At 61.8% G+C, this 110,359-nt stretch carries 109 protein-coding genes and 1 tRNA gene (2 of these 110 running past the window's edge); 54 read left to right on the plus strand and 56 right to left on the minus strand.

Annotated elements, in window-relative coordinates; genetic code table 11:
- The 3 genes from AC5SSZ_RS10745 to AC5SSZ_RS10755 all read left to right on the plus strand — a co-directional run.
- On the plus strand, positions 1-327 hold the 3' portion of the coding sequence (locus AC5SSZ_RS10745; RefSeq protein WP_065272987.1) for an Lrp/AsnC family transcriptional regulator. 129 nt of this gene lie to the left of the window's left edge; only the last 327 of its 456 coding nucleotides appear in the window; the start codon falls outside the window, past its left edge; its stop codon occupies positions 325-327.
- A gap of 61 nt (positions 328-388) precedes the next feature.
- The gene (locus AC5SSZ_RS10750; protein ID WP_065272986.1) at positions 389-1,609 is read left to right on the plus strand and encodes a PAS domain-containing protein; all 1,221 of its coding nucleotides are present in this window, start codon (positions 389-391) and stop codon (positions 1,607-1,609) included.
- A gap of 105 nt (positions 1,610-1,714) precedes the next feature.
- A complete protein-coding gene (locus tag AC5SSZ_RS10755) occupies positions 1,715-3,595 on the plus strand; it encodes a monovalent cation:proton antiporter-2 (CPA2) family protein (RefSeq protein ID WP_495438171.1) in 1,881 nt (626 codons plus the stop codon).
- Between the two features lie 30 nt (positions 3,596-3,625).
- Here AC5SSZ_RS10755 and cobT read toward each other — a convergent pair whose 3' ends face one another.
- A complete protein-coding gene (gene cobT, locus AC5SSZ_RS10760; RefSeq protein ID WP_495438172.1) occupies positions 3,626-4,642 on the minus strand; it encodes a nicotinate-nucleotide--dimethylbenzimidazole phosphoribosyltransferase in 1,017 nt (338 codons plus the stop codon).
- 101 nt (positions 4,643-4,743) lie between these two features.
- On the opposite strand from cobT, the gene cobS reads away from it, so the two are divergent.
- A complete protein-coding gene (cobS, locus tag AC5SSZ_RS10765; protein ID WP_495438173.1) occupies positions 4,744-5,499 on the plus strand; it encodes an adenosylcobinamide-GDP ribazoletransferase in 756 nt (251 codons plus the stop codon).
- Between the two features lie 4 nt (positions 5,500-5,503).
- Here cobS and AC5SSZ_RS10770 read toward each other — a convergent pair whose 3' ends face one another.
- The 6 genes from AC5SSZ_RS10770 to AC5SSZ_RS10795 all read right to left on the minus strand — a co-directional run bounded on the left by AC5SSZ_RS10770 (position 5,504) and on the right by AC5SSZ_RS10795 (position 11,623).
- Positions 5,504-6,277: an ion channel gene (locus AC5SSZ_RS10770; RefSeq protein ID WP_495438174.1), complete on the minus strand. Its 774-nt coding sequence runs from the start codon at positions 6,275-6,277 to the stop codon at positions 5,504-5,506.
- A gap of 129 nt (positions 6,278-6,406) precedes the next feature.
- Entirely contained in the window at positions 6,407-6,922 is a 516-nt protein-coding gene (locus AC5SSZ_RS10775; protein WP_065272981.1) for a CarD family transcriptional regulator, read from the minus strand.
- A gap of 357 nt (positions 6,923-7,279) precedes the next feature.
- Positions 7,280-7,618, minus strand: coding sequence for a ferredoxin FdxA (gene fdxA / locus AC5SSZ_RS10780; RefSeq protein WP_065272980.1), 339 nt, complete (start codon positions 7,616-7,618; stop codon positions 7,280-7,282).
- A 63-nt stretch (positions 7,619-7,681) separates the two neighbouring features.
- A complete protein-coding gene (locus AC5SSZ_RS10785; protein ID WP_065272979.1) occupies positions 7,682-8,056 on the minus strand; it encodes an RNA-binding S4 domain-containing protein in 375 nt (124 codons plus the stop codon).
- A gap of 7 nt (positions 8,057-8,063) precedes the next feature.
- Entirely contained in the window at positions 8,064-11,018 is a 2,955-nt protein-coding gene (locus tag AC5SSZ_RS10790) for a helicase-related protein (RefSeq protein WP_274832970.1), read from the minus strand.
- A 26-nt stretch (positions 11,019-11,044) separates the two neighbouring features.
- The gene (locus tag AC5SSZ_RS10795; protein ID WP_065272977.1) at positions 11,045-11,623 is read right to left on the minus strand and encodes a tetratricopeptide repeat protein; all 579 of its coding nucleotides are present in this window, start codon (positions 11,621-11,623) and stop codon (positions 11,045-11,047) included.
- Between the two features lie 101 nt (positions 11,624-11,724).
- On the opposite strand from AC5SSZ_RS10795, the gene AC5SSZ_RS10800 reads away from it, so the two are divergent.
- From AC5SSZ_RS10800 to AC5SSZ_RS10815, 4 genes are all read left to right on the plus strand, one after another.
- Positions 11,725-12,015, plus strand: coding sequence for an SCP2 sterol-binding domain-containing protein (locus AC5SSZ_RS10800; protein WP_495438175.1), 291 nt, complete (start codon positions 11,725-11,727; stop codon positions 12,013-12,015).
- Positions 12,016-12,032: 17 nt separating this feature from the next.
- Positions 12,033-13,007, plus strand: coding sequence for an alpha/beta fold hydrolase (locus AC5SSZ_RS10805; protein WP_495438336.1), 975 nt, complete (start codon positions 12,033-12,035; stop codon positions 13,005-13,007).
- Between the two features lie 125 nt (positions 13,008-13,132).
- Positions 13,133-14,953: a M3 family oligoendopeptidase gene (locus tag AC5SSZ_RS10810; RefSeq protein ID WP_495438176.1), complete on the plus strand. Its 1,821-nt coding sequence runs from the start codon at positions 13,133-13,135 to the stop codon at positions 14,951-14,953.
- 139 nt (positions 14,954-15,092) lie between these two features.
- Positions 15,093-15,482, plus strand: a complete 390-nt coding sequence (locus tag AC5SSZ_RS10815; RefSeq protein WP_495438337.1) for a VOC family protein — start codon at positions 15,093-15,095, stop codon at positions 15,480-15,482.
- Between the two features lie 48 nt (positions 15,483-15,530).
- Here the strand turns inward: AC5SSZ_RS10815 and AC5SSZ_RS10820 are convergent, their stop codons facing one another.
- Positions 15,531-15,800: a DksA/TraR family C4-type zinc finger protein gene (locus AC5SSZ_RS10820; RefSeq protein WP_274830083.1), complete on the minus strand. Its 270-nt coding sequence runs from the start codon at positions 15,798-15,800 to the stop codon at positions 15,531-15,533.
- A 158-nt stretch (positions 15,801-15,958) separates the two neighbouring features.
- On the opposite strand from AC5SSZ_RS10820, the gene AC5SSZ_RS10825 reads away from it, so the two are divergent.
- On the plus strand, positions 15,959-17,131 hold the full coding sequence (locus tag AC5SSZ_RS10825) for a dipeptidase (RefSeq protein WP_495438177.1): 1,173 nt from the start codon (positions 15,959-15,961) through the stop codon (positions 17,129-17,131).
- A 594-nt stretch (positions 17,132-17,725) separates the two neighbouring features.
- Positions 17,726-18,316 (plus strand): hemerythrin domain-containing protein, encoded by a 591-nt coding sequence (locus AC5SSZ_RS10830; RefSeq protein ID WP_495438178.1) that lies wholly within the window; start codon positions 17,726-17,728, stop codon positions 18,314-18,316.
- A gap of 137 nt (positions 18,317-18,453) precedes the next feature.
- Here AC5SSZ_RS10830 and rpoH read toward each other — a convergent pair whose 3' ends face one another.
- Together rpoH and AC5SSZ_RS10840 are read right to left on the minus strand one after the other, a co-directional pair.
- Positions 18,454-19,350: an RNA polymerase sigma factor RpoH gene (rpoH, locus tag AC5SSZ_RS10835; RefSeq protein WP_065272972.1), complete on the minus strand. Its 897-nt coding sequence runs from the start codon at positions 19,348-19,350 to the stop codon at positions 18,454-18,456.
- A gap of 167 nt (positions 19,351-19,517) precedes the next feature.
- Positions 19,518-20,552: an RluA family pseudouridine synthase gene (locus AC5SSZ_RS10840; RefSeq protein ID WP_495438179.1), complete on the minus strand. Its 1,035-nt coding sequence runs from the start codon at positions 20,550-20,552 to the stop codon at positions 19,518-19,520.
- Here AC5SSZ_RS10840 and AC5SSZ_RS10845 point away from each other — a divergent pair.
- Positions 20,551-20,853, plus strand: coding sequence for a DUF6476 family protein (locus tag AC5SSZ_RS10845; protein WP_274832964.1), 303 nt, complete (start codon positions 20,551-20,553; stop codon positions 20,851-20,853). The genes AC5SSZ_RS10840 and AC5SSZ_RS10845 overlap by 2 nt on opposite strands.
- A gap of 33 nt (positions 20,854-20,886) precedes the next feature.
- Here the strand turns inward: AC5SSZ_RS10845 and AC5SSZ_RS10850 are convergent, their stop codons facing one another.
- Positions 20,887-21,420, minus strand: a complete 534-nt coding sequence (locus tag AC5SSZ_RS10850) for a hypothetical protein (RefSeq protein ID WP_495438180.1) — start codon at positions 21,418-21,420, stop codon at positions 20,887-20,889.
- 224 nt (positions 21,421-21,644) lie between these two features.
- On the opposite strand from AC5SSZ_RS10850, the gene AC5SSZ_RS10855 reads away from it, so the two are divergent.
- Complete coding sequence (locus AC5SSZ_RS10855) at positions 21,645-22,001, plus strand: hypothetical protein (protein WP_495438181.1); 357 nt, start codon at positions 21,645-21,647, stop codon at positions 21,999-22,001.
- Positions 22,002-22,194: 193 nt separating this feature from the next.
- On the opposite strand, the gene AC5SSZ_RS10860 is transcribed toward AC5SSZ_RS10855, so the two are convergent.
- Positions 22,195-22,271, minus strand: a tRNA-His gene (locus AC5SSZ_RS10860).
- A gap of 44 nt (positions 22,272-22,315) precedes the next feature.
- Positions 22,316-22,798 carry a GNAT family N-acetyltransferase gene (locus AC5SSZ_RS10865; protein WP_065272967.1) on the minus strand — a complete coding sequence of 161 codons (483 nt, stop codon included), beginning with the start codon at positions 22,796-22,798 and terminating at the stop codon, positions 22,316-22,318.
- Positions 22,799-22,902: 104 nt separating this feature from the next.
- Here AC5SSZ_RS10865 and AC5SSZ_RS10870 point away from each other — a divergent pair, with 104 nt between their 5' ends.
- Positions 22,903-23,091: a DUF6324 family protein gene (locus AC5SSZ_RS10870; protein ID WP_065272966.1), complete on the plus strand. Its 189-nt coding sequence runs from the start codon at positions 22,903-22,905 to the stop codon at positions 23,089-23,091.
- A gap of 256 nt (positions 23,092-23,347) precedes the next feature.
- Entirely contained in the window at positions 23,348-24,649 is a 1,302-nt protein-coding gene (locus AC5SSZ_RS10875) for a hypothetical protein (RefSeq protein WP_274839713.1), read from the plus strand.
- A 12-nt stretch (positions 24,650-24,661) separates the two neighbouring features.
- Here AC5SSZ_RS10875 and AC5SSZ_RS10880 read toward each other — a convergent pair whose 3' ends face one another.
- Both AC5SSZ_RS10880 and lepA read right to left on the minus strand, forming a co-directional pair.
- Positions 24,662-25,108, minus strand: a complete 447-nt coding sequence (locus AC5SSZ_RS10880; RefSeq protein WP_274868664.1) for an MmcB family DNA repair protein — start codon at positions 25,106-25,108, stop codon at positions 24,662-24,664.
- 490 nt (positions 25,109-25,598) lie between these two features.
- Entirely contained in the window at positions 25,599-27,398 is a 1,800-nt protein-coding gene (gene lepA, locus AC5SSZ_RS10885; protein ID WP_065272964.1) for a translation elongation factor 4, read from the minus strand.
- A gap of 387 nt (positions 27,399-27,785) precedes the next feature.
- On the opposite strand from lepA, the gene AC5SSZ_RS10890 reads away from it, so the two are divergent.
- Complete coding sequence (locus tag AC5SSZ_RS10890) at positions 27,786-28,097, plus strand: hypothetical protein (RefSeq protein ID WP_065273772.1); 312 nt, start codon at positions 27,786-27,788, stop codon at positions 28,095-28,097.
- 206 nt (positions 28,098-28,303) lie between these two features.
- Positions 28,304-29,284 carry a LysR family transcriptional regulator gene (locus tag AC5SSZ_RS10895; protein WP_368998568.1) on the plus strand — a complete coding sequence of 327 codons (981 nt, stop codon included), beginning with the start codon at positions 28,304-28,306 and terminating at the stop codon, positions 29,282-29,284.
- An 8-nt stretch (positions 29,285-29,292) separates the two neighbouring features.
- On the opposite strand, the gene AC5SSZ_RS10900 is transcribed toward AC5SSZ_RS10895, so the two are convergent.
- The gene (locus tag AC5SSZ_RS10900; protein ID WP_495438182.1) at positions 29,293-29,742 is read right to left on the minus strand and encodes a low molecular weight protein-tyrosine-phosphatase; all 450 of its coding nucleotides are present in this window, start codon (positions 29,740-29,742) and stop codon (positions 29,293-29,295) included.
- Positions 29,743-29,789: 47 nt separating this feature from the next.
- On the opposite strand from AC5SSZ_RS10900, the gene AC5SSZ_RS10905 reads away from it, so the two are divergent.
- Positions 29,790-30,497 carry an NAD-dependent deacylase gene (locus AC5SSZ_RS10905; protein ID WP_495438183.1) on the plus strand — a complete coding sequence of 236 codons (708 nt, stop codon included), beginning with the start codon at positions 29,790-29,792 and terminating at the stop codon, positions 30,495-30,497.
- A 68-nt stretch (positions 30,498-30,565) separates the two neighbouring features.
- Here AC5SSZ_RS10905 and AC5SSZ_RS10910 read toward each other — a convergent pair whose 3' ends face one another.
- The 4 genes from AC5SSZ_RS10910 to meaB all read right to left on the minus strand — a co-directional run bounded on the left by AC5SSZ_RS10910 (position 30,566) and on the right by meaB (position 33,100).
- Positions 30,566-31,042 (minus strand): copper chaperone PCu(A)C, encoded by a 477-nt coding sequence (locus AC5SSZ_RS10910; protein WP_495438184.1) that lies wholly within the window; start codon positions 31,040-31,042, stop codon positions 30,566-30,568.
- 55 nt (positions 31,043-31,097) lie between these two features.
- Positions 31,098-31,451 carry a hypothetical protein gene (locus tag AC5SSZ_RS10915; RefSeq protein ID WP_495438185.1) on the minus strand — a complete coding sequence of 118 codons (354 nt, stop codon included), beginning with the start codon at positions 31,449-31,451 and terminating at the stop codon, positions 31,098-31,100.
- Positions 31,452-31,576: 125 nt separating this feature from the next.
- Entirely contained in the window at positions 31,577-31,867 is a 291-nt protein-coding gene (gene rpmB, locus AC5SSZ_RS10920) for a 50S ribosomal protein L28 (protein WP_065272959.1), read from the minus strand.
- Positions 31,868-32,122: 255 nt separating this feature from the next.
- Entirely contained in the window at positions 32,123-33,100 is a 978-nt protein-coding gene (meaB, locus tag AC5SSZ_RS10925) for a methylmalonyl Co-A mutase-associated GTPase MeaB (RefSeq protein ID WP_495438186.1), read from the minus strand.
- 158 nt (positions 33,101-33,258) lie between these two features.
- Between meaB and hrpB the strand changes: the two genes are divergently transcribed.
- Positions 33,259-35,739 carry an ATP-dependent helicase HrpB gene (gene hrpB / locus AC5SSZ_RS10930; protein WP_495438187.1) on the plus strand — a complete coding sequence of 827 codons (2,481 nt, stop codon included), beginning with the start codon at positions 33,259-33,261 and terminating at the stop codon, positions 35,737-35,739.
- Positions 35,740-35,874: 135 nt separating this feature from the next.
- Here the strand turns inward: hrpB and AC5SSZ_RS10935 are convergent, their stop codons facing one another.
- Positions 35,875-36,639 (minus strand): SDR family NAD(P)-dependent oxidoreductase, encoded by a 765-nt coding sequence (locus tag AC5SSZ_RS10935; RefSeq protein ID WP_065272957.1) that lies wholly within the window; start codon positions 36,637-36,639, stop codon positions 35,875-35,877.
- 244 nt (positions 36,640-36,883) lie between these two features.
- On the opposite strand from AC5SSZ_RS10935, the gene AC5SSZ_RS10940 reads away from it, so the two are divergent.
- Positions 36,884-37,342, plus strand: a complete 459-nt coding sequence (locus tag AC5SSZ_RS10940) for an NUDIX hydrolase (RefSeq protein ID WP_065272956.1) — start codon at positions 36,884-36,886, stop codon at positions 37,340-37,342.
- A gap of 118 nt (positions 37,343-37,460) precedes the next feature.
- Positions 37,461-38,942: an inorganic phosphate transporter gene (locus AC5SSZ_RS10945; protein WP_274830100.1), complete on the plus strand. Its 1,482-nt coding sequence runs from the start codon at positions 37,461-37,463 to the stop codon at positions 38,940-38,942.
- 88 nt (positions 38,943-39,030) lie between these two features.
- Here AC5SSZ_RS10945 and argF read toward each other — a convergent pair whose 3' ends face one another.
- The gene (gene argF, locus AC5SSZ_RS10950; RefSeq protein WP_495438188.1) at positions 39,031-39,957 is read right to left on the minus strand and encodes an ornithine carbamoyltransferase; all 927 of its coding nucleotides are present in this window, start codon (positions 39,955-39,957) and stop codon (positions 39,031-39,033) included.
- Between the two features lie 73 nt (positions 39,958-40,030).
- Positions 40,031-41,206 (minus strand): aspartate aminotransferase family protein, encoded by a 1,176-nt coding sequence (locus tag AC5SSZ_RS10955; protein WP_065273768.1) that lies wholly within the window; start codon positions 41,204-41,206, stop codon positions 40,031-40,033.
- A gap of 362 nt (positions 41,207-41,568) precedes the next feature.
- Between AC5SSZ_RS10955 and AC5SSZ_RS10960 the strand changes: the two genes are divergently transcribed.
- Positions 41,569-42,456, plus strand: coding sequence for a DMT family transporter (locus AC5SSZ_RS10960; RefSeq protein WP_065272954.1), 888 nt, complete (start codon positions 41,569-41,571; stop codon positions 42,454-42,456).
- 9 nt (positions 42,457-42,465) lie between these two features.
- On the opposite strand, the gene AC5SSZ_RS10965 is transcribed toward AC5SSZ_RS10960, so the two are convergent.
- Positions 42,466-43,284, minus strand: a complete 819-nt coding sequence (locus AC5SSZ_RS10965; RefSeq protein WP_495438189.1) for an ABC transporter permease — start codon at positions 43,282-43,284, stop codon at positions 42,466-42,468.
- Positions 43,285-43,472: 188 nt separating this feature from the next.
- On the opposite strand from AC5SSZ_RS10965, the gene AC5SSZ_RS10970 reads away from it, so the two are divergent.
- Complete coding sequence (locus AC5SSZ_RS10970; protein ID WP_495438190.1) at positions 43,473-44,069, plus strand: GcrA family cell cycle regulator; 597 nt, start codon at positions 43,473-43,475, stop codon at positions 44,067-44,069.
- 132 nt (positions 44,070-44,201) lie between these two features.
- On the opposite strand, the gene AC5SSZ_RS10975 is transcribed toward AC5SSZ_RS10970, so the two are convergent.
- The gene (locus AC5SSZ_RS10975; protein WP_274830103.1) at positions 44,202-44,720 is read right to left on the minus strand and encodes a YHS domain-containing (seleno)protein; all 519 of its coding nucleotides are present in this window, start codon (positions 44,718-44,720) and stop codon (positions 44,202-44,204) included.
- Positions 44,721-45,030: 310 nt separating this feature from the next.
- Here AC5SSZ_RS10975 and yghU point away from each other — a divergent pair, with 310 nt between their 5' ends.
- Positions 45,031-45,906: a glutathione-dependent disulfide-bond oxidoreductase gene (gene yghU / locus AC5SSZ_RS10980; protein WP_495438191.1), complete on the plus strand. Its 876-nt coding sequence runs from the start codon at positions 45,031-45,033 to the stop codon at positions 45,904-45,906.
- Positions 45,907-45,993: 87 nt separating this feature from the next.
- On the opposite strand, the gene AC5SSZ_RS10985 is transcribed toward yghU, so the two are convergent.
- Together AC5SSZ_RS10985 and AC5SSZ_RS10990 are read right to left on the minus strand one after the other, a co-directional pair.
- Complete coding sequence (locus tag AC5SSZ_RS10985; protein WP_495438192.1) at positions 45,994-46,785, minus strand: SseB family protein; 792 nt, start codon at positions 46,783-46,785, stop codon at positions 45,994-45,996.
- Positions 46,785-47,387 carry a uracil-DNA glycosylase family protein gene (locus AC5SSZ_RS10990; RefSeq protein WP_495438193.1) on the minus strand — a complete coding sequence of 201 codons (603 nt, stop codon included), beginning with the start codon at positions 47,385-47,387 and terminating at the stop codon, positions 46,785-46,787. Before AC5SSZ_RS10990 ends, AC5SSZ_RS10985 begins: the two co-directional genes overlap by 1 nt.
- Before the next feature lie 298 nt (positions 47,388-47,685).
- Here AC5SSZ_RS10990 and AC5SSZ_RS10995 point away from each other — a divergent pair, with 298 nt between their 5' ends.
- The 4 genes from AC5SSZ_RS10995 to AC5SSZ_RS11010 are packed head-to-tail and all read left to right on the plus strand — an operon-like array spanning position 47,686 to position 52,370.
- Positions 47,686-48,345, plus strand: coding sequence for an ABC transporter ATP-binding protein (locus tag AC5SSZ_RS10995; RefSeq protein ID WP_065272948.1), 660 nt, complete (start codon positions 47,686-47,688; stop codon positions 48,343-48,345).
- Positions 48,323-50,017 (plus strand): KpsE/RkpR family capsule polysaccharide export protein, encoded by a 1,695-nt coding sequence (locus AC5SSZ_RS11000; protein ID WP_065272947.1) that lies wholly within the window; start codon positions 48,323-48,325, stop codon positions 50,015-50,017. Before AC5SSZ_RS10995 ends, AC5SSZ_RS11000 begins: the two co-directional genes overlap by 23 nt.
- Positions 50,018-50,021: 4 nt before the next feature.
- Positions 50,022-50,855: a 3-deoxy-8-phosphooctulonate synthase gene (gene kdsA, locus AC5SSZ_RS11005; RefSeq protein ID WP_495438194.1), complete on the plus strand. Its 834-nt coding sequence runs from the start codon at positions 50,022-50,024 to the stop codon at positions 50,853-50,855.
- Between the two features lie 18 nt (positions 50,856-50,873).
- Positions 50,874-52,370 carry a phosphomannomutase/phosphoglucomutase gene (locus AC5SSZ_RS11010; RefSeq protein WP_274832943.1) on the plus strand — a complete coding sequence of 499 codons (1,497 nt, stop codon included), beginning with the start codon at positions 50,874-50,876 and terminating at the stop codon, positions 52,368-52,370.
- Between the two features lie 117 nt (positions 52,371-52,487).
- On the opposite strand, the gene AC5SSZ_RS11015 is transcribed toward AC5SSZ_RS11010, so the two are convergent.
- Entirely contained in the window at positions 52,488-54,419 is a 1,932-nt protein-coding gene (locus AC5SSZ_RS11015) for an AsmA family protein (RefSeq protein ID WP_495438195.1), read from the minus strand.
- Between the two features lie 148 nt (positions 54,420-54,567).
- Here AC5SSZ_RS11015 and AC5SSZ_RS11020 point away from each other — a divergent pair, with 148 nt between their 5' ends.
- Entirely contained in the window at positions 54,568-55,404 is an 837-nt protein-coding gene (locus AC5SSZ_RS11020) for a hypothetical protein (RefSeq protein ID WP_495438196.1), read from the plus strand.
- Here AC5SSZ_RS11020 and rimO read toward each other — a convergent pair.
- From rimO to AC5SSZ_RS11045, 5 genes are all read right to left on the minus strand, one after another.
- A complete protein-coding gene (gene rimO, locus AC5SSZ_RS11025; protein WP_495438197.1) occupies positions 55,401-56,807 on the minus strand; it encodes a 30S ribosomal protein S12 methylthiotransferase RimO in 1,407 nt (468 codons plus the stop codon). The two genes, AC5SSZ_RS11020 and rimO, sit on opposite strands and share 4 nt — an antisense overlap.
- A gap of 117 nt (positions 56,808-56,924) precedes the next feature.
- Positions 56,925-57,197: a DUF6455 family protein gene (locus AC5SSZ_RS11030; RefSeq protein ID WP_495438198.1), complete on the minus strand. Its 273-nt coding sequence runs from the start codon at positions 57,195-57,197 to the stop codon at positions 56,925-56,927.
- 28 nt (positions 57,198-57,225) lie between these two features.
- Complete coding sequence (locus tag AC5SSZ_RS11035) at positions 57,226-57,495, minus strand: DUF6455 family protein (protein WP_495438338.1); 270 nt, start codon at positions 57,493-57,495, stop codon at positions 57,226-57,228.
- A 102-nt stretch (positions 57,496-57,597) separates the two neighbouring features.
- Positions 57,598-57,978 carry a YigZ family protein gene (locus tag AC5SSZ_RS11040; protein ID WP_495438199.1) on the minus strand — a complete coding sequence of 127 codons (381 nt, stop codon included), beginning with the start codon at positions 57,976-57,978 and terminating at the stop codon, positions 57,598-57,600.
- Between the two features lie 2 nt (positions 57,979-57,980).
- Positions 57,981-58,715 (minus strand): M48 family metalloprotease, encoded by a 735-nt coding sequence (locus AC5SSZ_RS11045; protein WP_495438200.1) that lies wholly within the window; start codon positions 58,713-58,715, stop codon positions 57,981-57,983.
- 173 nt (positions 58,716-58,888) lie between these two features.
- Here AC5SSZ_RS11045 and AC5SSZ_RS11050 point away from each other — a divergent pair, with 173 nt between their 5' ends.
- Positions 58,889-59,155: a DUF8831 family protein gene (locus AC5SSZ_RS11050; RefSeq protein WP_495438201.1), complete on the plus strand. Its 267-nt coding sequence runs from the start codon at positions 58,889-58,891 to the stop codon at positions 59,153-59,155.
- Here the strand turns inward: AC5SSZ_RS11050 and AC5SSZ_RS11055 are convergent.
- Positions 59,150-59,428, minus strand: a complete 279-nt coding sequence (locus tag AC5SSZ_RS11055; RefSeq protein WP_495438202.1) for a DUF167 domain-containing protein — start codon at positions 59,426-59,428, stop codon at positions 59,150-59,152. The two genes, AC5SSZ_RS11050 and AC5SSZ_RS11055, sit on opposite strands and share 6 nt — an antisense overlap.
- 189 nt (positions 59,429-59,617) lie before the next feature.
- Here AC5SSZ_RS11055 and AC5SSZ_RS11060 point away from each other — a divergent pair, with 189 nt between their 5' ends.
- The 3 genes from AC5SSZ_RS11060 (at position 59,618) to AC5SSZ_RS11070 (ending at position 61,417) form a co-directional block, all read left to right on the plus strand.
- Positions 59,618-60,052 (plus strand): hypothetical protein, encoded by a 435-nt coding sequence (locus AC5SSZ_RS11060; protein WP_065272937.1) that lies wholly within the window; start codon positions 59,618-59,620, stop codon positions 60,050-60,052.
- Between the two features lie 97 nt (positions 60,053-60,149).
- Positions 60,150-60,728, plus strand: coding sequence for a nitroreductase family protein (locus tag AC5SSZ_RS11065; protein ID WP_495438203.1), 579 nt, complete (start codon positions 60,150-60,152; stop codon positions 60,726-60,728).
- Complete coding sequence (locus tag AC5SSZ_RS11070) at positions 60,725-61,417, plus strand: EI24 domain-containing protein (RefSeq protein ID WP_495438204.1); 693 nt, start codon at positions 60,725-60,727, stop codon at positions 61,415-61,417. The genes AC5SSZ_RS11065 and AC5SSZ_RS11070 overlap by 4 nt, the downstream gene beginning before the upstream one ends.
- Before the next feature lie 58 nt (positions 61,418-61,475).
- Here the strand turns inward: AC5SSZ_RS11070 and AC5SSZ_RS11075 are convergent, their stop codons facing one another.
- Positions 61,476-61,751, minus strand: coding sequence for a DUF1467 family protein (locus AC5SSZ_RS11075; protein WP_065272934.1), 276 nt, complete (start codon positions 61,749-61,751; stop codon positions 61,476-61,478).
- A 56-nt stretch (positions 61,752-61,807) separates the two neighbouring features.
- Entirely contained in the window at positions 61,808-62,212 is a 405-nt protein-coding gene (mce, locus tag AC5SSZ_RS11080; protein ID WP_065272933.1) for a methylmalonyl-CoA epimerase, read from the minus strand.
- Between the two features lie 231 nt (positions 62,213-62,443).
- On the opposite strand from mce, the gene AC5SSZ_RS11085 reads away from it, so the two are divergent.
- Both AC5SSZ_RS11085 and AC5SSZ_RS11090 read left to right on the plus strand, forming a co-directional pair.
- Positions 62,444-63,163 (plus strand): response regulator, encoded by a 720-nt coding sequence (locus tag AC5SSZ_RS11085; protein ID WP_065272932.1) that lies wholly within the window; start codon positions 62,444-62,446, stop codon positions 63,161-63,163.
- A 1-nt stretch (position 63,164) separates the two neighbouring features.
- Positions 63,165-63,305 carry a hypothetical protein gene (locus AC5SSZ_RS11090; protein WP_368948247.1) on the plus strand — a complete coding sequence of 47 codons (141 nt, stop codon included), beginning with the start codon at positions 63,165-63,167 and terminating at the stop codon, positions 63,303-63,305.
- Positions 63,306-63,404: 99 nt separating this feature from the next.
- On the opposite strand, the gene AC5SSZ_RS11095 is transcribed toward AC5SSZ_RS11090, so the two are convergent.
- The 5 genes from AC5SSZ_RS11095 to AC5SSZ_RS11115 form a co-directional block, all read right to left on the minus strand.
- The gene (locus AC5SSZ_RS11095) at positions 63,405-64,637 is read right to left on the minus strand and encodes a DUF1501 domain-containing protein (RefSeq protein ID WP_495438205.1); all 1,233 of its coding nucleotides are present in this window, start codon (positions 64,635-64,637) and stop codon (positions 63,405-63,407) included.
- Between the two features lie 14 nt (positions 64,638-64,651).
- Positions 64,652-66,037, minus strand: coding sequence for a DUF1800 domain-containing protein (locus AC5SSZ_RS11100; RefSeq protein ID WP_495438206.1), 1,386 nt, complete (start codon positions 66,035-66,037; stop codon positions 64,652-64,654).
- A 196-nt stretch (positions 66,038-66,233) separates the two neighbouring features.
- Positions 66,234-68,219, minus strand: coding sequence for an aspartate--tRNA ligase (aspS, locus tag AC5SSZ_RS11105; RefSeq protein WP_495438207.1), 1,986 nt, complete (start codon positions 68,217-68,219; stop codon positions 66,234-66,236).
- A 352-nt stretch (positions 68,220-68,571) separates the two neighbouring features.
- Entirely contained in the window at positions 68,572-69,249 is a 678-nt protein-coding gene (locus AC5SSZ_RS11110) for an aminotransferase class IV family protein (RefSeq protein ID WP_495438208.1), read from the minus strand.
- Positions 69,168-70,397, minus strand: coding sequence for an aminodeoxychorismate synthase component I (locus AC5SSZ_RS11115; RefSeq protein ID WP_495438209.1), 1,230 nt, complete (start codon positions 70,395-70,397; stop codon positions 69,168-69,170). The genes AC5SSZ_RS11110 and AC5SSZ_RS11115 overlap by 82 nt, the downstream gene beginning before the upstream one ends.
- 203 nt (positions 70,398-70,600) lie before the next feature.
- On the opposite strand from AC5SSZ_RS11115, the gene carB reads away from it, so the two are divergent.
- The 7 genes from carB (at position 70,601) to AC5SSZ_RS11150 (ending at position 83,607) form a co-directional block, all read left to right on the plus strand.
- Entirely contained in the window at positions 70,601-73,963 is a 3,363-nt protein-coding gene (gene carB, locus AC5SSZ_RS11120) for a carbamoyl-phosphate synthase large subunit (protein ID WP_065272927.1), read from the plus strand.
- 356 nt (positions 73,964-74,319) lie between these two features.
- A complete protein-coding gene (locus AC5SSZ_RS11125; protein WP_495438339.1) occupies positions 74,320-76,065 on the plus strand; it encodes a PHA/PHB synthase family protein in 1,746 nt (581 codons plus the stop codon).
- 91 nt (positions 76,066-76,156) lie between these two features.
- Positions 76,157-77,524, plus strand: a complete 1,368-nt coding sequence (locus AC5SSZ_RS11130) for a bifunctional enoyl-CoA hydratase/phosphate acetyltransferase (RefSeq protein WP_495438210.1) — start codon at positions 76,157-76,159, stop codon at positions 77,522-77,524.
- Positions 77,521-78,741: an acetate/propionate family kinase gene (locus AC5SSZ_RS11135; protein WP_495438211.1), complete on the plus strand. Its 1,221-nt coding sequence runs from the start codon at positions 77,521-77,523 to the stop codon at positions 78,739-78,741. Before AC5SSZ_RS11130 ends, AC5SSZ_RS11135 begins: the two co-directional genes overlap by 4 nt.
- Complete coding sequence (locus AC5SSZ_RS11140) at positions 78,731-79,729, plus strand: HlyD family secretion protein (protein ID WP_495438212.1); 999 nt, start codon at positions 78,731-78,733, stop codon at positions 79,727-79,729. The genes AC5SSZ_RS11135 and AC5SSZ_RS11140 overlap by 11 nt, the downstream gene beginning before the upstream one ends.
- A gap of 10 nt (positions 79,730-79,739) precedes the next feature.
- A complete protein-coding gene (gene rbbA / locus AC5SSZ_RS11145) occupies positions 79,740-82,481 on the plus strand; it encodes a ribosome-associated ATPase/putative transporter RbbA (RefSeq protein WP_495438213.1) in 2,742 nt (913 codons plus the stop codon).
- Position 82,482: 1 nt separating this feature from the next.
- On the plus strand, positions 82,483-83,607 hold the full coding sequence (locus AC5SSZ_RS11150; protein ID WP_495438214.1) for an ABC transporter permease: 1,125 nt from the start codon (positions 82,483-82,485) through the stop codon (positions 83,605-83,607).
- A gap of 66 nt (positions 83,608-83,673) precedes the next feature.
- Here the strand turns inward: AC5SSZ_RS11150 and AC5SSZ_RS11155 are convergent, their stop codons facing one another.
- The 4 genes from AC5SSZ_RS11155 to AC5SSZ_RS11170 form a co-directional block, all read right to left on the minus strand.
- Entirely contained in the window at positions 83,674-84,552 is an 879-nt protein-coding gene (locus AC5SSZ_RS11155) for a delta-class carbonic anhydrase (protein ID WP_274839726.1), read from the minus strand.
- Positions 84,553-84,924: 372 nt separating this feature from the next.
- Positions 84,925-87,966, minus strand: a complete 3,042-nt coding sequence (locus AC5SSZ_RS11160; protein ID WP_495438215.1) for an efflux RND transporter permease subunit — start codon at positions 87,964-87,966, stop codon at positions 84,925-84,927.
- 10 nt (positions 87,967-87,976) lie between these two features.
- Entirely contained in the window at positions 87,977-89,035 is a 1,059-nt protein-coding gene (locus AC5SSZ_RS11165) for an efflux RND transporter periplasmic adaptor subunit (protein WP_274868615.1), read from the minus strand.
- The gene (locus tag AC5SSZ_RS11170) at positions 89,032-89,511 is read right to left on the minus strand and encodes a MarR family winged helix-turn-helix transcriptional regulator (RefSeq protein ID WP_368948225.1); all 480 of its coding nucleotides are present in this window, start codon (positions 89,509-89,511) and stop codon (positions 89,032-89,034) included. Before AC5SSZ_RS11170 ends, AC5SSZ_RS11165 begins: the two co-directional genes overlap by 4 nt.
- A gap of 226 nt (positions 89,512-89,737) precedes the next feature.
- Here AC5SSZ_RS11170 and AC5SSZ_RS11175 point away from each other — a divergent pair, with 226 nt between their 5' ends.
- Positions 89,738-90,865, plus strand: a complete 1,128-nt coding sequence (locus AC5SSZ_RS11175; RefSeq protein WP_495438216.1) for a beta-ketoacyl-ACP synthase III — start codon at positions 89,738-89,740, stop codon at positions 90,863-90,865.
- A 74-nt stretch (positions 90,866-90,939) separates the two neighbouring features.
- On the opposite strand, the gene AC5SSZ_RS11180 is transcribed toward AC5SSZ_RS11175, so the two are convergent.
- Complete coding sequence (locus AC5SSZ_RS11180; protein ID WP_065272916.1) at positions 90,940-91,410, minus strand: hypothetical protein; 471 nt, start codon at positions 91,408-91,410, stop codon at positions 90,940-90,942.
- Between the two features lie 437 nt (positions 91,411-91,847).
- On the opposite strand from AC5SSZ_RS11180, the gene AC5SSZ_RS11185 reads away from it, so the two are divergent.
- Positions 91,848-92,438 (plus strand): thymidine kinase, encoded by a 591-nt coding sequence (locus AC5SSZ_RS11185; RefSeq protein WP_495438217.1) that lies wholly within the window; start codon positions 91,848-91,850, stop codon positions 92,436-92,438.
- Positions 92,439-92,453: 15 nt separating this feature from the next.
- Here AC5SSZ_RS11185 and AC5SSZ_RS11190 read toward each other — a convergent pair whose 3' ends face one another.
- The 5 genes from AC5SSZ_RS11190 to AC5SSZ_RS11210 form a co-directional block, all read right to left on the minus strand.
- On the minus strand, positions 92,454-93,404 hold the full coding sequence (locus tag AC5SSZ_RS11190) for a 2-hydroxyacid dehydrogenase (RefSeq protein WP_495438218.1): 951 nt from the start codon (positions 93,402-93,404) through the stop codon (positions 92,454-92,456).
- Positions 93,405-93,407: 3 nt separating this feature from the next.
- Positions 93,408-93,746 carry a tRNA-binding protein gene (locus AC5SSZ_RS11195; RefSeq protein ID WP_065272913.1) on the minus strand — a complete coding sequence of 113 codons (339 nt, stop codon included), beginning with the start codon at positions 93,744-93,746 and terminating at the stop codon, positions 93,408-93,410.
- The gene (gene proC / locus AC5SSZ_RS11200; protein ID WP_495438219.1) at positions 93,739-94,554 is read right to left on the minus strand and encodes a pyrroline-5-carboxylate reductase; all 816 of its coding nucleotides are present in this window, start codon (positions 94,552-94,554) and stop codon (positions 93,739-93,741) included. The genes AC5SSZ_RS11195 and proC overlap by 8 nt, the downstream gene beginning before the upstream one ends.
- A gap of 43 nt (positions 94,555-94,597) precedes the next feature.
- Positions 94,598-95,098 carry a type III secretion system chaperone family protein gene (locus tag AC5SSZ_RS11205; RefSeq protein WP_065272911.1) on the minus strand — a complete coding sequence of 167 codons (501 nt, stop codon included), beginning with the start codon at positions 95,096-95,098 and terminating at the stop codon, positions 94,598-94,600.
- A 361-nt stretch (positions 95,099-95,459) separates the two neighbouring features.
- On the minus strand, positions 95,460-95,708 hold the full coding sequence (locus tag AC5SSZ_RS11210) for an accessory factor UbiK family protein (RefSeq protein ID WP_065272910.1): 249 nt from the start codon (positions 95,706-95,708) through the stop codon (positions 95,460-95,462).
- 97 nt (positions 95,709-95,805) lie between these two features.
- Between AC5SSZ_RS11210 and lgt the strand changes: the two genes are divergently transcribed.
- From lgt to AC5SSZ_RS11235, 5 genes are all read left to right on the plus strand, one after another.
- A complete protein-coding gene (gene lgt, locus AC5SSZ_RS11215) occupies positions 95,806-96,705 on the plus strand; it encodes a prolipoprotein diacylglyceryl transferase (RefSeq protein WP_495438220.1) in 900 nt (299 codons plus the stop codon).
- Positions 96,702-97,769 (plus strand): class I SAM-dependent methyltransferase, encoded by a 1,068-nt coding sequence (locus AC5SSZ_RS11220; protein ID WP_495438221.1) that lies wholly within the window; start codon positions 96,702-96,704, stop codon positions 97,767-97,769. The genes lgt and AC5SSZ_RS11220 overlap by 4 nt, the downstream gene beginning before the upstream one ends.
- Positions 97,766-98,521, plus strand: a complete 756-nt coding sequence (gene pgeF / locus AC5SSZ_RS11225) for a peptidoglycan editing factor PgeF (RefSeq protein WP_369001933.1) — start codon at positions 97,766-97,768, stop codon at positions 98,519-98,521. Before AC5SSZ_RS11220 ends, pgeF begins: the two co-directional genes overlap by 4 nt.
- A 188-nt stretch (positions 98,522-98,709) precedes the next feature.
- Positions 98,710-98,862, plus strand: coding sequence for a hypothetical protein (locus AC5SSZ_RS11230; protein ID WP_495438222.1), 153 nt, complete (start codon positions 98,710-98,712; stop codon positions 98,860-98,862).
- Positions 98,863-99,142: 280 nt separating this feature from the next.
- Positions 99,143-99,907 (plus strand): Hint domain-containing protein, encoded by a 765-nt coding sequence (locus AC5SSZ_RS11235; protein ID WP_065272906.1) that lies wholly within the window; start codon positions 99,143-99,145, stop codon positions 99,905-99,907.
- A 43-nt stretch (positions 99,908-99,950) separates the two neighbouring features.
- Here the strand turns inward: AC5SSZ_RS11235 and AC5SSZ_RS11240 are convergent, their stop codons facing one another.
- A complete protein-coding gene (locus AC5SSZ_RS11240) occupies positions 99,951-100,451 on the minus strand; it encodes an Lrp/AsnC family transcriptional regulator (RefSeq protein ID WP_065272905.1) in 501 nt (166 codons plus the stop codon).
- 223 nt (positions 100,452-100,674) lie between these two features.
- On the opposite strand from AC5SSZ_RS11240, the gene trxB reads away from it, so the two are divergent.
- The 4 genes from trxB (at position 100,675) to AC5SSZ_RS11260 (ending at position 106,644) form a co-directional block, all read left to right on the plus strand.
- Positions 100,675-101,616: a thioredoxin-disulfide reductase gene (gene trxB, locus AC5SSZ_RS11245; protein WP_065272904.1), complete on the plus strand. Its 942-nt coding sequence runs from the start codon at positions 100,675-100,677 to the stop codon at positions 101,614-101,616.
- A gap of 162 nt (positions 101,617-101,778) precedes the next feature.
- Complete coding sequence (locus AC5SSZ_RS11250; protein WP_495438223.1) at positions 101,779-103,479, plus strand: adenylate/guanylate cyclase domain-containing protein; 1,701 nt, start codon at positions 101,779-101,781, stop codon at positions 103,477-103,479.
- Between the two features lie 184 nt (positions 103,480-103,663).
- A complete protein-coding gene (locus AC5SSZ_RS11255) occupies positions 103,664-105,379 on the plus strand; it encodes a bifunctional sulfate adenylyltransferase/adenylylsulfate kinase (RefSeq protein WP_065272903.1) in 1,716 nt (571 codons plus the stop codon).
- 152 nt (positions 105,380-105,531) lie between these two features.
- Positions 105,532-106,644: a hypothetical protein gene (locus AC5SSZ_RS11260; protein WP_495438224.1), complete on the plus strand. Its 1,113-nt coding sequence runs from the start codon at positions 105,532-105,534 to the stop codon at positions 106,642-106,644.
- A 14-nt stretch (positions 106,645-106,658) separates the two neighbouring features.
- On the opposite strand, the gene AC5SSZ_RS11265 is transcribed toward AC5SSZ_RS11260, so the two are convergent.
- The 4 genes from AC5SSZ_RS11265 to AC5SSZ_RS11280 form a co-directional block, all read right to left on the minus strand.
- A complete protein-coding gene (locus AC5SSZ_RS11265) occupies positions 106,659-107,519 on the minus strand; it encodes a hypothetical protein (protein WP_495438225.1) in 861 nt (286 codons plus the stop codon).
- A gap of 57 nt (positions 107,520-107,576) precedes the next feature.
- On the minus strand, positions 107,577-108,461 hold the full coding sequence (locus AC5SSZ_RS11270; protein ID WP_495438226.1) for a PhzF family phenazine biosynthesis protein: 885 nt from the start codon (positions 108,459-108,461) through the stop codon (positions 107,577-107,579).
- A 226-nt stretch (positions 108,462-108,687) separates the two neighbouring features.
- On the minus strand, positions 108,688-108,912 hold the full coding sequence (locus AC5SSZ_RS11275) for a DUF1150 family protein (RefSeq protein ID WP_495438227.1): 225 nt from the start codon (positions 108,910-108,912) through the stop codon (positions 108,688-108,690).
- A 5-nt stretch (positions 108,913-108,917) separates the two neighbouring features.
- Entirely contained in the window at positions 108,918-109,331 is a 414-nt protein-coding gene (locus AC5SSZ_RS11280; RefSeq protein WP_197492324.1) for an Hsp20 family protein, read from the minus strand.
- 177 nt (positions 109,332-109,508) lie between these two features.
- Between AC5SSZ_RS11280 and AC5SSZ_RS11285 the strand changes: the two genes are divergently transcribed.
- Positions 109,509-109,733 (plus strand): YdcH family protein, encoded by a 225-nt coding sequence (locus AC5SSZ_RS11285; RefSeq protein WP_065272897.1) that lies wholly within the window; start codon positions 109,509-109,511, stop codon positions 109,731-109,733.
- Between the two features lie 354 nt (positions 109,734-110,087).
- Positions 110,088-110,359: the 5' portion of a 5-(carboxyamino)imidazole ribonucleotide mutase gene (purE, locus tag AC5SSZ_RS11290; RefSeq protein WP_495438228.1), read on the plus strand. The gene runs 229 nt beyond the window's last position; the window shows 272 of its 501 coding nt (coding positions 1-272); it begins with the start codon at positions 110,088-110,090; its stop codon lies off the right edge, out of view.

Raw genomic sequence — 110,359 nt, forward strand, 5'->3', positions numbered from 1 at the left:
GCCGAAGGGTATATCCAGGGTTACGCGGCGCGGCTGGATGCGGCGAAACTGGGGCTCGCGGTGCAAGGATTTGTACAGGTGCATCTGGGCAGCCACGGCCCGGAACAATCGGCCAGCTTTGCCCGGCTGGTCAGCACCCGGGCCGAAATCACTTCAGCCTGGACCATGACCGGCGAGGCCGACTACCTGCTGAGGGTCTATTGCCGCGACCTTGAGGCGCTGAACACGCTGATCCACGATGTTCTGCTGACACACCCAGCCGTTGCGCGGGTGCAAAGCCAGATCGTAATGGCGCAGTTAAAACGCGATGCGCCCCTCCCGACTTAACGATACGGGAAGATTCTCACGCTAAAGATGCATTGCGCATGCCTAAAGCTGGGAACACCTAATGTCATTTGTCGACCGCCGTATTGAAACCCGCCCGTCCAGCGGAGAAGCCCCGTTCAAATTGAACGAAGTGTTCTTCTCTCGCACCGATAAGCGCGGAGTTATTGAGGCCGGAAACTATATTTTCCGGCGGGTTGCCGATTACGATTGGCCTGAACTGATCGGCGCACCGCACAAGGTGATCCGCCACCCGGATATGCCACGTGGCGTGTTCAAGCTGTTCTGGGACACCATCAAGGCCGACAAAACCATCGGCGCCTATGTCAAGAACCTGGCCAAGGACGGCCTGTACTATTGGGTCTTCGCCGTCGTGGTGCCCCACAAGGATGGCTATCTCTCCGCCAGGATCAAGCCGACCAGCCCGGTCTTTGAGGAGGTACAGACCATCTACGAGACGATGCGCCTAGCGGAAGAGCAGGAAGGCCTCTCCCCCGACGAAAGCGCCGAGATCATGATGGAATGGGTGCGCAGCAAAGGGTTTGAAGACTACGATCAATTCGCAGCCCATGCTCTGTGCGAGGAATTCAAGGCCCGCGATGCGGCCCTCGGGAACCCGGTGGACGAAACGCTGCTGGCGCTTGCCCGAATGCTCGACAACGCCCAGGTCCTGGTTGATCAGACCGAAGGTCTGGTCAAGGATTTCGACGCTATGCACACGATCCCCCACAATCTGCGGGTCATTGCATCGCGTATCGAGCCCGCCGGCGGTCCAGTCACCGTCCTGTCCCAGAACTACGGTTCCATGTCGCGAGAGATGTCCGATTGGTTCGCCGCCCATGTGATGGGCGAAAACAGCACCTTTGCCACCATCAAATCCACCGTCAACACCAGCCTGATGGTGCAATGCATCACCCGCATGCTGCAGGAGTGCGACCAACAGCTGAGCATGGAACGCCGCGCCCTGGGCGAGATCGATATGGCGCATGAGCGCGCCGTTCTGAAGCAGATCGTGAATGACCAGCTGGACCGCAAACGCGTGGGCCAGGAAGACGTCAACCGCGAAGCAGACAGAATCATGCACGCCTGCCAGGTCATGCACCGCCAGTTCCTTGGCCTCAGCTCGACCCGGGTGCTGTGCAAGATCGAAAGCGCACGCCTCCCGGAATCGGGCGAAACGTTGTCGGACATCATCGACCAGCTTGGCGTCTTCCAGCGCCGGATTTCCGAGCGGCTGGAGCGGATCGAGAAACTGTCCGGCGACATCCGCATCCACGAGAAATAACACCATGCCCGGGCCTGTCGCGGAACAGGCGCAATAGGCCCGGCCTACATCCCCAAGCTGCCCTAACCCGTTGCCAAGGCGGCTGTCGCTTGCCATACCTTCGGCATGGACGCGTTTCTCTACCAAGCCTCGATTTACCTCGCCGCCGCCGTCATCGCGGTCCCCATCGCAGCGCGCTTGGGGCTCGGTTCGGTGCTGGGATATCTTGCAGCCGGCATCCTAATCGGACCAGTCTTCGGCTTTGTCGGCTCTGAAACCCAGGACCTGCAGCATTTTGCCGAATTTGGCGTCGTGATGATGCTGTTCCTGATCGGCCTGGAGCTTGAGCCGCGGGCACTCTGGGCCATGCGGCACAAGCTATTGGGTCTTGGCGGTTTGCAAGTCCTGTTCAGTACCCTGGCCCTGATGGGCGCTGCCATGGCCGCCGGGGAGCCTTGGCAGGTGAGCCTTGCAATCGGCCTCGCGCTATCGCTTTCTTCGACCGCGATCGTGCTGCAGACCCTGTCAGAAAAGGGCCTGATGCAGACCGGCGGCGGGCGGGCCAGCTTCTCGGTGCTGCTGACGCAGGATATCGCCGTCATTCCGATCCTTGCTTTCCTGCCGCTGCTGGCGACCACCGGTGGCCCGCAGATCGGCTCCGACGGGTCGATCCAGCGCGCCGCCGAGGCCGGTCACGACGGTGGGCATGGCTCGCTGTCTCTGGTCGAAGGCATGCCCGGCTGGGCCGTGACTTTGATCACCATTGCCGCGGTTGCCTTTATCATCCTGGCCGGGATCTATCTGACCCGACCGCTGTTCCGCTTTATTCATGCCTCCAACCTGCGGGAAATGTATACCGCGCTGGCGCTGCTGATCGTTGTCGGGATCTCCTTCCTGATGACGCTGGTCGGCCTGTCCCCGGCGCTTGGTGCCTTTCTGGCCGGTGTGGTTCTGGCCAACTCCGAGTTCCGGCACGAGCTGGAAAGCGACCTCAACCCTTTCAAGGGCCTGCTTCTGGGGTTGTTCTTCATCACCGTCGGCGCCGGGATCAACTACCGCCTGTTCCTCGCCAGCCCCGGCGATCTGATCGGCCTCGCGTTGCTGGTGATCGTCGCCAAGGGGCTGGTGCTCTATTTCGTCGGCCGCGCCTTCGGCCTGCGCCGCCGGGCGCATTGGCTGTTCACACTGGGGCTGGCGCAAGCAGGTGAGTTCGGCTTCGTGCTGCTTGCCTTTTCCCGGCAGCTCAACGTTATCCCACCCGCCCTGTCGGAAAAACTGTTGCTGATCATCGCCCTGTCGATGCTGATCACGCCGCTGCTGTTCATTGCCTATGACCTGTTGTCCAAACGGTTGGGCGAGGCGCGGGTGGAGCATGCCCCGGATGAAATCGACGAGGAAGGCCCCGTGATCATTGCCGGCATCGGCCGATTTGGCCAAATCGTCAACCGGCTGGTCCGCGCCAGCGGCTTCAAGACGGTGCTGCTCGACAACGACATGGAAGCCGTTCAACTGATGCGCCGTTTCGGCGTCAAAAGCTTTCTTGGCGATCCGACCCGGCCCGAGCTGCTGAAGGCCGCCGGCATTGCGAAGGCCAAGATCCTTGTGGTGGCGCTGGATGATCCGGAGAACACCGTGAAACTGGTGGACTATGTACGGCGCAACTACCCCGATATCCACATCATCGCCCGGGCCTATGACCGGCATCACGTTTTCGATCTGTATCAAGCCGGTGCCAATGACATCGTGCGGGAAATGTTCGATAGCTCCCTGCGTGCCGGGCGTTACGTGCTGGAGCGGATCGGCCTCAGCGAATATGAGGCCGCGCAGGCGGAACAGACCTTCTATGCCCATGATCGCCTGACCATCCGCGAGCTGGCCAAGCACTGGGTGCCCGGCACTCCGGCCAGTGAAAACAAGGCCTATATCGCCCGCGCGCGCGAGCTGGAAAAGGATCTGGAGACGGCCCTCTTGGAACTGGCCGAGCAGAAGGACCAAAAGTCCTCCTGATCCCGGCCAGATCGCCCGGCTGATGGGCCATCAGCCGTCGGTAACGCCCGCCTCTGCAAAGGTCGCCATGCCGCTGTGGCAGGCGATTGCGCCCTTCAGGATCTGAATCGCCAGAGCCGCACCAGAGCCTTCGCCAAGGCGCAGTCCCAGTGTCAGCAGCGGTTCCTTGCCCAGCTTGTCCAGCAGCATCACATGCGCCGCCTCTGCGCCCTTGTGGCCCGCCACCGCATGATCGAGCGCACCCTCATGCGTTTTCAGCAGGCAGGCTGCTGCGGAACAGCAGATATAGCCATCCAGGATCACCGGAATGCGCAGCATCCGGGCCGCCGCGATGGCACCGGCCATGGCGGCAATCTCACGCCCGCCAAGACATGCCAGCGCATCCAGACCATCCTTGATCTGGGGGCCATGCAGGGCGACACCTTCGGCCACCACCCGGCTCTTGTTGGCCAGCCCGGCATCATCGACGCCGGTGCCGCGCCCGGTCCAGTCGGCTGCAGCGCCGCCGAACAACGCGCAGGACAGGGCCGCCGCGGCGGTGGTGTTGCCGATGCCCATTTCGCCCACCACCAGCAGATCCGCCGTGGGGTCCACCGCCTCCCAACCCGCCTGCAAGGCGCTGAGCAGCTCAGCCTCGCTCATCGCGGGGGCCTTGGTGAAATCCTGCGTTGGCCGGTCAAGGTCCAGCGCATGCACATCCATGCGCGCTCCGGCGAATTCGGCGAGCTGATTGATCGCCGCCCCGCCATGTTCGAAATTCAGGACCATCTGGGCGGTCACCTCGGCCGGGAAGGCCGACACACCCTGCGCCGTCACGCCGTGATTACCGGCAAAGACGATCACCTGCGGCGCGGTTATGGCCGGTCGGTCGCTGCCGCGCCAGCCCGCATACCAGATCGCAAGGTCCTCCAGCCGCCCCAGTGCCCCGGGTGGTTTGGTCAGCTGCCCATTGCGCGCCTCGGCGCCCTGCGTTGCGGAGGCATCTACTGCCGGTGCCGCACCAAGCTGGGCACGAAAGTCATCAAGAGAAGATATCTGGGGCAGCATGGATCAGCCTCGTTGCATAGGGTTACGGTACGCGGGTAAAGCGGTTGGGCACCTGTTTAACCGCTCGCCCCCCCGCTGCAAGTCCCGCAAGAGGCCCGCAAATGCGAAAAACCGACATCCGCGCAGCCGACATTCCCCTGGCGCTGGTTCTGCTGACCCGCCTGCCCCTGCCGCACCTGTCGGCAGAGACGTTCAAACGGCAATCGGCAGCGGTCTGGGCCTTTCCGCTGGTGGGCGTCACCGTCGCCTTGCCCGCCGCGATTGCGGCCAGCCTGGCCCTCACGCTTGGCCTGCCGCCGTTGGTTGCCGCCGGGCTAGCGCTGGCAGTGCAGATCCTGCTGACCGGCGCCATGCACGAGGATGGCCTAGCCGACACTGCCGATGGGCTGTGGGGCGGGTTCGAGCAGGCACGTCGGCTAGAGATCATGAAGGACAGCCAGATCGGCACCTATGGGGTGCTGGCGCTGATCCTTGGGCTGGGGCTGCGCTGGGTGGCGCTGGCCGCCCTTTTGGAGACCGCAGGCCCCTGGCCGCTGCTGGCGCTGGCCATGCTCAGCCGGGCTGCCATGCCGGTTCTGATGTACGCCCTGCCCCATGCGCGCGCCGATGGCCTGTCCCGCAGCGTCGGGCGCCCCCGCGCCCTGCCCGTTTTGCTGGGCGGGGTTCTGGCACTGGGTCTGGCGCTGCCATTCATCGCCTTGTCGCAGCTCTTGGCCGTGGCCGTGATCATGGCGCTGGTCACGGCAGGTCTTGGCGCGCTGTCGCGGGCCAAGATCGGCGGTCAGACCGGCGATATTCTGGGCGCGACCCAGCAACTGTGCGAGCTTACGGGCCTGCTGGTTTTGCTGGCGCTCTGAGGGGTCACTCGACGCCGGTGGTCAGGATCTTCAGCTGTTCGCCGCAATGCTTGCAATGGACCGCGTCGATATCGTGCCGCGTCAGGCCACAGGTAGGACAGGTATAACGCACCTTCTGCGGCTGAAAGATCGCCTGCGCCAGCCGCACGAACAGCGCCACGCCCACCACCATGACAAAGACCGAAAACATCTTCCCCGCCGGAGAGGCCATGGTGATATCGCCAAACCCGGTCGTGGTCAGCGTCGCAACGGTGAAATAGAGCGCATCCACATAGGGCGACTGGGTCTGAGTCTCATCGATAAAGAAGATCAGCACCGCCATGGCGGTGGCAAAGATGAACACGAAGAGGTTGACCCCCGCCAGAAGCGCATCCTCGTTACGGCGAAAGAACTCGCTGTCGCGGCGCAGGTCGCGGAGCAGATGGTAGGAATGGATAAGCCGCAGCGCCCGCAGGATCCGCAAAAAAGCCAGGCTGCCGGAGAACAACGGATCCAGCAGCAGGGTCATGATCACCGTCACATCGGCCAGCGTATAGATCTGCCACAGGAAGGCCTTGCGGTTACGGGCGATCCACAGCCGCGCCGCCAGATCCAGCCCGATGATAACGCCGAGCAGCTGGCTGATCGCGATCAGCATCGGGCCATGATCGACATGCGCCGTGGCAATGAAGAACAGGATCGACAGCGCATCAAAGATAATGATGCCATAGCGGAACCGCACCGCACCGGGCGAGGCGCCCTCGTAAAGGGTGTTGATGCGTTTCTTCAGGTTCTGCATGCCCGCTGTGCCCCTGCTCTACCCCAATCCCGGCTCAACAGAACATCCGGAAAAACAAAGGGCCGCGCAACCCGGCGCGGCCCTTTGTTTTTGCATGTGTCTTTCGGTGTCCGGCTGTTTCCGGCAGCCTCAGGCCGCAGCAGCGCGTGAGGTCAGAACCTCATCCACCTGTTTGGCGGCCGAGATTTCGTCACCATCGGCAACGGCAGCCACTTCGCGGGTCAGACGCTCCAGCGCCGCCTCATAAAGCTGACGCTCGGAATAGCTTTGTTCACGCTGATCGTCGGTGCGGTGCAGGTCGCGGACCACTTCGGCGATGGCGATCAGATCGCCGGAGTTGATCTTCTGTTCGTATTCCTGCGCGCGGCGGGACCACATGGCGCGCTTGACCTTGGCCTTGCCCTTGAGGGTCTTCATGGCCTGGTTGATCACATCGGGAGAGCTGAGCGAGCGCATGCCCACTTCGACCGCCTTGTTGGTCGGCACTCGCAGGGTCATCTTGTCCTTTTCAAAGGTGATTACGAAAAGCTCCAGCGCAAAGCCGGCCACTTCCTGCTCCTCGATCGAGATGATCTGGCCGACACCATGCGCCGGGTAAACCACATACTCATTGGGGCGGAATTCGAGCTTCTTCGATTTTGTCATACAGGTCTTTCCTCGCAATAAGCCGGATGCATGTTCCGGCACGACAACGACAAAGAGTGGTCACCGGCTCACTTACAGTGATCCGCGCGCCACGCGATAGTCGCAGAAAATCTGCCCGTAATGCATGAATGGGCATTCAAACAGTCGGGCAACATCTCGTGTTCTGTTCATCTCAGAGGAAGATCATACCACAAAATCGGGGTATTCGGAAGGCACCCTTACAACGCCGGGCAAACACCTGCGTGTTATAGGCGATTCGGACCTGATCCATGCGTTTCACACGCCGCCACACCCAAATGAGGCAAAAGCCCGCGAATCGCGTGAAAACCAGAGGATCAACTGGCAGAGCTCGCCTGCTCAGCCGCCCTCGCCAGGAGCTTCGGAGAAGTATTTCTCCATCTTGCCCTCTTCGCCGTCGCGGTCTTCTGCGCCGGGCATCGGGTCTTTCTTGGAGACGATCACCGGCCACATCTCGGAATACTTGCGGTTGAACTCAACCCATTTGTCCATGTCCGGCTCGGTATCTGGGCGGATCGCGTCGGCTGGGCATTCCGGTTCACAGACACCGCAGTCAATGCATTCATCCGGGTGGATGACTAGCGTGTTCTCGCCTTCGTAGAAACAGTCTACAGGGCAGACCTCAACACAATCGGTGTATTTGCAGGCGATGCAGTTTTCCGTAACGACATAGGTCATAGTGCCAGGTCCCGTTTTCTGTTTGGCGTCTAGCTAATCCAGAGCGGCGCCATCTTCAAGATGTCAATGGATGTCGCCCCTGCGGGTAAGATCAAGCGCCCTACGAGATTTCTTATCAGGGCGGCCCTTTCCCTCAAAGCGCGGATTGGCCGGAACGCTTTCCTGCTTTTCGGTCATATCGAAATACAGGGTTTGCGCCTCGGGCGCCGGTCCGCGCCGTTCGCCGATGGCTTCGACCCGGACAACCCGAATCTGCCGCCCCTGCGGAAAGGTCAGAACGTCACCCGGGGTGACGTTCTGAGCCGGTTTCGAGATCTTGTCGGCATTCAGGCGGACGTGACCGGCGCTGACCTGTTTCGCGGCCAGGCTGCGGGTTTTGAAAAACCGCGCATGCCACAGCCATTTATCGATACGGATCTTTGCCGCGCCCTCCTGCATGGCCGGATCAGTCGCCCTGTTTCAGCCCCATCAGCGCCGCGGCGAAGGGGTTGTCGGGATCGATCTTCTTTTCCTTCTTCGGCGGGCGGGCCGAATAGGTCTTGCCGCCCTGCTGCTGAGGACGTCCGCCTTTCTTGCCACCGGGTTTGCCGCCACCAGCGCCGCCTTTGGCACCGCGGGGTTTGCCCTTGCCGCCACCGGCATTGCCACGGGCGTCCTGGCCTTGCTGGCCACGGCGCTGACCGCGGTTGCCGCCCTGACGGGCACGACCGCCCCAGGTGAAAGTATAGAAGATCTCGACTTCAGGCGCCTCGACAGAGGCATCTGCCGCTTCACCCACCGGGGTTTCATTCTCGGCGACCTCAGGCACGGGTTCTTCCGCTGTAGCATCCGAACCGGTTTCCGCAACCGGCGCCACACCTTCGTCGGCGATGGCGGCGGCTTCAGGCACGACATCTGCGGCAGGCGCAGCGCCCTCACCCGCAGGCGCAGCGGCCGGGGTATTTTCCGCGTCCGCCGCAGCATCCATGACAGGCTGGCCTGCCGCGGGCGTGCCGGTTTCAGCGACAACTGCATCCGCCGGTTTGACCTTTTCGCGTTCGCCCTTTTCGGCGCGATAGCCAAGGCCCTGCATCAGGTCCGCGAATTGCTCCAGCGTCATGCCGGTGATCGACAGCATGTCGGGCTTGGCTTCGAAACCACCGCGGCTGTCTTCGGCGCGCAGCATGTCGGCCAGGCGTTCCAGCATATCGATGCGGATCATCCGCTCACCCGCTTCGCGGTAGCCGGACATGGTGTCATAGCCCTGCGGTGCGTCTTTCAGCGCGGGCACGGTCACCAGACCCGGAGGCGGTGCCTCGGGGAAGTCCTGCAGCCCGTTTGCCAGCGACCACAGCACCAGACGCAGACGCGTAGGCGCCGGTTTCAGCAGCAGCGGCATGAAGATGGTGAACTGACCGAACCGCACACCGTGCTTGCGCAGCGCGCCACGGGCGTCCTGGTCCAGATCCTTGACCTCCTGCGCGACGGTGTGGCGGGGCAGCAGGCCCAGCGCCTCGACCATGCGGAAGGCAAAACCACGGGCCAGCCCGTTCAGTTCCTCGTCCTTTTGCAGGTTCAGCAGCGGTTCAAACAGCGACTGGACCTTGCGGGAGATGAAATGCTGCAGGCGGCGTTCGACCTTTTGCGCAACCTCGGTCCCGGCTGCATCGTCGACAAAGACCTGCACGCCAGGGGTCAGCGGATCGGCACCGGCGACCAATTTGCCGATGGCGCTATCGCCCCACATGAGGCCACCCTGTTCGGTAAAATCAATTTCGGTATCGGGCGCATTGTAGAACCGGTCTGCCCGCAGATGAAAATGCGGAGCGAGCGCCTGCAAAGACGCGGATTTCAACGCCTTCGCTTCAGCACCTTCTGCGCCCTTGTCAGGCGAGAACCGGAACCCTTCGAGCCGTCCGACGAATTCGCCTTCGACGGTCACTTCACCCTTGTCATTCACTTCGGCCAAAAGGGCCTCCTTCTGCTTGAGCCGGCGCAAGAGCACGGATGTGCGCCGGTCCACAAATTTTTCAGTCAGACGTTCGTGCAATGCGTCCGACAACCTGTCTTCTACAGCGCGAGTCTCATTCCGCCAATGGATTTCGTCACGCAGCCAGCCTTTCCTTTGTGCCACATAGGTCCATGTGCGGATAAATGCCAACCGTTTGGACAAGGCATCGATATTTCCGTCCGTCCGGTCGATCCGCTTGATCTGTCGGGCCAGCCAATCGTCGGGCACGACGCCGCCGCCATGCAGGTGATTGAAGATCCCCCGCAACAGCGACGCATGTTCGGCATGGCTTATACCACGGAAATCGGGAATCCGGCAGACATCCCACAACAGCCGCACGGAAGGCGCATTGGTAGTCCGGGCCAGAATATCGGGATCCTGCGACAATGCTTTCAGCGCGCCAAGGTCATCGGCCTCGCGCGCCTTCATCAGGAATTCATCCTGCGGCGCTGCCTCAAGCGAGCGGATCAACGCCTCGACAGTACCGAATTGCAGCGCGGAGGAGCGCCAGTTCAGCTTTTTCAGCGGCGTGAAACGGTGCTCCATGATCGCCTGCGCCGTGCCTTCATCCAGCGGGCGGGCATCGCCGGTCACCCCGAAGGAGCCGTGGCTCATCCCGCGCCCGGCGCGGCCTGCGATCTGGGCCAGCTCGTTTGCTGCCAGCGGCCGCATGCGGCGGCCATCGAATTTGGAGGTCGAGGCAAAGGCGACATGGTCGATATCAAGGTTCAGCCCCATGCCGATGGCATCGGTAGCCACCAGGTAGTCGACCTCTCCATTCTGATAGAGCGCCACCTGCGCGTTACGGGTGCGCGGGCTGAGCGCCCCCATCACCACCGCGGCGCCGCCCTTTTGACGGCGGATCAGCTCGGCGATTGCATAAACGTTATCGACCGAGAATCCGACAATAGCGGTGCGCGGCGGCATCCGGCTGATTTTCTTCGATCCGGCATAGACAAGATCGGACATCCGTTCCCGGCGCACGAATTCCACACCCGGCACCAGCGCTTGAATCGGCCCGCGCATGGTATCGGCGCCCAGAAACAGCGTCTCATGGGTGCCTCGCGCCCGCAGCAGCCGGTCGGTAAAGACATGGCCTCGTTCCGGATCGGCGCAAAGCTGGATTTCGTCGATGGCGAGGAAGTCACAGCCCATCCCCTCCGGCATCGCCTCAACGGTGCAAATCCAGTATTGCGCGCGCGGCGGCACGATCCGCTCTTCACCGGTCAGCAGCGCCACCACCGACGGGCCGCGCGCCGCGACGATCTTGTCATAGACCTCGCGCGCAAGCAGCCGCAGCGGGAATCCCATGATCCCCGTCCGATACCCCAGCATCCTGTCGATTGCGTAATGGGTTTTGCCGGTGTTGGTCGGTCCCAGGACCGCCGTCACCCGTGATGCGTTTGCCATAGCACCGCCCCTGCCCCGGTCGGGGCCTAGAGTTCCTTGCCCTCGACCAAGGGCGCCAATCGGTCGAGCGCCTTGGTTACTTCCTGATGCGTCGGATGTATAGCCTTGGCGCGCAAATAGGCGGCATAGGCATTCTGGGGATCGCGGAACTGTTCAAAGATGGTGCCCAGCGCGTAGATCGCGTCGTAATTATTGGGGTTCAGCGCCAGCGCATGCTCCAGATCCGCGACCGAGGGCCCATAAAGGCCGATGACGAAATAGGCGCGCGCCCGCTCATACCAGCCGCGCGCGAATCCCGGCGCGTGATCGGTCAGCGCGGTCAGATGCTCGATTGCCTCTTGCGTGTCGCCCCGCTCCAGCGCCCGGACGCCGCGCGTCAGCAGCAGATCCATCGCGGGCGAGCCGCTTTTGCGCCACAGCGCCTGCAGCTCACGATCGATGGCAGCGGCATCGGTGGGATCGGCCACCGACAGCTCTGCCAGTAGCGTCGCCTCATCCGGGGCACCGGTTCCGACCTGTGCCAGAACCGCCGAAGGCAGGGAAAACGTGACTGTCAGTGCCGTTGCCGCCACGATAGCTTTGAGGTTCGGAACATTTGCAACCATGATGACCCTCAGTGTAACCCCGTGCATCGCATTTTCCAGTGCCGTAGACGAAAGCTTCACATAAAAGTGCGATGCCCCTGCAAATGAGCGAGGAAGACCCGATGAGCGACACCCTGAAACAAGCCGCCGCAGCCCTGAATGAAAAACTAGATGCCGCCGGTTTTGACGGTAGCGCCAAGTTCCAGATCGAAGACATGGGCGCGATCGTGCTGGACAGCGACGGTGCACGGATCAGCGACGAAGAAACCGATGTCACCATGTCCGCCGATGCCGAAACCTTTGAGGCGATCCTGTCCGGTGAACTTAACCCCACCAGCGCCTTCATGACCGGCAAGCTGAGCGTTGACGGCGACATGGGCACCGCGATGAAACTGGCCTCGGCCCTCGCCTGACCACACCGACCTGAATGATGGAGACCCGCCCTATGGATCTGACCCCTGCCCCGTATTTTCGCGATATCGCCGATGGTCCGGAAGGGGGAGAAGCCCATTGGGTGACCACCGAAGATGGCCTGCGCATCCGCGTGGGCCATTGGCTGCCCGATGGTCTGCCGCGCGAGGCGATCAAGGGCACGGTGCTGATCTTTCCCGGACGCACCGAATATATCGAAAAATACGGCCCTGCAGCCATCGACCTGGGTCGGCGCGGCTTTGCGACGCTGGCCGTGGACTGGCGCGGACAGGGGCTGGCCGACCGGATGCTGGACGACCGGCGTCTTGGCCATGTTCAGCATTTCCCCGACTTTCAGCAGGACGTCGCCGCCGTGGTGCAACTGGCGCAGCAGCTTGACCTGCCGAAGCCCTGGTTCCTGCTGGCTCACTCCATGGGCGGCGCCATCGGGCTGCGTGCCCTGATCGAAGGGTTGCCGGTCAAGGCCTGCGCCTTCACCGGGCCAATGTGGGGGATCCAGATCCCCGCCGCCATGCGCCCCGTCGCACGCATCTTAGGCGCTTTGGCGCCGCATCTGGGTTTCAGCGCAATGCGCGCGCCCACCACGACCAAGGGGCATTACGTGCAATCCGCCCCCTACGAAGGCAACACTCTGACCAATGACGCAGACATGTACCGGTTCATGCAGGAACAGCTGGAGGCCCAGCCGGATCTGACACTGGGCGGGCCAACCGTACATTGGCTGAGCGAAGGACTGCAGGAATGCGCCGCCCTGGCCCAGCGCCCCTCTCCGGCGCTACCCTGCATCACCTTCCTTGGCAGCGACGAGCAGATCGTAAACACCGACGCCATCAAGGACCGCATGCAGCGCTGGCCCGGCGGCGAGCTGGATCTGGTTCAGGGTGCCCAGCACGAGGTGGTGATGGAAGGTCCAGCCATCCGCCATCACACCTTTGACCGCATGTGCGCCCTCTTTGACCAATACCGGGGCTGAACGCCCCCGGCTGATGGGCGGCGCCGCTGATCGCTTGTGATCCCCCGCGCCGCTGCTTAGATGTCAATCGAATGGCACGGCGCGGCTGTGCCTCATCTTTTCACATGACGCTTCAAGGAGGCCCCATGTTTCAACTGCCTTTCCCCGTTCGTGACGCCAATGCCGGTGGAGGCTCTGACGCCTTCGGCAATCTGCCCGAATGGGATCTGACCGATCTTTACACCGCTGATGACGCCCCCGAACTGGCACGCGATCTGGATTGGCTGGAGCAGGAATGCAGCGCCTTTGCCGCCGATTACGAAGGCAAGCTGACCGATCTTGATGCGGCGGGTCTGCTGGACTGCGTGCTGCGCAACGAGAAAATCAACGCCATCGCCGGGCGCCTGATGTCCTATGCGGGCCTGCGTTATTACCAGCTGACCACTGATGCAGACCGCGCCAAATTCCTGTCGGATTGCCAGGAAAAGGTCACCGTCTTCACCACGCCATTGGTCTTCTTCACGCTGGAGATCAACCGTATCGAAGATGACAAGCTGAAGGCGCTGTTTGCCGCCAATGCGGATCTTGCCCGTTATGAACCCGTCTTCCGCCGCATCCGCGCGATGAAGCCGTACCAGCTGTCGGACGAGCTGGAAAAATTCCTGCACGATCTGGGCGTGGTCGGCGACGCCTGGGAGAAGCTGTTTGACGAAACCATCGCCGGTCTGACCTTCACCGTAGACGGTGAAGAAATGAACATCGAAGGCACGCTGAACTTCCTGACCGACCAAGACCGCAGCAAACGCGAAGCCGCGGCACGCGAACTGGCGCGGGTCTTTGCCGAGAACATCAAGATCTTTGCCCGCGTCCACAACACGCAAGCCAAGGAAAAGGAAATCGTCGACCGCTGGCGCGGCATGCCCTCGGCGCAGATGGGCCGCCATCTGGCCAATGATGTCGAACCCGAAGTTGTCGAGGCCCTGCGCGAAGCCGTCGTGGCCGCCTACCCCAAGCTGTCGCACCGCTATTACGAGCTGAAGCGCAAATGGCTGGGTCTTGACCGTATGGAGGTCTGGGACCGCAACGCGCCGCTGCCGATGGAAGTCTCCCGCACCGTCGGCTGGGACGAGGCCCGCGACATCGTGATGGAGGCCTATGGCGCCTTTGATCCGCGCATGGCCGAAATCGCCGATCCCTTCTTCAACAAGGGCTGGATCGATGCGGGCGTGAAACCCGGCAAGGCGCCGGGCGCCTTTGCCCACCCCACTGTCACCGATGTGCACCCCTATGTCATGCTGAACTATCTCGGCAAACCGCGCGATGTGATGACCCTCGCGCATGAGCTGGGCCATGGCGTGCATCAGGTGCTGGCCGCCGGTCAGGGCGAAATGCTCTCCTCCACCCCGCTGACGCTGGCAGAAACCGCGTCCGTGTTCGGCGAGATGCTGACCTTCCGCAAGATGCTGGAAAAGGCCAAGGACCAGAATGAACGCCGCGTGCTGCTGGCGGGCAAGGTCGAGGACATGATCAACACGGTCGTGCGCCAGATCGCATTCTATGATTTCGAATGCAAACTGCACGAAGCGCGCCGCGGCGGAGAGCTGACCCCGGATGACATCAACGCGCTCTGGATGTCGGTGCAGGCGGAATCTCTGGGTGAAGCCTTTGATTTCATGGAAGGGTACGAGACCTTCTGGGCCTATATCCCGCATTTCGTCCACTCGCCCTTCTACGTCTACGCCTATGCATTCGGCGACGGGCTGGTGAACGCGCTCTACTCGGTCTACGAGGAAAACCCCGAGGGCTTCCAAGAGAAGTATTTCGACATGCTGAAGGCGGGCGGCTCAAAGCACCACAAGGAGCTTCTGGCGCCCTTTGGCCTTGATGCCTCGGATCCCAAGTTCTGGGACAAAGGCCTGTCGATGATTTCCGGCATGATCGACGAACTGGAGGCGATGGAGGATTGATCCATCGCGTCAGGCGGGTGCCCAGCGCCCGCCTGATCGTCCGCTGTGCGGACTGAGCGGACATTGCGCCTTCACCTCAACCTTACTTGAGACATTAAGTTGGATGCAAAAGCGTTTCTGGATAGTCGGAGTGGTCGACATGGACTTAAATCAAGTATTGATCGAAGTGCAAGATTTTCAGGAGAGTATCGAGTTTTACACCAAACTTGGACTCCGTCTGATCGTTTCCGAAAGAGGCGAATACGCTCGTTTCGAAATGCCATCAGGTTCGGCAACCTTTTCGATCTACCAATCAGGTCAAATAGCTGTGGGAAACACCGTCATTTACTTTGAGGTCGATGATGTGGATCAGAAGTTCACTGAGTTGCGTGAACGCGGTATCGCCTTCAAAGGCGAACCCAAAGACCAAACGTTCAGATGGAGAACGGCCCATCTAAATGATCCCAGTGGGAATAAGCTGTGTCTGTTTCATGCTGGAAATGAGCGTCGTTTCCCTACCTGGAGGCTTTCTGAGAAGCCTGTTTCTTGAACATGCCTGTGGTAGGTGTGGGCTCAAAGCAGCCATCTGCCCCCGCGATTACTTCAACTGACTGTCCTTCGATCCGCGCCGGTTGATGCCGCCGCGCTGCGCCTTTGCTCCGTCGCGCTCTTCCTGACAATCGATGCATAGCTTCACACCCGGGCGGGCCAGGCGGCGTTTTTCGGGAATCTCTTCTTCACAATCCGCGCAATGGGTCAGACTTTCGCCGACGGGCTGTTGCTGCGCTTTCATCCGCGCCAGCTCATCGCTGATCGAGGCTTCGATCTGCTCGCTCACCGCGCCGTCGCGCGCCCATCCACCTGCCATATCACGCCCTCCCGCGTCCTGATGCGAAGACCCGCAGCCTAGGCGCCCAGACCGCGCGGGGCAAGCCGGGCGGCTGCCCCGACGTTTTCCTTGCGCCCTGCCCTGTCCGCAGTAGCCTGCCAGCAGTTTCTTTGAGCAGATTTTGGGGAGGGTATTTCATGCGAAAACTTGCAAAATGGCTGGGACGGCTGGTGGTCCTGCTGGTCGTGGTGGTGATCGGCGTACTGATCTTTGTGCCGGGCTATATCGAAAATGGCCGCAACGTAGTGGCCGATCACGATCCCTACCCCGTCAGCGACGAGGCGGCCGAGCTGCACAAGACGCTGCTGATCGGCGATCTGCATGCCGATCCCCTGCTGTGGAAACGCGACCTCACCAAGCGTGGCAACAGGGGGCAGGTGGATATCCCCCGCCTGATCGAAGGCAACGTTGCCTTGCAGGTCTTTACCGCCGTCACAAAATCCCCCGCTGGTCAGAACTATGACCACAATGAAACCGACGCGATGGACAATATTACCCTCTTGGCAGTGGCACAGATGTGGCCGATCCGCACCTGGGGCTCGCTTTATGAGCGCGCCGTCTATCAGGCGGAAAAACTGCACGGGTTTGAAGAAAAGTCGGACGGCAAGCTGCACATCATCAAATCCGAAGCCGACCTTGATGCGCTGCTGGAACGCAAGCTGTCGGGCGAGGCCGTGGTTGGAGGGATCCTTGGTATCGAAGGCGCGCATCCGCTGGAAGGAAACCTCGACAACCTGCAGGGCTTGCAGGATGCCGGGTACCGGCTGGTGGCCTTGCAGCACTTTTTCGACAACGCGCTCGGCGGATCGCTGCACGGCGCCAGCAATGCCGGGCTGACCGATTTCGGACGCTCGGTTGTACAAGCCGTGGTGGACCGGGGGCTGATCCTTGATCTCGCCCATTCCAGCCCGCAAGTGGCGCGTGATGTTCTGGAGATGACCGATATTCCGCTGGTCGTCTCCCATGGCGGCATTCACAAGGACTGCCCGGTCAAACGGAATTTCCAGGACGATCTGATGCGGGAGATCGCGGCGAAGGGCGGGGTCATCGGTATCGGCTACTGGAAAGATGCGATCTGCGATGACAGCCCTGCGGGCGTCGCCGCCGCGGTGAAGGCCGGGATCGAGGTCGTTGGCGCGGATCACGTCGCGCTGGGGTCGGATTTCGACGGCTCGGTCGAGACCACATTCGACACCTCGGAACTTGCCGCCCTCACCCATGCCATGCTGCAGGCGGGCCTGACGCCCGAACAGATCCGTAAGGTCGCCGGGGAAAACATGCTGCGGGTGATCCGGGCCCGGCTGGACTGATCCACCGCTGCGCCGGAAAAAGACAACGTTGCATCGCGCCGCCCCCTCGCCGGGGCGGCGTTTCTCGTTCTGGCCGGCAGATCTATCTCGCGGATTCAGCCTGCCGGCGCACCCGCGGTCAAATCCCGACAAAACTAATCAAGTATTTGAATTTACACATTTTTCTTGACCCACCCTTCGCTATTGCCTATCGAGGTTTCAAGATCTGCAGCAAGCCAGAATCAACGGCAGCACGCAAAGCTAGCACTCCAGCGAGGACACCCTACCGGGTCCCAGCCAGACAGCCAGCATCGCCAGCCCCCTGATTTCCAGCCAGCCACACAACGCCAGCACTTCGCCAGTGCAGCTCGATCATCCTTGCCAGCCTTTCGCCAGCCGTTGATCAGGTCGCCCCCAAAAGGTCTTTCAGCTTGCCAGCCACCGCGCCAGCCTTTCGCTGACCGGCCTAGGCCTGGACGCTACAGGCATGTACTCGTCCAAAGCTTGCGCGTTTTGCACCCAGATGCATCAGTCTATTCCCACACCGTCGCAACATGAACGGCCGCCCTGAACCAAAAAGCAGACGTCCTTGACTTAGCCTGAGCAAGGCTTTTCATGTCCATCATGACCGATCTTTCAACACAAACTTTGGATGAACTCAGCCTCGACGAGGCTGCCCGCCCCAAAGCACCGCTGGTGCCGGAAGCAACGGACGCACACCGTCACCAGGGGCGACAACTGGCAGCAATCCATCGTCATTACCTGATGGAGATGGCCCAGATCGCTGCGGTCCTGACCCGGATCGAGGCGCGGGACACCCCGCCTGAGCACCTGAAGCAGATCGTGCTTTCACTCGACATGGCTGAGAATTTCCGGGCGTTCGGATCGCTTTGCGGGCGCGAGTGCCAGGTGCTCAAGATGCACCACGATATTGAAGGCGCTGACATGTTCCCCCGAATCGAGGCTGCGGGCGGTGGAAAGTTCCGCGAAGTCATCGCCAAATTGAAGGCGGAACACGAGGTGGTTCACGAGCTGATCATCCGCCTTGGTCGTGCGGCGCATACGCTGGCCGAAAATCCCAGCGATGCAAACTTCGCCCAGGCCGCCGCGACATTCAGAAAACTGGAAGAGGTTGTGCGTTCCCATTTTGGCTATGAGGAAACTGAACTGGCAGAGGCTATCGGGTATTATCTCGGGTCGATCTGACAGCGCCGCCAAGACGCCTCAGCAACGTCGGCTTCCAATGCCATTTCGCCCGCATCCCAATCCGTGACCGAAAGAAAAAAGGGCTGCCCGCGGGGCAACCCTTTTGCATTTCTTTGCCGTTCATTCGCAGCCTGTCTTCAGGCGCTGGTCAGCATGCCTTTTTCCGACGCCAAAGCACGCATCTTGTTTTGCAGCTTCTCAAACGCGCGCACCTCGATCTGGCGGATACGTTCGCGGCTGACGTCATACTGGGTGCTCAGCTCTTCCAGAGTCACCGGTTTATCGGCAAGACGGCGCTGGGTCAGGATATCCTTTTCCCGGTCATTCAGCACATCAAGCGCCTGCGCCAGCAATTCGCGGCGCGCTTCCAACTCGTCCCGTGCCTCGTAATCGCCCGCCTGGTCGGCATCTTCGTCTTCCAGCCAGTCCTGCCACTGCATGGTGCCCTCGCCCTCGCTGCCGACAGTGGCATTGAGCGACGCGTCGCCACCGGACATGCGGCGGTTCATCGAGATTACTTCGGCTTCGGTCACGCCCAGATCGGTCGCGATCTTCTTGACGTTTTCCGGACGCAGATCGCCCTCTTCCAGGGCGCCGATACGGGCCTTAGCCTTGCGCAGGTTGAAGAACAGTTTCTTCTGGCCCGAGGTGGTGCCCAGTTTCACAAGGCTCCAGGACCGCAGGATATACTCCTGGATCGAGGCGCGGATCCACCACATGGCATAGGTCGCCAGACGGAAACCTTTTTCAGGATCAAAGCGTTTCACCGCCTGCATCAGACCGACGTTCGCCTCCGAGATTACCTCGGCCTGGGGCAGACCGTAACCGCGGTATCCCATGGCGATCTTGGCCGCCAGCCGCAGGTGGGAGGTGACCATCTTATGCGCCGCCTTGGTGTCCTGCTCTTCGACCCACCGCTTGGCCAGCATGTATTCTTCTTCCGGCTCCAGCAGCGGGAACTTCCGGATTTCCTGCATATAACGGTTCAGGCCACCTTCCGGTGTCGGTGCAGGCAGGTTTGCATAATTCGCCATTCGGTCTGTCCCTCCCAATGTTTAAGGACTTAACATCAGCGTTGTTGTAGGACGAATATGGGGAAGAGGTTCTTCCGTTTCAAGTCCTACCGATAATCACACCTTATACCGAACCCGCGATCACGGTCTGTAATCTTGATCACAGGCCTCTATCGGCGGTCCATGGCTCACCCTTTTGCGCCGCGCAACGCCTCCAGAAGGTCCTGCATATCCTGCGGCAAGGGCGCCTCGAACCGTACCGTTTCGCCGCTGACCGGATGGGTAAAGCCCAGAACCGCCGCATGCAGTGCCTGCCGCGGAAAGGCCTGAACCGCCGCAAGCGCCTTTTCGCTCAGCGCCTTAACCGGCAGCTTGCGTTTGCCGCCATAGGTCGGGTCACCAATCAGCCCATGACCCGCATGGGCCATATGCACCCGGATCTGATGGGTCCGGCCGGTTTCCAGCCAGCATTCGATCAGCGCAGCAACTGGAGGATTGCCAAAAGGTTCCACGATGCGCGCCCGCGTCACCGCGTGGCGACCGCCCTGAAACAGCACCGCCTGACGCTGCCGGTCGGTCTTGTGACGGGCCAGTTGGGTGGTCAGCTTCAGGATGTTGCCAGTCTCGAAACTGGCGCCTTTGACACCGCGCAGCCGGGGATCGTTGGCATCGGGCACGCCATAGCAGACCGCGCGGTAATAGCGTTCGACCGTGTGACGTTCGAACTGCGCCGCAAGCCCCTGATGCGCAACATCGGATTTCGCCACCACCAGAAGACCCGAGGTTTCCTTGTCGATGCGATGCACGATACCGGGGCGCTTCACCCCACCGACACCCGAGAGGTTATCGCCGCAATGATGCATTAGCGCGTTGACCAGCGTGCCCGAAGGCGTGCCCGGCGCCGGATGCACCACCATGCCCGCCGGTTTGTTGACGACGATCAGATCATCATCCTCGAACACCACATCCAGCGGGATATCCTCGGGGCCAATATGGCTGTCACTGGCTTCCTCGACGGTGACTGCAATCACCGCCCCTGCCTCGACCCGCGCCTTGGGATCGCGCACCACTTGCCCGTCAACGGACAGCGCGCCCTCGTCAATCAGCCGCGCCAGACGGGTCCGCGATAGGGTTGCCTCCTCTGGCACATCACGTGAAACCGCTTTATCAAGCCGTTTAGGCGGATTTTCCGCGATAACGAATTCTATCCGGCGGCGCTCCATGACAGATCCTTCCAAACCCGAATTGCAAGAAGAGCCGCCGCAGCTGAAGTTCCTGCGCCGACTGGTGACCACGCTGACCGTGGTCATGATTGGCGGGCTTGTAGTGGTAATCTCGCTGCTTGTCATCCGTCTGTCTGCAGACGGGCCCTCGCTTCCCGAAAGCATCACCCTGCCCGACGGCGTCACGGCCGAGGCTGTCACCTTTGGCACCGGCTGGGTGGCGGTGGTGACCCAGGATCAGCGCATCCTGATTCTGGATCCCGAAACCAGTGCGGTCCGGCAGGAAATCGAGCTGAAATAGCCCCCCCCGACACAGCAAGGCGGGCGGCCTGCGTCAGGAACGCAGCAGCACCTTGTTCGATCCCAGCGCCTCGGCAATCTGCACATATTGCGAGCGCCGCTCTTCTGCCGCTTCGGCGCTGCGCAACAGGACCGTCTGCGCCTGATCCAAAATGGTGCTGGCCTGCTGATTGACCCGCGCTGCCCGTGCCGGATTGACCGGCGTCAGCGGACGCGTGGTCCGGTCCGAGGGCGACGCCTTGCGCGACGCATAGGCATTCCCCTGCTTCCAATCCCGGTTATTTCGGGTCAGACGGTGAATGTCCCGCGCTGTGTCCCGCAGAACCTGGCGGACTTCCTCGTAATCCGAATCTTCGGGGATTTCCGCTGAAACGCTTTCCAGACGCTCCGCGAGACAATCCACCCGGTATTCCGCAGCGTCGATATCAGCGCAAAAGGCCTTGGCGGCGGAGAGGCTCGTCACCAACTGACGCAGGAACGCCGCCGAGCCGAACTCGCCCGCCGGGACGATGACCGTGTAAAGAACCGGCGCTGACTGCGCCAGAACCGGCCCCGCCGTCAGGGCCATCACTGCGGACGCTGCCGCACATCTGCTTAGGAAACTTTGCGTCATGTCACTCGAACTCCGGATACCAATACCACATGCCCTAGCCACCATCCGGCGGCGGCCCCGCAAACGGGGCATCGGCAGAAATCATGTTGAAACTGTCCCATTCCCGCGCCGTCGTTGCAAGCGCGGCATAGGTCTGTAAGCTGTCAGGAGAGTATCGTAATGATTTTTCGGAGGCTTCAATGTTTTCCCCCCGCTCTCTGACCGCCCTAGCCGCCCTGATTCTTTTTACCGCCCCCGGACCGCTTGCAGCCCAGGGCGCAAGCGCAGCCCTCAACGAAGCAAAGAGCCGCGCCGCCTGCGGTGCAGGGGTTCCGGTCTCGGCGCAATACCTGCCGGGCGGGCTGCTCAAGGTCACCTGCCGCGCCTCCAACTCTCAAGCGGTTAGCGAAACGCTGCCCGAAGCGATGCAGGGTACCGGGCTAAGCCCCACCGCCGCAGCCGGAGTGATTCTGAGCAGTGTGATTCTTCTGGTCGTGACCGGTGATGACGAAACCGGCACCACCACGACGACAACCACCACGACCATAGGCGAATAACCGCGCCCGTACCGGTCAGGCGAGCCACAGCAGTGCTGCAACGGGTTCAGATGGATCAGACCAACGCTCACCTGCATGGCATGCGGGTGATCTGCTGCCGCCAAGCCCTTGTAGCGCCTACAGGTCCTTGGGCGCGCCCATGCATGCGAACTAGCCGATCGCAATCAATGCGTTACGTGAAAAAGGGAGAGAATGGTACCGCCTCCCTGGCTTGAACAGGGGACCTCTGGATCCACAATCCAGCGCTCTAACCAACTGAGCTAAGGCGGCACTGGTGGGCGATTTAGCCTAGGTACATAGCGAGCGCAAGGGGGTTAAAGCACAGTTTTCCAGCTTTGTTCGATCAAATCCTGTCCGAAGGAATGAACCGGTTTGCTGTCGGCCAGTTCCCAGCCGAATGCAGCATAAAGCGCGCAGGCCGCTTCGTGGCTTTCATGGGTCCATAGCGTCATATCCTGATAGCCCGCATCACGCGCGAACTGCATGCATTGGGTCAGCAGGCGCTTGCCGATGCCCTTGCCGCGCGCCTCGGGCGTCAGCAGGAACAGGCGCAGCTTGGCGGTGGTATCGCTCAGCCGGACGCAGAAGATCGAGCCAAGCCGCTGGCCGTTTTCCTCTGCGATCCAGCCGCGTTCCCTTTCCGGATCATGATCCGCGCAGAAATCCCGCAGGATCTCGGCCACCAGCGGGCCAAATGTGTCGTCGAACCCTTCGTCCTGCGTGTAAAGGGTCTGGTGCCGCTCCACCAGCCAGGGGCTGTCCTCGGCTTCGAATCGGCGCAAAGTCACTTTTTCCATGGCTTATCTGACCACGATGCCCGCTTGCCTTTCAACAGGCTCCGGGCTAGCAGGATGCCTCAGGCCGTTTATGCGCCGCAGAAGGTCACCCACAGGAGGTCACGATGGGCATCAACAGCGAACGCGATATCGAAGCAAACATGCAGATCGGCCCAACCGATATCGGCATGGTCCGCATTTTCATCGAAGCCGGCGATATTGAGATCCCGATGGATTTCGACCCCGAAGAAGCCGAGGAAATCGCCGACGAAATCCGCGCCGCCGCTCAGGCAGCCCGCAGCCTGTCGGACTGACCTTGGCACCCGGACGGGCGGCTGTGTCCGTGCAGGCGCCCGCCAGATAACTGAAGCGGTGCGTCACATACCGCGCCTGAGTTCCCACCCGAGCGTGGAAACTTTACTGCTACGCAAGCCACTTAACGCCAAGTAGCTATGAAACCTCGCGACTAAACAAAAAAACGTTACTGCTTCCTTCAGCGCGATTAATTTCTTTTTGAGACTCCAGCGCGACCCTAAAGGCCATTCATTTGGATTTAGAGGGGCGCAGATTATGAACTCCGTTTTCGGCATCAACAGCTTTACCGGCCTTTATGCTGGCACGACCACACCGGATTTGGCGGCGACTGCGGAAACCACAGCCACCGATTGGACCAAAGGGGCCAGCGCCAAAACCCTTCTGGAAGAAAGCCAGAAGGTGCAGCGCGCCGAACGCCTAGAGCAGCGCAAGGAAGCGGAGGCCAACATGAAACGCTTGGAGGACAATGCGCGCGCGATTGCCTTCGCGCTAAAAACCAAAGAAATGCAAAAGGCCCTCGCCACGCTGCAACAGGACAACAGCCAGAGCAGCCACCTCATGCTTTTGATGGTCACAGACGAGGGCGATATTCACGCCTTCTTTCCACCCCCTCCAAACACCTTCGGCGCCGGCTCTGGCAACGATGCCGTGTCCTACGCTGGCGGGGTGATCAAGGGCATCGAAACCGGTGATGGATCGGACGCCGTAGCCCTGACCGGCGATGTGGTCGAGGACGTGCATACCGACCGGCAAAACCGAGGCACCGAGTTGGTCGTTTACAAATCCGGCGGGGCGCGGATGACCACGTATTATGCCAATTATTCCGCCGCCGATTCCTTGGCGATCTCAGCACAGACGATACGCAAGATTTCGACCGGTGGCGGTAATGACGCGGTCGCTCTGAATGCGGAAACGATCACGGGACTCGATACCGGTACGGGCGATGACGCGCTCAGCATCTCGGCCCGCCACCTCAATCAGGTGAACACCGGCGATGGCAATGACAGCCTGGCCATTCGCGCGGGGGTCGTGTCACGACTGGATACCGGATCGGGCGACGATGTTCTGACCCTTAACGCCACTGTTCTGGACGGCGTAAGAACCGGCGACGGCAATGATGTGGTCAATGTGGTGCTGAATGATCAATCCGGGGACGGGCTGGACTTCCCGCGGTACGCCCGCCTGCACACAGGCAGCGGCGATGACACGCTATCCTTGGCAGCGCAGGGGCATGTCACATTTGGTGCCGGGACAGGCGACGATACGGTTCTGCTGTCAAAAGGCAGCTTTACCATGGCGCTGCAGGATGGCGCGGCCGAGGGCAATGACGTGGTCACCCTTTCGGACGGTGCAGATCTGGCCCTCATGGTCTCCAGCGAAAAAGCCGCCAGCGCCACCATCGTAAAGAAGGACGATGCCCTGCTCATCAATTTTGGCGATGGTAGCTCGGTCACAGTCAAAGGTCTGGCAAACGGAGGCACTGTCGCGCTGGCCCTGCCAAGCGGTCAGGTCGACAAGATCCTGAAACAAGAACAAGCGGTCGATCTGCGCATGTGAGGATCACATCTGCTACACTCTGGGGTCGAGAACCGCCTGCAGCCGCCGCGCGGCGTCCATCGCCAGCTTGTGCGTCATCTTCTTGCGCCGGGCTGCGGCCAACTTCTCTTCCGGCCCCATGCGCACAATCTCGCCATAATAGGCATCGGCGATGATCAGACCGGTTTCATCCGGCAGGATCTCCACAGGGAACTCGGTGTCTACCGCCCAGAAATAGCGGTCACACCACTCGAGATACCCTTGCCATTTGCTGTCTGACTGGAAATCGGCGCGGCTGGATTTGCATTCGATCACCCAGATCTCGCCCTTTGGGCCCAGCGCCATCAGATCAACGCGCAGGCCGCGTGTGGGCACGAATTCCTCGACCGAGACAAAGCCAAGCGAGCGCAAATACCGCGCCACCCCGCGCGCCAGCCGCTGACCAGGCTGAAACCGCTCCAGATCATTCTCATCCACCATGGCATCAGGAGTGAACAATTCGGGAACAAAATGCAAGCCCGAGGACGGTAAAGGCAAAAACTCTTACCACTTGCCCCTTGCCGCCGCAGCGCCCGCACACTACCTAGGGCCGTGGCGGGTTCTGCCCTTCTTGTGACAGGTAGCATTCCAGTGGCCTTAAGCAATTCCGAGGGAGCTGGCTCTGTTCGGATCCTGGTCCGTTTACCTGGCGCCCACCTGTACATACAGGTCCTCGGGAATCAAAACCGCACGGTTGCCTGGTGGTCCCGCCACATTTCCACAGTATCGACCAAAGGCCCGGGGGCTGCCTCCACCTGACGCAGACGCACATACTGTCAGCCTACGCCAGCCAATTGGCGCCCCATAACGTCTAACTCCCCGGCATTCACACGCCAATACAGGTCCCGCACCTGCTGCAGAGACAAAAAAGGCGCCACTCCCGCGAAAGGAATGGCGCCCTTGATCTACACGGATTTTTCGCCAGACGGCCTCAGCTATCCATTTTCAATGCCGAGATGAAGGCCTCCTGCGGGATGTCGACCTTGCCGAACTGGCGCATCTTCTTCTTACCCGCTTTCTGCTTGTCCAGCAGCTTGCGCTTACGCGAGGCATCGCCGCCATAGCATTTCGCGGTCACGTCCTTGCGCAGCGCCGACAGGGTCTCGCGCGCGATTACCTTGCCGCCGATGGCCGCCTGGATCGGGATCTTGAACATGTGGCGCGGAATCAGGTCCTTAAGCTTTTCGCACATGGCCCGGCCGCGCATCTCGGCGCGGTCCCGGTGCACCATCATCGACAGCGCATCCACCGGCTCGTCATTCACCAGCACCGACATCTTCACCAGATTGTCCTCGCGGTAGCCCGTCAGATGATAGTCAAAGGAGGCATAGCCCTTGGTCACCGATTTCAGCCGGTCGTAGAAGTCAAAGACCACCTCGTTCAACGGCAGATCGTAGACCACCATGGCGCGGGTGCCGGCATAGGTCAGGTCTTCCTGAATGCCGCGGCGGTCCTGGCAGAGTTTCAGCACATCGCCGAGGTATTCATCCGGCACAAGGATCGTCGCCTTGATCCGCGGTTCCTCGATGTGATCCACCTTGGACATGTCAGGCATGTCGGCCGGGTTGTGCAGGTCGATCTTCTCGCCGTCCTTCATGTAGACGTGATAGATCACCGACGGCGCCGTGGTGATCAGCTCGATATTGTATTCCCGCTCGATCCGGTCGCGGATCACCTCAAGGTGCAACAGGCCCAGGAAACCGCAGCGGAAACCAAAGCCCAGCGCCGCCGAGGTCTCCATCTCAAAGCTGAAGGAGGCGTCGTTGAGAGCCAGCTTGTCGATGGCGTCGCGCAGGTCTTCGAATTCGGCGCTATCCACCGGGAAGAGACCACAGAACACCACCGGCTGCGCTGGTTTGAAGCCCGGCAGAGCCACCTCGCAGCCGTTCCGGTCATTGGTGATGGTGTCGCCGACGCGGGTGTCGCGTACCTGCTTGATCGAGGCGGTCAGGAAGCCGATCTCACCCGGGCCGAGTTCATCCACCACCTGCATGGCAGGGCGGAAGACGCCGATCCGGTCCACATGGTGCAGGGTGTCGTTCGACATGAACTTGACCCGCATCCCTTTCTTTAGGACGCCGTCCATAATACGCACCAGCACGATCACGCCCAGATAGGCATCATACCAGCTGTCCACCAGCATGGCTTTGAGCGGCGCATCGCGGGTACCTGCGGGTGCAGGCAGATGCTGTACGATCGCCTCCAGCGTCTCGTGAATGCCCTGCCCGGTCTTGGCCGAGACCTGAATGGCTTCGCTTGCGTCGATGCCAATCACATCCTCGATCTGCTCAGCCACGCGATCGCAATCAGATGCGGGCAGGTCGATCTTGTTCAGCACCGGGACGATCTCGTGATCCGCGTCGATCGCCTGATAGACATTGGCCAGCGTCTGCGCCTCGACCCCTTGGGTGCTGTCCACAACCAGCAGCGAGCCTTCAACCGCGCGCATGGAGCGGGAGACCTCATAAGCAAAGTCGACGTGGCCGGGGGTGTCGATGAGGTTGAGCACATAGGTCTCGCCATCGTCGGCCTTGTAGTCGATCCGGACCGTGTTGGCCTTGATGGTGATGCCACGCTCACGCTCGATATCCATCGCGTCCAGAAGCTGCTCTTTCATATCGCGCGACTCCACCGTCCCGGTCTCCTGGATGAGCCGGTCAGCGAGGGTGGATTTGCCATGGTCGATATGGGCGACGATGGAGAAATTGCGGATCTTTGAGAGCTCTGTCATGGTCTGGGGATATGGTTCGGATTTTGAGTTTGGTCAAGCGCGCGCGTGACGCCACCCAGCGATATTTTTAAGGGTGCGCGCCAGAAGCGGCAGCATGCAGGATAATTTCTGCCCCACGTTCTCATAATCGCGCCTCATTCCACATATTTTCTGCGAACTTGGTTTGCGAGTCCTCGACGTTCTCTAACCAAGGGCCGCGCCTGTCGGGGGGGCAGGCAGGCGCGCCCGGTCTTGTATCCGGGCGGGGCTGTTTCAGGGTCCCGGCAAAATCCCGCGCATGATTTATGGATTATTAACCCCAATTGAAAGCCAGCCAAACCTGCGGCATAGTCGCGCCAGCCGCCTGCCAGCGGCCTTTCTCGAATGACCACTGGACAGGACATGACGATGCGTTTTGTGAGCTCTTTTCTCTGTGCCGCGGCCCTGACGACTGCGTTCAGCGTACCCTCTGTCGACGCAGGCGTCATCGAAAGGGCCTGTCGTCAGTCCGAACGCGGCTATGCAAAGGCCGGGCTGTGCAGCTGCATTCAGAAAGTCGCCAACAAGAGCCTGACCCGTTCGGAGCGCTCCAAGGTGTCGAAGTGGTTTGCCGATCCGCATCAGGCGCAGGTCGTACGCCAATCCAGCCATCGCGGCGATGAACAGCTTTGGGAACGCTACAAGGAATTTGGCGCCAACGCCGCGCGCGTCTGCGGCTGATACAGCCCCTCTCAAAGGCGTCTATTCAGATCAGCGTTACGACGGTCACACCCCTCTCATGCCTCCGTGACGCGCCCCCGATTTTGCGCGGCCCACGGCCCGGCGCAGATGCTGCAGTGCCGCACAGGGGAAATCCGCTCCAATACAACCCTTGACCCCGCATCTTTCTGTCGTTGAGAAAGAAGATGCATATTTGGAGCATATTCATGTTGACGAAGGGTGTTACCCTAAGAGGGCTGGAAGTCTTTGCCGCCCTGGCAAGAACCGGATCCGTGGCGCAGGCTGCGGAAATGACCGGGCTCAGCCAACCCGCAGTCAGCCAGCAATTGCGGAATCTGGAAAAATCATTGTCCTGCGACCTGGTGGACCACAGCCGCCGCCCGATGGTGGTCACCCCGGCGGGACGCACATTTCTGGCCCGCACCGAGGCGGTGCTTGCAGAGCTGCGTCTGGCGCAAAGCGAGCTGACGGTTGTCGATCTCAGCCACCTGCCCGAACTGTCGATCGGTCTGATCGACGATTTCGACAATGATCTGACCCCGCGGTTGGTGACCATCCTTGCCGAGAGCCTGACCAAATGCCGGTTCAAGATGATCACCGCCTCCAGCCACGACATCATCCGCGCCATGGAAGAGCGCGAGCTGCACATCGCCGTAGCCGCCACCACCGGCGCCCTGCACGAAGGGCTGGTGGAACTGCCACTGGTACAGGATCCCTTTATTCTGGTGGCCCCAAAGGGGTTCATCGGCTCCTCGGATACTGGCCTTCCGAAGGTCAGCGTGAGCGAGCTGAATACCCTGCCGTTTCTGCGCTATGCACGGGACCAATTGATTTCACAGCAAATCGACGCCCATCTGACCCGTCAAAACCTTGCCTTTGAAAGCCGGTTTGAGATTGGTTCGCACCTTGCCCTGATGGCCATGGTGGCGCGCCGGATCGGCTGGGCGATCACGACGCCGCTGGGGTATATGCGGGCGGTGCGGTTCCACGATCAGATCGAAGCCTACGCCCTGCCCTTTGGTGCCGCCGGTCGGACCATTTCCCTGTTCAGCGGCAACGACTGGGCGGATCAGGTCCCCCGCGACGTGGCCAAGACCATGCGGCACTTGATCCAGACACAGATGATCGATCCGGCGCTGGTCCGGCTTCCCTGGCTGGCAGGGGCGTTCAAGGTCATCGACAGCTAAGGCCGACGTCAGAGGGCGTGCCCTGCCTCCAGATGGGAGACCAGCCCCCGCGCCGCCTGCTCGATCAGGTCGAGGCAGCCGTCGAAATCCCGCGTATAATAGGGATCGGGCACATGATCCGCGCTACTGCCCGCAGCAAAGTCGGTGAACAGCACCACGGGCGTGATCTGGTCTGCAGGCCTTTGCGCCTCGATATTGCGCAGGTTGTCACCGTCCATCGCCACGATCAGATCAAAACGCGCAAAATCCTGCGGTTCGAACTGCCGCGCCCGCAGATCCGACAGATCCAGCCCCCGCGCCGCTGCCTGCATAGGCCCGTAGGGCGGCTCTCCCACGTGATAACCCGCCGTGCCCGCGCTATCCGTCTCGGCCTGCTTAAAAAGGTCGCGGAACACCCCTTCAGCTGCGGGCGAGCGGCAAATGTTTCCTAGGCAGACGAACAAAATGCGTTTAGTCATCGGGGCACACTCCTTTTGGCAAGACAGCAATAAGAGGCTTTGCGGCGATGGAAAAGAGTGCGGAGAAGATCGTCATCCTGACTGGCGCCGGCATTTCCGCCGAAAGCGGGCTCGGCACCTTTCGCGACGAAAACGGGCTCTGGGCAAAGCACCGGATCGAAGATGTAGCAACGCCCGAAGGATTTGCCCGCGATCCCGATCTTGTGCACGCCTTCTACAATGCCCGCCGTGCCCAATCGGCCGATGCCAGCCCGAATGCCGCCCACACGGCCTTGGGTGAGCTGCAAAGGTCCTGGCCCGGTGAGGTTGTGATCATCACCCAGAATGTAGACGGGCTGCACGAACAGGGCGGCGCAGAAGATGTGCTGCATATGCACGGTACGCTTAACGGTGCCCTCTGCGCAGCCTGCGATCACCGCTGGCCCGCCCCCGCCAGCATGTCGCCCACCGACCTCTGCCCCGCCTGCGCCCAGCCCCGCACGCGCCCCGATATCGTCTGGTTTGGCGAAATGCCCTATTTCATGGAAGCCATCTACGACCATCTGGCCGAAGCGGATATCTTCGCCTCAATCGGAACCTCCGGTCAGGTCTACCCGGCCGCTGCCTTTGTGCAGGAAGCGCAGATGGCGGGCGCCCATACGGTTGAACTCAATCTTGAGCCCTCGGCCGGCGCATCCAGCTTTGCCGAAAGCCGCCTGGGGCGCGCCAGCGAGATCGTGCCCCACTGGACCGGCGACATTCTGGCCCGCGCCTGAGCCTCCAAAGAAAACGGCCAGCCCCCGGAAAAGGACTGGCCGCAATGTCTCGGCGCGATTGGCGCTGATCAGTTGTTGTGCTTCATGCCGCCGTGACCGGGCTTGCGCTCCAGATCCACCGGCACCTCAACGTTGATTTCACCGGCTTTTTCAAAGACCAGCGTCAGCGGTACCACATCGCCGTGATGAAGGGTCTGGGTCAGCCCCAAAAACATGACGTGGTCGCCGCCCCGCTTCAGCATGTGCACCTCACCCGCCGGAATGGCAAAGCCTTCTTCCACGTGCACCATCTTCATGACACCGTTGGCATCGCCCTGGTGGGTGTGCAGTTCGACCCGCTCTGCCACGTCAGAACGCGCATCGATCAGCCGGTCATCAGCGCCGGTATCGTTCATGATCTGCATGAAGGCCGCGCCGCTGGCGGACATCTTGGTCGATACGCGTGCATAGGCGTCCTCAACCATCATACCGCCCGCCATGGCGGCCCCGGCAAGGGTGACTGCGGCTGCGCTGGTGGCGGCGAAAACGAGGGATTTCAAAGACATCTTGAGTCTCCTGTAGCAAAGTCTGTCTGATTTTCAGGGTGGTTTGGATTGGAAATCAGGCAGAGATCGGCGGGCCACGCGCCAGGGCGTATTGCCCGCAGGAGACGGGGATCAGGACTGTGCGATCGAGTGTCAGGTCCTGCAGAACCGGGCGCGCCGGGATTGGCAGCGCTTGCTGCACCGGCAGCCCAGCATCCAAGAGATGCATCACGCAGTCGGGACAATAATGCGGCGCCGGCACCGGTTGGCCGTCGCTGTCCACATAGATCGCCACCGGGCCGGTGCCCGTGCAGATCACGATCTGCCCTGAGGCATCCCGTGCCCCACGCATTGCGGCAGCGCTATGGGCGGTCAGCACCACAGCAAGGGACAGGAAGATCCCGATATATATCCGCAAACGTCGCATCATCAGCAGCAGATATGCCCCCGCGCAGGGGCGACCGCAAGCGGCATTCGGTCACGCCATGAACGGCAAAACGCCGCGCTGGGATGTCCAGCACGGCGTTTTACAAAATCAGATCGGTCTGAAGTGGATCAGGCCTCAGCAGCTTGTGCCTTGGCGATCTCTTTTTTCACTTTCAGAGCGGTTGCGGACAGCTCTTCGTCCTTGGCTTTTGCCAGGAATGCGTCCAGACCACCGCGGTGATCAACCGAGCGCAGGGCTGCGGCGGAAATCTTCAGCTTGACGCCACGGCCCAGAGTCTCGGACTGCAGGGTGACATCGTTCAGGTTCGGCAGAAACCGACGACGAGTGCGGTTCTTGGCGTGGCTGACATTGTTGCCAGTCATCGGGCCTTTTCCGGTCAGTTCGCAACGGCGCGACATAGGTTCATCCTTCGTATCTGGGGCGGCCTGCCGGACAAAACTCCGAATCTGCCGCCAAATCACAAGGGCGCGGCCATTGGCTGCGCCCGAAAACTGGTTGGATGCGTTTAGGAGGAATCGCTGACAGGGTCAAGCCATATGGCAGGGTTTTATCACCCACCCCGCCGGAAAGTGGCACAGCCCAGCCCAAACCCGACCAAACCCGGCCGTGCGCCCGGGACTTAAAGGTCTCCGCACCGCATCTGGCCAGCGGGTTTATTCCAGTCCCAGCCCCTTCAGCATGTCCCGCGCGGCTGCCGCAGGGGTCTGCTCTCCCGCAGCGACCGCATCCGACAGTTCCGCCATCCGGCCCTGCGCCCAGGGCGTTTCCAGCCTTGCCAGCATGGCCTGACGCACATCCTCGGCAAACCAATAGCGCGCCTGATCCGCCCGGGTTCGCGCCCAATGCCCCGTCTCGCGCCGCCAGCCCGACAGATGCTCGATATCGGCCCAAGCGGCCTCCAGCCCCTCCCGTGCCAGCGCCGAAACCATCATCGCCTTAGGAAAGCCTTCGGGATCCTGCGGACGCTTGCGCAGCAGCCGCAAGGCCCCGGCGTAATCGGCACAGGTGCGGGTGGCGGCGGGCTTTAGATCGCCGTCTGCCTTGTTGACCAGAATCATATCCGCCATTTCCATGATGCCGCGCTTGACACCCTGCAACTCATCACCGCCCGCCGGGGCCAGCAAGAGCAGGAACAGATCCGACATCTGCGCCACCACGGTTTCGGATTGCCCCACCCCGACGGTTTCGATCAGTACCACGTCAAAACCGGCCGCTTCGCACAAGGACACCGCCTCCCGGGTGCGACGGGCGACACCGCCCAGCGTGGTCTGGCTGGGCGATGGGCGAATGAACGCAGATTTCTGGCGGCTGAGATGCTCCATCCGGGTCTTGTCGCCCAGAATGGAACCGCCCGAACGGGTAGAACTGGGATCCACCGCCAGCACCGCCACCCGCAGGCCACGTTCGACCAGCATCATGCCGAAGGCCTCGATGAAGGTGGATTTGCCGACCCCAGGCGTGCCCGACAGGCCGATCCGCAAGGCCTGCCGTTCCGCTGTGGCCAGCCGCTCCAGCAGCGCCAGCGCTTGCTCCCGGTGATCGTCGCGCCCGCTTTCGACCAGAGTAATCGCCCGCGCCAGCGCGCGCCGGTCGCCTTGCAAAATCTTGTCACTCAGCTGCGCAATATCCATGCCAAAGCCCCTGTTCCGCGCCCCTTGCAGGGCCTCTGTCCGAAAGTTCCGCCTACTTGACGCAGGCAGGCCCGGATTGTCCAGTGCCGAGGCAGGCGCATTCAGCCGCAGCCGCCGCGCCTCTGGACCCGGCACGGGTCTTTGGCGATAAGGCTGCCATGATACGCCTGCCCATTGATGACGCCCTGCCCGATCTGATCGCCGCCCTGCGCAAGGGCGGCCGCGCCGTGCTGCAGGCCCCACCCGGCGCCGGCAAGACCACCAAGGTACCGCTTGCCATGCTCGAGGCCGGTCTCTGCGATGGGCGCATCGTCATGCTGGAGCCACGCCGCCTGGCCGCCCGCGCCGCCGCGGAACGCATGGCCGAAACCCTGGGCGAACGCCCCGGCGAAACCGTGGGCTACCGCATTCGCGGCGAGGCGAAGGTCAGCAAATCCACCCGGATCGAGGTCGTCACCGAAGGCATTCTGACACGGATGCTGCAATCGGACCCGGATCTGCCCGGCGTCGGAGCGGTGATCTTTGATGAATTCCACGAACGCTCGCTGAATGCCGATCTCGGCCTCGCGCTCTGTCTTGAGGTCGCGGGCGCCCTGCGCGACGATCTGATCCTGCTGGCGATGTCCGCAACGCTGGATGCCGCCCCCGTCAGCGCCCTGATGGAGGCGCCGCTCATCACCTCCGAAGGGCGCAGTTTCCCGGTGGAGACCCGCTGGCTCGATACCCCGCTTGGCCCCAAGGCCCGCCGCACCGATGCGCTGGTGGATCTGGTTACCCGCGCCGAGGCAGAAACCCGCAAGGAAGGCGGCGGTTTCCTCGTGTTCCTGCCCGGTGAAGGCGAAATCCGCCGTGCCGCTGCCGCACTCGAAAGTCGACTGCCCGGGAATTGCACGGTGCACCCCCTGTTTGGCGCCCTGCCCTTTGCCCAGCAGCGCGCTGCCATCCAGCCCGCGAAATCAGGGCGCAAGGTGGTGCTGGCGACCTCGATCGCGGAAACCTCGCTTACCATCGACGGGGTTCGTGTGGTGGTCGACATGGGACAATCGCGCCGCGCCCGCTTTGATCCGGGGTCCGGCATGTCGCGGCTGGTCACAGAAAAGGTTACCCGCGCCGAGGCAACCCAGCGGCAGGGTCGCGCAGGACGCGTCAGCGAAGGCATCTGTTACCGCCTCTGGACCAAAGGCGAGGAAGGCGCGCTTGCCGCCTTTCCCCCGGCGGAAATCGCATCCGCAGATCTGGCCAGTCTGGCGCTGGAACTGGCGCTCTGGGGCGCTGCCGCCGAGGATCTCGCCTTTCTGACACCGCCACCCGAGGGCGCCTTGCAGGAGGCCCGTAACCTGCTGAGCCTTTTGGGCGCGCTGGATGCACAGGGCCGCATCACCACCCACGGCAAGGCGCTGTCGGCGCTCCCCCTGCATCCGCGCCTTGGCCATATGCTGCTACGTGCGGGCCCTGATCAGGCCGCCCCTGCGGCAACACTGGCCGCATTGCTGGCCGAGCGCGATCCCCTGCGAGGCGCCCCGTCCGACCTGATGCTGCGGTTGGAAGCGCTGAAGGATCCCAAGGCCTTCCAGCGCAAACGCCCCCATCAACTCGCCTTGCCAGTGGTGGAGCGGATCCGCGCAGAGGCCCGCAGGCTGCAACAGCAACAGCGCAAGGCCCGCTCTGACGCGCCGGTGGTATCAGACCTGTCAGCAGCCGGGCTGGCCGCGCTCGCCTATCCCGACCGCATCGGACAGCGCCGCAAGGGCGATACGCCGCGCTATGTCCTGTCAGGGGGCAAGGGGGCGGTACTGTCGCCCGAGGACACGCTGGCCGCCGCGCCCTTCATCGTGGCGCTGGACACCGATGGTAACCCGCGCGAAGCAAAGATCCGCATGGCGGTGCAGATCGCCCTTGCCGATATTCGCGCGCTGTTTGCCGATCAGATCCGCTGGCAGGACAGTTGCGCCTGGTCCAAACGCGACCGCCGCGTCGTGGCCCGCAGCCAGGAGCGCCTTGGCAGTATCGTGCTGGATGATCGCATCTGGAAGGACGTCCCGCCCGAGGCCATCGCCAAAGCCATGCTCGACGGGGTGCGCGATCTGGGTTTGCGCCTCAGCGGTGCTGCCTCCCGGCTGGTGGCGCGGGTCGAGTTGCTGCGCGCCGATGGGCATGATCTGCCGGATTTCTCCGACGATGGGCTGATGGCAACGCTGGACGATTGGCTGCTGCCGATGCTGACCGGGGTGAAAACCGCGCAGGACTGGAAACAGTTCGACCTTCTGCCCGCCCTGCGGGCCGCCCTCAGCTGGGAGCAGACGCAGCTTCTGGACCGCGAAGCGCCGGGCCATTTCGTCACGCCGCTGGGCCGCAAGATCCCGATCGACTACGGGCAGGAGGTGCCGGAAATCGCGGTCCGTCTGCAAGAGATGTTCGGCGTGACCCGCCATCCGGCGGTGGGCGGTGTGCCGCTGAAGGTGACGCTGCTGTCCCCCGCACAGCGCCCGATCCAGATCACCCGCGATCTGCCAGGGTTCTGGGCGGGGTCCTATGCGGACGTGCGCAAGGACATGCGCGCCCAATATCCCAAACATCCCTGGCCCGAAGATCCGACCGGTGCCGATCCAACCCTGCGGGCCAACCGGCGCAAATCCTGAGAGGTCCCCGGGCGAAAAAATCATCGCGCCGGAGCAGCGCGCCCCTGCGCGCTGCTATGCCCAACGGCGGAGGCCGCATCTTTGATGCGGCAGATCGCGGGCGGGAGCCCCCCCTCTGCTAGAGCACCGGCCAGCTCAATCCTTTGCCGCGTCCGCGCGCAGCGCAGGCAGGCCGATCCCGGTGGCCTCGAACCCGCCATCGGCGGCCAGCACCTGACCGGTGATGAAACTCGCCTTCTCTGACAGCAGGAAATTGATCGCCGCTGCGATCTCCTCTTCCTTGCCATACCGGTTCAGCGGCAGCGCATCATGATAGGCGGCAATGATCTCTGGGCTGTGCACCGCCATCGCCAGCTTGGTCGCCACCGGTCCCGGCGCCACCGCGTTGACGCGAATCCCGATCTCGCCCAGCTCTGCCGCCTGTTGCAGCGTCAGCTGCGCCAATGCCGCCTTGGAGGTACCATAGGCCACCCGCAGGGTGCTGGCGCGCAGGCCCGAAATCGAAGTGATATTCACCACCGCCCCGCCACCATCCGCAGCGAGCAGATCGGTAAAGGCCTGGGTCATCAGGAAGGGACCATCCAGATTGGTCTCCATCACCCGGCGCCACCGTTCAAAGGTAGTCTCGCGGATCGGGCCGAAATCGGCGACGCCCGCGTTGTTCACCAGCCCGTCGAGCCGCCCGAAGGCTGCCGTGATCTCCGCGACAGCCCGCTCTACATCCTCGGGGCGCGAAACATCCGCATTGATCAGGGTAAGGCCTGCCACCTCTTTCCCGGCCGCCTCCAGCGCTTCGCTATCGCGGTCCAGGATCGCCACCTGCCAACCCTCAGCCAGCAGCCCCTTCGCCGTCGCCAGCCCGATCCCGCGTGCCCCACCGGTCACTAATGCAGCTTTCATCCTTGTCCCCTCCCGCTTTCTTGCTCTGATGGCCTTGCAGCCGGTACCATGTCGAACCCTGGCGCGTCTTTGCCGCCTGCCCGGCTGTTGCGGAAAAAGTTCACAATTCAGAGACGAACTCAAGACACCATTGTAAATTCGCCTTTGGGACATATGTTGTGGTCAACCCCAAATTTACTACCATCTCCCCGTCCGGTTTCCGGCCCGGGGCAAAAGCATAACAAGAAACGAAAGCAGTTCAGGCATGACAACACTCCTCGCCAAGGCTTGGGAAGAGGTATTGCGCCCCCTTATTTTCCGCCCAAAGCGGATTCAGGTGGCAGCCCTGTGCTATCGTACCACCAAATCCGGAAAAGACGTGCTGATGATCACCAGCCGCGGCACCGGCCGCTGGATCATCCCCAAGGGCTGGCCCATCAAGGGCAAGAACGGCCCCGAATCCGCCCTGCAAGAGGCTTGGGAAGAGGCCGGCGTTGCCGACGCCCGGATCACCTCTGCCCCGCAGGGCAGCTATCACTACGTCAAGGAACGCGACAACGGCACCCGGCAGCCAGTGGAAACGCTGGTCTATATCGCCGAGGTCCAGCGCATCAAGGATGACTACCCGGAATCCGATCAACGCAAACGTGTCTGGATGCCCGCGCAAGACGCGGCAAACCTGGTCCGGGAACCGGATCTGCAGTCGATCCTGCGACAATTGTAACAGTTTTATGATGGAATCGTGACACCGGCCTTGCGCCAATGGTGACGCGACGCTACCCGGTGGCCGACTCTTTTCGGCACAGCCGTCTGGCTGGGCATTTGGCATGGGGAACGGCGACATGAGCGAAAAACCCGATAGCAAGCACTGGGAAACCCTCGACAGGGACCTCAACCGGATCTCTCAGCTGGAGCTGGCAACCGCCTATGTCTCCCGCCCCTTGGTCGGTCCCGGCATCTCGCTGGCCTTCATCGTACTGGCTGGTGCTGCGGCTGCCGTTTTCCTCGGCGGCACGCCCGGTAATTTCATCGTCATCGCCGCTGCGATCTTTGGCGCCTATATGGCGCTCAACATTGGCGCCAACGATGTTGCCAACAACATGGGACCAGCCGTGGGCGCCAACGCCCTCACCATGGGCGGCGCCATCCTGATCGCTGCCATCGCCGAAAGCGCCGGTGCCCTCCTCGCCGGGGGCGATGTGGTCTCCACAATCTCAAAGGGCATCATCGATCCCGCCACCGTGGCCACGGCGGATGTGTTCATATGGGCGATGATGGCGGCGCTGGTGTCCTCGGCGCTCTGGGTCAATCTGGCCACCTGGATCGGCGCGCCGGTCTCCACCACCCATTCGGTGGTCGGCGGCGTCATGGGCGCGGGCATTGCTGCCGCAGGCATGTCCGCGGTCAACTGGGCCACCATGGGCAAGATCGCGGCCAGCTGGGTCATCTCCCCGGTTCTGGGCGGCGTCATCGCGGCGCTGTTTCTGGCGGTGATCAAGGCCAAGGTGATCTATCAGGACGACAAGATCGCCGCCGCGCGCCGCTGGGTTCCGATCCTTGTCGCCATCATGGCCGGCGCCTTTGCTGCCTATCTGGCCCTCAAGGGTCTGAAGCGGATTATCAAGATCGATCTGGAAATCGCCCTTTTGATCGGCCTTGGCTTTGCCGTGGCAAGCTATCTGATCACCAAGCCGCTGATCGCGCGCCAGTCCGTGGGACTTGAGAACCGTAACAAGTCCCTGAAAATCCTGTTCCGCATCCCGCTGGTGATTTCCGCCGCGCTGCTGTCCTTTGCCCATGGCGCCAACGATGTGGCCAATGCTGTGGGTCCGCTCGCGGCCATCGTGCATGCGGCAGAGTTCGGGGATTTCGCCGCCAAGGTGGCTATCCCGACCTGGGTGATGGTGATCGGTGCCTTCGGCATTTCCTTTGGCCTGTTCCTGTTTGGCCCGAAACTGATCCGGATGGTCGGCAGCCAGATCACCAAGCTGAACCCGATGCGCGCCTACTGCGTGTCGCTTTCGGCAGCCATCACGGTGATCGTCGCCAGCTGGCTGGGCCTGCCGGTGTCTTCGACCCATATCGCGGTCGGCGCGGTCTTTGGCGTTGGCTTCTTTCGCGAATGGCACGCCGAGAACCGGTTGCGCAAATTCTCGCTGCAGCGTCCGGAGGAACTGCGCATCGCCCCCGAGGAGCGCCGCCGCCGCAAGCTGGTGCGCCGCAGCCATTTCATGACCATCGTGGCCGCCTGGGTGATCACCGTGCCCGCCGCGGCACTGCTGTCCGGTGTTACCTTCTGGCTGCTGACGACGATCATTCGCTAAGCCTCAGCCAGGCACGAACTCGAAAAAGAAAACCCCTCGCCGCTGGTCTGCGGCGAGGGGTTTTACATTGCAGAGACTAGGTGACGGCTCAGACGCCGAGGCACCAACGCATCACTGCCTTTTGTGCGTGCAGGCGGTTCTCGGCCTCGTCAAAGATCACCGATTGCGGACCATCCATTACGGCAGAGGTCACTTCCTCTTCACGGTGGGCAGGCAGGCAGTGCATGAACAGGGCGTCGTCCTTGGCATGGGCCATCAGCGCGTCATTCACCTGATAGGGGCGCAGCATGTTGTGGCGCCGCTCTTTCGAGGACTGGCTGTCATGCATGGAAACCCAGGTGTCCGCCACAACCAGATCGGCGCCCTCCACGGCCCTGACCGGGTCGCGTTCGATCACGACCTTCGATCCTGCCTTGCGCGCCAGACCGACGAATTCATCCTCGGGGTCCAGCTGCGCCGGGCCGGTAAAGGTCAGGTCAAACCCGAATTGTCCCGCCGCATGCAGGAAGGAGGCGCAGACATTGTTGCCGTCGCCGGTCCAGACCACCTTCTTGCCTTTGATCGGGCCGCGGTGCTCTTCATAGGTCAGGATATCGGCCATGATCTGACAGGGGTGGGTGCGGTCGGTCAGACCATTGATCACCGGCACATCAGCATATTCCGACATTTCGATCAGCACCGATTCATCAAAGGTCCGGATCATGATCAGATCCACATAGCGCGACAACACGCGGGCAGTGTCGGCGATGGTTTCACCGTGGCCCAGCTGCATGTCGTTGCCCGACAGAACCATGGTTTGCCCGCCCATCTGGCGCACGCCAACATCAAAGGAAACGCGGGTCCGGGTCGATGGCTTTTCAAAGATCAGCGCCACCATGCGCCCGTCCAGCGGCTGTTCGTCATCGGGGGCGCCTTTTGGGCGGCCCAGGCGCGCCTGCTTCATCGCGCCGGCCTGATCGATGATGCCCCGCAGGGCCGCTGCATCGGTTTTGTGGATATCAAGAAAATGGTTCATGTCTTGTCACTTTTTGTCAGGGTGAAGACGGGGGCGCATCCCCCGCCTTCGCAATTGGATCTGTAGGGTCCGCTCAGGCCGCAGCGACTTGTTTGGCCGCCTTCTCAAGACGCTGAAGCGCCTCGGCGATATCCTCGTCGGTCAGGTTCAGGGGCGGCAGGAGGCGGATCACATTGTCAGCCGCCGGAACGGTGACGACCTCGTTATCATAGCCCGCGTTGACCACATCGATGTTCACCGCCTTACACTTGAGGCCCAGCATCAGCCCCGATCCGCGTACTTCTTCGAAGACCTCGGGATGGCTGGCCACCAGCCCCTCCAGCTTCTGGCGCAGCAGGCCCGCCTTGCGGTTCACCTCGGCCAGGAAATCCGGATCGGCGACCGCATCCATCACCGCGCAGCCCACCGCGCAGCCCAGCGGGTTGCCGCCGTAGGTGGAGCCATGGGTGCCCGCGGTCATGCCGCTGGCCGCATCCTCGGTCGCCAGCACCGCGCCAAGCGGGAAACCTCCGCCGATGCCCTTGGCCACCATCATGATGTCAGGAGTAATGCCCGCCCATTCATGGGCAAAGAGTTTGCCAGTCCGGCCCACGCCGCACTGAACCTCGTCAAGGATCAGCAGAATGCCGTGTTCGTCGCAAAGATCCCGCAGACCTTTCATGCAGGTATCGGGCAGCGGGCGAATACCGCCCTCCCCCTGTACCGGCTCGATCAGGATCGCAGCGGTCTTGTCATTGATCGCCGCCGCCACCGCGTCGTGATCATTCCACGGCAAGTGCACAAAGCCCGGCAGCAGCGGACCAAAGCCCTTGGTCATCTTTTCCGAGCCCGCCGCCGCGATACCCGCAGAGGACCGGCCGTGGAAGGACCCTTCGAAGGTGATGATCTCGACCCGGTCGGGCTGGCCCTTGTCGTAGAAATACTTGCGCGCCATCTTCACCGCCAATTCGCAGCTTTCGGTGCCCGAATTGGTGAAAAAGACCGTATCGGCAAAGGTCGTTTCGACCAGCTTGTCCGCCAGCGCCTGCTGTTGCGGGATCTGATAAAGGTTGGACACATGCCACAGGTTCTGCGCCTGGGAGGTCAGCGCCTCAACCAGGGCCGGATGGGCATGGCCCAACGCATTCACCGCGATCCCGGCGCCCAGATCCAGGAATCGGCGCCCGTCGGCCTCGATCAGCCAGGCGCCTTCGCCTTTGACGAACTGAAGCGGAGCACGATTGTAAGTCGGCAGAACGGACGGGATCATCAGGATCATCCTTTTTGAAACATTGAGGCCAAAGCTGTGCATAGCCGGGCCGGAGGGTCAATACTGTAGTCGGAGGGGGTTTGTACCATCATCGCGGCACAGGGGATCAAAGGCGCCACAGGGGCACTGGGGCTGCGGTTTACGCAGTCCAGCGTCGGCGTCGAAGCGCAGAGATATGTGCACGTTTGATCATGGAATGGGTCCATAAGGGAGCTTTGCGCAAAAAGGAACCCCTTTTGTGCAGCCCGCCTGAACAATTCGGCGGCGCCGCCAGTATTCGGCCTTCGGGCCCCGCGGTAACTTCACCGTTGACCGCGCTTTTTTCCCTTGCATGTCCGCGGGCGTGGGCGCACCGATTGCGCATGAAAACTCCGACACCGCAAAATCCGATGCTGGCCGCCGCGCTGATCCTGTTGGCAACCGCCTTTATTGCGGCGACAACGCTGATGGCGAAATCGCTGGGCACCGATGCTCTCGGCCCGGCGCTGCATCCGCTGCAGATCTCGCACGGGCGGTTTATCTTTGCTTTCGTGGTGATCTCCTCGGTGTTGGCGCTGGTGCGCCCCCGGCTGACCCGGCCACACTGGGGGCTGCATATCGGACGTACCGCCTTTGGCTGGGGCGGTGTGACGCTGATGTTTGCCGCTGTTGCCTATATCCCGCTGGCCGATGCCACGGCGATCACCTTTCTCAACCCGGTGTTCTGCATGCTACTGGCGATCCCCCTTCTGGGCGAGCGCGTCGGCCCCTGGCGCTGGGGCGCGGCGGGGATCGCCTTTATCGGCGCGATGATCCTGCTCCGCCCGGCACCCGAGAGCTTTCAGCCAGCGGCCCTTCTGGCACTTGGCGCGGCAGCGGTGATGGGGCTGGAGCTGATCTTTATCAAGAAACTATCGGGGCGCGAGGCGCCCTTGCAGATCCTGTGGTTCAACAACGGCATTGGTGTTCTCATCGCCAGCCTGGCGGTGCTGCCGGTCTGGCAGATGCCAACGCCAATGCAATGGGGCGCGCTGGCGGCACTGGGCGCGCTGATGGCCTGCGCGCAGGCCTGTTTCATCAACGGCATGGCGCGCGGGGATGCCTCTTTCGTGGCGCCCTTCAGCTATGCCACGCTGATTTTTGCCGCGTGTTACGACTTCCTCGGCTTTGGCGTAGTACCGGACGGGGTGACCGTTCTTGGCGCCTGCGTCATCCTGACAGGCGCCGCCATTCTGGCCTGGCGCGAGGGACGCCAGGCAAAACCGGCCTGAGGCCGCCCTTTATGCCTTCAGGCGATAACCCCGGCGCAGCATCGACCAAGCCAGCAGGCTGATGGCGACCGTGGCGCCAATGCAAACCGTCGCACCCAGCAGCGGCGAGCTGTCGGAGGTGCCGATCACCCCGTAGCGCACGCCGTCGATCAGGTAGAACACCGGGTTGGCATGGGAAATCGCCTGCAGCACCGGCGGCAGCGACTCGACCGAATAGAAAGTGCCCGACAGAAAGGCCAGCGGCGTCACGATGAAGTTGGTGATCGCGGCCATCTGGTCGAACTTGTCCGCGAAAACACCGGCGACGATGCCCAGCCCGCCCAGGAACGCCGCGCCCATCACGATGAAGAACAGCGCGACCAGCGGATGTGCGGGCAGGATCTGCAACACCAGCATCAGCCCCAGCCCGATGGCCAGCGCCACCACCACACCGCGCGCGATGGCCCCGGCAAGGTAACCCAGCAGCATCTCAAGCCCCGACAACGGCGGCATCAGCGTATCGACGATATTGCCCTGCACCTTGGAAATCACGATCGAGGAGGAGGTATTGGCAAAAGCGTTCTGGATCACGGTCATCATCATGATCCCCGGCGCCAGGAAGGTCAGGAAGGGCACCCCCATCACATCGCCACGCTTCGGTCCGATCGCGATGTTGAAGATCATCAGGAACAGCGCCGCCGTCATCAGCGGCGCCAGCAGCGTCTGGGTCCAGACCACTGAGAACCGCTTGATCTCGCGCATCGCCAGCGTCTGCAGCCCCAGCCAGTTCACCCGACCGAACCGGCGCTCTCCCATTCCGACCCGGTATTCTGTTTCCGTCTCTGCCATGGTGCTTTCCTCGTTCCAGTCTTATGCGTGCTCCGGCGTGCCGCCCGTGCCCCATCTGCATACCTGCTGCATCCGCAGGTGCAAGACGCCTTGTAACTCGGGCCGCAGTGATTAAAATAGGCGTTTATATCGGAACTCGATGGCGGCCGCAGGATTCTGGGGCCGCTTTCAGCTTGGAAAGGCAACATATGTCCTGGACAGACGAGCGCGTCGAATTGCTCAAGAAAATGTGGGGCGAAGGTCAGTCGGCCAGCCAGATCGCCAAGGAGCTGGGCGGGGTCACCCGCAACGCCGTGATTGGCAAGGTACACCGCCTCGGCCTGTCCAACCGCGCAGCCGGTGGCGCCAAAGCCGCCGAGCCCAAGGAAAAGCCAGCAGCCGCAGCCGCTGCCAAACCGGCGCCCAAGCCAAAACCACAGCCAAAGACGGAACCGGCCCGCCCGGCAACCCCGCCGCCTGCGGCCGCCGCAAGCGCGCCCGAAACCAAGGCCGCCATTCCGGCCCGCAAGCAGATCATCCCCGCAGGCCAACCGCTGCCGCCGCAGCCTTCGGCCAATGAGATCAGCCCCGAGGCCCTGGCCAAGGTCAACGAGATCGAAAAGAAAGCCAAGAAACTGACGCTGATGGAGCTGACCGAACGCACCTGCAAATGGCCCGTGGGTGATCCCGCGACCGAGGATTTCTGGTTCTGCGGCCTGCCCGTTCAGCAAGGCAAACCCTATTGCGAAGCCCACGTCGGCGTTGCCTTCCAGCCCATGAGCTCCCGCCGCGACCGCAAACGGTAATCGGCTCCGGGCCCACTGCCCGCGTTTCGGACCATTTCCCCAATCAAAAAAGCCCCGCCGTTCCCGTGCGGGGCTTTTTATTGTCACATGTAATTTCGCTGGGCCCCTGCAATAGGGCAGCCCCGCTGCCGCTCAGTGCCCCTCAGGCGCAGAGGACTCGAAATTCGGAATGACCCGCTCCGAGGCTTCGTCCGGCTCGATCCCCGGCCAGTTGCCTTCTGCGATGTTGATATTGCCGGGGATGTCCTCTTCCCAGAAGCCCACCACGTTTTTGGTGATGTTGAGGTACAGCTTGTCATCCACGATGCGCCACAGGTTCGGGTTGGCCGGCACCTTGCCGCCCTTGGACACCCCATAGGCGCAGTGCCCGTCATACTGCGGCGCGTAGTATTCAGGGTTCTTCAGGAACATCTCGCGGTTCTCCTCGCTGGCAAAGGCAAAGCGGGCGCCGTTGTATTCGGCAACGATATCCGCCCGGCCCGGCACCGCCGCAGGCTGCACCTCGCCCACCGGCACCTGGGTGAGGCTGCGATAGGCAACCACGTCATAGCCGGAAACCGCAAAACCGGTGCCGTCGATATATTGCTCCCCTGCAAAGGCAGAGCTTCCAATTGTCAGGGCCGCGATGGCAGCCAGTGCAAAACGTTTCATGTCTTGATCCTTTCCTCATTCGGCACCGATCCGGGACATGACGTGTCACAGGGGGATCCTGCTCCACCGGTCTGCCGATCCACTACAGTCCTATCTACAATATCCGGCGCAGACCCTTTGCGAAGGGGCGCTCACGCGGCTGTGTCCCTGCGTGACCGCAGGCCGGGATCTGCACGGTTGCACCAAAAAGATTGCGCCCACACCTTCCAGTCATTGGAATTTTTGACGAGTATCCTACGTCAGAGACGTCAATCAGAACCGGGCGCGCCCTGCGCCGCCCGCCACCACACATAGAACAGGGCCCATCCACATGAGTGATACAAGCTATACCCCGCCGAAAGTCTGGACTTGGGAACAGGAAAGCGGCGGACGCTTTGCCTCGATCAACCGTCCCATCGCAGGCGCCACCCACGACAAGGAACTGCCGGTCGGAAAGCATCCCTTCCAGCTCTACTCGCTGGCCACCCCCAATGGCGTCAAGGTCACGGTGATGTTCGAAGAGCTGCTGGCCAAGGGGCACAGCGGCGCGGAATACGATGCCTGGCTGATCAACATCGGCGAAGGCGATCAGTTCGGATCGGGGTTTGTCGACATCAACCCCAACTCCAAGATTCCCGCCCTGATGGACCGCAGCGGCGACGCCCCGGTGCGGGTGTTTGAATCGGGCTCGATCCTGGTGCATCTGGCGGAAAAATTCGGGGAATTCCTGCCCGCCTCCGGGCCTGAGCGCACCGAAGTGATGAACTGGCTGTTCTGGCAGATGGGCAGCGCGCCTTATCTGGGCGGCGGCTTTGGCCATTTCTACGCCTATGCGCCGGAAAAATGGCAATACCCGATCGACCGTTTCGCCATGGAAACCAAGCGTCAGCTGGACGTGCTGGAACGCCAGCTTGATGGCAACGCGTTCATCGCCGGGGATAACTACAGCATCGCCGACATGGCGATCTGGGCCTGGTACGGCCAGTTGGTGCTGGGCCGCCTGTACGATGCGGCAGAGTTCCTCGACGTAGCGAGCTACACCAATGTGGTGCGCTGGGCCAAGGATATCGACGCCCGCCCGGCGGTCAGCCGCGGCCGTATGGTCAACCGCGCCTTTGGCGAATTGCACACCCAGCTGCGCGAACGTCACGACGCCGGTGATTTCGACACCCGCACCCAAGACAAGCTGGAAACCGAAAACAGCTGAGACTGACAGCCAGCGGACGCGGGCGCCCTGCCCCGTCCGCCCCTGCATGAAAGGCACGGCGGGTCGCCGCCGTGCCACGCGAACTGGTTACTTCAAACGCGGCGGTTTGTCCGGATCGCTGCCGGGCGCGACCGGCTGATAGACCTGCGGCGCCTCTGGCTGCGGCAGTTCAAACCGCAGACCCACCCGCGACAGGCTGGCCGCAGCCGTATCGGACGCCTGAAAAAACCCGACATCCAGCGCCCCGGCCTCGATCCCGGAAAAGGTCAGCGCCTCGCCCACCGCCTTGGCCAGGGCATCCCGCGCAGCATCCTTGGCATCGACAAAGCCCAGCAGATGCCCCTGCCCGCCGCCCTGATAGCGCACCGCCACCAGATAGGCCGATTGCGCCAGCCCAGCCGCAGTCGCCAGTTTTGTATCCAGCGCCGTCAGCAGAAGATCCGGAAGACCGGCGGGCGGCAGGAAGCTTTCGATGGCCGCCTCCACCTGATCCGGTGCATGGCCCAGGGTTTCCTCAAGCCAGCCAATCGCCTCGGCCGGGATCAGCATGGCAGAGGGGGCGACCTCAAGATTGACACCCAGACCAATCCCCTGCCCCGACAGCATCTGAACGATCCCCCGCCCGGCCAGCGCCGCATAGGGCACCGCGCGCCCGGCAAACTGCGCCAGCCGCTCTTCGCGGTCAAAGACCAGAACGAACCGTCCCTCGGGCGTGTCGAACAGGGCTGGTTCCAGCTTGTCGTTCTCGACTTCCTTTTCCAGCATCAGGAAAAGTTCGGCATCCGATAGCCGTTCGTAGAACCGCAGACGCGCGGCATCCGACGCGGGCTCTGCCTCCATCTGCGCGTGGGCCTGATCCAGCGGCGTTGGCATTGTCATCACAAAAGCTCCTTGACCCGGTGCCGCAGCGCGGGCACCAGATCTGTTTCAAACCAGGGGTGGCGTTTCAGCCATGCGGTATTGCGCCAGGACGGATGAGGCAAGGGAAAGACGCGCGGCGCATGCGCGCGCCAATCGGCCACCGTATCGCTAACCCGGGCCTTTTTCCCCAGATGATGCTGCTGCGCATAGCCTCCCACAAGCACCGTCAGCTCGACCTCGGGGAGGACGGACATAACCCTGTGCTGCCAGGTGCGGGCGCATTCCGGCGGCGGCGGCAGATCCGCCTTTTTCGCGTTGTACCCCGGAAAACAAAAGGCCATCGGGACGATGGCGATCTGGTCCCGGTCATAGAAAACATCCTCGGAAATCCCCAGCCACTGGCGCAACCGGTCGCCGGAGGCATCCGTATAGGGGCGTCCGCTGTCATGGACCCGCAGACCCGGCGCCTGTCCCGCGATCAGGATCCGTGCTGAGGGGCGGAACCAGACCACCGGGCGCGGCGCATGCCGCGTGGCCGTGGCGGCAAACCGCTGTGCACAAAGGCGGCAACCGGAAATCTCCTGCGTCAGCGCCGCACAGTCATGGAAACTTTGCCCCATCATCGTTTCCCTTTCGGAAACAAAATCGCTATAGAATGGCCCAAATTGTCCTCGCCCAGCTGCATCGACCGCTTGCTGCCTACCCATGGACGAAGAGTAAAGCAGCGGTTCAGAATTTATGTCACAATTTGACATAACAAAGCCCGATTTCACGCGTAGGACGTTAATATAATTCAGGTAACCAAACCTGATCAAATCGCCGCGATCAGAACCGTGGCACAGTGCAGCGGTCCTTTTTAAGGGCCATCCGAGGCAAGAGGCCGGACAACGGACCAGACAGGCAAGACCGGAACAAGCCATGCTTGAGTTTGAAAATGTCAGCAAGTCCTTCTGGACCGGCACCCAGCGCAAGGTGATCCTTGACCGGGTGTCTTTTCGCGTGGAGCTGGGTAAATCCATGGGCATCCTGGCCCCGAACGGCACCGGCAAGACCACTCTGATCAACATGATGGCGGGCCTTGAGAAACCAGACGAGGGCGAAATCCGACGAGGCTGCAAGATTTCCTTTCCGCTGGGTTTCATGGGCGGCGTCATCAACCGCCTGTCCGGCATGGAAAACAGCCGTTACATCGCCAAACTCTATGGGCTGGACCCGGATTATGTCGAAGCCTACTGCCGCTGGCTTTGCGGGCTTGGCGAATACTTCGACCAACCCCTTGGCACCTATTCCTCGGGCATGCGGGCACGGTTCAGTTTTTCGCTGATGCTGGCGCTGGATTTCGATATCTATCTGATCGACGAAGGCATGCCCAGCACGACCGATGTGGAATTCAACCGCAAGGCCGGCTCGATCCTGCAGGAACGCCTGCAGACAACCACCATCGTGATCGTGTCCCACCAGCCTAAAACGCTGGAAAAATTCGCCCGCTCCGCAGCCGTTCTGATGGACGGGCAATTGCATATGTTTGAAACCTTGGAAGAGGCAAAGCAGCTCTATGACTACCAAACCCAAGGCTAAGAAATTCCGCATCCGCCGCACATCGAGCGGCGCCGCCGCTGCGGCTGCAGCGCGCCCTGTCGAGGCCCCAGGCCCCGACAGCAGCGCCAAAGCCGCAGGAGCAACAACGCAGGCTAGCGCGTCTGAGGTCAAATCCACTCAGGCCACGGCTTCAGCAGGGCAAAAAGACGCGAAACCCAGCGCCGCGACCGGGCAGGCAATGTCCGGCCAGGTCAGCAGCGCGCGTGAGACCAAGACCTCCACGGATATCGACGAGATCCGCCGTGAAGGGCTGACCGGCCGTCAGCTGCGCATGGCACGGCGCGTGGCGCAGCAGCACAATCTGCCGGTTACCTCGGATTTCGAAGCCGTCCGCCTGCTCCGCCTGAAAGGGATTGATCCCTTCAAGCGTTCCAACATGCTGGAACTGGTGGTCCCACAGAACAAGGCCCGGCCAGAGGGCGCTCCGGACCCCGGCGCGATCCAGCTGCCGCAGACCGTGCCCGCCGCCAAGACGACCCTACCCTCGACCGAGCTGAGCCCGGCAGAGCGTCGCAACAAAGAAATCCAGGAAATCCAGCGAGATATCGCCAAGCGGCGGCGGCGCAAGCTGTGGCTGCTCTTGGGGCGGCTCAGCTTTTTCGTGATGCTGCCGACGCTGATCACCGGATACTATTTCTATGCCGTGGCAACGCCGATGTATTCGGCCAAATCCGAATTTCTGGTGCTCAAGGCCGACAGCGCCGGGTCGATGAGCGGTCTGCTTTCGGGAACGCAATTTGCCACCAGCCAGGATTCCACTGCGGTACAAAGCTTTCTGCAATCAAAGGAAGCCATGCTGCGGCTGGATGAAGAAGTCGGCTTCAAGGCGCATTTCACCCAGGACTGGATCGACCCGATTCAACGTCTGGACCCAGCCGCAAGCAACGAACAGGCTTACAAGATCTACTCGCGCAACGTCAAAATCGGCTATGATCCGACCGAGGGCGTGATCCGGATGGAAGTCACCGCGGCTGATCCGGTGGTCTCTGCGGAATTCTCGGACCGGCTGATCTCCTATGCGCAGGAAAAGGTAAACCACCTGTCCGAACAGAAACGCTCCGATCAGGTGGGCGAGGCAGAGGCCGCGCTCGAACTGGCGGAGACGAAACGCCGTCAGGCTCAGGAACATCTGGTGCGGCTGCAACAAAAAGGCGCGGTTCTGGATCCCGAAGGCGTGATCCTGTCACTGCGTTCGCAGATTTCCACCTTTGAGGTCCAGCTGCAGGAGAAGGAGCTGGAACTGGCCGCCCTGATGGACAACACCCGCCCCAACCAGGCCAAGGTGGCCGGTGCAGAGGCTGATATCTCCCGTCTGGAGGCGTTGATTCAGCGGCTCAACGACCGGATGACCGATGCCGCTGCTGGCGAAAACTCGCTCGCCAGCCTCAGCGTGCAGATCCAGATGGCTCAGGCTGATCTCGCAACCCGCGATCTGATGCTGCAATCGGCCTTGCAGCAAGTGGAAACCACCCGCATGGAGGCCAACCGTCAGGTCCGTTACCTGACTACCGCGGTTGAACCGGTTCCCAGCGAGGAACCCTCCTATCCGCGCAAGTTCGAAAATACGATTTTGGCTTTCCTGATCTTTTCCGGTATTTACCTGATGTGCTCGCTTACAGCATCCATTCTCCGGGAACAGGTATCCTCTTAACGCTATGAAACACATCAAAATCGCCGGGCTGACGATCGGCAATGACTGTCCTCTGACAGTGATTGCCGGTCCTTGCCAGCTGGAAACCGCCGACCACGCCCGCATGATCGCAGGCAAAATGAAAGAGGCCTGCGCGGCCGCCGGGGCGCAATATGTGTTCAAGGCCTCCTACGACAAGGCCAACCGGACCTCTTTGTCCGGCAAGCGCGGCCTTGGTCTTGACGAGGGGCTGAAGGTTCTCAGCGATATCCGCCGTGAATTCGACGTGCCCGTGTTGACCGATGTGCACACCGAGGAACAATGCGCCGTAGCCGCCGAAGCCGTGGATATCCTGCAGATCCCCGCCTTCCTGTGCCGCCAGACCGATATGCTGCTGGCAGCGGGCAAGACCGGCAAGGCCGTCAACATCAAGAAGGGGCAGTTTCTGGCGCCCTGGGACATGGCCAATGTGGTGGGCAAGGTGGAAAGCACCGGAAATGAGAATATCCTGCTGACTGAACGGGGCGCCTCCTTTGGCTACAACGCGCTGGTGGCGGATATGCGCTCGCTACCGATCATGGCGCAGACCGGCTATCCCGTGGTGATGGATGCCACCCACGCGGTGCAGCAACCCGGTGGACAGGGCGGCTCTTCGGGTGGCAAGCGTGAATTCGCGCCTGTCATGGCCCGGGCTGCCGTTTCCCTGGGCATCGGTGCGGTTTTCATCGAGACCCACGAAGATCCCGATAGCGCCCCCTCGGATGGCCCCAATATGATCTATCTCGACCAGATGCCGAAACTGATCGAGACGTTGATGGCCTTTGACCAGCTCGCCAAGGCAAACCCGATTTCGATTTGATGCCCGAAAGTGAATTTAATGACTAAACCGATCTCCCCCGTCACCCCGAACACCTGGTCCTTCCTGCGCGATCCGATGATCACGCCGACCGGTTTTCGCGAATATGACGCCCGCTGGAAATACCCCGAGGAAATCAACCTGCCCGGCATGACGGCCCTTGGCCTTGGCCTTGGCACCCAGATCCACAAACGCGGGATTGAGCCGGTGATCGCGGTCGGCAATGACTACCGCGACTATTCTCTGGCGATCAAGCAGGCGCTGATCCTGGGCCTGATGCAGGCCGGCATCCGCGTCAAGGACATCGGCCCGGCGGTCTCTCCCATGGCCTATTTCGCGCAGTTCCATCTGGATGTGCCTGCCGTCGCCATGGTCACCGCCAGTCACAACCCGAATGGCTGGACCGGCGTAAAGATGGGCTTTGAGCGCCCGCTGACCCACGGCCCGGATGAAATGGCCGAGCTGCGTGATATCGTCCTCAATGGCGAAGGCGTTGCCCGCGATGGCGGCTCGTATGAATTCGTCGATGGCGTCAAGGAAGCCTACCTTGATGATCTGGTCGGCGACTTCAAGATGACCCGCAAGCTGAAGGTGGTCTGCGCCACCGGCAACGGCACCGCGTCGGCCTTTGCCCCAGAGCTGTTCGAGCGGATCGGCGTCGAGGTGGTCCCCAGCCACAACGAGCTGGACTACACCTTCCCCAACTACAACCCCAACCCCGAAGCCATGGAAATGCTGCACGACATGTCCGACAGCGTCAAAGCCTCGGGTGCGGATTTCGCGCTCGGGTTTGATGGCGATGGCGACCGCTGCGGCGTGGTGGATGACGAAGGCGAAGAGATCTTTGCCGACAAGGTTGGCGTCATCATGGCGCGGGACCTCAGCAAGATCTACCCGAACGCGACCTTTGTCGCTGATGTGAAATCCACTGGCCTTTTTGCCTCGGACCCCGAGCTGCAGAAAAACGGCGTCAAAGCCGATTACTGGAAGACTGGCCACAGCCACATGAAACGGCGCGTGAAGGAAATCGGCGCGCTGGCGGGCTTTGAAAAATCCGGCCACTACTTCCTCGCCGAACCGGTGGGTCGCGGCTATGACTGCGGCATGCGCGTGGCGGTCGAGATCTGCAAACTGATGGACCGCAACCCGGACATGAAGATGTCGGATCTCCGCAAGGCGCTGCCCAAGACCTGGTCGACCCCGACCATGTCCCCCTATTGCGCCGACACGGAGAAATACGACGTGCTGGAACGCCTTGTTGCCAAACTGGTGGCCAAGGCTGAGGCTGGCGAGAAGATCGCCGGTCGCGCCATCAAGGAAGTCGTCACCGTCAACGGCGCCCGCGTGATCCTGGACAATGGATCCTGGGGGCTGGTGCGCGCCTCCTCCAACACGCCGAACCTAGTGGTGGTTTGCGAAAGCAGCGACAGCGAAGAAGAGCTGCGCGCGATCTTTGCCGATATCGATGCGGTGATCCGCACCGAACCGCTGGTCGGGGACTACGATCAGACGATCTGATCAAGTTGTTGACTGACTGAAGGTCTTTTGCCCGGGCCATGGCCTGGGCGACAGCCGCGCCCAGCTTTGGTGGGCGCGGCTTTTTCATTTCTGCACAGGAGCGCCTTCCGGCCCGGCTCAGTTACCCTGCAACAGCCGCAGCAGCTGGTCCTTGGCTTCCTGCTCAATCCGGTCCTTGATCACCTCGTTCAGGTCCTGCTCCGGCGCGATCTCGGTCTCCAGCTCCTCGCTCAGCTTTTCGCGCACGCGGTCCTTGGCCTCCTGCTCGATCTCGTCGATCTGCGGCTGCAGGGCGGATTTCAGATCGGGCCGGATCTTTGGCGCGCTCCACGGTCCGGTGATAGCAACCGGGATCGACAGCCCGGCGCCGCCATCCGCTCCCTGCAGGGTGGGCGTGAAACGGTAATCCAGATCCCGCGCGCCCAGACCGATCCGGCCTGCACCTTCGGCCCGGAGCCCCTTGATGATGACCAATAGATCCTCGTTCTGCAGGTTGCCGTTCGCGATCGTGTAGCTGCCAGTCAACTGTTCGAACACCGTGCTGCCGCCATTGCCCGAGCCGGAGCGCATCAGGTCCTCAAGGTCGAAACCGGTGAAAAAGCCTTTGCCTGCCTCCAACCAGCCCTTGCCGCTGAGCGAGCGCATGATCGCATCCACCGAATTGCCAACGCCCAGGTATTCGATCTCTCCCAGCGCGGCGCCATGCAAGCGGTCATAGCCCGCCGTCTGCCCAAGCGCCTGTTCCAGCTGGATATCGTTGAAGGACAGCTTGCCGCCCACCGACAGGCCGTTGCGGTTGTTGGCCACGACCTGCCCGGTCACCTGCCCGCCGAACATGGTGGCAGGCTGGGCCTTCAGCACCGCGCGGGCGCGGTCCAGACTGAATGTCAGCTTACTTTCGCCAAGGTTATACCCCGCCGCCGACAGGCTCTGGAAGGTCAGGACAGCCGTGCCGTTGAAGGCTGACAGGGCCGAGGCATCAATCTGCTCCTTGGGCCAACCATCGGGCGCACTGCCCGCGCCCGATCCACTGCTCTCGACGGGCGAGTCCAGCCCCGGAAAAGACAGCGCACCAGCCGACAGCTGCGCCGTCACCTCGGGCACATCCGCCATGACAAGATCCGCAGCCCCCTGCAGGGTGTTGCCATCCAGATCCAGTGAAAGATCGCGCAGCGCCAGACGCCCATCCGGCGTATAGGTGGCATCGGCGCCGACCACAGCAGCCTGCCCCAGCCCCTTGGGGAGAGAGACCTCACCACCGCCCAGCGCCGCAATGAAACCGGCGCTATCCGTAGTTTTCAGCGTCACCCGCCCCGATCCTGCGCCATCGATCCCGGCCCGGCCGTCGAACATCAGCACGCCGCCGGGCCCGCTGACAGTCCCTCCGACCGAAGACACCCGCCCAGTGAGGAATTCCGCAAATGTGCCGATCTCTGCCTTCACCTGAACCGGCGCCTCGACCGGGCGCAACGTCATCTCCATATCCACGGTGCCGCCGGGATCCGGCCAGCTGAGCGCCAGATCGATGGCCTTCATCTCAACCGGCGTACCTCCATGCGGCGCATAGCGCAACGAGGCCCCGGTCAGGGTCAGCTTTTCGATCTGAACCGCCAGATCGCTGCCCTCTTGCGGGGAGGCGTCAGTCTCCGCACCCGGAGTTGCCTTGGGCGACATCACCCAGTTCCCGGTGCCATCAGGGCGGGTCGACAGGTTCAGATGCGGCAGCAAGGCGGTCACTTCGGTCACCCGTACCTTGCCGCGCAGCAGATCAGCGGCAGCGATCCCGATGGACATCCGCGCTGCCCGCAGCATCGGCTCGGGTCCCGCCCACTCGGCATTCGACAGGGTCACGCCTTCGGTCCGCACGCCCAGCACCGGCCAGAGGCTGAAGCCCACCTCGCCCTGAAATTCCAGCTTGCGGCCGGTCTGCGCCTCCAGCTGCTGCGCCGCCAGCGCCGCGATCTTCTCTCCCGGCAGCATGAAGACCAGCCCGATCAACACGGCAAGCGTCAGCAAAATTGCCGAAAGAACCCGAATGATCAGCCGCATAGCACCCTCCGCTGCCTGTTTCCCCCGAGGATACAGTGCGCCCCGCAAGGCGCAATAGTGCTGATATGGCAACGCCTTGCAGCCAAGGAGAAAACAGCTCTAAGCTGTTTCTCATTAAGCAATTGCTCAAATGGATTGATTACGACGTATGCGGGACCTTTTTGAACAATGGGTAGAGGCGTGGAGCGAGAGGATCAGGTCTCCGGTTCTGGGCTCTCTCGCGATTGCATTCATCGTCAGCAACTGGAAACCGCTGTTCTTCCTGCTGTTTGCTGAGGGCCCCGTCTGGCTGCGGATCCGGTATTTCGAACACCATACCGACAGCAATAGCCTCGTTTGGTATCCCTTGGCCGCTGGCCTGGTAGCTGCCTTCCTGATCCCCTGGATCACGCTTGGTGGCGCATGGGTGGCAAGGCTCCCGAAGTTCCTGTTGCACCGTTTGCAGCAGGACGAAGGGACGCGGCGAGAGATTGAAGGCTTTCGGATTTCAGCTGAACGCGAGTCTGCCAAAGCCGAATTTGAAGACCAACGTGCAAGACGCAAAGCCCAGCGGGAAAATGAGATCATCGCTGCGGGCAGGAGACTAAAGGAGGCCGAAGAGGTCAGCGAAGAAACAAAGGAAACCCTCAAGACAGAGAGAGAGATTTTGGGAGGCCGAGAGATAGAACTCATCCCAGATGAACTCAAAGGCAATGGCCTACGCTCAACAGTATTGCGAAACATCATCAAGACACTCGGCTCCACAGATAGAAAGGTGCGAAAAGAGGAACTCCTCCTATCGATTGCACGAGGGCAAAGGTCCTCAGGCCTCGACAAGCAGCTCACAGATCAGCGTCGTGAAGTGGAAGTTCTGTCAGCCCTCGATTGGTTGGAAAACTCCGATCTCGTTTCACGAACACAAAAGAGCCTCGTAGATCAGCCTACATTCATGCTCACTGCAAACGGTTTTGAAATTCTTGATGCATTGAGGGCAACAGAAGCCTAATCCACCAACGCCCCCCAAAGGTCGTACTCCCCGGCCTCGTCCACTTCGACGGTGACCAGATCGCCCACCTTCAGGCCTTTGGTGTCCTCGTCGATGAACAGGTTACCGTCGATCTCGGGCGCGTCGGCCTTGGTGCGGCAGGTGGCGATGCCGTCTTCATCGATGTCGTCCACGATGACTTGCATGGTCTGGCCGACCTTGGCCGCCAGCTTAGCCTCCGAAATCGCCTGCGCCTTTTCCATGAAGCGTTCCCAGCGCTCCTGCTTCACCTCTTCGGCCACGTGATCCGGCAGATCATTGGAGCGCGCGCCGTCGACGTTTTCGTATTTAAAACAGCCAACCCGGTCGAGCTGCGCCTCATCCATCCAGTCGAGAAGATGCTGGAACTCCGCCTCCGTCTCCCCCGGGTAGCCGACGATGAAGGTGGAACGCAGGGTGATCTCCGGGCAGATCTCGCGCCAGGCGCGGATTTCGTCCAGCGTTTTCGCCGCCGCTGCGGGGCGTGCCATGCGTTTCAACACATCCGGGTGGGCGTGCTGAAAGGGGATGTCCAGATAGGGCAGAAGCGCGTTGTCCGGGTCCGCCATCAACGGGATCAACTCGCGCACGTGCGGATACGGATAGACATAATGCAGCCGCACCCAAAGGTCCGATGCAGGTGCCAACTGCCCCAGCGCCCGCGACAGATCGGTGATATGGCTGCGTATCTCGCCCTCTTTCCAGGGGTTCACATCGTATTTGCGGTCGAGCCCATAGGCCGAGGTATCCTGACTGATCACCAGAAGTTCGCGCACGCCTGCGTCCACCAGCTTTTCCGCCTCGCGCAGCACGGCGTGGGCGGGGCGCGAGGCTAGCCGCCCGCGCATGTCCGGGATGATGCAGAACTTGCACTTGTGATTGCAGCCTTCCGAGATCTTCAGATAGCTGAAGTGCCGGGGCGTCAGGCTGACGCCGGTGGCGGGCAGCAGATCGACAAAGGGATCGGGCGCAGGCGGCACCGCGGCGTGTACGGCATCCAGCACCTGTTCATACTGGTGTGGACCGGTGACGGCCAGAATGCGCGGATGATGTTCGCGGATATAATCCGGCTCGGCGCCAAGGCAGCCGGTGACGATAACCTTGCCATTTTCCTTCAGCGCCTCACCGATGGCGTCCAGACTTTCGGCCTTGGCACTGTCGAGGAACCCGCAGGTATTGACGATCACCGCATCGGCGCCCGCGTAATCGGCAGAGATGCCGTATCCTTCGGCGCGCAGCCGGGTCAGGATGCGCTCACTGTCCACCAACGCCTTGGGGCAGCCGAGCGACACCATGCCAAGGGTCGGCTGGTCTTTGCGCGGGGCATCACCGAACTGGGCTTTCGGGGCGAGGTCGGGGCGGAGGTCTGGCGGATTGCTGGTCATGGCTGCGCATATAGTACGCGCGTGTGGCTTTGGGAATGGATGTTTTCAGCGGGAGCACGGCCTCTTTGGCCTTGACCAGTGAGCGCCCACAGGCATTCTCCAGCCTTGTCTGCGGCCTCAGACCTCTACCTTTTCCTTCTCGGCCCGCAGGTGCAGCAGGACCTTGGCATTCTTGCAGCAGCCGGGTGCCTCTTCGGCTTTGTCATGGGCAGCGAGCCAGCGTTCGCAAGTCTCGATACCCTCGCAGGCCCGGCAGCGGTTGACCATATCCGCCCAGTCCTCGGAACTGATGCGGCCTGCCTCAAAGGCCTCGACCAGATCGGCCTCGGTGGTTTTGCCCATTAGCCCCAGAAGCCTCAGGTGATACAGCGCGTCCCCCAATGGATGCATGTCTTGATCCTCCCCAAAGGCTGCCAGATCAGGCGACCGGTTCGCGCAGATATCCCAGCAGATCGCGGTTGCGGCAGTAATTCGGAGTGTCAGCCGCCTCATCTGCACGCGCGGGTGAATGCAGCCATTTCTGGCAGGTCTCCGGATGGGCGCAGCGGGTGCAGCGCAGCACCGCTTCGGCGATTTCATCGAAATTCAGCCGCCCGGCGATGGCCTCTTCCTGAAGATCCAGCCCAACCGCCTGCCCCATTTCATCAAAAAGGGCCGCGTGCGTCTTCAGTTTAGCTTTGTCCTTGATCCCGCAATCATCCATCGCGCGTTCTCCTGGCTGCGTGTCACGCCAGAAAATACCACAGGCCCGGCCCCGGACCTTGATGCAGGTCAATCGCGTGACGCGGGCCTAGGCGGGGTTCAGATAGGCGCGCACCGCGTCCTGCACCCGGCGAAAGCGGTCGCCGCCCAATTTCTTGCCGCCATACCAGCGGGTGACGATGATCAGGTGATCTTGCAGCCCTTCCCGCTCCATCATCCGCAGGATCACCATTCCGGCGCCGCTCTCTCCGTCGTCGGCCTTGAGCGCGCCCGTCGGCAGCATCGCCGCCCAGGTGTTATGGGTGGCCTTGGCGTAGGCGCGGTCGGTTTTCAGTGCCGCCAGCACCGCGTCGACTTCGGCGCGCGACGTAACCCGGGCGCCGGTCACCGCATAGCGTGACCCCCGGTCGGCCAGGACCACGCCCAGTTTTTTCATCTCGGGCGCTGCATCTGCAGGTGATTGCGCCATGATCAATTGAGCCCGTAGCGGGTGATGGTCTGCTGCACCACGCGCACCCGGTCCGGATTGGCCGGATGGCTGCCAAGAAATTTGTCGCCAGGGTCCGGCAGGCGATAGAAGAACTGCACGCCAACGCTGGGCCGGTATCCGGCCTGATGCGTAATGATGGTGCCGAGCTGATCCGCCTCCAGTTCGAATTCCTTCGAATATCCGCGCGCACCGACAATGGCGCCCAGATCCTGTGCGTTGGAGATATCCGCAGCACTGCCTCCGGCAAGGGTGGCAAGCCCGGCCAGCAACACGGAACCCGCCACTGCGTTCTGCTGCTGGCGGGCCAGATGCGCGCGGATATGGTGCGCGGCCTCGTGCGACATGACAAAGGCCAGCTCATCCGCGTTGGCGATCTGCCCCAGCATAGAGCGGGTGAAGGTGATTACCGGGCGGCCGGACTGAGACAGGCTCTGATAGGCATTCGGCGGCGCCTTGGCGTCGGGATCGATCCGGATCAGATAGTCGCAATTCATGCCACTGGTCTGCGTCCGGCAGGTGCGTTCGGCCACCGGTTCAACCCGGCTGGCGACCGTGGCAAAGGTTGCCCGAGCTTCGGCTGGCGAAAGGCCAGATACCTGCGCCCCGGGTGTTGCCGGAGCAACCGCTCCGCCACTGGGCGGCGGGGCACCGGGAACGCCGCAGGCGCTCAAAACACTGAGTGCGCAAAGCGAGACTGTTTTCAGAATGGAGCGCATCGGCCTGTCCTTGACGTCATCGCCCGATCATAGGCCGGGACCCAACCGAGGTTCAATCGCAGACAGCCGGATTCTGCAGCCAGTCTTGCAGCCGTCAGCGGAGGTTCGCGTCACATTTCTGGTGCCCGCGCAAACACTTGCCAATCACAGCACCAAGGTGGCAACATCGGGATATGTTTACCATCGAACACGAATTCGACTCGACCGTCGTTACCCTGGTGGATGAGGGCGAGCGCCCTTTGCTGGAAGATGTGACTATCAACGCCTTTGCGGAATGCGTGACTGTGGAGCAATTCGACCCTCGCACCGACAGGGTAGAAAAGATCACCCTCTCCTACAGCCAGCTGCGCGATCTGGCCGCTGCGCTTGACCTACCCGAAGGCGTTTATCGCCTGGTTCCGGATGAGGCCTCGCCGCAGGATCCCGCATCTGGTTCATGAGCCGCGAAAGACGAAAACCTTGTCCCGTGATGTGGCGCCACGGCGCAGCTCCAGAGCAGAGGGCGCAACGCCCATGGCCCGTGCCAGTAAATCCGCGACTGCGGCATTGGCCTTGCCGTTTTCCGGCGCCACGGTGACCGAGACCTTCAGCCCGACCTCAGTGCGGGTGATCGCGTTGCGCGCCGCCTTTGGCGTGGCCCGCACCTGGATCTCCAGCCCCGCAACGGCCAGGTCCGCAAGGTCCGGTAGATCTTTCTTCTTTGGTTTTCCCATGTCGATTTGATGCCCTGCCGCCCCTCAAAACACCAGCACCAATTGCAATGCTGCAACGGTCCGAAACAAGCTGCTGTACAGCAGGTCAGGATCGCTTCAAAATACGTGAGGTTAAGTTACGCGGTTCGCACCGCCTGAGATGTGTTTGGTTGGGCCTGCGCGGCTCCTGTGTATTCGGTGTTACCTCCTATGGACAAAAAATCGATCATTCTTGATTTCCTGAATGCCGCCCTCGGAGATCCCGGTGACTTCGATTTGGGTCGGTATTTCACCGAGGAGGCGACCTTTTGCGGACCTGTCACCGGAGGCCAGATCATTCCGATGATGGAATGGGTCGAATTCAAACTCGTTGTACAGGGCTTGGTCGGACCGTCCTCCTTTGAGGTTATGAATGCGATCGAACAGGACGACTGGATCTCGATGCGCATTCGCATTTCAGCCAAGTGCCTTTCGACCGCGGAAATGATTGTCGCCTACGATTGTCTCATGGCGCGGTTTGAAGGGGACCGGATTGCTGAATACATCGGTCACATGGATTACTTCACCTTCTTCCAGGACCTTGGCTTGATCCCGCCCGGCTCGTTGCATGCCTGCCTCAGCGGCCAGCGCATGGTCTGGGAATAATTGCTGCCGCACCGCGCGCCGCGATAATCACCGAACCGCCCCTTGAAAAACACGCGCCAGCCAGCATATAAAACCTTGATGTAAAAAGGTTTCACATATGCCCGAACAGAATGCTGCCGCCCTTGATTTCCTTCTGAACCGCCGCTCCCGCCCCGCGAAGACGTTGGTCGCACCGGTCCCCAGCCGGGACGAGTTGCAGGTTCTGCTGACCGCCGCCGCCCGCACGCCCGATCACGGCAAGCTGGAGCCCTGGCGCTTCATCGTCATCGAAAAACCCGCCATGGCACGGCTTGCAGAGCTAACCACAGCCGCAGGTGAGCGGCTGGGAAAATCGCCCGAGGATATCGCCAAGGGGCGCAGCCAGTTCGAGCTTGGCCAACTGGCCGTCGCGGTGATCGAGGTGCAGACCGACAGCCCCAAGATCCCGGCCATCGAACAAACCTATTCCGCGGGCGCTGTCTGCCTTGCGCTGCTCAATGCGGCGCTGGCGGCCGGATGGGGGGCGAATTGGCTCTCTGGCTGGGTCAGCCACGACCGCCAGTTCTGCGAAGAGGCCCTGTCGCTGGCGCCGCACGAACGCATCGCCGGCTTCATCCATATTGCCACCGAAGGTACCAAGCCGCCGGAACGCCCGCGCCCGGATCTGGAGCGCATCACCAGCTGGATCAGCACATGATCTTTGACGCTTTTTTCAAGACTCTGGCCCAGACCGGCGATCCGCGCTTTCGCAGGGTTCTGTTTTTGGGTGTCGGTCTGACCTTTGCGCTGCTGATCGCCACATATGTGCTGTTCTTCTTTCTGGTGCAGTGGCTGGTCGGCCCACAGGTCACCCTGCCCCTGTTCGGGGAGGTGACGTGGCTGGACGATATCCTGTCCTTCGGGTCGATCCTTCTGATGATGGGACTGTCGGTCTTTCTGATGGTCCCGGTCGCCTCGGCCATCACTTCGATGTTTCTGGATCAGGTGGCACAGGCGGTTGAGGACAAGCATTTCCCTCAGCTCCCCCCTGCCTCTGATCCAACGATCGTGGAGGCGCTGCGCGACACGGTCAATTTCCTTGGCGTGCTGATCGCCGCGAACCTGCTGGCGCTGGTGCTTTATCTGATGTTCCCGCCCATCGCGATGTTCATTTTCTGGGGGCTGAACGGGTTCTTTCTGGGCCGGGAATACTTCACCCTGGCCGCCGCCAGACGCATCGGAATGCCCGAGGCCCGCAAGATGCGGCGCAAGCACATGGGAACCATTTGGATCGCAGGCACGTTGATGGCGATGCCGCTGTCAGTGCCGCTGGTGAACCTGGTGATCCCGATCCTGGGCGCGGCCACCTTCACCCATATATTCCACAGCCTGTGGCGCAGGGTCTGACGGCGAACAGATCAACGGTCCGGGGGCATCCCCCCGTACCGCGTTTTCTCAAGAGGCGCTATTTTGGATCGGGCAGCCGGTCGAACCAGTCGAAATCATTCACGCTGATCACTCCGGACAGGATTATTCCTGCCACGATGGCCCAGATCACGAAGGCCGCGATGGTGGTGATCACCGCCTTTTGCTTCAGATAATGGTTTTCGGGGGCGCCAGCATGGGTGCCCGGCACGATCTCACCCTTGTCACCTTGTGTCTCAAGCCGGATCGGAATGACGATCAGGAAGGTCATGAACCAGATCACCGCATACAGCACCAGTCCCGATGTAATTCCCATAGCGCACCTTTATTGTATATCCGCGCGCCGACGTCCGGCGCTGGCCTCAGGTAGCCTCAAACCTGCTCCAGTTCCACCAGGCAACCGTTGAAATCTTTGGGGTGCAGGAAAAGAACTGGCTTGCCATGGGCACCGATCTTCGGCTCGCCAGAGCCCAAAACCCGCGCACCCTGCGCCTTCAGGTGATCCCGCGCAGCCAGGATATCCTCAACCTCGTAGCAGACGTGGTGAATGCCACCAGCGGGGTTCTTTTCCAGGAAGCCATTGATGGGCGAGTCATCCCCCAGCGGGTAAAGCAGCTCAATCTTGGTGTTGGGCAGCTCGATGAAGACAACTGTGACACCATGATCGGGCTCATCCTGCGGTGCGCCGACCTTGGCGCCCAACGCATCACGGTACTGAGCCGAGGCCGCCTCAAGGTCGGGCACGGCAATCGCGACATGGTTCAAACGACCGATCATGATGTGTATTCTCCTCTCAAATCCTGTTCGACTTCCTTATGCTGAGACCAGCCAATGGGGGCAAGTGCGCCAATGCGCACGGCGCGCGCTACCGGGCGGCTGCAGAGAACACCGGGCAACCGCAGGCAATCATGGGGAAAACCCGCAGCCTTGGCATCTCCTGCATCGCGTTAACCTCTAATTAGCCTCAAATCCATAGCGTCAGTCAGTATCCCGCAAGGAGTATGAGTAATGGACGATTCGGAACTGTTTGCAGCCGCCCACCGTCTCCCGACGAAACGGCGCCCTCTTCTTGGTCTGACCATTCTGGTGGTCGAGGACAGTCGCTTTGCCTGCGAAGCGCTGCGCTTACTCTGTTTGCGCAGCGGCGCCCGTATCCGGCGCGCCGATTGCCTGAAATCCGCCCGCCGACACCTGAAGGAATACCGCCCTTCCGTCGTGATTGCCGATGTGGGGCTACCGGATGGCTCCGGCACGGAACTGATCGCCGAGATCAATCAGGGATCACCGCGGGTTTCCGTCATCCTTGGCATTTCCGGCGACGAAAGCCTTGAAGAAGAGACGCTCAAGGCTGGCGCCGACGGCTTTCTCGCCAAGCCGATCACCTCGCTGGCGGCATTCCAGCATGCGATCCTGTCGCGCCTGCCCGCCGACCGGCAGCCCGCCAGCCTGCAGGACCTGTCGGATGAAACCATCGAGCCGGATTTCCTCGCCTTTCAGGACGATATGGCCCATGCGGCAGATGTTCTGAACGAAGACCATGAAGGCAACACGCTGGACTATCTGACGCAATTCATTGGCGGTGTCGCACGCAGTGCAGGCGACAAGCCGCTCGCCAATGCCGCGGCAAGCCTTGCCCAGGCCCGCATGGCTGGCCGCCCCATCGGCCCGGATACAGCAATGCTGGCCGGAATGGTGCAGGAACGTCTCGAACGGAAAATCGCGATCTGATATGCTCGAAGTCATTCTGATCGGCTCGGCCACGCTGGCCATCGTGCTCTATCTGCAGGCGCGCCAGGCCGCCCGCGAAATCCGCCAGAACCGCGATCGCAGCACGCGGGAACAGATGGTTATCTACCGCCACGAGCATTGACCTCTGCACGGCGAAACAGGCCCCGGACCCCGGGGCCGCTATCGCCGCCTGAAGCATTTCTATCCTTTTGACCCGACCAGCGCGGCGCACCCTTCAGGGTCACCGCAGCAGGCCAAGATCATCCTCCATCTGCAGCCCCGGAAACACGGTTTGCTCCAATTCGGTCACCCCTACCCCGGTCAGGCCGCGCAGGATCCAGGCCGCGGGTGCACGCACGTCCACCGTCGGCATCAGGTCACGCCGGTCATAGAGCGCGGCTTCCTCCAACCCCGGCCAGCGCCCGTAGATCCGGCCGCCGCGGATCGCCCCTCCCGCCAGCAGCATCGCGCCACCGGTTCCGTGATCGGTGCCACCGGTGCCGTTCTCCCGCGCTGTGCGACCAAATTCCGTCATCGCGACCACCGCCGTCTTGTCCCAGACATCGGCGCCGACACCGGCCTTTAACTCCAGCACGGTGTCGGACAACCGGCCCAGCGCCGATTTCAACGCCCTGTCCTGCCGGTTGTGGGTATCCCACCCATTGATCGAAAAGGCCGCAATGCGAGTGTTGGCGCGCAATTGCTGCGCCGCATAGGCCGCGATCTTCAGATGTGCCTCGCCCCGAGCCGGTACCGGCATGGTCATACCACCCGCCATGCCCATCTGCCCGCCCTGCATGTCCTCCTCGCCAGACAGCGGCAGCCCCGGCGCCTCGCGGGAAAGCTCCAGCGCCTCGGACAAGGCGCCGTGAAACAGCGCATCATCCTCCATCAGCAGCCCGGCCAGACGTTCGGCCTGCGGGCTCATCATCAGAGCGGCATCCGGAGACCAGTCCGCCACAGGCGCCGCACCATTCAGAAGCTTCATCTCCCCCTGCCCCAGGGCAAAAGCGGTGCGCGCCTCGATCCCGCTTTGCTGCTGCAACAAGCGGTTCAGCCAGCCATCGCGCGCCTGTTCCAGCCCAGGCGTGCCCGCCTCCAGCAGGTCCTGACCATCGAAATGGCTTCGCTTGTCCCGGTAAGGTGTCGACACCGCGTGGACAAAGGCCAACTCCTCGGACCGCCACAGCGGCATCAGCGGCGACAGGGCCGGATGCAGGGCAAAGAACCCATCCAGATCCAAACCGCCGTGGTCCGGGCCGCCGAGCAGTTTCTGCCGCAGAGCGGGATAGGCAGGATCGCCATAGGGCTGCACCACGTCCAGCGCGTCCATGCCGCCGCGCAGGATGATCACCACCAGCCGCCGGTCCCAGGGGGCCGAGGCAAAGCTGACCGGCGTCAGCAGCGGGCTGGCGGCCAGCGAACAGCCAAGCGCTGCGCCGCGTGCAAGGAAGCTTCTCCGGGAATGTCTCATGATCAATCCTCCTGCTAACGGCGCTGAAAGGCCGGGGCGCTCAGCACCATAGCGACCCCTTCGGCCCGGGTTTCGGCTGCCGAGGCGGCAAACAGCACCTTGCCATCGGCAAAACTGCCCAGGGTCGTTCCGGCAAATCCGCGTGGATCGGGAAGATCGGCCACTAGCCGCTGCGGCGCCGCAAAAGCCCAGCGCAGGCGGGCCGACAGGCCCTGCGGCGTGATCCAAGCGGCATCATCCTCGCTCCATCCATCCGGCCCGGCAGGATCTTCCCATTTCTGCCCCATCAGCGTCAGCGGCGCCGCAAAAATCCGATTGAGCTGCCCGCGTTTGAGCCCCGTCACCCGGTCTGCGTCCACCGGCAGCGCCCGGCAGGCCGACGCCACGAAATCAAAGGGCGGCTTTACATTTCGCAGCTCCGACGCCCAGGCGGCGGGATGCTCCAGCAAGGCGGCGTAGACATCCGGCAGGTAACCACCAGACTGACGGAACCGCTCTGTCACATGCTCAACCAGATCCGCGTCCGGCTGGTCCGAGGTGAAATGTACCGCCAGTTTGCGGGCAATGTGCCGGGCCGTGGCCGGATGACGCGCGAGATCGCGCAGCGCCTGCAAAACCGGCTCCAACCGCCCTTTCTCTGCGCCATAGGAGCGGCCAAGGACCTTCTCGCTGCCGGGCTCTGCCAGGCCGGGGCGGAAGTTAAACCCTTCTTTGCGATTGAAACTGAGCCCGGTAAAGAGCTCCGCCAATTGCCGCACATCCGTCTGACTATAGGGGCCATCCACCCCCAACGTGTGCAATTCCAGCACCTCGCGGGCAAGGTTTTCATTGAGACCGGCACTACGTTTGCGCCGCTGCGCGACAGGACTGTTCGGCCCGACCGAACTGTTCTGATCCAGATAATGCAGCATCAACGGGCTGGTCACCACTGCGATCAGCAGATCTTCGAACCGGCCCGCAACATGAGGGCGGATCGCGGTCTCGGCATAGGGGGTTGCCAGATGCCGAAAGGCACCCCGCCGCCCCTTGGCGGTGAAATGATCCGACCAGAACAGGGTCAGCCGCTCCCGCAGGCCGTCAGACGTATCGGCGTAACGCAGCAGACGCTGGGCAAAATTTTGCAAACGGTCCGTTCGTTTCTGTTGCCGAAAGGTGCGGTAGCGCGCGTCCGCCGCCTCATACTCCGGCTGACCGCGCAGCTTGCGCCGTTCTCTTGCGAGCGCCTGAAACGTCACTGAATCGGCAAAGGCCGCATCAAAATCCTGCACCGGATAGGCGCGCGCCATCTCATCGGCGCCGGTCAGGCGCTGCAACATCGCCTCGGGCGATTGCGGCGGTGCCAGCCGGGGTGACAACCCGCAGCCAAACCGGATCTCGGCCAGTTCAGGATCAAACCGCATCTGTCATTGCTCCGGCCCCATTTTCATTTCGGGATCAACAGGTCTCGATCTCCACAGTAGGCCAGAACCTCCGTGGCACCCACACCCATCACTTACTGATACGCGAGGATTTGCCGGTTCCGTCGCAGCAGGAACAAAAAAGCCCGGAGACTATGCTCCGAGCTTTTTGAATTGTCTTGGTCAAGGCCCTTAGGCCTTACTGATCCTGCGGAATGACGCGCAGTCCCAGTTCCATCAGCTGCTCCGACATCGGCTCGGACGGGGCCGACATCATCAGATCTTCCGCACGCTGGTTCATCGGGAACATGATGACCTCGCGAATGTTGGCCTCATCCGCCAGCAGCATCACCATGCGGTCGATACCGGCAGCGCAGCCACCGTGCGGCGGGGCACCATATTGGAAGGCGTTGACCATACCGCCAAAGCGCTTCTCGACCTCTTCCTTGCCATAGCCGGCAATTTCGAAGGCCTTGAACATGATCTCCGGCTTGTGGTTCCGGATCGCGCCCGAAACCAGCTCGTAACCGTTGCAGGCGAGGTCATACTGATAGCCGAGCACCTTGAGCGGGTCGCCCTCCAGTGCTTCCATCCCGCCTTGCGGCATGGAGAAGGGGTTGTGCTCGAAGTCGATCTTGCCAGTTTCCTCGTCTGCCTCGTAGATCGGAAAGTCAACGATCCAGGCAAAGGCGAAACGGTCCTTGTCGATGAGGCCAAGTTCCTCGCCGATCACGTTGCGGGCGCGGCCCGCGACGGCCTCAAACGCCTTGGGCTTGCCGCCCAGGAAGAAGGCCGCATCGCCGACGCCGAGACCCAGCTGCTGGCGGATCGCCTCGGTGCGCTCGGGGCCGATGTTCTTGGCCAGCGGACCCGCGGCTTCTTTTCGTTTTCGACCAAAGTATTCCTCGACCTTTTGAGCCGCAACTTTTCTATCCAAACCATCACCGGAGTTCAGAAGTGCAGCGATTTCTTCCAGCTTTGCGAAGTTTTCGTCGGTCTCATGAGATTTCCAACTAGCAAGAGCTTCCATGTCAGCTTGCTGATTTTCTATCCAATTCTGCAACAGATCATACCGGACCGGGTGGTAGTCGGGGTTATCAATCTCACGCCAGAAGATATAGCCCATGCCCGGCAGACCTTCGCCCTGCGCGAATTTGTTCATGCGGTCGCAGAACTTGCGGCTGCCGCCCGTGGGGGCCGGGATGGCGCGCACTTCGGTGCCTTCCTGCTCCAGCAGTTTGGCGAAGATGGCAAAGCCGGAGCCGCGGAAGTGTTCCGAGCAATCCTGCATCTTGATCGGGTTGCGCAGGTCCGGCTTATCGGTGCCATACCACTTGGCGGCATCCTTGTAGGAAATCTGCGGCCATTCGCTATCCACCTTGCGACCACCGCCGAATTCCTCGAACACGCCCTGCATCACCGGCTGGATGGTGTCAAAGACATCCTGCTGGGTGACAAAGGACATTTCCATATCGAGCTGGTAGAAATCGGTGGGCGAGCGGTCAGCCCGCGGATCCTCGTCCCGGAAACAGGGCGCGATCTGGAAATACTTGTCAAAACCCGAAACCATCATCAGCTGCTTGAACTGCTGCGGAGCCTGCGGCAGGGCGTAGAACTTGCCGGGGTGCAGACGGGAGGGCACCAGGAAGTCGCGCGCGCCTTCGGGCGACGACGCGGTGATGATCGGGGTCTGGTATTCGTTGAACCCCTTGTCCCACATGCGCTTGCGGATCGACTGGATCATGTTCGAGCGCAGGACCATGTTGTTCTGCATCTTCTCGCGGCGCAGGTCGAGGTAGCGATAGCGCAGGCGGGTTTCCTCGGGGTATTCCTGCTCGCCAAAGACCATCAGCGGCAGTTCCTCGGCTTGGCCCAAAACCTCGATATCCCGGATGAAGACTTCGATCTCGCCGGTCGGGATCTTCGGGTTCACCAGGCTTTCGTCGCGCGCCAGCACGTTGCCGTCGATGCGGATACACCATTCCGAACGCACCTTTTCGATCTCCGCAAAGACCGGGCTATCGGGGTCAGCCATGACCTGGGTGATGCCATAGTGGTCGCGCAGGTCGATGAACAGCAGGCCGCCGTGGTCGCGGACCCGGTGGACCCAGCCAGACAGGCGCACGGTATCGCCCACGTTGGATTTGTTCAGTTCGGCGCAGGTATGGCTGCGGTATGCGTGCATTGGCTGACCTTTCGTGTCGCGGGTCGTCTCTCGGGGCATCTGTCCGGGCGGACCATCAATCGGGATATGCGCCAAAGCGGCGCGGAATTCGTCCGGGCTGGTACACTAGGTTGCGGCTCTCTTGTCAAGCAAACAGGGCGCATTCGCCCCGTCAGATGCCCGTTTTTGCCCTCTCGCCACGTCGGCGCAAAGGCTCCCGCCCCCTCTGCGCCCCATCGCTGCGCGATCCGGCCAGACGTGTTGGGCGTGGCGCCCCGCCTTCGGCGCGGCGCGGGCGGCGCTGTGGTGCCACCGCAGCGCGCCGCCCGGGGCCCTTGTCCGCGGGCGCGCGCCCGCCCTTTTCAGATCAGTTTCAGACCAGCTTTGCCGGGATCAGCCCGCGCAGGGAATTGCCCATATGAATGGATTGCGCCCCCTTCAGGTCCTCAAGGCTCAGCACCGCCTCGGCGCATAGACCGCGCTCCAACATTTCCTGCCGCAGGATGCCGGGCAGAAGGCCGCAGCCGAGCGGCGGCGTCACCACCTGCCCACCTGCAAGCGTCACAAAGATATTGGTAATCGTGCCTTCGCAAACCTCAGCGCGCTGATTGATGAAAACCAGCTCGTCGATGCCTGCCGACAGAGCTGCCCGGGCGCTGTCATAAAGCGCGCGGCGGGTGGTCTTGTGCCGTAGCCACGGGTCGTCGGCATCAAGCCGGATGTCTGCGATGCCCAGCCGCCACTCTGCTGGGGGTTCCCCCAGTGGCGCAGTGGTCATGTCAAATCGCCCCTCCACGTCGAGCGTCAGGCGGCAACGCAGCGGTGTATCACTGACGATTTCTGCCAACATCGCCTCGGAATGCCCGGGTTCGAAGGGAATGCCAAACGCCGCCGCGCTGCGCCTCATCCGGGCCAGATGGCGAGGCTGGTGCCGCCCACCCTCGCCCGGATGCCAGCCGAGCGTTTCGATCAGGCGGAAAGCGGGATCACCCTTGATGGCGTCACTGATGGTGTCGCAGGTTGCGTCGTCTGAGCGAACCGGGCTTTCCATAGCGCTTCCTCATATTCTGATGTGGCGGTGCTGTCCCAGACCACTCCGCCGCCCACGTTCAGTGTTGCCCGGCCGTCCTCCAGCATCACCGTACGGATTGCAACATTGAACGACGAAGCGCCATCCGGGGCGGCCCAGCCGATGGTGCCGCAGTAGATGTCACGCGGCCAGGGTTCCAGATCCGCAAGGATCTCCATCGCGCGGATCTTGGGCGCGCCGGTGATTGAGCCACAGGGGAACAACGCCGCGAAGATCTCTGCCAGCCCGGCATCCGGGCGCAGCCGCGCCCGTACCAGCGACACCATCTGATGCACGGTGGCGTAGCTCTCGACCGCGAACAGTTCCGGCACATGCACCGATCCGGTCTCCGCCACGCGGCTGATGTCATTGCGCAGAAGATCGACGATCATCAGGTTCTCGGCCCGGTTCTTTTCGTCCTGACGCAGGAAATCGCGGCAGCGCGCGTCCTCAAGCGGATCGTCGCTGCGCGGCTGGGTGCCTTTCATCGGGCGCGTTTCGATGAGGCCTGACGCGTCGGTGCGGAAGAACAACTCGGGCGAGCGCGACAGAAGGACCGGCAGCCCGTCCTGTTCGACCAGCACGCCGTGGCCGACCGCCTGCCTTGCCTGCAGCGCGGCATAAAGCGCCTCTGCGCTGCCATGGGCCTCTGCATCGATGGGAAAGGTCAGGTTGGCCTGATAGATGTCGCCCTTGCCGATGTTGCGGTTCACCTCGGCGAAGGCCTCGGCGTAGCGAACATAGCTCCAGCGTGGCGTGATATCCCCAAGCCCAGCTCCGCCCGGCAGCACGCCGGGCAGCGCCCGTTCGCCCCCCCGGGCGGGCGCTTCGCCTTCCGCCCGCGGACGGGCGCTGCCCTCAATGTCCTGTTGCCGCGGCTCCTCATAGACCCCGAAACAGATCAACGGCAGCCGCCGCCCGTCCGGCAGCCGGTTCGCCAGCTTTGGCTCCAGCGCGTAGCCCAGCTCATACGTGGCATAGCCTGCCAGCCAATGCCCTGCCCGCCGCTCAGCGTCGAGCGCCGCCAGCGCCGCGGGCACCTGGTCTGCCTCGTCCGCGCGGATCACACGCAGCGGCTGATCGAAACACGTCCCGGCCCCCGTGGGCCCCTGATCAAAGCGAATCCGCACCGGATCTGTCTCCTAAAGCTCTCGCCTCCTCATATATGCGTTCGCAATGCGCACAAAGGGGGCGGATGCGGCATTTTCCGATCCGTTTCCGATCCCCCTTGAACCTTTCGGCGCGGTCCCTATAACGCAGGACAATTTGGGCGCATGGGGGCGCCCGGTGACTCGACCCATATTCCGCACCCACAATCAAAGGAAGCTAGGCCATGCCAAAAAGAACCGACATCCAGTCGATCATGATCATTGGTGCGGGACCGATCATCATCGGCCAGGCCTGCGAATTCGATTATTCCGGCGCACAGGCCTGCAAGGCGCTGCGTGAAGAGGGCTACCGGGTCATCCTGGTGAACTCGAACCCGGCCACCATCATGACCGATCCGGGCCTCGCCGATGCGACCTATATCGAGCCGATCACGCCCGAAGTGGTGGCCAAGATCATCGAAAAAGAACGCCCCGATGCGCTGCTTCCGACCATGGGCGGGCAGACGGGTCTCAACACCTCTCTGGCGCTCGAAGAGATGGGCGTGCTTGAGAAATACGGCGTCGAAATGATCGGCGCCAAGCGCGAAGCCATTGAAATGGCAGAAGACCGCAAGCTGTTCCGCGAAGCGATGGATCGCCTTGGTCTGGAAAACCCGCGCGCCACGATCATCACCGCCCCCACCCGCGACAACGGCTCGGCCGATCTGGAAGCAGGCGTACAGCTGGCGCTTGAGGCGCTCGATGAGGTCGGCCTGCCCGCCATCATCCGCCCCGCCTTTACCCTGGGCGGCACCGGCGGCGGCGTCGCCTACAACCGCGAAGATTACATCCACTACTGCCGCTCGGGCATGGATGCTTCGCCGGTCAATCAGATCCTCGTCGACGAGAGCCTTCTGGGCTGGAAAGAGTACGAGATGGAGGTCGTCCGCGACAAGGCGGACAACGCGATCATCGTCTGCTCGATTGAGAACATCGACCCCATGGGCGTGCACACCGGTGATTCGATCACAGTGGCCCCGGCGCTGACCCTGACCGACAAGGAATACCAGATGATGCGCACCGCCTCGATCGAGGTGCTGCGCGAGATCGGCGTCGAAACCGGCGGCTCCAACGTGCAATGGGCCGTGAACCCCGACGATGGCCGCATGGTGGTGATCGAAATGAACCCGCGGGTGTCGCGCTCCTCAGCGCTGGCTTCCAAGGCGACGGGTTTCCCGATTGCAAAGATCGCCGCGAAACTGGCGGTGGGCTACACGCTGGACGAGTTGGACAACGACATCACCAAGGTGACGCCGGCCTCCTTTGAGCCCTCCATCGACTATGTCGTCACCAAGATCCCGAAATTCGCCTTCGAGAAGTTCCCCGGCTCCGAGCCCTACCTCACCACCGCGATGAAATCCGTGGGTGAAACCATGGCCATCGGCCGTACCATCCACGAAAGCATGCAAAAGGCGCTGGCGTCGATGGAATCGGGCCTCACCGGTTTTGACGAGGTCGCCATCCCCGGCATGACCGTCGGCCAGTGGGACGAAGCCAGCGGCGACGACAAGGCTGCCGTGATCAAGGCAATCAGCCAGCAGACCCCGGACCGGCTGCGCACCATCGCCCAGGCGATGCGCCATGGGCTGAGCGATGACGAGATCCAGAACGTCACCAAGTTCGACCCCTGGTTCCTGTCCCGCATCCGCGAGATCGTCGACGCCGAGCGCGAGGTGCGCAAAAACGGCCTGCCGATGCGCGAGGACCAGTTGCGGGCGCTGAAGATGCTCGGCTTTACCGATGCCCGCCTTGGCGCGCTGACCGGCCGGGACGAGGACAATGTGCGCCGCGCCCGTCATAATCTGGGCGTCACCGCCGTCTTCAAGCGGATCGACACCTGCGCCGCCGAATTCGAGGCGCAGACCCCCTATATGTACTCCACCTACGAAGCGCCGATGATGGGCGAGATCGAATGCGAATCCCGCCCGTCGGATCGCAAGAAGGTGGTCATCCTTGGCGGCGGTCCGAACCGGATCGGTCAGGGTATCGAGTTCGACTACTGCTGCTGTCACGCCTGTTTTGCGCTGACCGATGTTGGTTATGAAACCATCATGATCAACTGCAACCCGGAAACCGTGTCCACCGACTATGACACCTCGGACCGGCTGTATTTCGAACCGCTCACCTTCGAGCACGTGATGGAAATCCTGCGCGCCGAGCAAGAGAACGGCACCCTGCATGGTGTCATCGTGCAGTTCGGTGGCCAGACCCCGCTGAAACTGGCCAATGCGCTGCAGGACGAAGGTATTCCGATCCTCGGCACCACGCCCGACGCCATCGACCTGGCCGAAGACCGCGAACGGTTCCAGGATCTGGTCAACAAGCTGGGCCTGAAACAGCCGCATAACGGCATTGCCTCCACCGACGCACAGGCGCTTGAGATCGCAGAGGAAATTGGCTTCCCGCTGGTGATCCGTCCGTCTTACGTGCTGGGCGGGCGCGCGATGGAGATCGTGCGCGACATGGATCAGCTGAAACGCTACATCGCCGAGGCGGTGGTGGTATCCGGCGACAGCCCGGTGCTGCTCGACAGCTATCTGGCCGGTGCGGTGGAACTTGACGTGGATGCGATCTGCGACGGCACCGACGTGCATGTGGCCGGCATCATGCAGCACATCGAAGAGGCTGGCGTTCACTCAGGTGACAGTGCCTGCTCCCTGCCGCCCTACTCCCTGTCCAAGGACATCATCGAAGAGATCAAGACCCAGACCTACGCACTGGCGAAGGCTCTGAACGTGGTCGGCCTGATGAACATCCAGTTTGCCATCAAGGACGGTGAGATCTTCCTGATCGAAGTGAACCCGCGTGCCAGCCGCACGGTACCCTTCGTCGCCAAGGCCACCGACAGCGCCATCGCCTCGATCGCGGCGCGCGTCATGGCGGGCGAGAAGCTCTCGGCCTTCCCGCAGCGGGCGCCTTATGAACCCGATGCAGGCTATGATGTCGATGTGCCGATGGCCGATCCGATGACACTGGCCGATCCCGACATGCCCTGGTTCTCGGTCAAAGAGGCCGTTCTGCCCTTTGCCCGTTTCCCGGGTGTCGACACGCTGCTTGGGCCGGAAATGCGCTCCACCGGCGAAGTTATGGGCTGGGACCGTTCCTTTGCCGGCGCCTTCCTCAAGGCGCAGATGGGTGCCGGGATGGTGCTGCCGTCGGAAGGCCGTGCCTTCATCTCGATCAAGGATGCTGACAAAGGCGCCACAATGCTGGAGGCCGCGCGCACCCTGATCGAACAAGGCTTCACCCTGGTCGCCACCGGCGGCACCAAGGCATGGCTGGACGGGCACGGTGTGGCCTGCGAAGCGGTGAACAAGGTCTACGAGGGACGCCCGCACGTGGTGGACCTGCTGAAAGACGGCCATGTGCAGCTGTTGATGAACACGACCGAAGGCGCTCAGGCGGTCGAGGACAGCAAGGAAATGCGCTCGGTCGCGCTGTATGACAAGATCCCCTACTTCACCACCGCCGCCGGTGCCCATGCCGCCGCGCTGGCGATCAAGGCGCAGGCAGAAGGGGACGTTCAGGTCAAAAGCCTGCAGGGATAATCCCGCGATCAGATAGAGAATTGTCAAAGCCCCGGGTTTGCCCGGGGCTTTTTCGTTCCATCCCGGACATCGGTGCCACAAGTGCTCTCCCGCCTGTTTGTGCAGGGCTGATTTGCCGGGCGATCCTGCCACCCCGCTAAGCACGGCCCGAAAATCCCACGCAATCAGGACGGCCGTGTTGATTCAGATCATAGCCTTTGCTGCATCGCAGCGTACCCTGTGCCAGCAATGACCGGAGCGATCCGGCGCGATCTTTGGTGCCAGCGGCTGAGGTGTCTGCGATGAACACAGAAAACAAGGCGGCCGAGGGCCAGAAAACAGGCGTTCCGAACCGCCCCGCTCCCCTGCCCGAGGCCATGCCTGCAGAGGTTTCGCAGAAATCGGAGCACGATCCCGCCGCCGAGATTGGCGACTTGCTCGACAAGGAAGCGCGCTCCAAACTGGCAAAGCTGACCGGGGGTCTTTCTCCGGCGGCGATCATGCGGGTTGTCGGCGATTGGTCGATCCATCTTGCCGTGTCCCCGGGCAAGCAGATGAACCTGTGGAACAAGGCCGTATCAGGGGCAGCGGACTATGGTCGCTACTTGTTTGAAACCTCTCTTGGTTCTGACATGGTCAAACCCTGCGTCGCGCCTGCACGCCGCGACCGGCGCTTCAGCCATGACGCCTGGCAGAAGCAACCCTTCAACGCATTTCAGCAGGCGTTCCTCTTGCAGCAAGAGTGGTGGCAGGAGGCGACCACCGGCGTTCGCGGCGTCAGCTGCGAGGATGAACGCGCCGTGTCCTTCATCGCGCGCCAGATGCTTGACGCAGTCTCGCCTGCCAATTTTCCGCTGACAAACCCCGAAGTGCTGCAAAAGACCAAAGACGAAAACGGTATGAACCTGTTGCGCGGCATGGAAAATCTGCGCGACGACATGCAGGAACTGCTGCTCGGCAAACCTCTCCGCCCGGAAACGGACTTCCATGTGGGGGAAAACGTGGCGGTGACCCCGGGCAAGGTGGTTTACCGCAACCATCTGATCGAGCTGATCCAATACGACCCCACCACCGACAAGGTGAAGCCCGAACCCCTGCTGATCGTTCCGGCCTGGATCATGAAATACTACATCCTTGATCTGTCGCCCGAGAACTCGATGGTGAAATACCTGACCGAGCAGGGCTACACGGTGTTCATGATCTCCTGGCGCAATCCAGGATCCGAAGATGCTGATCTCGGACTGGACGATTACCGCAAGAAGGGACCGATGGCGGCGCTGGATGCGATTCAGGACATCACCGGCGCCAAGAAAATCCACGCGGCGGGCTATTGTCTGGGCGGCACCCTGCTCAGCCTCACCGCTGCGGCCATGGCGCGCGATGACGACGACCGGCTGGCCAGCATGACGCTCTTTGCGACCCAGGTGGATTTCACCGAAGCAGGTGAGCTGATGCTGTTCATCAACGAAAGCCAGGTCGCCTTTTTGGAGGACATGATGTGGCAGCAGGGATACCTGGATGCGGGCCAGATGTCCGGCGCCTTTCAACTGCTGCGCTCGAACGATCTGGTCTGGTCGCGGCTTCAGAAGGATTACTTGATGGGGGAGCGGCCCAAGCTCAATGACATGATGGCCTGGAACGCCGATGCGACACGGATGCCTTACCGGATGCATTCGGAATATTTGCGCAAGCTGTTTCTGAACAACGAACTGGCCACCGGAAAATACGAGGTCGGCGGCCATCCGGTGTCGCTTGATGATCTGCGGTTGCCGATCTTTGCCGTCGGCACCGAAACCGATCATGTGGCGCCGTGGAAATCGGCCTTCAAGATCGACGCGCTGACCAGTTCCCCGGTCACATTCGTACTGACCAAAGGCGGGCATAATGCCGGTGTGGTTTCCGAACCCGGTCACCCCCGGCGCCACTATCACGTTCACACCAGCTGCGACCGGGACCGCTATCTGCCCCCCGACGAGTGGCGCGAGGTTGCCGAGCGCAAGGAAGGTTCCTGGTGGCCGGAATGGGTGGCCTGGCTTGAAACCCGGTCGGGAGACCCCACTGCGCCCCCCGCGATGGGAGAGGCGCTTTGCCCGGCGCCAGGCACCTACGTGCTCATGGAGTGACGCCACCGCCCCCGACCGGGTTAGCGGGGGGATATTGCGGCACGGCGCGCTTTGCCCGATTGTAGCGGATAATTGATATCACGAGGCACTGATGCAGTATTTCGAGAGCAAGACCTTTGATCAGATCACCCCCGGCGACAGCGCCGAGCTGACTCGCGCTCTGCGTGATGACGATATCGGCCCCTGTGTCGACCTACCTGAAGACGGTAACGCGGCTGCGCCGGACGATGGGATTGCGGCAGGCGCCTGGGGCAGTGCGCTGATTTCCGAATTGCTGTCCACCGAATTGCCCGGTCCCGGCACGGTCTGCCTGACTCAATCGCTGCGCTTCCTTGCCCCGGCCCGCCTTGGCGAGATGATCACCACGCGCATCACGGTGCGCGAAACCGATCCCGAAACCCGGCATGTGATGCTCGATTGCCTCTGCACCGATAGCGCCGGTGCCGCCCTCGTCGAAGGCACGGCAGAGGTGATCGCACCGGACAAGCCCCTGCGCGTGCCACGCTCCGGTCGCCCCTCGGGCCAGCTGAGCAAGCCCGGCGCAGGGTTTGATGCGCTGATTGCCGCCACGCAGCCCCTTGATCCGATCGTGACCGCTGTGGTGCACCCCTGCGATGTCGCCTCGCTGGAGGGCGCGTTGGAGGCACGGGACAAGGCGCTGATCACGCCGGTTCTGATCGGTCCGGCCCCGCGCATAAAGGCGGCCGCCTCCGAGGCCGGTCTGGATCTGGCGGGGATCGAGATCGTGGATGCCCCGCACAGCCACGCCGCAGCCGAAATGGCGGTCTCGCTGGTGCGCACGGGCAAGGCCGAGGCCCTGATGAAAGGCGCCCTTCACACCGATGAGGTCATGTCGGCAGTCGTCAACAAGGCCACCGGACTGCGGACCGAACGCAGGATGAGCCATGTTTTTGTTCTGGATGTACCAAGCTACCCCAAGCCGCTGATGATTACCGATGCGGCCATCAACATCTTTCCCGACCTGCTGACCAAGGCGGATATCCTGCAGAACGCCATCGATCTGGCGCAGGCGCTTGGCGTTGCCGCGCCAAAGGTTGCAATCCTGTCGGCGGTTGAAACCATCACCCCCAAGATCCCCTCGACGGTCGAGGCAGCGGGCCTGTGCAAGATGGCAGAGCGCGGCCAGATCACCGGCGGGATCCTTGACGGGCCGCTGGCCTTTGACAACGCGATTTCCCGCGCGGCGGCGCAGGCCAAGGGGATTACCTCGGATGTCGCCGGGGACGCGGATATCCTGCTCGCCCCTGATCTGGAGGCCGGCAATATGATTTCCAAGCAATTGCAGTACCTCGCCGGCGCCGAAGCCGCGGGTCTGGTTCTGGGCGCGCGGGTGCCGATCATGCTGACCAGCCGGGCGGATGGCGCACTGGCTCGGGTCGCCTCGGCAGCTCTGGCGCAGCTGTTTGTGCGCCATCAACAGGCAAGGATCGCACCATGAGCGAAGCAATCCTCACCCTCAACGTCGGCTCCTCCTCGGTCAAATACGCGCTCTACGCTGCTGTGGGCGACGGCGCTGCCTTCACCAAGGGCCATATCGACCGGATCGGCCTTGGCCCGGTTCATCATGTCGATGACATCTCAGAGCCGCTCCCCCTGCCTGCTAAAGCCGATCACGAAGAGGTTCTCGATTGGCTGGTCCGCCACCTGCAAGAGCAAAGCGCGGGACTGAAGGTCATCGCCGCAGGGCACCGGGTGGTCCATGGCGGCCAGCGTTTTGCGGATGCCACAAGGGTAACCACCGGTGTCAGGGCCGAGCTGGAGCGGCTGGCTCCACTGGTTCCGGCGCATCAGCCGCATAACCTCGCCGGGATCGACGCCTTGGAACGGGCCTGGCCCGGCATCCCGCAGATCGCCTGTTTCGACACCGCCTTTCACCGCACCACGCCGCGGATCGGGCAGATCTTTGCCCTGCCCCGCGCGCTCACAGATGCGGGGGTGCTGCGCTATGGGTTTCACGGACTTTCCTACGAATTCATCGCTTCGCAGCTGCCCACCCACCTTGGGAAGCGTGCCGATGGCCGGGTTCTGGTGCTGCATCTGGGCCATGGCGCCAGCATCTGCGCCATGAAGAACCGCAAAAGCATCGCCACCACCATGGGGTTCACAGCGCTGGACGGGCTGGTGATGGGCAAACGCTGCGGCGAGCTGGACCCCGGCGTGCCGCTCTACCTGATGCGCGAAAAGGGCATGAGCCTAGAGGAGGTCGAGGCTCTGCTTGGTGGGCAATCGGGGCTGCTCGGTGTCTCGGGCCTCAGCGATGACATGCGCGATTTGCTGGAGAGCGATAGCCCCGCCGCAAAGGAGGCGGTGGATCTTTTTGTCTATCGCGCCTGCAAACAGATCGGCGCGCTGGCGGCCGCGGCGCAGGGTATCAATGCCTTGGTCTTTACCGGTGGCATGGGCGAAAACGCAGCCGAGATCCGTGCCCGGATCGTTGAGGGCTGCGGCTGGCTGGGGGCCACCCTTGATACAGAGGCCAACGCCCGCAATGACACCCGCATTCACGGTGTGGACAGCAGGGTCGGCGCCTATGTCATCGCCACCAATGAAGAGCGCGTTATCGCGGACCACGTCCGCACATTTCTGTCGGACGCACAAGCTGGCGCCGACGCCTCTGGACATGCAGCACAGCCGGGGATGAAAGATGTTTTCTAGCAGATGGATCATAGCCGGTATCGCGGTCCTGGCGGCCGGCGCCGGGCTTTATTACTACACCGCCAACGGCAATGGTGAGCTGCCCTATGGCATTACCTCGGGCAACGGTCGCATCGAGGCGGTTCAGGTCGATATTTCCAGCCGGATCGCCGGGCGGGTCGCCACGGTCGAGGTGAAAGAGGGTGATCTGGTCGAGACCCGCCAACTGGTCGCCACCATTGAAACCCGCGAGTTGGAGGCGCAACTGTCGCGGGCACAGGCGGAATACGCATCAGTGGAAAGCCAGGTCGCAGCCGCCGAGGCCGCCATTGCGCAGGCCGAGGCGCGGTTGCTGCTGGCCGATCAGGAGCTGGAACGCACCCGCGAGCTGGTGTCCCGCGGGGTCGCAACTGCCGAAACCCTCGACGTACGTCTCAGCGATCACAAGGTTGCCGAGGCCAACCTCACCGTGGCCAAAGCATCGCTTCTGTCGCAGCAGCGCGCGGTGGATGCGGCGCGTTTCGCCATTGAGGAAGTGCAGACCTACCTCGACGATGCCCGCCTGACGGCACCGACCCTTGGACGGGTACTCTACCGACTGACCGAGCCCGGAGAGGTCATCGGCGCAGGCGGACGCGTCCTGACCATGGTCGATCTCACCGAGGTCTATCTGGAGTTTTTCCTGCCCGCCACCGAGGCGCATCTCCTGTCCATCGGCAGCGAGGCCCGCATCCGGCTTGATATCGCCGATGTGGTGATCCCGGCCAAGGTCAGTTTTGTCTCACCAGTGTCGCAATTCACGCCCAAACAGGTCGAAACCGCCAGCGAACGGCAGGACCTGATGTTCCGGGTGCGGGTCCGGGTGCCACAACCGCTGGTCGAAGCGAACATCGACCTTGTGAAGACCGGGATCCGCGGCGTGGCCTATGTACGTCTGGCCAGCGAGACCCTGCCGGATTGGCCGGAGTTTCTGAACAACATCCCCCCCGAACTGACCGCGCAAGAGTAAGGGCCCGGCCATGGAGGATCAAAGCCAGCCCGTCGTCCGCGCTGCCAATCTGATGCAGCGCTACAAGGACGTGGTCGCGCTTGCGGATGTGACGCTCGACATCCCGGCTGGCAAGGTGGTTGGCCTGATCGGGCCGGACGGGGTTGGAAAATCGACGCTGCTGGACCTGATCGCCGGTGCGCGGGTCATGCAGACCGGCACGCTGCAGGTGCTGGGCGGCGACATGCGTAAGGCGGGCCACCGGCAGCGGATCGGTCCGCGCCTTGCCTATATGCCGCAGGGGCTGGGCAAGAACCTGTATCAGGACCTGAGCGTTCAGGAGAACCTCGATTTCTTTGGCAAGCTGTTTGGACAAAGCCGCGCTGAACGCAACCGCCGGATCGCGCGGCTGACCCGGGCAACCGGGCTTTTTCCCGTTCTGGATCGCCCCGCCGGAAAACTCTCGGGGGGGATGAAACAGAAACTGGGCCTGTGCTGCGCGCTGCTGCATGCTCCGGACCTGCTGATCCTGGATGAACCCACCACCGGGGTCGACCCCCTGTCGCGGCGCCAATTCTGGGACCTGATTGCCAAGATCCGGCAGGAACATCCCGGCATGAGCCTTCTGGTTTCGACCGCCTATATGGAGGAGGCCGAAGAATTCGACTGGCTGGTGGCGATGGATGCAGGCCAGGTTCTGGCCACCGGCACGGCAGAAGAACTGCGCGCCAGAACCGGCACCGACAGTCTTGAGGCCGCCTTTGTTCGCCTGCGGCCCGGCGGGGAGGGCCGCGAGTTGCCGGAGCTGGTCATTCCGCCGCTGCAAACCGATGGCGAGCGCCCCGCCATCGTGGCCCGCGGCCTGACCCGGAGGTTCGGCGATTTCACCGCCGTGAGCAACGTAAGTTTCGAAATCCGCCCTGGTGAAATCTTCGGCTTCCTCGGCTCCAACGGCTGCGGCAAGACCACCACCATGAAGATGCTAACCGGCCTGTTGCCGATGTCCGAAGGTGAGGCCTATCTTTTTGGTAAGCCGGTGAACGCCAAGGATCTTGCGACCCGTAAACGCGTCGGTTTCATGAGCCAGGCTTTCTCGCTCTATGACGAACTTACGGTGGCGCAGAACCTCGCCCTGCACGCGCGGCTGTTCCAGATCCCCAGCCAGCAGGCCACGGCGCGCATCGCGGCACTGGCCGACCGGTTCGAGCTATCGCATGTGTTGAACACACGCTCTGGCGGGCTGCCGCTTGGTATCCGGCAACGTCTGTCGCTGGCGGTGGCGGTGCTGCACGAGCCGGAAATCCTGATCCTGGACGAGCCGACCTCAGGCGTCGATCCCGAGGCGCGGGACAGGTTCTGGGAGTTCCTCATCGAGTTGTCCCGCCGCGACAAGGTGACGATCTTCATCTCGACCCATTTCATGAATGAGGCGCTGCGCTGTGATCGCATCTCGCTCATGCATGCGGGCGAAGTGCTGGTCCATGACACGCCGAACAATCTGGTTGAGGCCAAGGGCGCAACCTCGCTTGAGGACGCCTTTGTGGCCTATATCGAAGACGCAACCGGAGAAGGCGAGAGCGCCGATAGCGTGGCCCTGCAGGACGGAGGCGTGCCAGACGCCCATGATCCCCCGGTCAGGCTTGGCCGGTTCAGCCTGTCCAGATTGCTGGCCTACAGCCTGCGCGAAACGGTCGAGGTGATCCGCGATCCGATCAGGCTGGCCTTTGCCTTTCTCGGATCGGTGATCCTTTTGGTGGTGCTGTCCTACGGTGTCTCGATGGATGTGGAGGATCTGACCTTTGCCGCGCTGGATCAGGACCAGTCTCCGGCCAGCCGTAGCTACTTAAGCAGTTTCACCGGGTCACGGTATTTTCTGGAACAACCGGATCTGTTGAACCGGGAGGATCTGATCCGCCAGATGGCGGCAGGCGAGGTCAGCGTCGCCGTCGAGATCCCACCGAATTTCGGCCGTGATCTGGCACGAGGCAACACGCCCGAAGTTTCGGCCTGGCTGGATGGGGCCAATACGATGCGGGCCGGAACCGTCGAGGGCTATATCACCGGTGGGCACGCCATTTATCTGCGCGATCTGATGCTGGAGGCCGGTGTCGATCCGCAGGAACAGTCCAGTTTCACCATCGAAAACCGCTACCGCTACAATCCGACCTTTGCCAGCATCCGCTCAATGGGGCCGTCGATACCGGCCATGCTGCTGATGCTGTTTCCTGTCATCCTTATGGCCGTCAGCGTGGCGCGGGAAAAGGAAATCGGAACCATCACCAATTTCTATGTCACCCCCACCAATCGCATCGAGTTCCTGGTGGGCAAGCAATTGCCCTATGTCGCTATTGCCATGTGCAATTACCTGGTGCTGACGCTGATGGTCATCTTTATACTGGATGTGCCGCTGAAAGGCTCCTTGTCCGCGATGACGCTCGGGGCCTTGTGCTATGGCTTTGCGGTCACCGCCTATGGCCTTGTCGTGTCCTCGCTGGTCAAAACGCAGGTCGCCGCGGTTTTTGCGGCGGCGCTGCTCTCGCTGATGCCGACCATGCAGTATTCCGGCATGATCCAGCCGATTTCGACGCTATCACCCGAGGCGCAGATGATCGGCTCGGCCTGGCCTGCCTCCTATTTCATGCATCTGAGTGTCGGCGCCTATACAAAGGGGCTGGGCTGGGCGGCGCTGAGCCAAGACATTGTGAAACTGAGCCTGTTTTTTCCGGTCTTTCTGGCCATTGCAGTGCTGTTGCTGCGCAAGCAGGAGAAATAGCATGAAGGCGCTTCACCATATCTTCTGGCTGGGCACCAAGGAGTTGCGCACGGTGCTGATGGATCCGGTGATGGCGGGGCTGATCCTCTTCGTGTTCACCTTCATGGTCTATATGGATGCCACCAGCCTACCGGAGAACGTCAATAACGCCTCTATCGCCATTGCGGACGAGGACAATTCGCAGCTGTCGCGCCAGATCGCCAATGCCTTTTACCCGCCCTATTTCCAAACCCCGATCCCCATAGATGCGGATGAGATCGACCCTGGGCTGGATCAGGCGCGGTTCCTGTTCGCGCTGGTCATCCCCCCCGACTTCGAGGCACAGCTGCGCAAAGGCAGCCAACCCGAGATCCAGCTGCATATCGATGCCACTGCTGTCATGCAGGCTGGGCTGGGCGATGGATACATTCAGGCGATCATCCAGACCGAGGTCAGCCGCTATCTGGCGGGCCGCGATCCGTCCGCCGGTGCGCCGGTCGATCTGGTGCTGCGGCGGGCCTATAACCCCAATGGCAGCCAGGTCTGGTTCAACGCCTTGAATGGCATCCTGAACTACCTGACCATGGTCGCGATCATGCTGACCGGCGCCGCCCTGATCCGCGAGCGCGAGCATGGTACCATCGAACATCTTCTGGTGATGCCCCTCACCGCTTTTCAGATCGCCCTGGCCAAGATCTGGGCCAATGGGCTGATCATCATCAGCGTCTTTGCCCTATCGATGCTGGTGGTGTTCGAGGGCCTGTTGCAGGTGCCAATGGTCGGCACGCACGCACTGCTTTTTGCGGGCACAGCGGTTTACCTGTTTGCAGCGGCGGCCATCGGGATTTTCCTTGGCACCATCGCCCGGACCATGGCGCAATTCGCCCTGCTGATCATGATGACGATCATGCCGATGATGATGCTGTCCGGCGGCATGACCCCGATCGAAAGCCAGCCTGATATCGTGCAGCCCTTTACCTGGCTGCTGCCCTCGCGCCACTACATGGCCTTTGCTGAGGCCGTGGTGTTCCGCGGGGCGGATCTGTCGATTGTCTGGCCCGAACTGCTGACGATGGCTTGCCTGGGCGCGGTGTTCCTGTCCGGCAGCCTGATGGCATTTCGCCGGGCACTGGGAACCAGCGTCTGAACCGGAGGGCGTCTGCCCAGCCCCCCTGCTCCTAAACCTTGCGCCCCAGTAGCGGGGCAGCGCGTGTCAGCGTCCGATCACCGACAAGAGGTCGGGATTGATCACCAGATTGCGCACGCCATGGGCGTGGTCTTCGTCAAAGGTGTTGTAGTCCAGCCATCTGGCGACCGACTGGATGCTGACCTTGGCCACCTTGGGGCGCACCGCCCAGGTGACCTGAAAGGGCGATCCCTTCTCGTTATAGCCAGGCCCGGTGGTTGAACCCGCATAGACGACCGGCCGCCCGGTATCGGTTGGCATGTTTACCGCCTGGGTCAGGCCGTTTTTCTTTTGTAAGCGCGTGACTTTGGTGAAATCGAGCGCGGCCTCGTCATTGACCAGCACAAAGACCTGCGCCTCCACCCGCAGCTGCGGGTTCTTGATGGCCTCGCTAAGGCAGGAGCCAAGCGTCGGGCCGGGATCGACCCGCGCGGTGGTGTGCACGAAATGCACCTCAATCGTGTCGCCGGGCACCAGACTGCCGTGTTCGGTGGCTCCGACCTCTTCATGGTAAGGCGCAAGTTCCGTCACGCTCAGCTCACCGGAATATTTGTAGCCGCTGCCATAGCCGTGACCATCGCCGTTGCCAGCATAGGTGGTGAATTCCCCGCCCCGGTGTTCGGCGCTTTCGTGGAAATGAATATTGCAGAGGTTCATTTCGCTATAGGGCGGTGCGGCTTCGAAACTGACCTTGTTGCTGCCGCCCATGCTGTCGATATCGCGCGGCGCCTGCGGGCCGAACCCGGCAAACAGCGTGTTTTCCGACAGGGCCTGACGTTGCTCTGTGATCACCGCATCGGGGACCACGTGCATCTCTTCACCGTGCCCGGTCGATGTCGCATGAACGCCGCCTGCCAACAGGAAAAAGGATGAAACGGTAACCGCACGCAAATATGCTCGTGTCATGAAGAACTCCCTCGCCGATTGCTGGACCTTCGCACGCTTCAGTTCAGAATATCATTCTTAACAAAAGTATTGAACAAGGGGTTAGCGGAGCATTTTAAAGACATCATGCCGCAGCACCGTCAACTCTCTGCGGCACGGAGAAAGGTTTGACCTGTGCGGCGCTTTGGGGTCAGCTGCCGTGATCGAGCAGCAAAACCAAAGGAGCGCCAAAATGCGCATGATGATCACTCTTCTGACCCTGATGACACTCAGTGCCTGCGATGTACCCTTCGTGCCGCTGATCTGACGCTGCGCAACCGGTGCGATCCGCGCAGATGCAAAAAGGCCCCGGAAATATCCGGGGCCTTTTGAGTTTGCTACCAGACCGTCAGGTCAGGCTGCGGAGGCTTCCCGTTTTTCATCGCGTGCAAAGAAGATCAGGTAGAACACCGGCGCCGCCACCAGCGTCAGCACGGTGGCAAAGGCCAGACCGCCCATAATCGTGATCGCCATCGACACGAAGAAAGCATCGCTCAGCAGGGGCGCCATGCCAAGGATCGTGGTGATCGCGGCCAGCATCACCGGACGCAAACGCGACACCGACGCCTCGACAATCGCCTCGCGCAGCGGCCGCCCTTCGGCGCGCACCAGATCGATTTCCTCGACCAGGACGATGCCGTTCTTGATCAGCATGCCCGACAGGCTGAGGAGCCCAAGAAGCGCGGTAAAGGTAAAGGGCAGACCGGTGCCCAGAAGCCCGATGACCACGCCGTTGACCGACATCGGCACCAGCAACCAGATGATCACCGGCTGACGGATCGCATTGAACAGCAGGACCGAGATCAGCACCATGATCAGCAGGGACACCGGAAGCTGCGCGCCAAGGCTCTTGTTGGCGTCGGCCGAGCTTTCGTGCTCCCCGCCCCATTCCATCCGGTAGCCCGGCGGCAGGGCGATCTCCTCGATGCTGTTCTGCACCTCCTTGAACACTGTCGCAGCAGTGACATCCGGCGCGATATCCGCCCCCACGGTCAGGGTAAACACCCGGTCGCGGCGATGCATCAGGGTGTTCTGCACCTTGATCTCGACCCCGTCGATCATCTGTTCCAGAGGCATGAAACGGTTCGACGAGGTGGAGAAGACCAGCTGATCCATGATGTTGAACTGATCCTCCGGCGATCTGCGCAGGATGATCGGGATCTGCCGGTCGCGTTCACGGAACATGCCCGCCGTCACCCCGTCGGTGGAGAACTGCAAGGTGCCCGCGATATCCTCGCGGGTGATCCCCGCCGTCTGTGCCCGGTCTGTGGCATAGATCGGCTCCAGCACCAGTTCCTGTTCACGCCAATTGTGCCGCACGCTCAGGATACTGTCAGAGCCGTCTTTCAGCCGAACCATGGCTTCCTCCCCCAGCTGGCGCAGAACCGCCGGATCGGGACCCGAGAAACGAACCTGAACGGGATCACCGCCGCCTGGGCCAAAGACCAGACGTTTGGTGCGGAATTCCGCCTCGGGGAAATTGCTGCGCCCAAAGGCCTCAAGATCGGCCTGAAGCGCCGGGATTTCCTGCAGGCTGCTCGCGCGGATGATCAGGTGGCCATAGCTGGAGTTCGCCTTTTCCGCCGAATAGGTCAGCATGAAACGGGTCGCCCCCTGCCCCACAAAGGCCGCGGTTGATTCCACATCGGGACGCTCGGCCAACCAGTCTTCGACCCGTTGCAGCTGCGCCGAAGTGGTGTGAATCGAGGTGCCCTGCGGCAGTTTCAGATGTACGAAGAACAGAGGCGTGTTGGAGTCGGGAAAAAACGCCTGTTTGACCTGTCCAAAGCCTATGTAGCACACGGTCGTCAGGGCGATCAGCCCTACCACCACCAGCCAGCGCAGTTTGAGCGCCAGGCGCAGGCTGGCGCCATAGGCGCGGAAAATCAGCCCGCCGTATTCGTCGCCACCGCCACCAGTGCCGCGTTTGAAGAAATAATGCCCCAGCAACGGCGTCACCGTCAGCGCTAGAAGCCAGCTCAGCAGCAGCGAAATGCCGATCACGGCAAACAGCGAGAAGAGGAATTCACCGGTGGAATCCGGGCTGAGGCCGATACCGGCAAAGGCCATGATCCCGATGACAGTCGCGCCCAAAAGCGGGATCTGCGTCTTGCTGGCGGCCTCATGCGCGGCATCGCGAGAGTTCTTGCCCCGCAGCATCGAGATCTGCATGCCCTCGGCAACCACGATGGCATTGTCCACCAGCATCCCCATGGCAATGATCAGCGCGCCCAGGGAAATCCGCTCCATCTCGATGCTGAAAAGGTTCATGAACAAGAGCGTCCCGACCACGGTCAGCAGCAAGGTCACGCCAACGACAATGGCCGCGCGCATGCCCATGAACAGCGCCAGAACCACAACCACGATGGCGACGGACATCGCCAGGTTCACCAGGAAGTCATTCGAGGCCTGCTCGACCACCACGTGCTGCTGATAGATCGGCTGCAGCGACACGCCATAGGGGATGTCACTGTCCAGCTGCGCCAGCTTGGCATCGACGTTCTTGCCCACATCCACGATGTTTTCCGACGCGATACCGGCCACCCCAAGAGTAAAGGCCTCGGCCCCATTGTAGCGCACGATCAGATCGGGATCAGCAACCCGGCCGCGGTGGACCTTGGCCATGTCGATCACGTTGATCACCTCGCCCTGTACCCCAACAGAAAGACCGGCGATTTCCGAAACACTGTCCGATCCTTGCGGCGCCAGAAGCCGGGTGTCGGCATCGCCCGCATCCAGTTTGCCCGCCGGGCGAACCGAGTTGGAGGTGGCGATGGCATTGGCGATCGCCGTCAGTGGTACATTCAAGTTGACCGAAATCGGCAGGTCGGGTTCGACATAGATCGCTTCGTCCGGCAGGCCGGAGACATCCACATCGGCAACCCCATCAACCGTCAGCAGCTCCCGCCGCAGGAAAGTTGCCAGTTCATGCTTTTCCGCATCGCTGAATCCGTCTGCGGTGACGGCATAGAACAGGCCGAACACATCCCCGAAGGCATCGTTCACGAAGGGCTGACTTGTGCCTTCGGGCAGGGACAGGGCCGCATCGCGGATCTTCGCGCGCAGTTTGGTCCAGACGGCGGGAAGCTCGCTGCCGTCATAGGTCGATTTGATTTCAACTTCGATCAGGGATTGGCCCGGCTGGTTGATCGAGGTGATGATATCGACCTCGGCCATTTTCTGGATCGCAGACTCCAGCGGTTCAGAGACCTCCAGCGCCACCTGCTCTGCCGTGGCGCCCTGATACTGGGTCACGATGACAGCCTGTTTGATGGTAAAGGCCGGATCCTCAAGCCGTCCCAGCGACAGGAAACCCCAGATGCCCCCGAACAGGGCGATCAACATGATCAGCCATGTATAAAGCGGTTTTTCGATTGAGCCGCGTGCAATATCCATCTGCCCGCCCTCAGTTCGCGAAACCGGCAAAGCGGCGTACCGCCTGCCCGTCCGACAGGGCGGTGCCGCCCGCCAGAACCACCTCTTCACCGCCAGTCAGACCTTCGGTGACGGTGAAATCGCCATCCTGCGTCGGCGTCACAGTGACAGGCCGCCAGGCGACCGTGCCATTGTCGGCCCCGGTGGGGCTAAAGACCATCACACCAGTCTGCCCTTCGGGGGACACCACGATGGCCGTTGCCGGCAGGCGGATCGCCGCAGCACCGGTATTGACCAGCACCCGCACTGAAACCGAGGCCCCGGGCAGGATCTGCCGATCCTTAGGAGGCGCCAGACGGAAGGTCACCCGGTAGGTCTGCCCAACACTGCTGGCCTCGGCATCGAATTCAAGAATTTCAACCGGATAGGTGGCGTCCCAGCCCGGGAAGGAGGCCGTGATATCGACCTTTTCATCTGCATTTGCCTGCTGAAACAGGATTTCAGGCACATCCACCTTGATGTGCAGTTCAGACATATCGTGCAGCCGGACGATGGGCGTCCCGGCGCTGACCGTGGTGAATTTCTCGACCTCGCGGCTGGAGACCAGCGCATCGAAGGGCGCCGTCAGCGTCGCATGCTGCAAGGCGTATTCCGCGTCCCGCAGGGCGACCCCGGCCAGACCAGCCTGGGTTTCCGCATCATCGATGGACACCTGGCTGACCGTCCCGGTCAGTTTCTCCATCCGTGCCACCGTGCGGTCCGCCTGCGCCTTTTGCAGCCGGGCCTGTTCCAGTTTCAGCTCAAAAGGTTCCAGGTCCAGTTGCGCAACAAGCTGCCCTTCGGGCACCACGGTGCCCTGCGCCACCGGAAACTCCAGCACCTGACCGCCCACCTGAAAGGCAAGGTCGACGGATTGTTTCGCCGCCACCTGACCAAAGAACTGGCGCTCAACCAACACGCTGCCCGCCTGCGTTTTCAGCAGCTTGACCGGTTTGGCCGTCTCTTGCGCCGCCAGCGGCCCTACCTGCACCAGGGCCGAGAGGGCGAGCGCGGGCAGGATCAGCCGTGACACTCGGTGGAAGATTTTCATTCTCTGTCTCCTTTCGGATCCGGGCATCCCAGCGGGGCGCCGTTTCCTGTACTCGTATCATGTATTTTTTCACATAGCGCCGCGAACTGCGCGATCTCGTCCGTTGAAAGGCCAGAGACCTGGCGGAACAGTCGGCGGGCCTCCTCGTCCAGCTGGCTTCGCACGGCGCGGCCCTGGTCGGTCAGATGCAGCAACAGCGCCCGCCGGTCATCCGGGTCGGGCAGCCGCTGCACAAGACCCATCTCCTCAAGCCGATCCGCTGCCGCGGTGACGGACGGGGGGCCAGTCAGCAACAGTTGTGCCAGCGCCCCCATGCGCCGGGGCCGGTCCAGCCGGATCAGGATCCGGCTTTCCAACCGCCCGATCCGCGGCGCCTGATCCATACGCTCAACCGCATCGTCCAGCATCCAGTAGAGCGCATAAACGCCCATCAGAGACCGGATCTCCGGCGATAGCTGCAAGGTGTCATCGGTCATGAGGCCAGGCCCGGTTGCAAAGAGGGTGTGCACCAGCGGATCGCCGTGGTGCGGGATTCGCAGCAGATTACTTCAGTGAATGAACTTTTCATGTGAAGAAGTTCACATTCCCCGAACACTGCCCCACTGTGCCTGCTTGCCCCTGCGGCAGCTTGCGGCTGACCTTGACCTTCCGCACGCAAAATGCCCAGATATACGGCACTTTGCGAACTCGGGATCCGTTACCATGCACACAGCCGCCATAACCGGCACCGGGGTCTTCACCCCGTCTCAGATCATCACCAATGCCGAGCTGGTCGTGGCGTTCAACGCCTACGCCGACCGCATGAACGAAAAGAACGCCGAGGCCATCGCAGCGGGCGAAATGGCCCCGATGCAGCACTCTTCGGAAGAGTTCATCGTCAAGGCCTCTGGCATCGAGCAGCGCTATGTGATGGACAAGACGGGAATTCTCGACCCCGAGGTCATGCACCCGCTGCTGCGCCAGCGCAGCGATGACGAACCGGGCATCATGGCGGAAATGGGCGTCGATGCGGCGACCAAGGCTCTGGCACAGGCAGGCAAGACCGCGGGCGACGTAGACGCCGTGATCTGTGCGGCCTCCAATATGGAACGCCCCTACCCCGCGGTGGCAATCGAGATCCAGAAACTCCTCGGCATCGACGGATTTGCCTTCGACATGAACGTCGCCTGTTCCTCGGCCACGTTTGGCCTGCAGGTGGCCGCGGATATGATCCGCTCTGGCAGCATCCGCTCGGCGCTGGTGGTAAACCCCGAAATCTGCTCGGGGCATCTGGAGTGGCGCGACCGTGACTGCCACTTCATCTTTGGCGATGTGGCGACCGCAACCCTGGTGGAACGGATCGAAGACGCCAAGGGGCCGTATTTCGAAATCCTATCGACCCGCTGTGCCACCGAATTTTCCAACAATATCCGCAACAACAACGGCTTCTTGCGCCGCTCGCGCCCCGACGGGGTCGCAGACCGCCGCGACATGCAGTTCATGCAGAACGGCCGCAAGGTGTTCAAGGAAGTGCTGCCCATGGTCAGCGAGCACATCAGCACCCATCTGGCTGACAGTGGCATTGCCAGTGACGATCTGAAGCGCCTGTGGCTGCATCAGGCGAACAAGGCGATGAATGATTTCATTGGCAAAAAGGTTCTGGGCCGCACCCCGGAGCCCGGCGAGCAGCCCAATATCCTGCAGGACTATGCCAATACATCATCGGCAGGCTCGATCATCGCCTTTGCGCAGAATTCCGATGACATGGCCGACCAGGAGATTGGCCTGATCTGTTCCTTCGGCGCCGGCTATTCGGTCGGCTCAGCGATCCTGCGCCGCCATATGGGCTAAAAACGGAAAAGGCCCCGCAGTCCGTCGGGGCCTACCAGCGGGACTATTGCCCCGCAATGAAACGTCCGAGAGCGTCAGTTGCTCTCTTCTTCGAGATGCAATTTCATATCCAGCAGGACCTGTTGCAACAGGACCGTTTCCCGCAGCAAGCGCTTGGCCTCATTGACGGTGATGATGCCATCAGCGATGGCTTCCTGATATTCGCTCATCAGGGTTGCAAACCGCTGGCTCAGCGCGATCACGTCGGCATTCACCCCGCCTGTGCGCCCGACACTTTCCACGCCCGAATCGTCGGAGTGATTATAGGACAGCGTGATATTCTTCAGATCCGCGAGCGCCGAGGTCACATGCGGAAAAGAAGCAGCCCCCTCAAGTTTGGCCACGGAATCCACCGGCATGAACCGTTCCGTATGTTCGGCATTGTCTGAATAGTAACGACCCAATGTCGCCTTGGACTTGCCTGTAATCTGACAGGCGGCCTCTATGCCAACGTCCTTAACCAGCGCTTCGGTATGCTTTTTCAGGTACCTGCCGATCTCTGCCATGTAAATCTTGCCTCATAAGCCGCCCCGGGGCGGGGAATGAACTTGTTAATTTCCCATGAAGTCCTTTTAAACGAATTGCAATACTAGCGCCATCCCTTGGGTTTTCAGGGATTTAACGAGTGGCCCAGATGCTATTGTGCATCTTTGTTTGGGGTTGAAGCAAACTTTGTGAGTGAGGTTGCGCTTCAATATGAGTGGGAGAGGTCAAGCATCTGTTTCGGGTGTACGACATATCCTTCTTTAGGCGTCCTCCCCAGTGGCGCGTGCCTGTATCCATCCCTAGGGTCTATTTCGACCCGGACTGGTCGGGCTGCTGTGGGGGGGCGTATTTTGGACATCAGGGTTCGAATCCTGTGATCCGCACTGCCCTCTGCATCCCCACGATCCGGGATTATTTTGCGGTTCACTCAGCCATTGCCAAAGGGTAAACCGCACGCATGGCAAAGCTCTATTTCAACTACTCCACCATGAATGCCGGTAAATCCGCCGTGCTGCTTCAGGCCTCGCACAACTACCGCGAAAACAACATGGACACCTACCTTCTGACCGCACGTGTCGATGATCGGGCAGGCAAGGGCCGGATTGCTTCGCGGATTGGCATCAGCGCCGAGGCCGATGTGTTCTGTGCGGGCGAGGACCTGTTCGCAAAAATCAAATTACGCCTGTCACAAGGCAGCGTTGCCAGTATTTTTGTGGACGAAGCACAATTCCTGTCGCCAGATCAGGTCTGGCAACTGGCTCGTGTGGTCGATGATCTGGGGGTGCCGGTTCTGTGCTACGGGCTGCGGGTAGATTTTCAGGGCAACCTGTTTCCCGGATCCGCCACCCTCTTGGCGCTAGCCGATGAAATGCGCGAGGTGCGAACCATCTGCCATTGCGGCAAGAAGGCCACCATGGTGATCCGACAGGACGATCAGGGCCGTGCGATCACCACGGGTGATCAGGTGCAGATCGGCGGCAATGAAACTTATGCCTCGCTCTGCCGCCGTCACTGGCGCGAAGCGGTCGGGGACGGTTCCAAAACCTGACCGCCCCCGATTGGTTCAAACCGGGTTGGGCAGTTCCCGCCCGGCGATGAAGGCCGCGACATTGTCCAGAACCATATGCCCCATGTTGCTGCGCACCTCCTCAGTAGCGGTGCCCAGATGTGGCAGCAGGGTCACGGTATCAAGCGCCCGCAGCGCCTCGGGCACCTCCGGCTCGAATTCATAGACATCAAGGCCAGCCCCGGCGATGCGTTTTTCGCGCAGGGCAGCGATCAAGGCCGCTTCCTTCACGATCTCGCCGCGGGCGATATTGATCAAATGCGCATGAGGCTGCATCGCGGTGAGCACGGCCTCATCGACCATATGTCGGGTGTCAGCGCCACCGGGGACAGCCACCACCAGGAAATCGACCTGCGCCGCCATCTCTGCCAGATCGGCGCAGCGGGTGACGGGGAATCCCGGATCCTTGTCGCTGCGGGCGGTGTAGAGGACCTTCATGCCAAATCCGAAATGGCAGCGCTGCCCGATGGCGCCCCCGATGCGGCCAAGGCCGACGATGCCGACGGTCTTTCCCGTAACATGCTGACCCAGCATCTGGGTCGGGTGCCAGCCTTCCCAGCTGCCATCGCGCACGAGCCGCTCCCCCTCGCCTGCGCGGCGGGCCGACATCAGCAGCAAGGTCATCGCGATATCGGCAGTCGCATCGGTGACCGCGCCCGGCGTGTTTGTCACAGCAACACCGGCGGCCCGGGCGGCCTCTACGTCAATATGGTTGTAGCCAACGCCGAAATTCGCCAGCAGCCGACACCGCGGCGCAGGCACCGCGGCAAAGATCTCGGCATCGAACCGGTCGCCCAGCGTCGGCATGACAACGTCATAATCCCGCAAGGCACGCTGCATTTCCGCGCGGCTCAGCACGCCCGTATCGGGGCGGATATCCACATCGAACTCTTCCCGCGCGCGGGCCTCGACAGCCGCTGTCATCGGCCGGGTAATCCAAAGTTTCATCGCTCAGTGCATCCTTCCGCCCAATGGCACCGGACCATCCGGCCCGATCAGCCGGATCTCCCCGGCCTCATCCGGCAGGCCAAGCACCAAAACCTCTGACATGAACTTGCCGATCTGGCGCGGCGGGAAATTGACCACCGCCACAACCTGTTTTCCCACCAGCGTTTCCGGCGTGTAATGCGCGGTCACCTGGGCCGAGGTTTTCTTCTCACCGATGTCATCGCCGAAATCGATCCACATCTTGATCGCCGGTTTGCGCGCCTCCGGGTAGGGTTCTGCCCGCACCACGGTGCCAACGCGGATGTCGACCTTCAGGAAATCATCAAAAGAAATCTCAGCCACCGGACAACTCCTTGGATCGGTTTGCAGCAGCGGCAACCGCCCGGCTCAGCAGGGGCGGGAAACCGCTGTCCTTGTCCATCAGCACCTCAAGCGCCGCCTGGGTGGTGCCATTGGGGCTGGTCACGTTCACCCGCAACTGGGCAGGATCTTCCTCGGCCGCCTCGGCCAGCGCCCCTGCGCCCGCCACAGTGGCCTTGGCCAATTTCATCGCCAGATCGGCGGGCAGCCCCTGCGCCGCACCTGCGGCGGCCAGTGTTTCGATCAGGTGGAACACATAGGCAGGCCCGGAGCCGCTGACGCCGGTGACCGCATCCATCTGATCCTCGGACTGCAGCCGCACCGTCTGGCCGATCGCGGACAAGAGGGTTTCGGCCAGATCCATATCGGCGCCGCTGCTGCGCCCGTTGCCGATCAGGGCAGTGATGCCGCGCCCGATGGCGGCGGGAGTGTTGGGCATGGCGCGCACGATTGGGGTCTTCTCTCCCAGCATCGCCTCGTAGCTGGCACAGGAGATGCCGGCGGCAACCGAGATGAACAGGGTATCGCCATTGCCCAGCGCCTGAAGCCCCGGCAGCGCATCGCCCATCATCTGCGGCTTTACCGCGATCAATACGATGGCCGGGTTCTGCGGCAGGCCGCCGTTGATGGTCACGCCTGTCTGTTTCAGCCAGTCCGAAGGATAGGGATCCAGAACCCAAACCGAGGTTGCGGGCAATCCGCCGTCCAACCATCCGGCCAACATCGCCGAGCCCATCTTGCCGCATCCCAAAAGGACCAGCCCGCGATCCGCGATATCCGTCATGTCCATTGTCCCTGCCCCTGTGCTGTTACATCAGTTTCAGGGCACAGGTTTACGCGCGGCCATAAGCCTCTGCAATGGCGACCTGAAGAGATTCCTGAGGCGTGCGCCCGGCCCAGGTGGTCAGCTGAATGGCCGGGTAGTAACGCTCGCAATTCGACACAGCCGCCTGGATCATCGCGTCGATCTGCTCGGCGCTGGCAGATTGGCCGCCCGACAGGATCAGGCCATAGCGATAAAGCATCAGCTTGTGCTCGGCCCAATAGGTAAAGGCCCCTGCCCAGCACTGATCGTTCATCCGGTTGAGAAGGTCGTAGAGCAGCGGCAGCTTGTCCTCAGGCGGATCCATTTCGAAGCTACACACCAGCCGCAGGGTTTCCTCATATCCCGACCAGGCCAGGGTTACCGAATAGGTGCGCCATTGCCCCTCGACGGCCATGGCGATCTGATCATCGCCGATCCGGTCAAAATCCCAGTCATGATGGGAGGCAACGTTCTCAACGATGTCTATGGGGTGGATGTCGTCTTCCAGATGATGCTCGGATAGGGCCATGATGCCACCTCTCTGGTATCTAGCATACGCACCTCTTCGGGTCCGCTAGAGCTAGCTTTGCGCTCAAAGGACCGGGGAGGCATCCCCGCTCCCATACTAGATATGGTGGACACCCGGATAGGCGCTGGCAACCCTTTATTTGGGGATATCTGCAATAAGTTGTGGATGAAGCGGAAAGCCACCCAAAATATCGGCAAAGCTGTGGATAAGGTCCCGGGCGCAAATCAGGTGGCCCAATCAGGGCGCCGCGCTATTTGGCCGTTACTCCCGGGACGTGCCGCCTGCACCGGACCCAAGCGGGCTTTTCGCCCGCGCAGGCGCATGCGTATTCTGGATGGGTCCGGTCTTTAATCTTCAGTCATCAGTTTTTGGCAGAGGCCTCAAGCGCATCGAGGCGGGCTTTCAGCGCTTCGTTTTCTTCGCGGGCCTTCTGCGCCATGGCGCGCACCGCGTCAAATTCTTCGCGTGTCACGAAATCACGGTCGGCCAGCCAGCGGTCGATCATGCTCTTCATCGCGGTTTCAGCTTCTTCGCGTGCACCGTGGGCCACACCCATGGCATTGGTCATCAGCTGGGAAATATCGTCGAGGATCTTGTTGCGGCTCTGCATCGTCTTCTCCGTATCAGGCTTATGCCCTATATGGGCAACCAAAGGGCCGCGGGCAAGCCGTTGACTTCCCTTCCAGAGCAAAGGCATTCAGTCGCACATGCACGCAATGATCCAATTCCCCGACCTGTCGCCCGAAATCTTCTCGATCACCATCGGATCTTTTGAGTTCGCGCTGCGCTGGTACGCGCTTGCCTATATCGTCGGGATCCTGATCGCCTGGCGGTTGGCAGTGACGGCTCTGCGACAGCCCGCACTCTGGCCCGCGAACCAGCCACCGCTGCGCCCGCAGCAGGTTGAGGATCTGCTGACTTGGATCATCATTGGCGTGATCCTTGGCGGGCGGCTGGGGTTCGTTTTGTTCTACCAGCCGGGATACTACCTCTCCAACCCGGCCGCGATCCTGCGGATCTGGGAAGGCGGCATGGCCTTTCACGGCGGGCTGATCGGCGTGGTGCTGGCGGCCTGGATCTTTGCGCTGCGCCACGGTGTACCCCGGCTGCAGATGGCCGATCTGGTGGCCGTCAGCGTGCCGCCCGGGCTGATGCTGGGACGGCTGGCCAATTTCATCAATGCGGAACTCTGGGGGCGACCAACGGATCTGCCCTGGGGCGTCGCCTTTCCGGGACAGGCCGCGCAGGACTGTGGGCAGGCCCTGGGCGAGATTTGCGCGCGGCACCCGTCGCAGCTTTATGAGGCGCTACTGGAAGGCGCGCTGCTGGCGACACTGCTGCTCTGGCTGGCCTGGCGGCGCAGGGCCTTTCACCGGCCCGGATTGGTGCTGGGGCTGTTTCTGGCGGGCTATGGCATGGCGCGGTTCCTGGTGGAATTCGCCCGCCAGCCCGACGCGCAGTTCGTGACCCCCGGCAATCCGCTCGGCCTTGCCTGGCATGTCGGCGGCTACGGGCTGACCATGGGACAGCTTCTGTCGCTGCCGATGATCGCGCTGGGGCTGGTCTTTGCCATCGCCGCCCTGCGCCGCCAGAGGATCACGGCATGAGCCTGCTGGATCATCTGATTGCCCGCATCGATGTCGACGGGCCGATGAGCCTGGCCGATTACATGGCCGAATGCCTGCTGAACCCCCGCTTTGGCTATTATACCACCCGCGATCCGCTGGGCGCTGCCGGGGATTTCACCACGGCGCCGGAAATCAGCCAGATGTTCGGTGAGCTGCTGGGCCTGTGTCTGGCGCAAAGCTGGCTGGATCAGGGCGCGCCTGCGCCGTTCACCCTGGCCGAGCTTGGCCCTGGCCGTGGCACCCTGATGGCGGATCTGTTGCGCGCCACCCGCGCGGTGCCCGGTTTCCACGCCGCGCTGGAGCTGCATCTGGTAGAGGCCTCCCCCACCCTGCGCGAGGCGCAGGCCAAGGCGCTGACAGGGTTTGAACCGATCTGGCACGACACCATCGACAGCCTGCCACAGCAGCCGCTATTTCTGGTGGCCAATGAGTTCTTTGACGCCTTGCCCGTGCGCCAGTTCCTGCGCGATGGTACCGGCTGGCGCGAAAAACGCATCGGCATGCAGAACGGCACGCTGACCTTTGGCCTTGGCCCGGTGACCGAACAGCCCGCGCTCAGCCACCGGCTTGCGGACACCCGCGAGGGCGACCTTGTCGAACTCTGCGAAGGCGCGGCCCCTATCACCGCTGCAATTGCTACACGTATCGCAGCGCATGGTGGCGCGGCGCTGATCGTGGACTATGGCGACTGGCGCTCGCTTGGCGACACGCTGCAAGCGCTGCGCGATCATGCGCCCTGTGATCCGCTGGAGGCACCCGGCTGCGCAGACCTGACCACCCATGTGGATTTTGAGGTTCTGACACAGGCGGCACAGGCGCACGGCTGCGCGGCCACGCGGCTGACCCTGCAGGGCGTGTTTCTGGAGCGGCTGGGCATCACCGACCGCGCCCGCGCCCTTGCCGCACCGCTAGAGGGCGATGCACTCGACAATTTGATCGCCGCACATCGGCGGTTGACGCACCCCGAGGAAATGGGAAACCTGTTCAAGGTGCTGGGTCTCTACCCCGGCAACGCGACACCACCACCGGGGCTTCAGTCATGACGCTGGAAATACTGACATCGGATCTTCTTGGCCCCGTGCGGCATGGTTTTTTTACCCGCCGGGGCGGAGCATCCTCCGGCATTTTCGAGGGACTGAACTGCGGGCTTGGATCTTCGGACCAGCGTGAAGCGGTCGAACTGAACCGCGCCCGCGTTGCTGCCGCAATGGAGGTCGCCCCGGAGAGGCTGGCCCGGGTCAATCAGGTGCATTCCCCCGACGTCGCGGTAATCGAAGAGGTTGGCAACAGCCCGGACAGAGCCGATGCCATGGTTACCCGCACACCCGGGGTCGCCCTTTCGATCCTGACAGCAGATTGCCAGCCGGTGTTGTTTGCTGACCCCGAGGCCGGAGTGATCGGCGCCGCCCATGCCGGCTGGCGCGGGGCGCTGGACGGGGTGCTTTCCGCGACGGTGGAGGCGATGGTGGATCTAGGCGCAACCCGCAGCAATATCCTTGCCGTCATCGGCCCGACCATTTCGCAGCGCGCCTATGAGGTCGGGCCCGAATTCTTCGACGACTTCATGGCCGAGAACCCGGAGAACGCGCGCTTCTTTGCCAATGGCGAAGGCGACCGCTTGCTGTTCGACCTGCCCGGCCTTGGCCTGCATAAACTGCGCAGCGCCGGGGTTGCGGAGGCGGAATGGACCGGCCACTGCACCTATAGCGATCCAAAGCGATTTTATTCCTATCGGCGTGCCACCCACGAAAAACAGGCTGATTATGGCAGGCTGATTGCCTGTATCCGCCTGTAGGAAAAAGAAAACACACGCGTCCCCGATCCCTTTTGAAAATTCCCGGAGATCCCCGGCAGCCGGATTGTGACCGCCCCGGCCCCGCTTTGCCGGGGCTTTTCCATGCCCGCGCCACAATAACGTCGCATTGATTACCGATACCTGCGCTCAGACAGACATCGTTCAGAATGGACCCGGCAGGAGCAATAATGACAGCACGAACCCGTTTTATCGCTTCCATTGTTGCAACTGCCAAAAGCAAGAAAAGCAAATTGCCCTGGCACCGCGGCGTGGCGCGACGTGCATCAATAGAGCGCCGCCGCAGCACCCGCAGTGACCCGAAGGCGTTGAAAAGCGCCTGAGTTAGGGCGGAAAACTTGCCTTAACTTCCCGGCGGATTGCAGCCTCTGGACGTCTTCCCTGTGTTCAGAAAATGCAAAGAAAGACCGGCCTGGGCAGGATGCGGGGCGCGGGGTTCTTCCGTGTAGAGGTTTGCTTAAACTCTTGCGGTCACCTTCCCGCCCAGTCCGGCACTCCGGTCCGGCGCAGGTGCAAAAACGACGGTGCCTGATCAAACAGTCCGAATGCCCCGCAGCCGCGGGGCTGTGGTTCCGAAGTCGAATTGAGAAAGGCCCTGACGCTATGAACACGCCTCACTCGCTGCACCAGGCCGCTGCATCGGCAGCCGAAGCCACTGCCCTGCTTCAGGATCCCGCCGCGCTGCGCATGGTCACCAAACCGCAGTTGCGCCGGTTCGAGGTCAGCGCCCTTTTGTCCAACGGAACCGTCGCGGAAACCCGTCACATCGCGCCGGCCCTGCCACTGTTCGAAAACGCCTTTTGTGCCTTTACCCGCGGAACGCTGGTGCAGACCGATATGGGCCCCGTCGCCATTGAGGACCTCTGGCCCGGTGACATGATCGCAACGCAAACCGGGGAATATCAGCCGTTGATCTGGAAAGGTTCCACCAGCCTGGTTCCAGCGCGCGCCGATTCCAAGGGACAGACCCATCCGCTCACCAGCTTCATGGCTGACAGTTTTGGAATGCAAAAACCCATGTCCTGCGTCGTGGCCGGTCCTGCCGCGCGGCTGCTGTGCACGCCGCCGCATATGCGCCGGGATGCAAGTGACAAGAAGTTGCTGACTCCGGTTCAGGATTTTCAGGACGGCATGAATATCTTTGAAACCTCACCGCCGACCGTGGTCGATATGTTCCATCTCTGCCTGCCGCAGCACGCGGTCATTCAGGTGGGGGGGCTGGAATTTGAAACCTATCATCCCGGGCCGAATGCGTTGAAACTGGTCAGCTATCCGATCAAGACGCTATTCCTCAACCTTTTCAGCCACGCAGATGCGATTGCGGATTTCGGCCCGCTGGCCTTTGAGCGCGCAGACGCAGCCATCTGAACAACCCGCCGACGTCGCTGCTCGCGACCCGGCGCAGGTCCGGTCAGGGTTCCAGCGCCAGACGGTCTTCGAGAACGTCGAACGGCACGCCCGGCTCGTCCTTGGCACCGCGGATCACCAACGATGTCTTGACGCTTGCCACGTTCGGCGTGGTCAGCAACTCTCCGGTCAGGAAACTCTGAAAGGTGCTGAGATCGGGTGAGACGCATTTGAGGATGAAATCCACCTCGCCATTCAGCATGTGACACTCGCGCACCAGCGGCCAGCCGCGGCATTTTTCCTCGAATGCGCTCAGCTCTGCCTCGGCCTGGCTTTCCAGCCCCACCATGGCAAAGACCTGAACCTCAAAGCCAAGCTCCCGGCTGTTGACCTCGGCATGATAGCCCCGGATCAGGCCTGCTTCCTCCAATGCACGCACCCGGCGCAGGCAGGGCGGCGCGGAAATTCCGACGCGTTTGGCCAGTTCTACGTTGGTCATGCGCCCATCGGCCTGCAGTTCCGACAAAATCTTGCGATCGATCGGATCAAGGCGTGTAGTGACCATTGTGGAAGCTCCCGTCAGTTTGCGTTTCTTATATCAGCGCCGCGAAAGCGCGCAATATTATTTCACTGCGCCGCAATAATCTTTGCCCTCCGCAAGATCAAGCTGCCTCGGATAACAGCTGCGTCACGAAGGTGATGCCGGGGGTTTAAGCGCCTCTGGTCTGTCGCTATATCCTGTGGCTGACGGCGGATTGCCCGCCAACCTGCGGATTTGGGGATATGAGATGAGCGATACGCGTCACACCAAGGTACTGATCATCGGGTCGGGTCCGGCCGGATATACTGCGGGGGTCTATGCCTCCCGCGCCATGCTGGAACCCATTCTGGTACAGGGCATCGAACCGGGCGGCCAGCTGACCACCACCACCGAAGTGGAAAACTGGCCCGGCGACACAGAGGTTCAGGGCCCTGATCTGATGGTGCGCATGCAGGACCACGCCAAGGCGATGGGCTGCGAGATCATCGGAGACATCATCACCGATCTGGATCTCAGCCAGCGCCCCTTTACCGCCAAGGGCGATAGCGGCACCACCTACACCGCAGACGCCGTGATCCTGGCGACCGGCGCCCGCGCGAAATGGCTGGGCCTGCCGACCGAGGACAAATTCAAGGGCTTTGGCGTCTCTGCCTGCGCCACCTGCGACGGCTTCTTCTACCGCGGTCAGGAAATCGTGGTGATCGGCGGCGGGAACACCGCCGTTGAAGAGGCGCTGTTCCTGACCAACTTTGCCTCCAAAGTTACCCTGATCCACCGCCGTGATGAGCTGCGCGCCGAAAAGATCCTGCAGGACCGGCTTTTGAAGAACCCCAAGATCGAACCGCTGTGGTTTCATCAGCTGGAAGAGGTCGTCGGCACCGATGCGCCGCTCGGCGTTGAAGGCGTCAAGGTCAAGAACGTGCAGACCGGCGAAATCTCGGAAATCCCCTGTAAGGGTGTCTTTGTCGCCATCGGCCACGCCCCGGCAACCGAACTGGTCAAGGATGTGCTGGAGCTGCATAACGGCGGCTATGTGAAGGTCAAGCCCGGCTCCACCGAAACCTCGGTCCCCGGTGTTTTCGCAGCCGGCGATCTGACCGACCATAAATACCGTCAGGCCGTGACCTCGGCCGGGATGGGCTGCATGGCGGCCCTTGATGCCGAACGGTTCCTGGCCGAACAGGAATAAGCCAATCCCGGCATCCGGCGGCCCATACTGCCGCAGGCCGGAGCCGATGCCGAAAACAGCCGCACGCCCCCACAGGGCGCGCGGCTTTCCTGTTGCAGAGCCTTGACCCGCATCGCGGCATCCCGTCACAGTCACCGCAGGCTACACGGGGGAGAGCAACCGGTGACGCATGTGCTGTGGCAGGGCAACTGGATAATCCGCACCCGGATGGTGACCGGGCTGGTCCTGTTCACCTATGTGTTCTTCCATTTCATCAACCTGGGCCTGGCGCTGTTCTCTCCTGCGGCGGTGGAGGCCATGCAGAGCGCTCGCCAGATCATCACCCGCAGTGTGCTGGGCGGTGTCATTCTCTATAGCGCGCTGATCCTGCATGCCGGGCTAGCCCTGTGGCAACTGACCCGGCGACGCAGCTGGCGGATGACCTGGAACGAGGCGGTGCAGTTGGGGCTTGGCCTTCTAATCCCATTGCAGCTGTTGCGGCACATTGCCTACACCCGCTACGCGCATGAGCTTCACAACGTCAACGATGAGATGGGCTTCATCCTTGTCCTGATGTGGAACTCGCCATCGATCTGGTGGCAGGCACTGCTGTTGCTGGCCGTCTGGATCCATGGCTGCATGGGGCTGCACTACTGGCTGCGGCTGACACGATGGTGGCGCCGTACCCTACCCTACATGATCGGTCTTTCCGTCTTTATTCCCACCTTTGCCCTGGCTGGCGCGCTGAGCGAAGGGCGCCGGATCTACGATCTGTTTGTAGAAGGCAGCCAGCGGGCTGCTTTGATGGCGAATTACAACTGGCCCGACCAGCCGACGTTCATAAGCCTCCGAGAGAATGAAAACCTCTGGATCGGCCTGTTTCTGGCGCTTCTTGTGCTGACCGGAACCGCCGTGCTGCTGCAAAAGGCATTGCGCAAGCGCCGGGCGGTGCGGATCACCTATGTGAACGGTCCTGTGGTGAGCGCCGAAAAGGGGCTGACCCTCTTGGAAATGTCCCGCGCCAGCGGCGTGCCTCATACCTCTCTCTGCGGCGGCAAAGGGCGTTGCACCACCTGCCGGGTGGTTGTCGAAGACGGATTGGATGCGCTGCATCCCCCTTCTGATGCTGAGGCGCGCAGCCTTGCCGCCGTGCGGGCCAGCAGTACCATGCGGCTCGCCTGCCAGATCCGGCCTACCGCACCGCTGACCGTATGCCGCATGTTCCGGCCCGACGGACGGACCACACGGGCCCACGCCAGCCAGGGGCAAGAACGCAGGCTCGCCATCCTGTTTCTCGACATCCGCGGCTTTACCAGCCGTACCGAAGGTCAGTTGCCTTATGATGTAGTGTTCCTGCTGAACCGGTTCTTCGATGCCATCGTACCCGCGATCACCGGGGCCGGCGGCCACGTGGACAAATACCTCGGCGATGGGCTGCTGGCGGTCTTCGATGCCCGCTCCCCGGCTCGTTCCGCCCGCGCGGCGCTGAATGCAGCGGCCGCGATTGGTACGGCGCTGCGGACCTTCAACGCGCGACTGGAAGAAGAAGAAAGCCCGCCGGTCCGGATCGGCATTGGCCTGCATCTGGGCGATCTTGTTCAGGGCGAAATCGGCTCTGCCGATCACGCCCCGCGCACCATCATCGGCGACAGCGTCAATGCTGCCAGCAGGCTTGAGGCCGAGACCAAAGCCCTGGGCGTTGAACTGCTGGTCTCTGCCGCCGTGCTGGACGCCGCTGGTTTTGCCGCCCCCGAGAGCGCGCTGCAATCCTTCCAGCTACGCGGCGTCGCTGAACCGGTAACCGCGATTGCGGCCCTGCGAGCCGAGGATCTGTTCGATCTGCTGACTGCACAGCACGAGCAGCACCAACACCAGCATGCATAGGGCGGAACGATATTCCATGATTGCCTGCGCGGTGCGAAACGACATCCGTTTGTGAAGGAATAGGCACACATCGTCCTTTTTTCCCCAGCTCGCTAGACATTCAAGAAACCTTTGGGCTATTGCGCGGCCTTAAGCCGTCCGCGACACGGGCGCCCCCTCCCGCGCAAGTGAAGAGAGAATTCACATGACTATGTTGAGTAATTTGGCTCCGATCCCCGAGCTCTATGTATCTTATGACTCTGCCCAGAAGCTGAAGGTCGAGGCCGGTGAGCTGAAAAGCCACGATCTGAGCCCGCGCCAGATCTGTGACCTGGAACTGCTGATGAACGGCGGTTTCAACCCGCTGAAAGGCTTCCTGACCGAGGAAGACTATGACGGCGTTGTCGAAAACATGCGCCTGGCGGACGGCACACTTTGGCCGATGCCGATCACCCTGGACGTGAGCGAAGATTTCGCAAGCTCGCTGGAAGTGGGCGAAGACATCGCCCTGCGCGATCAGGAAGGCGTCATCCTGGCCACCATGACGGTCACCGACCGCTGGGAGCCCAACAAATCTCGCGAGGCCGAAAAGGTCTTTGGCGCCGATGACGAGGCGCACCCGGCCGTGAACTACCTGCACAACCACGCGGGCAAGATCTACCTCGGCGGTCCGGTCACCGGCATCCAGCAGCCCGTGCACTATGATTTCCGTGGTCGCCGCGACACCCCGAACGAACTGCGCGCCTACTTCCGCAAGCTGGGCTGGCGCAAGGTCGTGGCCTTCCAGACCCGCAACCCGCTGCACCGTGCGCACCAGGAACTGACCTTCCGCGCCGCCAAGGAAGCGCAGGCCAACCTGCTGATCCACCCGGTTGTTGGCCTGACCAAACCGGGCGATGTCGACCACTTCACCCGTGTGCGCTGCTACGAGGCGGTGCTGGACAAATACCCGGCCTCGACCACAACCATGTCGCTGCTGAACCTGGCCATGCGCATGGCAGGTCCGCGTGAAGCCGTCTGGCACGGTCTGATTCGCGCCAACCACGGCTGCACCCACTTCATCGTTGGCCGCGACCACGCCGGCCCGGGCAAAAACTCTGCCGGTGAAGATTTCTACGGCCCCTATGACGCGCAGGACCTTTATCGTGCGCATCAGTCGGAGATCGGCTGTGAAATGGTCGACTTCAAGCACATGGTTTATGTGCAGGAACGCGCCCAGTACGAGCCCGCTGACGAGATCGCGGACAAGGATGACGTGACCATCCTCAACATCTCGGGCACCGAACTGCGCCGCCGCTTGGCCGAAGGCCTGGAAATCCCGGAATGGTTCTCCTTCCCCGAGGTGGTTAAGGAACTGCGCCGCACCAAGCCGCCGCGCAGCCAGCAGGGCTTTACCGTGTTCTTCACCGGCTTCTCCGGTTCCGGCAAGTCCACCATCGCCAACGCGCTGATGGTCAAGCTGATGGAAATGGGTGGCCGCCCGGTGACGCTGCTTGATGGCGATATCGTGCGCAAGAACCTGTCTTCGGAACTCGGCTTCTCGAAAGAGCACCGTGACCTCAACATCCGCCGTATCGGCTATGTTGCCTCCGAGATCACCAAGAACGGCGGCATCGCCATCTGTGCGCCGATCGCGCCTTATGCAGCGACCCGCCGCGCCGTTCGCGAGGATATCGAACAGTTCGGTGCCTTCATCGAAGTGCACGTCGCGACCTCGATCGAGGAATGCGAACGCCGTGACCGCAAGGGGCTCTACAAGCTGGCGCGCGAAGGCAAGATCAAGGAATTCACCGGCATTTCAGATCCCTATGACGTGCCCGCGAACCCCGAGCTGAGCGTCGAGACGGAAAACGTCGATGTCGACAACTGTGCCCACCAGGTTCTGCTGAAGCTGGAAAGCATGGGGCTGATCACCGGTTGATCCCTGACTGACCCCACTCTGATTTCTGTTGAAACGGCCCGCCCTTTGGCGGGCCGTTTTGTTTTACCTGAACACCGCGACCAAAATGGATCTTTTTTGCAAGTAAATTTATCCCTACACAGGTTCAAGATTTCGTGTTTTGGAGCCCAAGTATGGTTACGCCCGTTAAGGCACATGTGTTTACCGACACCACAGCGCAGTCTTTTCTGAAGCAGGCGCCGGGGCAGCAGCCCTGCATTGGTTCGGTAGCCTTTACCTTTGGCACCGAGGTTCCGGACGACACCGATGTGCTCATCGCTTTCAACCGGTCTTCCTACACCATCAAGACGCAGGTTCCGAAAGAGCGGACGATTTTCATCGCTGCCGAACCAGATGTCATCCACCCCTATAGCTGCCGGTTCCTAAACCAGTTCGGATTGGTTCTGACGACGACGCAAAAACCGCTGGATACGGAAAAACGCAACCGGGCGGTCTGCTGGTACTGGTGGGCGGGCTTTGATTTCTCGGACAACGGCAATCATCGTGGCTATGACTGGTTCAAGACGCTGACCCCGCCGCAGAAACAGGACAAGATTGCGATCGTCACCTCAACCAAGGTGCACACCGAATATCACCGCAAACGGATGCGGTTTGTTGAAACCCTGATCGACGAGATTCCCGAGCACATCGAACTCTTCGGGCGTGGTTTCAAACCCATTGGCGACAAGGCAGACGCGCTGCTGCCCAACAAGTACAACCTCGCCATCGAGAATGGCGAAGGGCCGCATGTCTGGACCGAGAAACTGACCGACCCCTGGCTGTGCTGGTCCTTCCCCTTCTACGCAGGCTGTTCCAACGTGGACGATTATTTCCCGGTGGACAGTTATGAGACTCTGAATCTGGACGATCCGGTGGCCGAGGCCCGGCGCATGGTCCAGGAAATCCAGAACGGCCGCTGGGAAGCCGCACAGGACGCCATCGCCGCGGCGCGCGAAAAGGTGCTGGAGCAGGAAAACATCATGGTGCTGATGGCCAATCTCGCAACCGAGGCCGCGGCCCGTCCAGTTAGCTTACAGCCCAACCGCCCCCGCTATATCTGGTCCGAACGTTCCCTGTGGCCCGAGAAAGGCTGCCGGGGCAGTCTGACGGACTGGACCCTGCGCAACGCGATCCTGCTGTTCGAACCGCAAGCCGAGCTGAAGAGCAAGGGCCTGCGCCACTGGTACGAAAAGAAAAAATCCACCCGAAGGGCCCGCAAGGAAGCCAGAGCCGCAAACGCGCGCTGAGGAGCATTGCCGCCTTAGAGGCTGTCGCGCAATGCCTCCGCCGCGCGGAGGAACAGATCGCCATAATGCGCCGCCGCAGGTTTGGCGGCGCGCAGGGCGGGCAGACGCCGGGCGTAATCCTCTGCACTGATACTGCGGACCGCCCGCTCCATATCCGCCAGATCATTGCAGAGGATCATGCCCTCAGTGTCGAAGAAACCCCCGATATTCGGACAGCCCCAGTAGATCGGCACAGTCTCGCAGAGGATCGCATCGATCAATTTCTCGGTGAAGCAATTCGGCTCCTGCACATTTTCGATAACCACCGAATAGCGGAAGGAGGCAAGACCCTCTGATTTATGCTCGAAAGGCGCGTAACCACGGCCCAAAATGCGCGCATCGGGCATGTTTTTCTGCAGGTATTCAACCAGCTGATGCCGCAGCTTGTGCCCGGGATGGTCGCGTTTGGCCGAGGCGATCAACGACAGATCTAAGGTCTTTTCAAGATCCAGATCCTGCCATTCCGGCACCCAGGTGGTTCCAAAGGGCAGGAACAGCCCGTTGGGCAATCGCGCGAGAAGATCCGGATCATAGGTAAAAACGCGGAAGAACCGCCGATGGCTGAGCCGCAGCAGACGATGGTGTAACGCCGACATGATCTTCGGCTCCATCACCATCAGCGACAGCTGCGCGCGGCAATACCAGTTTAGCTGAAAATGCATCGCCGTCTTGGCAAAGACGATCAAATGATCCGCCGCGGTCAGATCGCCAACGCTGCCGCCCTGCAGCCGGTCGGGGCAGCCCAGTGGCCAGTGCAACTGCGCCAGCGGCATCTGCGGCAGCCCCCGATCAAGTTTCTGGCCGTAGGGTAGGATAGCAATCGCAGGCTCAGTCATGGCAACCGCTCCAGCATGGGAGGCAAGAGAACTCAGAACTCAATCACATGCTCCCATTTACAAATGCAGCGGAAGATCGACCTCTCCCCGCATCAGAACAAATCCCTTTCCGGCAACTTTTACCCCCGTCAGCGCCTCTGCCGGTCCCACACGGGTCACACGCGCCTGCCCCGGCCGCCCCAGCCCGTGCCCCTGTTCAGCCACGAAGCTGTCCTTGGGCATCAGCCCGTGCCTCCACAGATAGGCCGCCATCGCGCCGGTTGCTGAGCCAGTAAAGGGATCCTCCGGTGGGCTCGGCGGCGCCATCAGCAGGCGGGAAAAGGTATCCCCTGCCTCTGTGGCGCCATCCAGCGTCACCAAAAAGGGCTCCATCATGTCGATCCCATCAGCGCCGAGCTGTGCCGTCAGCCGGGCAAGGGCATCAAGATCCAGCCTTGCCGCCTCTAGCGCGGCGCGGTCCTTCAGCACGGTGACGCAAAAGGGCAAGCCGGTCGACACTTTCTGCGGCTCACCGATAATGGCTTCGGGCGGCAGGGACACTGCTGCCGCAACCAGGGCCGGATCCGGCTGCGGGCCGAACTCTGGCGCCACCTGCGTCATCTCGATCAGGTCGCCCTCGATCTGCACCGGAACAATTCCCGCGCCGGTTTCCAGCGTCACCGAGGTGCCGTTGATCAGCCCGCGATCCTTGAGCGCGGCAACGGTGGCGATGGTAGGATGACCGGCAAAGGGGATTTCGCGGCTGGCCAGGAAATAGCGCACTTTGAAATCCGCCACCTGCGACGGCCCGGTAAAGGTGCATTCGACCAGAGAAGTCTCCCGCACGAAGGCGGTGCAGACCTCCACCGGCAGGCTGGCCCCCTCATGCACGACCGCGCAGCCATTGCCGCCAAAGGGGCGATCCGAAAACGCATCCACCCAGTCAAAAGAAAACGATGTCATGATATCAAACGCCCCAAACCGCTGTTTTACCGGGACGTTACCGGCGCAGAGAGCAATGATCCAGCCGCGAAAGCCCGTCGGGGACACGACTTGCGCCTCAACAGCCGTTTTGGACGATTATTCTCCCGTTCTCTCGCGGGAGGTTTCTGGAAGCTATCCAAAGGCATGACTGCCCCGCCACCGCGGGGCAATCCGAGGGGCGCATTCGCGCTCCTAAAGGATTTGTTCAGTGCACCGTCACCGGCGACAGGTCATTCTGGCGGGCCAGAACAAAGGCCATGCGGCGGTCTGCCACCAGCGCCAGCTGTTCGCCTTCGGCGTCATGTACCGCGTAAAGCTGCTTGTGACCCCTGGCACCGGCCTGCACATCCTCGGGCAGGTCCGCAACATCAACCGCCTTGACGTAGACGATCCGCTTGCCGGTTTCGTTGAAATCAAATGGTGTATGCATGTCTCTTACCCCTTTCGAATATTGATGGTCTGAACCACGGTTTCCGGGCGGGCACGGGTCAGGTCCACGTGCAGCAGACCATTCTCCATCAGCGCCTCGCCCACTTCGACCCCGTCGGCCAGCACGAACATGCGCTGGAACTGACGCGCGGCGATGCCCCGGTGCAGGAAGACGCGGCCATCGCTGTCGTCGCGCTGACGGCCACGGATGACCAACTGGCGGTCCTCGACGGTGATGGAAAGATCCTCTTCGGCAAACCCGGCAACGGCCAGGGTAATGCGATAGGAATGATCCGAGGTCTGCTCGATATTATAAGGGGGATACCCCTCGTTGCCGGATTTGGCCGAGCGTTCCAGAAGGCGTTCAAGCTGCTCAAACCCCAGCATATGCGGGTAAGAGCCCAAGGTAAGTTTCGACACGTGTTACGTCCTTTGTTCGAAAGCGACGGATAGTCTTGCGGCCCCAACAGGCGACCGCTCTTACAGAATATGGTAAGTTCTTTTGATTACTCAAGAGCGTGGACGCATAGGTCTAGCCGAAAAGCCGTTAACGAAGTATCTTGAACCCCGCATCTTTCACCAGCCTCCGAGTCGCCAATGAACGCCCCTACCGATATCTCGATGAAGACCGACGACGTCCTCAAGGTTGAGCTTGAGGTGTTCCGTAGGCAGCACCGGGATCTGGACGAGGCGATCACCGCCCTGCAGGAACGCGGCACCGCAGATCAGCTGACCATCCGGCGGCTGAAAAAGCAGAAACTGGGCCTCAAAGACAAGATCGCCCTGATCGAAGATCGGCTGACACCGGATATCATCGCCTGACCCCGCTGCGGGCTGCCTGACACTTGGTAACGGCCCCGCCGTCCGGTGAATTCCTCCCCCCTGACGCCACGGAGCTGCGCCCAAGCAATAGCTGGTCAACCGAACAATCACTCTCGCGCTTTTTGCAGGTCGGCAGCGATGCTGCCGCAGGCAAACTCCTTGGGCCCAGCAGCGCGCATGGGCGCGCTGCGGTCACGCAAACCGGTAGCCTGGGCCCCCGGGCGTTTCCGCGCCGACACAGCCTTATTTTGCCCGCATTGCCGCATTGCACCATGCGCGTCTTCGACTATAGTGCGCGCTCCTTCCACCCCAGCAGGTCCCATGCAGGCCTGCGGCATGACAGGACCGGATCACATGCCTGAAACCACCGCTGACATCAAAGTGGGCATCATCATGGGCAGCCAGTCAGACTGGCCCACCCTGAAAGAGGCCGCCACGATTCTGGATGAACTGGACGTGCCCTACGAGGCAAAAATCGTGTCGGCGCACCGCACCCCTGACCGGCTCTGGACCTATGGCAAGAGCGCGGCAGAGCGCGGTTTGCAGGTCATCATCGCAGGCGCTGGCGGCGCGGCGCATCTACCCGGCATGGTCGCATCGAAAACCCGCGTTCCGGTGGTGGGCGT

The sequence above is a fragment of the Phaeobacter sp. CC-HEC084 genome, from assembly GCF_059429255.1.

Excerpts from the sequence above, each read along its gene's own strand:
- AC5SSZ_RS10750 (WP_065272986.1), top strand. The coding sequence starts at position 389 with ATGTCATTTGTCGACCGCCGTATTGAAACCCGCCCGTCCAGCGGAGAA.
- AC5SSZ_RS10755 (WP_495438171.1), top strand. The coding sequence starts at position 1,715 with ATGGACGCGTTTCTCTACCAAGCCTCGATTTACCTCGCCGCCGCCGTC.
- cobT (WP_495438172.1), bottom strand. The coding sequence starts at position 4,642 with ATGCTGCCCCAGATATCTTCTCTTGATGACTTTCGTGCCCAGCTTGGT.
- cobS (WP_495438173.1), top strand. The coding sequence starts at position 4,744 with ATGCGAAAAACCGACATCCGCGCAGCCGACATTCCCCTGGCGCTGGTT.
- AC5SSZ_RS10770 (WP_495438174.1), bottom strand. The coding sequence starts at position 6,277 with ATGCAGAACCTGAAGAAACGCATCAACACCCTTTACGAGGGCGCCTCG.
- AC5SSZ_RS10775 (WP_065272981.1), bottom strand. The coding sequence starts at position 6,922 with ATGACAAAATCGAAGAAGCTCGAATTCCGCCCCAATGAGTATGTGGTT.
- fdxA (WP_065272980.1), bottom strand. The coding sequence starts at position 7,618 with ATGACCTATGTCGTTACGGAAAACTGCATCGCCTGCAAATACACCGAT.
- AC5SSZ_RS10785 (WP_065272979.1), bottom strand. The coding sequence starts at position 8,056 with ATGCAGGAGGGCGCGGCAAAGATCCGTATCGATAAATGGCTGTGGCAT.
- AC5SSZ_RS10790 (WP_274832970.1), bottom strand. The coding sequence starts at position 11,018 with ATGGCAAACGCATCACGGGTGACGGCGGTCCTGGGACCGACCAACACC.
- AC5SSZ_RS10795 (WP_065272977.1), bottom strand. The coding sequence starts at position 11,623 with ATGGTTGCAAATGTTCCGAACCTCAAAGCTATCGTGGCGGCAACGGCA.
- AC5SSZ_RS10800 (WP_495438175.1), top strand. The coding sequence starts at position 11,725 with ATGAGCGACACCCTGAAACAAGCCGCCGCAGCCCTGAATGAAAAACTA.
- AC5SSZ_RS10805 (WP_495438336.1), top strand. The coding sequence starts at position 12,033 with ATGGAGACCCGCCCTATGGATCTGACCCCTGCCCCGTATTTTCGCGAT.
- AC5SSZ_RS10810 (WP_495438176.1), top strand. The coding sequence starts at position 13,133 with ATGTTTCAACTGCCTTTCCCCGTTCGTGACGCCAATGCCGGTGGAGGC.
- AC5SSZ_RS10815 (WP_495438337.1), top strand. The coding sequence starts at position 15,093 with ATGGACTTAAATCAAGTATTGATCGAAGTGCAAGATTTTCAGGAGAGT.
- AC5SSZ_RS10820 (WP_274830083.1), bottom strand. The coding sequence starts at position 15,800 with ATGGCAGGTGGATGGGCGCGCGACGGCGCGGTGAGCGAGCAGATCGAA.
- AC5SSZ_RS10825 (WP_495438177.1), top strand. The coding sequence starts at position 15,959 with ATGCGAAAACTTGCAAAATGGCTGGGACGGCTGGTGGTCCTGCTGGTC.
- AC5SSZ_RS10830 (WP_495438178.1), top strand. The coding sequence starts at position 17,726 with ATGTCCATCATGACCGATCTTTCAACACAAACTTTGGATGAACTCAGC.
- rpoH (WP_065272972.1), bottom strand. The coding sequence starts at position 19,350 with ATGGCGAATTATGCAAACCTGCCTGCACCGACACCGGAAGGTGGCCTG.
- AC5SSZ_RS10845 (WP_274832964.1), top strand. The coding sequence starts at position 20,551 with ATGACAGATCCTTCCAAACCCGAATTGCAAGAAGAGCCGCCGCAGCTG.
- AC5SSZ_RS10840 (WP_495438179.1), bottom strand. The coding sequence starts at position 20,552 with ATGGAGCGCCGCCGGATAGAATTCGTTATCGCGGAAAATCCGCCTAAA.
- AC5SSZ_RS10850 (WP_495438180.1), bottom strand. The coding sequence starts at position 21,420 with ATGGCCCTGACGGCGGGGCCGGTTCTGGCGCAGTCAGCGCCGGTTCTT.
- AC5SSZ_RS10855 (WP_495438181.1), top strand. The coding sequence starts at position 21,645 with ATGTTTTCCCCCCGCTCTCTGACCGCCCTAGCCGCCCTGATTCTTTTT.
- AC5SSZ_RS10865 (WP_065272967.1), bottom strand. The coding sequence starts at position 22,798 with ATGGAAAAAGTGACTTTGCGCCGATTCGAAGCCGAGGACAGCCCCTGG.
- AC5SSZ_RS10870 (WP_065272966.1), top strand. The coding sequence starts at position 22,903 with ATGGGCATCAACAGCGAACGCGATATCGAAGCAAACATGCAGATCGGC.
- AC5SSZ_RS10875 (WP_274839713.1), top strand. The coding sequence starts at position 23,348 with ATGAACTCCGTTTTCGGCATCAACAGCTTTACCGGCCTTTATGCTGGC.
- AC5SSZ_RS10880 (WP_274868664.1), bottom strand. The coding sequence starts at position 25,108 with ATGGTGGATGAGAATGATCTGGAGCGGTTTCAGCCTGGTCAGCGGCTG.
- lepA (WP_065272964.1), bottom strand. The coding sequence starts at position 27,398 with ATGACAGAGCTCTCAAAGATCCGCAATTTCTCCATCGTCGCCCATATC.
- AC5SSZ_RS10890 (WP_065273772.1), top strand. The coding sequence starts at position 27,786 with ATGCGTTTTGTGAGCTCTTTTCTCTGTGCCGCGGCCCTGACGACTGCG.
- AC5SSZ_RS10895 (WP_368998568.1), top strand. The coding sequence starts at position 28,304 with ATGTTGACGAAGGGTGTTACCCTAAGAGGGCTGGAAGTCTTTGCCGCC.
- AC5SSZ_RS10900 (WP_495438182.1), bottom strand. The coding sequence starts at position 29,742 with ATGACTAAACGCATTTTGTTCGTCTGCCTAGGAAACATTTGCCGCTCG.
- AC5SSZ_RS10905 (WP_495438183.1), top strand. The coding sequence starts at position 29,790 with ATGGAAAAGAGTGCGGAGAAGATCGTCATCCTGACTGGCGCCGGCATT.
- AC5SSZ_RS10910 (WP_495438184.1), bottom strand. The coding sequence starts at position 31,042 with ATGTCTTTGAAATCCCTCGTTTTCGCCGCCACCAGCGCAGCCGCAGTC.
- AC5SSZ_RS10915 (WP_495438185.1), bottom strand. The coding sequence starts at position 31,451 with ATGATGCGACGTTTGCGGATATATATCGGGATCTTCCTGTCCCTTGCT.
- rpmB (WP_065272959.1), bottom strand. The coding sequence starts at position 31,867 with ATGTCGCGCCGTTGCGAACTGACCGGAAAAGGCCCGATGACTGGCAAC.
- meaB (WP_495438186.1), bottom strand. The coding sequence starts at position 33,100 with ATGGATATTGCGCAGCTGAGTGACAAGATTTTGCAAGGCGACCGGCGC.
- hrpB (WP_495438187.1), top strand. The coding sequence starts at position 33,259 with ATGATACGCCTGCCCATTGATGACGCCCTGCCCGATCTGATCGCCGCC.
- AC5SSZ_RS10935 (WP_065272957.1), bottom strand. The coding sequence starts at position 36,639 with ATGAAAGCTGCATTAGTGACCGGTGGGGCACGCGGGATCGGGCTGGCG.
- AC5SSZ_RS10940 (WP_065272956.1), top strand. The coding sequence starts at position 36,884 with ATGACAACACTCCTCGCCAAGGCTTGGGAAGAGGTATTGCGCCCCCTT.
- AC5SSZ_RS10945 (WP_274830100.1), top strand. The coding sequence starts at position 37,461 with ATGAGCGAAAAACCCGATAGCAAGCACTGGGAAACCCTCGACAGGGAC.
- argF (WP_495438188.1), bottom strand. The coding sequence starts at position 39,957 with ATGAACCATTTTCTTGATATCCACAAAACCGATGCAGCGGCCCTGCGG.
- AC5SSZ_RS10955 (WP_065273768.1), bottom strand. The coding sequence starts at position 41,206 with ATGATCCCGTCCGTTCTGCCGACTTACAATCGTGCTCCGCTTCAGTTC.
- AC5SSZ_RS10960 (WP_065272954.1), top strand. The coding sequence starts at position 41,569 with ATGAAAACTCCGACACCGCAAAATCCGATGCTGGCCGCCGCGCTGATC.
- AC5SSZ_RS10965 (WP_495438189.1), bottom strand. The coding sequence starts at position 43,284 with ATGGCAGAGACGGAAACAGAATACCGGGTCGGAATGGGAGAGCGCCGG.
- AC5SSZ_RS10970 (WP_495438190.1), top strand. The coding sequence starts at position 43,473 with ATGTCCTGGACAGACGAGCGCGTCGAATTGCTCAAGAAAATGTGGGGC.
- AC5SSZ_RS10975 (WP_274830103.1), bottom strand. The coding sequence starts at position 44,720 with ATGAAACGTTTTGCACTGGCTGCCATCGCGGCCCTGACAATTGGAAGC.
- yghU (WP_495438191.1), top strand. The coding sequence starts at position 45,031 with ATGAGTGATACAAGCTATACCCCGCCGAAAGTCTGGACTTGGGAACAG.
- AC5SSZ_RS10985 (WP_495438192.1), bottom strand. The coding sequence starts at position 46,785 with ATGACAATGCCAACGCCGCTGGATCAGGCCCACGCGCAGATGGAGGCA.
- AC5SSZ_RS10990 (WP_495438193.1), bottom strand. The coding sequence starts at position 47,387 with ATGGGGCAAAGTTTCCATGACTGTGCGGCGCTGACGCAGGAGATTTCC.
- AC5SSZ_RS10995 (WP_065272948.1), top strand. The coding sequence starts at position 47,686 with ATGCTTGAGTTTGAAAATGTCAGCAAGTCCTTCTGGACCGGCACCCAG.
- AC5SSZ_RS11000 (WP_065272947.1), top strand. The coding sequence starts at position 48,323 with ATGACTACCAAACCCAAGGCTAAGAAATTCCGCATCCGCCGCACATCG.
- kdsA (WP_495438194.1), top strand. The coding sequence starts at position 50,022 with ATGAAACACATCAAAATCGCCGGGCTGACGATCGGCAATGACTGTCCT.
- AC5SSZ_RS11010 (WP_274832943.1), top strand. The coding sequence starts at position 50,874 with ATGACTAAACCGATCTCCCCCGTCACCCCGAACACCTGGTCCTTCCTG.
- AC5SSZ_RS11015 (WP_495438195.1), bottom strand. The coding sequence starts at position 54,419 with ATGCGGCTGATCATTCGGGTTCTTTCGGCAATTTTGCTGACGCTTGCC.
- AC5SSZ_RS11020 (WP_495438196.1), top strand. The coding sequence starts at position 54,568 with ATGCGGGACCTTTTTGAACAATGGGTAGAGGCGTGGAGCGAGAGGATC.
- rimO (WP_495438197.1), bottom strand. The coding sequence starts at position 56,807 with ATGACCAGCAATCCGCCAGACCTCCGCCCCGACCTCGCCCCGAAAGCC.
- AC5SSZ_RS11030 (WP_495438198.1), bottom strand. The coding sequence starts at position 57,197 with ATGCATCCATTGGGGGACGCGCTGTATCACCTGAGGCTTCTGGGGCTA.
- AC5SSZ_RS11040 (WP_495438199.1), bottom strand. The coding sequence starts at position 57,978 with ATGGCGCAATCACCTGCAGATGCAGCGCCCGAGATGAAAAAACTGGGC.
- AC5SSZ_RS11045 (WP_495438200.1), bottom strand. The coding sequence starts at position 58,715 with ATGCGCTCCATTCTGAAAACAGTCTCGCTTTGCGCACTCAGTGTTTTG.
- AC5SSZ_RS11050 (WP_495438201.1), top strand. The coding sequence starts at position 58,889 with ATGTTTACCATCGAACACGAATTCGACTCGACCGTCGTTACCCTGGTG.
- AC5SSZ_RS11055 (WP_495438202.1), bottom strand. The coding sequence starts at position 59,428 with ATGGGAAAACCAAAGAAGAAAGATCTACCGGACCTTGCGGACCTGGCC.
- AC5SSZ_RS11060 (WP_065272937.1), top strand. The coding sequence starts at position 59,618 with ATGGACAAAAAATCGATCATTCTTGATTTCCTGAATGCCGCCCTCGGA.
- AC5SSZ_RS11065 (WP_495438203.1), top strand. The coding sequence starts at position 60,150 with ATGCCCGAACAGAATGCTGCCGCCCTTGATTTCCTTCTGAACCGCCGC.
- AC5SSZ_RS11070 (WP_495438204.1), top strand. The coding sequence starts at position 60,725 with ATGATCTTTGACGCTTTTTTCAAGACTCTGGCCCAGACCGGCGATCCG.
- AC5SSZ_RS11075 (WP_065272934.1), bottom strand. The coding sequence starts at position 61,751 with ATGGGAATTACATCGGGACTGGTGCTGTATGCGGTGATCTGGTTCATG.
- mce (WP_065272933.1), bottom strand. The coding sequence starts at position 62,212 with ATGATCGGTCGTTTGAACCATGTCGCGATTGCCGTGCCCGACCTTGAG.
- AC5SSZ_RS11085 (WP_065272932.1), top strand. The coding sequence starts at position 62,444 with ATGGACGATTCGGAACTGTTTGCAGCCGCCCACCGTCTCCCGACGAAA.
- AC5SSZ_RS11090 (WP_368948247.1), top strand. The coding sequence starts at position 63,165 with ATGCTCGAAGTCATTCTGATCGGCTCGGCCACGCTGGCCATCGTGCTC.
- AC5SSZ_RS11095 (WP_495438205.1), bottom strand. The coding sequence starts at position 64,637 with ATGAGACATTCCCGGAGAAGCTTCCTTGCACGCGGCGCAGCGCTTGGC.
- AC5SSZ_RS11100 (WP_495438206.1), bottom strand. The coding sequence starts at position 66,037 with ATGCGGTTTGATCCTGAACTGGCCGAGATCCGGTTTGGCTGCGGGTTG.
- aspS (WP_495438207.1), bottom strand. The coding sequence starts at position 68,219 with ATGCACGCATACCGCAGCCATACCTGCGCCGAACTGAACAAATCCAAC.
- AC5SSZ_RS11110 (WP_495438208.1), bottom strand. The coding sequence starts at position 69,249 with ATGGAAAGCCCGGTTCGCTCAGACGACGCAACCTGCGACACCATCAGT.
- carB (WP_065272927.1), top strand. The coding sequence starts at position 70,601 with ATGCCAAAAAGAACCGACATCCAGTCGATCATGATCATTGGTGCGGGA.
- AC5SSZ_RS11125 (WP_495438339.1), top strand. The coding sequence starts at position 74,320 with ATGCCTGCAGAGGTTTCGCAGAAATCGGAGCACGATCCCGCCGCCGAG.
- AC5SSZ_RS11130 (WP_495438210.1), top strand. The coding sequence starts at position 76,157 with ATGCAGTATTTCGAGAGCAAGACCTTTGATCAGATCACCCCCGGCGAC.
- AC5SSZ_RS11135 (WP_495438211.1), top strand. The coding sequence starts at position 77,521 with ATGAGCGAAGCAATCCTCACCCTCAACGTCGGCTCCTCCTCGGTCAAA.
- AC5SSZ_RS11140 (WP_495438212.1), top strand. The coding sequence starts at position 78,731 with ATGTTTTCTAGCAGATGGATCATAGCCGGTATCGCGGTCCTGGCGGCC.
- rbbA (WP_495438213.1), top strand. The coding sequence starts at position 79,740 with ATGGAGGATCAAAGCCAGCCCGTCGTCCGCGCTGCCAATCTGATGCAG.
- AC5SSZ_RS11150 (WP_495438214.1), top strand. The coding sequence starts at position 82,483 with ATGAAGGCGCTTCACCATATCTTCTGGCTGGGCACCAAGGAGTTGCGC.
- AC5SSZ_RS11155 (WP_274839726.1), bottom strand. The coding sequence starts at position 84,552 with ATGACACGAGCATATTTGCGTGCGGTTACCGTTTCATCCTTTTTCCTG.
- AC5SSZ_RS11160 (WP_495438215.1), bottom strand. The coding sequence starts at position 87,966 with ATGGATATTGCACGCGGCTCAATCGAAAAACCGCTTTATACATGGCTG.
- AC5SSZ_RS11165 (WP_274868615.1), bottom strand. The coding sequence starts at position 89,035 with ATGAAAATCTTCCACCGAGTGTCACGGCTGATCCTGCCCGCGCTCGCC.
- AC5SSZ_RS11170 (WP_368948225.1), bottom strand. The coding sequence starts at position 89,511 with ATGACCGATGACACCTTGCAGCTATCGCCGGAGATCCGGTCTCTGATG.
- AC5SSZ_RS11175 (WP_495438216.1), top strand. The coding sequence starts at position 89,738 with ATGCACACAGCCGCCATAACCGGCACCGGGGTCTTCACCCCGTCTCAG.
- AC5SSZ_RS11180 (WP_065272916.1), bottom strand. The coding sequence starts at position 91,410 with ATGGCAGAGATCGGCAGGTACCTGAAAAAGCATACCGAAGCGCTGGTT.
- AC5SSZ_RS11185 (WP_495438217.1), top strand. The coding sequence starts at position 91,848 with ATGGCAAAGCTCTATTTCAACTACTCCACCATGAATGCCGGTAAATCC.
- AC5SSZ_RS11190 (WP_495438218.1), bottom strand. The coding sequence starts at position 93,404 with ATGAAACTTTGGATTACCCGGCCGATGACAGCGGCTGTCGAGGCCCGC.
- proC (WP_495438219.1), bottom strand. The coding sequence starts at position 94,554 with ATGGACATGACGGATATCGCGGATCGCGGGCTGGTCCTTTTGGGATGC.
- AC5SSZ_RS11205 (WP_065272911.1), bottom strand. The coding sequence starts at position 95,098 with ATGGCCCTATCCGAGCATCATCTGGAAGACGACATCCACCCCATAGAC.
- AC5SSZ_RS11210 (WP_065272910.1), bottom strand. The coding sequence starts at position 95,708 with ATGCAGAGCCGCAACAAGATCCTCGACGATATTTCCCAGCTGATGACC.
- lgt (WP_495438220.1), top strand. The coding sequence starts at position 95,806 with ATGCACGCAATGATCCAATTCCCCGACCTGTCGCCCGAAATCTTCTCG.
- AC5SSZ_RS11220 (WP_495438221.1), top strand. The coding sequence starts at position 96,702 with ATGAGCCTGCTGGATCATCTGATTGCCCGCATCGATGTCGACGGGCCG.
- pgeF (WP_369001933.1), top strand. The coding sequence starts at position 97,766 with ATGACGCTGGAAATACTGACATCGGATCTTCTTGGCCCCGTGCGGCAT.
- AC5SSZ_RS11230 (WP_495438222.1), top strand. The coding sequence starts at position 98,710 with ATGACAGCACGAACCCGTTTTATCGCTTCCATTGTTGCAACTGCCAAA.
- AC5SSZ_RS11235 (WP_065272906.1), top strand. The coding sequence starts at position 99,143 with ATGAACACGCCTCACTCGCTGCACCAGGCCGCTGCATCGGCAGCCGAA.
- AC5SSZ_RS11240 (WP_065272905.1), bottom strand. The coding sequence starts at position 100,451 with ATGGTCACTACACGCCTTGATCCGATCGATCGCAAGATTTTGTCGGAA.
- trxB (WP_065272904.1), top strand. The coding sequence starts at position 100,675 with ATGAGCGATACGCGTCACACCAAGGTACTGATCATCGGGTCGGGTCCG.
- AC5SSZ_RS11255 (WP_065272903.1), top strand. The coding sequence starts at position 103,664 with ATGACTATGTTGAGTAATTTGGCTCCGATCCCCGAGCTCTATGTATCT.
- AC5SSZ_RS11260 (WP_495438224.1), top strand. The coding sequence starts at position 105,532 with ATGGTTACGCCCGTTAAGGCACATGTGTTTACCGACACCACAGCGCAG.
- AC5SSZ_RS11265 (WP_495438225.1), bottom strand. The coding sequence starts at position 107,519 with ATGACTGAGCCTGCGATTGCTATCCTACCCTACGGCCAGAAACTTGAT.
- AC5SSZ_RS11270 (WP_495438226.1), bottom strand. The coding sequence starts at position 108,461 with ATGACATCGTTTTCTTTTGACTGGGTGGATGCGTTTTCGGATCGCCCC.
- AC5SSZ_RS11275 (WP_495438227.1), bottom strand. The coding sequence starts at position 108,912 with ATGCATACACCATTTGATTTCAACGAAACCGGCAAGCGGATCGTCTAC.
- AC5SSZ_RS11285 (WP_065272897.1), top strand. The coding sequence starts at position 109,509 with ATGAACGCCCCTACCGATATCTCGATGAAGACCGACGACGTCCTCAAG.